The 89,134-nt window shown below is 60.4% G+C and carries 77 protein-coding genes and 2 pseudogenes (1 of these 79 only partly in view); 32 read left to right on the forward strand and 47 right to left on the reverse strand.

Annotated features, from left to right (window positions below; genetic code table 11):
- Positions 1–1,581, forward strand: the 3' portion of a protein-coding gene (locus CXF97_RS01595; protein WP_042607879.1) for a DEAD/DEAH box helicase. Its footprint begins 93 nt before the window's first position; 1,581 of the gene's 1,674 nt are visible here — the last part of the coding sequence; its start codon lies beyond the left edge, outside the window; it ends in the stop codon at positions 1,579–1,581.
- 115 nt (positions 1,582–1,696) lie between these two features.
- Here the strand turns inward: CXF97_RS01595 and CXF97_RS01600 are convergent, their stop codons facing one another.
- Positions 1,697–2,464, reverse strand: coding sequence for a class III extradiol ring-cleavage dioxygenase (locus CXF97_RS01600; protein WP_101155528.1), 768 nt, complete (start codon positions 2,462–2,464; stop codon positions 1,697–1,699).
- A 104-nt stretch (positions 2,465–2,568) separates the two neighbouring features.
- Between CXF97_RS01600 and CXF97_RS01605 the strand changes: the two genes are divergently transcribed.
- Positions 2,569–3,225, forward strand: a complete 657-nt coding sequence (locus CXF97_RS01605) for a thiopurine S-methyltransferase (RefSeq protein ID WP_101155530.1) — start codon at positions 2,569–2,571, stop codon at positions 3,223–3,225.
- A gap of 193 nt (positions 3,226–3,418) precedes the next feature.
- Here the strand turns inward: CXF97_RS01605 and htpX are convergent, their stop codons facing one another.
- A complete protein-coding gene (gene htpX / locus CXF97_RS01610) occupies positions 3,419–4,306 on the reverse strand; it encodes a protease HtpX (protein WP_007908619.1) in 888 nt (295 codons plus the stop codon).
- Positions 4,307–4,610: 304 nt separating this feature from the next.
- Positions 4,611–5,822 carry a pyridoxal phosphate-dependent aminotransferase gene (locus CXF97_RS01615; RefSeq protein WP_101155532.1) on the reverse strand — a complete coding sequence of 404 codons (1,212 nt, stop codon included), beginning with the start codon at positions 5,820–5,822 and terminating at the stop codon, positions 4,611–4,613.
- 224 nt (positions 5,823–6,046) lie between these two features.
- Between CXF97_RS01615 and msrB the strand changes: the two genes are divergently transcribed.
- The 3 genes from msrB to CXF97_RS01630 all read left to right on the forward strand — a co-directional run bounded on the left by msrB (position 6,047) and on the right by CXF97_RS01630 (position 7,487).
- Positions 6,047–6,442, forward strand: coding sequence for a peptide-methionine (R)-S-oxide reductase MsrB (gene msrB, locus CXF97_RS01620; protein WP_101155662.1), 396 nt, complete (start codon positions 6,047–6,049; stop codon positions 6,440–6,442).
- Positions 6,443–6,546: 104 nt separating this feature from the next.
- Positions 6,547–7,032, forward strand: a complete 486-nt coding sequence (locus tag CXF97_RS01625) for a glutathione peroxidase (protein ID WP_101155534.1) — start codon at positions 6,547–6,549, stop codon at positions 7,030–7,032.
- The gene (locus tag CXF97_RS01630) at positions 7,029–7,487 is read left to right on the forward strand and encodes a MarR family winged helix-turn-helix transcriptional regulator (RefSeq protein ID WP_101155536.1); all 459 of its coding nucleotides are present in this window, start codon (positions 7,029–7,031) and stop codon (positions 7,485–7,487) included. Before CXF97_RS01625 ends, CXF97_RS01630 begins: the two co-directional genes overlap by 4 nt.
- Here CXF97_RS01630 and CXF97_RS01635 read toward each other — a convergent pair.
- On the reverse strand, positions 7,471–9,792 hold the full coding sequence (locus CXF97_RS01635; protein WP_101155538.1) for a response regulator: 2,322 nt from the start codon (positions 9,790–9,792) through the stop codon (positions 7,471–7,473). The two genes, CXF97_RS01630 and CXF97_RS01635, sit on opposite strands and share 17 nt — an antisense overlap.
- Positions 9,793–9,957: 165 nt before the next feature.
- Here CXF97_RS01635 and CXF97_RS01640 point away from each other — a divergent pair, with 165 nt between their 5' ends.
- On the forward strand, positions 9,958–10,848 hold the full coding sequence (locus tag CXF97_RS01640) for an ATP-binding protein (protein ID WP_101155540.1): 891 nt from the start codon (positions 9,958–9,960) through the stop codon (positions 10,846–10,848).
- Positions 10,845–11,327, forward strand: a complete 483-nt coding sequence (locus CXF97_RS01645) for a GAF domain-containing protein (protein WP_101155542.1) — start codon at positions 10,845–10,847, stop codon at positions 11,325–11,327. The genes CXF97_RS01640 and CXF97_RS01645 overlap by 4 nt, the downstream gene beginning before the upstream one ends.
- On the opposite strand, the gene CXF97_RS01650 is transcribed toward CXF97_RS01645, so the two are convergent.
- The 8 genes from CXF97_RS01650 to CXF97_RS01685 all read right to left on the reverse strand — a co-directional run bounded on the left by CXF97_RS01650 (position 11,328) and on the right by CXF97_RS01685 (position 22,691).
- Positions 11,328–14,270 (reverse strand): HD domain-containing phosphohydrolase, encoded by a 2,943-nt coding sequence (locus tag CXF97_RS01650; RefSeq protein ID WP_101155544.1) that lies wholly within the window; start codon positions 14,268–14,270, stop codon positions 11,328–11,330.
- Positions 14,271–14,318: 48 nt separating this feature from the next.
- Positions 14,319–17,954, reverse strand: a complete 3,636-nt coding sequence (locus CXF97_RS01655; RefSeq protein ID WP_101155546.1) for a transporter substrate-binding domain-containing protein — start codon at positions 17,952–17,954, stop codon at positions 14,319–14,321.
- A gap of 8 nt (positions 17,955–17,962) precedes the next feature.
- On the reverse strand, positions 17,963–18,589 hold the full coding sequence (locus CXF97_RS01660; RefSeq protein ID WP_101155548.1) for a response regulator transcription factor: 627 nt from the start codon (positions 18,587–18,589) through the stop codon (positions 17,963–17,965).
- Between the two features lie 381 nt (positions 18,590–18,970).
- Entirely contained in the window at positions 18,971–20,299 is a 1,329-nt protein-coding gene (locus CXF97_RS01665) for a deoxyguanosinetriphosphate triphosphohydrolase (RefSeq protein WP_101155550.1), read from the reverse strand.
- A gap of 69 nt (positions 20,300–20,368) precedes the next feature.
- Positions 20,369–21,532, reverse strand: a complete 1,164-nt coding sequence (locus tag CXF97_RS01670; RefSeq protein WP_101155552.1) for an EAL domain-containing protein — start codon at positions 21,530–21,532, stop codon at positions 20,369–20,371.
- A gap of 120 nt (positions 21,533–21,652) precedes the next feature.
- Positions 21,653–21,991, reverse strand: coding sequence for a hypothetical protein (locus CXF97_RS01675; protein ID WP_101155554.1), 339 nt, complete (start codon positions 21,989–21,991; stop codon positions 21,653–21,655).
- Complete coding sequence (locus tag CXF97_RS01680; RefSeq protein ID WP_101155556.1) at positions 21,988–22,374, reverse strand: phage holin family protein; 387 nt, start codon at positions 22,372–22,374, stop codon at positions 21,988–21,990. The genes CXF97_RS01675 and CXF97_RS01680 overlap by 4 nt, the downstream gene beginning before the upstream one ends.
- A 2-nt stretch (positions 22,375–22,376) precedes the next feature.
- Positions 22,377–22,691 (reverse strand): YqjD family protein, encoded by a 315-nt coding sequence (locus tag CXF97_RS01685; protein ID WP_101155558.1) that lies wholly within the window; start codon positions 22,689–22,691, stop codon positions 22,377–22,379.
- Positions 22,692–22,995: 304 nt separating this feature from the next.
- Between CXF97_RS01685 and CXF97_RS01690 the strand changes: the two genes are divergently transcribed.
- The gene (locus CXF97_RS01690; RefSeq protein ID WP_101155560.1) at positions 22,996–24,204 is read left to right on the forward strand and encodes an ammonium transporter; all 1,209 of its coding nucleotides are present in this window, start codon (positions 22,996–22,998) and stop codon (positions 24,202–24,204) included.
- Here CXF97_RS01690 and CXF97_RS01695 read toward each other — a convergent pair.
- Positions 24,201–25,913: a monovalent cation:proton antiporter-2 (CPA2) family protein gene (locus tag CXF97_RS01695; RefSeq protein WP_101155562.1), complete on the reverse strand. Its 1,713-nt coding sequence runs from the start codon at positions 25,911–25,913 to the stop codon at positions 24,201–24,203. The two genes, CXF97_RS01690 and CXF97_RS01695, sit on opposite strands and share 4 nt — an antisense overlap.
- A 198-nt stretch (positions 25,914–26,111) precedes the next feature.
- Here CXF97_RS01695 and CXF97_RS01700 point away from each other — a divergent pair, with 198 nt between their 5' ends.
- The 3 genes from CXF97_RS01700 (at position 26,112) to CXF97_RS01710 (ending at position 27,741) form a co-directional block, all read left to right on the forward strand.
- A complete protein-coding gene (locus CXF97_RS01700; RefSeq protein ID WP_101155664.1) occupies positions 26,112–26,348 on the forward strand; it encodes a glutaredoxin family protein in 237 nt (78 codons plus the stop codon).
- Positions 26,349–26,462: 114 nt separating this feature from the next.
- Complete coding sequence (locus CXF97_RS01705; RefSeq protein WP_016770837.1) at positions 26,463–26,780, forward strand: hypothetical protein; 318 nt, start codon at positions 26,463–26,465, stop codon at positions 26,778–26,780.
- A gap of 70 nt (positions 26,781–26,850) precedes the next feature.
- Positions 26,851–27,741 carry a pseudouridine synthase gene (locus tag CXF97_RS01710; RefSeq protein WP_101155564.1) on the forward strand — a complete coding sequence of 297 codons (891 nt, stop codon included), beginning with the start codon at positions 26,851–26,853 and terminating at the stop codon, positions 27,739–27,741.
- Between the two features lie 82 nt (positions 27,742–27,823).
- Here CXF97_RS01710 and CXF97_RS01715 read toward each other — a convergent pair whose 3' ends face one another.
- Positions 27,824–28,045 carry a YgdI/YgdR family lipoprotein gene (locus CXF97_RS01715; protein WP_016770600.1) on the reverse strand — a complete coding sequence of 74 codons (222 nt, stop codon included), beginning with the start codon at positions 28,043–28,045 and terminating at the stop codon, positions 27,824–27,826.
- A gap of 78 nt (positions 28,046–28,123) precedes the next feature.
- Positions 28,124–28,726, reverse strand: coding sequence for a molybdenum cofactor guanylyltransferase MobA (gene mobA, locus CXF97_RS01720; protein ID WP_101155565.1), 603 nt, complete (start codon positions 28,724–28,726; stop codon positions 28,124–28,126).
- An 80-nt stretch (positions 28,727–28,806) separates the two neighbouring features.
- Here mobA and moaB point away from each other — a divergent pair, with 80 nt between their 5' ends.
- Together moaB and glp are read left to right on the forward strand one after the other, a co-directional pair.
- The gene (moaB, locus tag CXF97_RS01725; protein WP_016770598.1) at positions 28,807–29,346 is read left to right on the forward strand and encodes a molybdenum cofactor biosynthesis protein B; all 540 of its coding nucleotides are present in this window, start codon (positions 28,807–28,809) and stop codon (positions 29,344–29,346) included.
- A complete protein-coding gene (gene glp / locus CXF97_RS01730; RefSeq protein WP_101155567.1) occupies positions 29,330–30,556 on the forward strand; it encodes a gephyrin-like molybdotransferase Glp in 1,227 nt (408 codons plus the stop codon). The genes moaB and glp overlap by 17 nt, the downstream gene beginning before the upstream one ends.
- Positions 30,557–30,614: 58 nt before the next feature.
- Here the strand turns inward: glp and CXF97_RS28150 are convergent, their stop codons facing one another.
- Positions 30,615–30,923: a hypothetical protein gene (locus CXF97_RS28150; RefSeq protein WP_178081133.1), complete on the reverse strand. Its 309-nt coding sequence runs from the start codon at positions 30,921–30,923 to the stop codon at positions 30,615–30,617.
- Positions 30,924–31,237: 314 nt separating this feature from the next.
- Between CXF97_RS28150 and yegS the strand changes: the two genes are divergently transcribed.
- Positions 31,238–32,155: a lipid kinase YegS gene (yegS, locus tag CXF97_RS01740; protein WP_101155570.1), complete on the forward strand. Its 918-nt coding sequence runs from the start codon at positions 31,238–31,240 to the stop codon at positions 32,153–32,155.
- Here yegS and CXF97_RS01745 read toward each other — a convergent pair.
- The 3 genes from CXF97_RS01745 to CXF97_RS01755 all read right to left on the reverse strand — a co-directional run bounded on the left by CXF97_RS01745 (position 32,139) and on the right by CXF97_RS01755 (position 34,619).
- The gene (locus CXF97_RS01745; protein WP_101155572.1) at positions 32,139–32,798 is read right to left on the reverse strand and encodes a response regulator transcription factor; all 660 of its coding nucleotides are present in this window, start codon (positions 32,796–32,798) and stop codon (positions 32,139–32,141) included. The two genes, yegS and CXF97_RS01745, sit on opposite strands and share 17 nt — an antisense overlap.
- Positions 32,795–33,688: a sensor histidine kinase gene (locus tag CXF97_RS01750; RefSeq protein ID WP_101155574.1), complete on the reverse strand. Its 894-nt coding sequence runs from the start codon at positions 33,686–33,688 to the stop codon at positions 32,795–32,797. Before CXF97_RS01750 ends, CXF97_RS01745 begins: the two co-directional genes overlap by 4 nt.
- Positions 33,689–34,148: 460 nt before the next feature.
- Positions 34,149–34,619, reverse strand: a complete 471-nt coding sequence (locus CXF97_RS01755) for a hypothetical protein (RefSeq protein ID WP_101155576.1) — start codon at positions 34,617–34,619, stop codon at positions 34,149–34,151.
- Positions 34,620–35,073: 454 nt separating this feature from the next.
- Here CXF97_RS01755 and CXF97_RS01760 point away from each other — a divergent pair, with 454 nt between their 5' ends.
- Both CXF97_RS01760 and CXF97_RS01765 read left to right on the forward strand, forming a co-directional pair.
- The gene (locus CXF97_RS01760) at positions 35,074–36,009 is read left to right on the forward strand and encodes a chemotaxis protein CheV (RefSeq protein WP_101155578.1); all 936 of its coding nucleotides are present in this window, start codon (positions 35,074–35,076) and stop codon (positions 36,007–36,009) included.
- Between the two features lie 78 nt (positions 36,010–36,087).
- Complete coding sequence (locus CXF97_RS01765) at positions 36,088–36,894, forward strand: MOSC domain-containing protein (protein ID WP_101155580.1); 807 nt, start codon at positions 36,088–36,090, stop codon at positions 36,892–36,894.
- 72 nt (positions 36,895–36,966) lie between these two features.
- Here the strand turns inward: CXF97_RS01765 and CXF97_RS01770 are convergent, their stop codons facing one another.
- The 9 genes and pseudogenes from CXF97_RS01770 to CXF97_RS01805 all read right to left on the reverse strand — a co-directional run bounded on the left by CXF97_RS01770 (position 36,967) and on the right by CXF97_RS01805 (position 46,277).
- Positions 36,967–37,251, reverse strand: coding sequence for a pyrimidine/purine nucleoside phosphorylase (locus tag CXF97_RS01770; protein ID WP_039759849.1), 285 nt, complete (start codon positions 37,249–37,251; stop codon positions 36,967–36,969).
- 71 nt (positions 37,252–37,322) lie between these two features.
- Complete coding sequence (locus tag CXF97_RS01775; RefSeq protein WP_101155582.1) at positions 37,323–37,865, reverse strand: exonuclease domain-containing protein; 543 nt, start codon at positions 37,863–37,865, stop codon at positions 37,323–37,325.
- 70 nt (positions 37,866–37,935) lie between these two features.
- Positions 37,936–38,286 (reverse strand): annotated as a pseudogene (locus CXF97_RS28660) (acetyl-CoA carboxylase biotin carboxyl carrier protein subunit); the annotation flags it as partial.
- 107 nt (positions 38,287–38,393) lie between these two features.
- Positions 38,394–39,897, reverse strand: a pseudogene (locus CXF97_RS01780) (acetyl/propionyl/methylcrotonyl-CoA carboxylase subunit alpha); the annotation flags it as partial.
- A 111-nt stretch (positions 39,898–40,008) separates the two neighbouring features.
- Positions 40,009–40,806 (reverse strand): enoyl-CoA hydratase/isomerase family protein, encoded by a 798-nt coding sequence (locus tag CXF97_RS01785; RefSeq protein WP_101155586.1) that lies wholly within the window; start codon positions 40,804–40,806, stop codon positions 40,009–40,011.
- Positions 40,803–41,960 carry a citronellyl-CoA dehydrogenase gene (gene atuD / locus CXF97_RS01790; RefSeq protein WP_101155589.1) on the reverse strand — a complete coding sequence of 386 codons (1,158 nt, stop codon included), beginning with the start codon at positions 41,958–41,960 and terminating at the stop codon, positions 40,803–40,805. The genes CXF97_RS01785 and atuD overlap by 4 nt, the downstream gene beginning before the upstream one ends.
- Before the next feature lie 30 nt (positions 41,961–41,990).
- A complete protein-coding gene (locus CXF97_RS01795; RefSeq protein WP_101155591.1) occupies positions 41,991–43,607 on the reverse strand; it encodes an acyl-CoA carboxylase subunit beta in 1,617 nt (538 codons plus the stop codon).
- A gap of 3 nt (positions 43,608–43,610) precedes the next feature.
- Positions 43,611–44,480 (reverse strand): SDR family oxidoreductase, encoded by an 870-nt coding sequence (locus tag CXF97_RS01800; protein WP_101155593.1) that lies wholly within the window; start codon positions 44,478–44,480, stop codon positions 43,611–43,613.
- Positions 44,481–44,492: 12 nt separating this feature from the next.
- Positions 44,493–46,277: an acyclic terpene utilization AtuA family protein gene (locus CXF97_RS01805; RefSeq protein WP_101155595.1), complete on the reverse strand. Its 1,785-nt coding sequence runs from the start codon at positions 46,275–46,277 to the stop codon at positions 44,493–44,495.
- A 184-nt stretch (positions 46,278–46,461) separates the two neighbouring features.
- On the opposite strand from CXF97_RS01805, the gene CXF97_RS01810 reads away from it, so the two are divergent.
- From CXF97_RS01810 to CXF97_RS01820, 3 genes are all read left to right on the forward strand, one after another.
- Positions 46,462–47,085, forward strand: coding sequence for a TetR/AcrR family transcriptional regulator (locus CXF97_RS01810; protein WP_101155597.1), 624 nt, complete (start codon positions 46,462–46,464; stop codon positions 47,083–47,085).
- A 92-nt stretch (positions 47,086–47,177) separates the two neighbouring features.
- Entirely contained in the window at positions 47,178–47,975 is a 798-nt protein-coding gene (locus tag CXF97_RS01815; protein ID WP_101155599.1) for an ABC transporter substrate-binding protein, read from the forward strand.
- 85 nt (positions 47,976–48,060) lie between these two features.
- Positions 48,061–49,074 carry a GNAT family N-acetyltransferase gene (locus CXF97_RS01820; RefSeq protein ID WP_101155601.1) on the forward strand — a complete coding sequence of 338 codons (1,014 nt, stop codon included), beginning with the start codon at positions 48,061–48,063 and terminating at the stop codon, positions 49,072–49,074.
- 130 nt (positions 49,075–49,204) lie between these two features.
- Here CXF97_RS01820 and CXF97_RS01825 read toward each other — a convergent pair whose 3' ends face one another.
- Positions 49,205–49,759, reverse strand: a complete 555-nt coding sequence (locus CXF97_RS01825; RefSeq protein ID WP_101155603.1) for an RNA polymerase factor sigma-70 — start codon at positions 49,757–49,759, stop codon at positions 49,205–49,207.
- A 369-nt stretch (positions 49,760–50,128) separates the two neighbouring features.
- Between CXF97_RS01825 and CXF97_RS01830 the strand changes: the two genes are divergently transcribed.
- Together CXF97_RS01830 and CXF97_RS01835 are read left to right on the forward strand one after the other, a co-directional pair.
- Entirely contained in the window at positions 50,129–63,127 is a 12,999-nt protein-coding gene (locus CXF97_RS01830; RefSeq protein ID WP_101155605.1) for a non-ribosomal peptide synthetase, read from the forward strand.
- A gap of 138 nt (positions 63,128–63,265) precedes the next feature.
- Complete coding sequence (locus tag CXF97_RS01835) at positions 63,266–64,081, forward strand: alpha/beta fold hydrolase (RefSeq protein WP_101155607.1); 816 nt, start codon at positions 63,266–63,268, stop codon at positions 64,079–64,081.
- A 135-nt stretch (positions 64,082–64,216) separates the two neighbouring features.
- Here CXF97_RS01835 and dsbG read toward each other — a convergent pair whose 3' ends face one another.
- The 4 genes from dsbG to CXF97_RS01855 form a co-directional block, all read right to left on the reverse strand.
- The gene (dsbG, locus tag CXF97_RS01840; protein WP_101155609.1) at positions 64,217–64,987 is read right to left on the reverse strand and encodes a thiol:disulfide interchange protein DsbG; all 771 of its coding nucleotides are present in this window, start codon (positions 64,985–64,987) and stop codon (positions 64,217–64,219) included.
- Positions 64,963–65,844, reverse strand: coding sequence for a TlpA disulfide reductase family protein (locus CXF97_RS01845; RefSeq protein WP_101155610.1), 882 nt, complete (start codon positions 65,842–65,844; stop codon positions 64,963–64,965). The genes dsbG and CXF97_RS01845 overlap by 25 nt, the downstream gene beginning before the upstream one ends.
- Complete coding sequence (gene dsbD, locus CXF97_RS01850) at positions 65,844–67,577, reverse strand: protein-disulfide reductase DsbD (RefSeq protein ID WP_101155612.1); 1,734 nt, start codon at positions 67,575–67,577, stop codon at positions 65,844–65,846. The genes CXF97_RS01845 and dsbD overlap by 1 nt, the downstream gene beginning before the upstream one ends.
- Positions 67,578–67,674: 97 nt before the next feature.
- The gene (locus tag CXF97_RS01855; RefSeq protein WP_101155613.1) at positions 67,675–68,367 is read right to left on the reverse strand and encodes a hypothetical protein; all 693 of its coding nucleotides are present in this window, start codon (positions 68,365–68,367) and stop codon (positions 67,675–67,677) included.
- Positions 68,368–68,620: 253 nt separating this feature from the next.
- On the opposite strand from CXF97_RS01855, the gene CXF97_RS01860 reads away from it, so the two are divergent.
- From CXF97_RS01860 to CXF97_RS01880, 5 genes are all read left to right on the forward strand, one after another.
- Positions 68,621–69,301, forward strand: coding sequence for a response regulator (locus CXF97_RS01860; protein WP_101155615.1), 681 nt, complete (start codon positions 68,621–68,623; stop codon positions 69,299–69,301).
- A complete protein-coding gene (locus CXF97_RS01865; RefSeq protein ID WP_101155617.1) occupies positions 69,301–70,623 on the forward strand; it encodes an ATP-binding protein in 1,323 nt (440 codons plus the stop codon). The genes CXF97_RS01860 and CXF97_RS01865 overlap by 1 nt, the downstream gene beginning before the upstream one ends.
- Positions 70,624–70,831: 208 nt before the next feature.
- The gene (locus CXF97_RS01870) at positions 70,832–71,353 is read left to right on the forward strand and encodes a GNAT family N-acetyltransferase (RefSeq protein WP_101155619.1); all 522 of its coding nucleotides are present in this window, start codon (positions 70,832–70,834) and stop codon (positions 71,351–71,353) included.
- A gap of 106 nt (positions 71,354–71,459) precedes the next feature.
- Positions 71,460–72,872, forward strand: a complete 1,413-nt coding sequence (locus CXF97_RS01875; RefSeq protein WP_101155621.1) for an aspartate aminotransferase family protein — start codon at positions 71,460–71,462, stop codon at positions 72,870–72,872.
- An 83-nt stretch (positions 72,873–72,955) separates the two neighbouring features.
- Positions 72,956–73,180: an MbtH family protein gene (locus tag CXF97_RS01880; protein WP_041478467.1), complete on the forward strand. Its 225-nt coding sequence runs from the start codon at positions 72,956–72,958 to the stop codon at positions 73,178–73,180.
- 127 nt (positions 73,181–73,307) lie between these two features.
- On the opposite strand, the gene CXF97_RS01885 is transcribed toward CXF97_RS01880, so the two are convergent.
- The 10 genes from CXF97_RS01885 to soxR form a co-directional block, all read right to left on the reverse strand.
- The gene (locus CXF97_RS01885; RefSeq protein ID WP_101155623.1) at positions 73,308–74,213 is read right to left on the reverse strand and encodes a metal ABC transporter solute-binding protein, Zn/Mn family; all 906 of its coding nucleotides are present in this window, start codon (positions 74,211–74,213) and stop codon (positions 73,308–73,310) included.
- Positions 74,214–75,113, reverse strand: coding sequence for a metal ABC transporter permease (locus CXF97_RS01890; RefSeq protein WP_007917717.1), 900 nt, complete (start codon positions 75,111–75,113; stop codon positions 74,214–74,216).
- Positions 75,113–75,964 carry a metal ABC transporter ATP-binding protein gene (locus CXF97_RS01895; RefSeq protein WP_101155625.1) on the reverse strand — a complete coding sequence of 284 codons (852 nt, stop codon included), beginning with the start codon at positions 75,962–75,964 and terminating at the stop codon, positions 75,113–75,115. The genes CXF97_RS01890 and CXF97_RS01895 overlap by 1 nt, the downstream gene beginning before the upstream one ends.
- A complete protein-coding gene (locus tag CXF97_RS01900; RefSeq protein ID WP_101155627.1) occupies positions 75,961–76,890 on the reverse strand; it encodes a metal ABC transporter substrate-binding protein in 930 nt (309 codons plus the stop codon). Before CXF97_RS01900 ends, CXF97_RS01895 begins: the two co-directional genes overlap by 4 nt.
- A gap of 35 nt (positions 76,891–76,925) precedes the next feature.
- Positions 76,926–77,501, reverse strand: coding sequence for a DUF6162 family protein (locus tag CXF97_RS01905; RefSeq protein WP_101155629.1), 576 nt, complete (start codon positions 77,499–77,501; stop codon positions 76,926–76,928).
- Positions 77,498–77,836 (reverse strand): hypothetical protein, encoded by a 339-nt coding sequence (locus CXF97_RS01910; RefSeq protein WP_101155631.1) that lies wholly within the window; start codon positions 77,834–77,836, stop codon positions 77,498–77,500. The genes CXF97_RS01905 and CXF97_RS01910 overlap by 4 nt, the downstream gene beginning before the upstream one ends.
- Entirely contained in the window at positions 77,833–78,375 is a 543-nt protein-coding gene (locus CXF97_RS01915) for a thiamine pyrophosphate-binding protein (protein ID WP_101155633.1), read from the reverse strand. Before CXF97_RS01915 ends, CXF97_RS01910 begins: the two co-directional genes overlap by 4 nt.
- Complete coding sequence (locus CXF97_RS01920; protein WP_101155635.1) at positions 78,372–79,571, reverse strand: PepSY domain-containing protein; 1,200 nt, start codon at positions 79,569–79,571, stop codon at positions 78,372–78,374. Before CXF97_RS01920 ends, CXF97_RS01915 begins: the two co-directional genes overlap by 4 nt.
- Before the next feature lie 213 nt (positions 79,572–79,784).
- Positions 79,785–80,243, reverse strand: a complete 459-nt coding sequence (locus CXF97_RS01925; protein ID WP_101155636.1) for a VOC family protein — start codon at positions 80,241–80,243, stop codon at positions 79,785–79,787.
- A gap of 111 nt (positions 80,244–80,354) precedes the next feature.
- The gene (gene soxR, locus CXF97_RS01930; RefSeq protein ID WP_101155637.1) at positions 80,355–80,807 is read right to left on the reverse strand and encodes a redox-sensitive transcriptional activator SoxR; all 453 of its coding nucleotides are present in this window, start codon (positions 80,805–80,807) and stop codon (positions 80,355–80,357) included.
- 93 nt (positions 80,808–80,900) lie between these two features.
- Between soxR and CXF97_RS01935 the strand changes: the two genes are divergently transcribed.
- The 5 genes from CXF97_RS01935 to CXF97_RS01955 all read left to right on the forward strand — a co-directional run bounded on the left by CXF97_RS01935 (position 80,901) and on the right by CXF97_RS01955 (position 85,597).
- On the forward strand, positions 80,901–81,254 hold the full coding sequence (locus tag CXF97_RS01935) for an antibiotic biosynthesis monooxygenase (RefSeq protein ID WP_101155639.1): 354 nt from the start codon (positions 80,901–80,903) through the stop codon (positions 81,252–81,254).
- Positions 81,255–81,365: 111 nt separating this feature from the next.
- On the forward strand, positions 81,366–81,635 hold the full coding sequence (locus CXF97_RS01940; protein WP_101155641.1) for a hypothetical protein: 270 nt from the start codon (positions 81,366–81,368) through the stop codon (positions 81,633–81,635).
- A 101-nt stretch (positions 81,636–81,736) separates the two neighbouring features.
- Positions 81,737–82,351 carry a LysE family translocator gene (locus tag CXF97_RS01945; RefSeq protein WP_101155643.1) on the forward strand — a complete coding sequence of 205 codons (615 nt, stop codon included), beginning with the start codon at positions 81,737–81,739 and terminating at the stop codon, positions 82,349–82,351.
- 205 nt (positions 82,352–82,556) lie between these two features.
- Positions 82,557–83,723, forward strand: a complete 1,167-nt coding sequence (locus CXF97_RS01950; RefSeq protein WP_101155645.1) for a cysteine desulfurase family protein — start codon at positions 82,557–82,559, stop codon at positions 83,721–83,723.
- A gap of 65 nt (positions 83,724–83,788) precedes the next feature.
- On the forward strand, positions 83,789–85,597 hold the full coding sequence (locus CXF97_RS01955) for an aminopeptidase P family protein (protein WP_101155647.1): 1,809 nt from the start codon (positions 83,789–83,791) through the stop codon (positions 85,595–85,597).
- 44 nt (positions 85,598–85,641) lie between these two features.
- On the opposite strand, the gene CXF97_RS01960 is transcribed toward CXF97_RS01955, so the two are convergent.
- Together CXF97_RS01960 and CXF97_RS01965 are read right to left on the reverse strand one after the other, a co-directional pair.
- On the reverse strand, positions 85,642–86,238 hold the full coding sequence (locus tag CXF97_RS01960; RefSeq protein ID WP_101155649.1) for a 2-hydroxychromene-2-carboxylate isomerase: 597 nt from the start codon (positions 86,236–86,238) through the stop codon (positions 85,642–85,644).
- Between the two features lie 40 nt (positions 86,239–86,278).
- Positions 86,279–87,007 (reverse strand): SDR family oxidoreductase, encoded by a 729-nt coding sequence (locus tag CXF97_RS01965; protein WP_101155651.1) that lies wholly within the window; start codon positions 87,005–87,007, stop codon positions 86,279–86,281.
- Positions 87,008–87,098: 91 nt separating this feature from the next.
- Between CXF97_RS01965 and CXF97_RS01970 the strand changes: the two genes are divergently transcribed.
- Positions 87,099–87,668: a TetR/AcrR family transcriptional regulator gene (locus CXF97_RS01970; RefSeq protein WP_101155653.1), complete on the forward strand. Its 570-nt coding sequence runs from the start codon at positions 87,099–87,101 to the stop codon at positions 87,666–87,668.
- Here CXF97_RS01970 and CXF97_RS01975 read toward each other — a convergent pair whose 3' ends face one another.
- Both CXF97_RS01975 and rhtA read right to left on the reverse strand, forming a co-directional pair.
- On the reverse strand, positions 87,669–87,950 hold the full coding sequence (locus tag CXF97_RS01975; protein ID WP_041478482.1) for a hypothetical protein: 282 nt from the start codon (positions 87,948–87,950) through the stop codon (positions 87,669–87,671).
- Between the two features lie 168 nt (positions 87,951–88,118).
- Complete coding sequence (rhtA, locus tag CXF97_RS01980) at positions 88,119–89,006, reverse strand: threonine/homoserine exporter RhtA (RefSeq protein ID WP_101155655.1); 888 nt, start codon at positions 89,004–89,006, stop codon at positions 88,119–88,121.
- Positions 89,007–89,134: the final 128 nt, after the last annotated feature.

The raw sequence follows: 89,134 nt of genomic DNA on the forward strand, positions 1-89,134 counted from the left end.
ATTCAGCAGCAATCGATCCCGATCATCATGGCCGGCCAGGACATGATTGGCCAGGCGCAAACCGGTACCGGTAAAACCGCCGCGTTCGCACTGCCTATTCTGCACCGCATCGATCCTGCCAAGCGCGAACCGCAAGCCCTGATCCTGGCGCCGACCCGAGAGTTGGCGCTGCAAGTAGCAACCGCTTTTGAAACCTACGCCAAGCAAATGCCAGGCGTTACCGTCGTGGCTGTTTACGGCGGCGCGCCGATGGGCCCGCAACTCAAGGCAATCCGTAATGGCGCACAGATCGTTGTCGCCACCCCGGGTCGTCTGTGCGACCACCTGCGCCGCGATGAGAAAGTCCTGTCGACCGTTAACCATCTGGTTCTCGACGAAGCTGACGAAATGTTGAAGCTGGGCTTCATGGATGACCTGGAAGTCATCTTCAAGGCTCTGCCAGCGACCCGTCAGACCGTATTGTTCTCGGCGACCCTGCCGCAGTCGATCCGCGCCATTGCCGAACGCCACCTGCGCGATCCGCAACACGTCAAGATCCAGACCAAGACCCAGACCGTCACCGCGATCGAACAGGCTCACCTGTTGGTTCACGCTGACCAGAAAACCTCGGCCGTGCTCAGCCTGCTGGAAGTCGAAGACTTCGACGCCCTGATCATGTTCGTGCGCACCAAGCAAGCGACCCTGGACCTGGCCAGCGCCCTCGACGCCAAAGGCTACAAAGCCGCCGCGTTGAACGGTGACATCGCCCAGAACCAGCGTGAGCGTGTTATCGACTCGCTCAAGGATGGCCGTCTGGACATCGTTGTCGCGACCGACGTTGCTGCCCGTGGTCTTGACGTTCCGCGCATCACTCACGTGTTCAACGTTGACATGCCGTACGACCCAGAGTCCTACGTACACCGTATCGGCCGTACCGGCCGTGCCGGTCGCGAAGGTCGTGCACTGCTGCTGGTGACTCCACGTGAGCGCCGTATGCTGCAAGTGATCGAGCGCGTAACCGGTCAGAAAGTTGCCGAAGTACGCCTGCCAGACGCTCAAGCCGTTCTCGATGCACGCATCAAGAAACTGACCAACAGCTTGTCGCCGCTGGTCGCTGATGCCGAATCGACTCACGGTGAGCTGCTCGACCGTCTGACCGCCGACATCGGTTGCACCCCGCGCGCCCTGGCTGCTGCGCTGCTGCGCAAGGCCACCAACGGTCAAGCGCTGAACCTGGCGGCGATCGAGAAGGAACGTCCACTGGTGCCGAACAATGCACCGCGTGGCGACCGTCCTGAGCGTTCCGGCGATCGTCCGGACCGCGGTGATCGCGAGCGTCGCGCGCCAATGCCTTTGGGCGAAGGTCGTGCTCGTTGCCGTACCGCGCTGGGTGCGCGTGATGGTATCGCTGCGAAAAACCTGCTGGGCGCCATCCTCAACGAAGGCGGTCTGGCCCGTGAAGCGATCGGTCGCATCCAGGTGCGTGACAGCTTCAGCCTCGTCGAACTGCCGGAAGAAGGTCTGGAAAAACTCCTGACCAAACTGAAGGACACCCGCGTGGCCGGCAAGCAGCTCAAACTGCGTCGCTACCGCGAAGATTGATCCGCCCTTGGGCTGATTGATCGCAGATAAAAAATCCCCGACTGGTTCGGGGATTTTTTTTGCCTGTTCATCGGGCTGCATAAACCCTATGGCAGCTGGCTTGCCAGCGATAACGTCAGCCGAAACGATAAATATCCATACCTAGCGCGCCCATCGTGAAACCCTGATGCGCCACGTTCAACTCACCGCCCGCACCCCGGGCAAAATACAACGGCAACAAATGCTCATCGCTCGGGTGGCTACGCACGGCATGCGGCGCCTGCTGGCGATAGTCATGCAGCGCCGTCTCATCGTCAGCGGCCAGCTTGTCGATCATCCAGTCACGAAACTCAAGTGCCCACGGTTCAATGCTTTCCGGGCCGGCATGCCAGTCCAGCTCGCGCAGGTTGTGAGTGATGCTGCCGGAGCCAATCAATAGAACGGCTTGTTCACGCAGGCTCGCCAGCGCACGGCCAACCCGTGTCTGCAGCGCCGGCCCGCCGCGACTTGGCAGCGAGACTTGCACCACCGCAATATCCGCCTGCGGATACATCAGTGACAGTGGCACCCACACGCCATGATCGAACGGTCGTTGCGGATCGAGCCGCGCTGACAGGTCATTGGCGTTCAGCATTTGAGCCACTTCAGCGGCGAACGGCGGATTGCCCGGTGCCGGGTACTGAACCTCAAACAGCGCACGGGGGAATCCGCCGAAGTCGTGCCAGGTTTCCGGGCGCGGGTGGCTGCTAACCAGCAACTCGTGGCTTTCCCAATGCGCCGAGACGATGACGATGGCTTTGGGGCGCGGCAGTTCAGCGGCCAGTCGCGCCAGTGCCGGGCCGCTGGCGCCCGGTTCCAGCGCAAGCATCGGTGAGCCGTGGGAGATAAACAGGCTGGGCAACATGGACGGGCTCCTGAGTGATTATGATGAGCCATCTTCAGCCAGATCATCGATCTGAATCTAATATAAGTTCCTGCGGTTTTTCATCGGTTTTTCGGGAGTGATCCATGCAGCCTGAGTTTTGGTACAAGAAATGGGATTCGAACCAGATCGGCTTTCATCAGCCCGACGCCAATCCGTATTTGCAGCGTTACTGGCCAGAGCTGGCGATTGCAGCGTCTGCGCGGGTGTTGGTGCCGCTGTGTGGGAAAAGTCTGGACTTGTTGTGGCTGGCCGGGCAGGGGCATTCGGTGCTCGGGGTAGAGCTGTCAGTGAAAGCCGCCGAGGACTTTTTCAGTGAGCATCGGCTTGACCCGCGAATCAGCGAGAAGGGCGCTTTCAAGGTGTATCGCAGCGATACCGTCGAGTTGTGGTGCGGAGATTTCTTTGCGCTGACGGCGGAGGATGTTGCCGGTTGCACGGCGTTGTATGACCGCGCCGCGTTGATTGCCTTGCCGGACGCGATGCGCCAGCGATATGCGGCGCATCTGCAGCAGTTGCTGGGGCACGGAATGCAGGGGCTGCTGATCACTCTGGATTACGATCAGACGCAGATCCCGGGGCCGCCATTTGCGGTGGAGAATGATGAAGTACAGCGGTTGCTGGGCCAGGGTTGGCAGGTGGATAGGCTGGAAGAGCGGGATATTCTGGCTGAAAGCCCCAAGTTTCTGCAGGGCGGGGCTAAGTGGTTGGTGGAGCGGGTTTATCGGGTTTCTTCCCGATAGTTTTAAGTTAACTGTTCCGGCGTCTTCGGGAGCAAGGCCCTCCCACAGGGGCTCATGTCGTTTCATGGATTATTTGTAACACGCGATCGTTGTGGGAGGGGGCTTGCTCCCGAAGACGCCCGCCCAGCCGTCCTATCTTTAATAGAAGAAAAAGCCCGCATCACTGCGGGCCTTTTCATGATCGCCGGTTGAATCAACCGCGACGACGCAATGCGTCGATACGCTCTTCCAGTGGCGGGTGGCTCATGAACATGCGGGCGAAGCCCTGTTTGATGCCACCGTTGATGCCGAAGGCGTTCAGGGTGTCGGGCATGTGCACCGGCAGGCCCTGTTCGGCACGCAGACGTTGCAGAGCGCCAATCATCGCGCTGGTACCGGCCAGTCGGGCACCGGCCTCGTCGGCACGGAATTCGCGCTTGCGCGAGAACCACATGACGATTGCGCTGGCGAGGATGCCCAGCACCAGTTCGGCGAAGATGGTCGCCACGTAGTAGGCGATACCCTGGCCTTCTTCGTTCTTGAAGATCACCTTGTCGACGAAATTACCGATGATCCGGGCGAAGAACATCACAAAGGTGTTCACCACGCCCTGGATCAGCGCCAGGGTGACCATGTCACCGTTTGCCACGTGACCGATTTCGTGGGCCAGTACGGCTTTCACTTCATCGGGCGAGAAACGCTCGAGCAGGCCCTGGCTGACCGCGACCAGCGCGTCGTTCTTGTTCCAGCCGGTAGCGAAGGCATTCGCTTCGTAGGCTGGGAAAATCCCGACTTCAGGCATCTTGATCCCGGCTTCGCGGGACAGTTGCTCGACCGTTTGCAGCAGCCATTGCTCATGACGGGTGCGTGGCTGGCTGATGATTTGCGTGCCGGTGCTCATCTTCGCCATCCACTTGGAGATGAACAGCGAGAACAGCGAGCCGGCGAAACCAAAGACCGCACAGAAAACCAGCAGCTGACTGAGGTCGAGATCGACCCCGTTGGCCGCCATGAACCCGTTGAAGCCGAACAGGCTCAGGGTGATGCTGGCTATCAGCACGACCGCAAGGTTAGTGGCCAAAAACAGCAGGATGCGCATCATGGTTGTAGAACTCTCCTCAAGCTAAAGATTTAGCGTACTGCGGGGTATATAAGGTGCGGCACCGGGCTATTCAACCGAGTGACTATTTCAAACTGTGTCCTACAGCAGTTTCGTGAGTGAAAAGGAAAATTCCCACCCGAGATTCCGATATGGATGACACACCCTTTCGTCCCGCCATCATTAGGTCAGACATGCCTTCAAGCCTCGCTGTGAAAGTGTAGAAGGGCTGCAAAGGTGCGAAACAAAGATGTGTTGCTGAATCAGACAGTGCGCAACAGACAATCCGCTGCGCACTGCGGGCCCACTACTGACGGTAGGACTTGAGGAAGTTGCCGATGCGGCCTATGGCCATTTCCAGGTCATCGACGCGGGGCAAGGTGACTACACGGAAGTGATCGGGCCACGGCCAGTTGAACGCCGTGCCTTGCACCACCAGCAGCTTCTCGGAGAGCAGCAGGTCGAGGACAAATTTTTCGTCGTTGTGGATCGGACAGACCTTCGGGTCGATCTTCGGGAACGCATACAGCGCGCCCATCGGTTTGACGCAACTGACGCCGGGAATATCGTTGAGCAACTCCCATGTGCGGTTGCGCTGTTCCAGCAGACGGCCCTGCGGCAGCACCAGATCGTTGATGCTCTGGTAGCCGCCGAGTGCGGTCTGGATTGCGTGCTGGCTCGGCACGTTGGCGCACAGACGCATGTTGGCCAGCATGTCGATGCCTTCGATGTAGCTCTGCGCGTTGTGTTTCGGCCCGGAGATGGCGATCCAGCCGGAGCGGAAACCGGCCACGCGATAGGATTTCGACAGACCGTTGAAAGTCAGGCAGAGCAGGTCTGGCGCCAGCGAAGCAGTGCAGACATGCACGGCGTCGTCGTACAGAATCTTGTCGTAGATCTCATCGGAGAACACCACAAGATTATGTGCACGGGCGATTTCCAGCATGCCCAGCAGTACTTCTTTCGAATAGACCGCACCGGTCGGGTTGTTCGGGTTGATGATCACCATCGCCTTGGTGTTCGGAGTGATCCTGGACTTGATGTCGGCCAGGTCCGGGAACCAGTCGGCGCCCTCGTCACACAGGTAATGCACGGCGTTACCGCCGGCGAGGCTGACGGCAGCCGTCCACAGCGGGTAATCCGGGGCCGGCACCAGCACTTCGTCGCCGTTGTTGAGCAGCGCCTGCAGCGACATTACGATCAGTTCGGAAACGCCGTTGCCCAGGTAGATGTCTTCGATGCCGACACCTTCGACCTGCTTCTGCTGGTAGTACTGCATCACCGCCTTGCGCGCGCTGAACAGGCCTTTGGAGTCGCTGTAGCCTTGCGCGGTCGGTAGATTGCGGATCACGTCCTGAAGGATTTCGTCCGGCGCTTCGAAACCAAACGGCGCCGGGTTGCCGATGTTCAGCTTGAGGATGCGCTGGCCTTCCTCTTCCAGTCGTTTGGCGTGCTTGAGCACCGGGCCGCGAATGTCGTAGCAGACGTTGGCGAGCTTGTTCGATTTGCTGAACTGCATGGCGATGTGATCCCGAAAATGAACGATCCAGGCGGCAAATGGACAACCGTACTGGGATTGCAGCGTCTTCGTACAGGCGGAGGTCTGACGCTTTTGCGCTCAGAATCCGTTTGAATGCGCCCGGTCTGGCTGCCAGACTGGCGCGTGACGAGGCGCAATCATACGTGCCGCCCGATCCGTGGAAAAGGTACAGATCGGGCTTTTTCAGCCGCTGAGGTGTGATGATGGAAAAGTTGCAGAAAACCCTGGAAGAGTGGAAGGCCATGCTCGACCCCGAGCAGTACAACGTCTGCCGTTTGAGTGCCACCGAGCGCCCGTTCTCGGGCAAATACAACGACACCAAAACTGACGGTGTCTATCACTGTGTCTGCTGCAACGAGCCGCTGTTCGATTCCCAGACCAAATTCGACTCCGGCTGCGGCTGGCCGAGCTTCTACGCGCCGATCGGCGAAAGTGCGATGACTGAAATCCGCGACACCAGCCACGGCATGATCCGCACCGAAGTGAAATGCGCGCGCTGTGATGCGCACTTGGGCCACGTGTTCCCGGATGGTCCCCCCCCGACCGGCCTGCGTTATTGCATCAACTCGGTGTGCCTGAATCTTGAGCCGCGCGAATAATCGAAACAGGCGACATCACGTCGCCTTTTTAATTGGTTATTAGATTGCGCACAATTCAATTGCTCGTTATGTTTGCGCTTTCCTCACCATTGCGGAGCCGTCTCATGAGTGACAACTTGCTGAATATCCCCTGCACAACCATCAAGGGTGAGCAAAAAACCTTGGCCGATTTCGCCGGTAAAGCCGTGCTGGTGGTCAATACCGCGAGCAAGTGTGGCTTCACTCCGCAATACAAGGGCCTCGAAGAACTCTGGCAGACCTACAAGGACCAGGGGCTGGTGGTGCTGGGTTTTCCCTGCAACCAGTTCGGCAAACAGGAACCAGGTAATGAAGGCGCCATCAGCGAGTTCTGTGAGTTGAATTTCGGCGTCAGCTTCCCGTTGTTCAAGAAGATCGACGTCAACGGCGCCGATGCTCATCCGCTGTTCGTGCAGTTGAAGAAGCGCGCCCCGGGCGTGCTCGGCTCGCAGGGCATCAAGTGGAATTTCACCAAATTCCTGATCGGCAAAGACGGCCAGTTGGTCAAGCGTTTCGCCCCGACGACCAAGCCGCAGGATCTGAGCGCCGAGATCGAAGCGCTGCTGAAATGAGCGTGCCGGTTGATTCGCTGAGGCTCGACAGCCAGTTGTGCTTCAAGTTGTACGCAGCCTCGCGGGCGGTGATTCGTGCCTACAAGCCGATGCTTGATCAGTTGGGCCTGACCTACCCGCAGTATCTGGCGATGCTGGTGCTGTGGGAGTGGCAGGACGCGGAACCCGAGCAGCCGACCGTGAAAGCCTTGGGCGAGCGCCTGGCGCTGGACTCAGGGACTTTGACGCCATTGCTCAAGCGTCTTGAGCAGGTCGATCTGGTCCAGCGTCGGCGCTCGGCACGCGATGAACGGGAGGTGCATTTGAGCCTGACAGCTGCCGGACAAGCGTTGCGCGAGCAGGTCGGGCCGTTGAAGGCGCGCCTGCTTTGCGACAGCGGCGTCGATCTCGACCGGCTCAATGATTTACGCGCCGGCCTCGATCACTTGCTCGGGCAGATCAAAGTGCTGTCGTAGTCGGCATCCACTGATCTAGCAACGCCGCGAGTTCTTCACGGCGAAACGGTTTGGCCAGGTAGTCGCTCATGCCGGCGGCGCGGCAACGTTCGCGCTCTTCGGACATGGCATTGGCGGTCAGCGCGACAATCGGCAGATTCGGCCAGCGCCCGCTCTGACGAATCTGTCGACTGGCTTCATAGCCATCCATCACCGGCATGTTGCAATCCATCAGCACCAGATCGAAATCGGCAAACTCCAGTTGGTCCAGCGCCTCGGCGCCATGACCCGCTACGACCACATCGCAGCCAAGCTTGCCCAGCATGCCTTTGGCGACCAGTTGGTTGACCGGATTGTCCTCGACCAACAGCACTTTGCCCCGACGCGCGGACGGCGAGGCGTCCGCTTGCGCTTCGCTGAGGGTGGCGACGTCCGGTTGCAGAATACGCCGCAGGTGCTGGTACAGCGCATTGCGCGCCAGCGGCCGGGCCTGTTGCTGCAGGGGCGCAAGGGCGGCGGCTTCTTCGCTGGGCAGAAAACTGCCGTAAGCCGTCACCAGCAGGATCGGCGCAGTAATATTTGGACGCAGACCGAACAGGCACTCGGGGCAATCAGTGATCAGTACGTCAGGATTGAGGCCCAGCAGCGAATCATCAATGGTGCGCTGCGTGTATTCGAGGCCCCAGACCGGTAAAAGGCTTTTCAGTAATTCAGCCAGACCACTGCTCGCAGCAGTGATCGCGAGAACCTTGCCGCGTAACGGTGCCGGCGCCAGGGCGCGGGTGTGAATGGGCAATGGTAGTTCGGCGCAGAACTGGCTGCCGAAACCACTTTCAGAGCTGATGGTCAGACGGCCCTGCATCGCTTCGCAAAGATTATAGGTCAACGCCAGCCCCAGCCCGGTGCCGCCGTACTGACGAGTGATGCCAGCACCGGCCTGAGTGAACGGCTGGAAGATTTTCACCTGGGCTTCCTGGGCGATACCGATGCCGGTGTCGCAGACGTCGATGCGCACGCCATTTTTGTGCGCCGACAGACGCACATCGACCCGACCGAAGCGGGTGAATTTCAGCGCGTTGGACAGCAGGTTACTGACGATCTGCCGCACTCGGGTCGGGTCGCCCAGCACGAGTGCCGGGAAGTGCGGCTCAATCAGACAGGTCAACTCGACGCTCGGCGCGGCATTCTGCGACAGCAGGTTGGCGGTGTCCTCGATCAGCGAACCAAGGTCGAACGGGATGTTTTCCAGCTCCAGTTGCCCGGCGTCGAATTTCGACAGGTCGAGAATGTCGTTGAGCAACTCCACCAGCACCTTGCCCGAGTCGTGGGCGATCGACAGTTGTTGCTGCTGCTCGGCGTTCAACGGGCCATCCAGCGACAGCGCGATCATTCCCAGCAAACCGTTGAGCGGCGTGCGGATTTCATGGCTCATGTTGGCCAGGAAGGCCGAACGCGCCTCGGCCATGTCCAGTGCAGTGCGGCGCGCCGCTTCCAGTTCTTCGTTGGATTGACTCAGGCGGGTATTGATTGCCTTGAGTTCGGCGGTACGCGCCGAGACGATGTCTTCAAGCTGCGCAAGGTATTCGGTCAGGCGGTTTTCCGCTGTGCGCCGTTGCTGGATTTCGGTGGCGATGTTCTCGAATTGCTGATTGGCAACTTTGACCAGTACGCCGATTTCATCGTTGCCGTGCCCGGCGGGGCACTCGAGCGTGGTTGGCTCGGCGCTGCGTGGATCGCGGCCGCTGAGTTCGCGGATGACTCGCACCAGTGGCTTGGTCAGCATCACGTAGAACAGCGCCAGCAGAATCCCGGTCAGCAGCAGGCTGCGAGCAAAACCGTTGAGCAGGGTGACTTCCGCGCGGCGCAAAAAGCGACTGCCAAAAGCATAGGTGTCGACTTCCAGTTTCAGCACGCCGAGGGATTCGTTGGGCAGGTGATCGAGGTACAGACGGTCTTCAAAATGACGCTTGGCGCCGAACAGGAAGTCGCTGATCAGCCGATAGTTGCTTTGCAACTCCGGGCGTTTGACGTTGGCCAGCACGGTATCGTTGTTGTCGATCAGTTGCGCCGCGATGATCGCGGGCGAGCGCAGCAGGCCCAGAGTGAGTTCCTGCGCCAGTTCGGCGTCGATGTTGTAGGCAATGCGCGAGGCCGGATTGTGGCTGATTTCGAGTAGCGCGAGGATTTCCCGGTTGATGGAAGCGTCTTCGCTGGCATAATCGATGCCGATCTGCAGCAGACTGAGCAGGGTGCCCAGAATGAACCCGACCAGCACGGTAAGCCTGGCTTGCTTGTAAGACAGCCGGTGGGTGAATTTGATATCCATGGGTTGTTGAACCACTTCCGTTTCCCTTCGCTGCTCAAGCATAGTCGATCATGTATGGATACCGAGGTTCCCGAATCGCCTTGTAACAAGGCTTGGTCGGGCAATTCTATCTGTGCAGGGTCGCTGGATCGTCATCATCACTGTGAAAGTGCCCGAGGAGAAGACGTGGATTCCCGATTGAATGCTTTTCTTGAACGCGCCGAGTCGGTTCTGGCGCGAATCGAACCACTGTTGCCGGCCCCGCGCCCCGTCATTGACTGGAATACTTGTCTGGCGGCGCGCTGGCAGCGTGACGGGCGCAGCGGCTACCTGTTGCCGCTGGAAGTCAGCCTTGACATGCGTCTGTCCGACCTGATCGGTGTCGACCGTCAGTTGGAACAGCTTGGACGCAATACCCGACAATTTCTCGATGGCATGCCGGCCAACCACGCCTTGCTCTGGGGCTCGCGCGGTACAGGCAAATCCTCGCTGGTGCGTGCGTTGCTCGCCGAGCATGCCGGCGCCGGCCTGCGCCTGATCGAGATAGAGCGCGATCACTTGGCTGACCTGCCACGCGTGGTCGAGCAAGTCGCCAAATTGCCGCAACGTTTCGTGTTGTTCTGCGATGACCTGTCGTTCGAATCCGGCGAAGGCGACTACCGCGTGCTGAAAAGCGTGCTCGACGGTTCGCTTGAGCAGGCCCCCGACAACGTCTTGCTGTACGCCACTTCCAACCGTCGCCACCTGGTGCCGGAAAAGGAAAGCGACAATGAAAACTGGAAGCGCGTTGACGGCGAGCTGCACCCGAGCGAAGCAGTGGAAGACAAGATCGCCTTGTCGGACCGTTTCGGTCTGTGGCTGTCGTTCTACCCGTTTACCCAGGAACATTTTCTCAACGTCGTCGAACACTGGATCGGCCAGTTGGCCGCCAAGGCCGGCCTGAGCTGGCAGCGCGACGAAGCACTGGACATCCTCGCCGTGCGCTGGGCCACCGGCCGCGGTAATCGCAACGGACGTTGCGCGTATCAATTCGCCCGCTACTGGGTGGGACTGAAATTGCTGGAGCACAAGGCATGATTGATTTGCAACACAGCGGCCAGGGCCTCGAAGGCTACGGCATGTTGGCCGCGCAACTGGAATCGCTGCTGGCGGACGAGCGCGATTTCATCGCTAATGCCGCGCAGTTTTCCGCGTTCCTGTTCAACCAGCTCGATGATTTGAACTGGGCCGGTTTCTATCTCAATCGCAACGAAGAACTGGTGCTCGGCCCGTTTCAAGGCCAGATCGCTTGCGTGCGCATTCCGTTCGGGCGTGGCGTATGTGGCGCCGCTGCTGCCAGTCTGCAGACCCAGCGCGTCGAGGATGTGCATGCCTTCCCCGGCCACATTGCCTGCGACAGCGCTTCGAACAGCGAACTGGTGGTGCCCCTGGTCAAGGACGGTCGCCTGATCGGCGTGCTCGATCTCGACAGCCCGAAACTGGCGCGTTTCGGTGCCGAAGATCAGACCGGCATCGAGCAATTGGCAGCGATTTTCCTTCGCCTGACCGACTGCTGATCAGCCGCCGAGGCCAGCCTTGTGCAACAGGCTGGCCGTATCCACGTCGTCGATTTGCGCGGGATCGAGAAACCGCGTCGCGTACTGCATGTACACCCCCTCGTTGATGAACAGGCCGAACAGGGGCGCATCAATGTGCGCTTCCCGGCACATGGTCGCCATGATGCCCAACGCCTCGCTCAACGATTTGGCTTTCTTGTAGGGGCGATCGGCGGCGGTCAGCGCTTCGAAAATATCGGCAATCGCCATCATCCTTGCCGGCAGGCTCATCTCCTCGCGTTTCAGTCGTTTCGGGTACCCGGTGCCGTCCATTTTTTCGTGATGTCCACCAGCGATCTCGGCAATGCTGTCGAGGTGGCCGGGGAAGGGCAGGTGGCTGAGCATCATGATCGTCTGCACCATGTGATGGTTGATGATGTAGCGCTCTTCGCGGGTCAGCGTGCCACGTGCAATCTTCAGGTTGTACAGCTCGCCGCGGTTGTACTTGTAGGCGGGCACATCGAGTTTGAAGCCCCAGGGATTGTCCTCCGGGATCAGCTCGTTCTGGTCGCGCTCGATCAGGTGCTCGGGTTTGTCGCTCAGCAGTCTTTCGCTGACTGGCAGAGTCGGCGCCGGTGTTTTTGCCTGGCGACGGTTTTCTTCCCACGACACACCGAGGCGATCGTCGAGTGTGCGCAGCCAGGTGCGCTTCGCGACTTGGTCAAGGCGTTGCAGATCGGTCTCGGCCATGGCCTCGCCACCGAGATTGCAACGGGCAACGAAGGCGAAGTCGTCGTCGAGCATCTGTAGCTCGCTATCACGCGCGCGGGCCAGCGCAGCCTCATCCGCACCGCTCGCCAGTGTCTGCCAGTAGCTGATCCACACGTCACGCTTGAGCACTTCGAAGCGGGTGCGGATCTCATGGATGCGGTCGTTGATGGTCTCGAGCTTGGTAGCTTTGTCGACCACATACTCGGGCGTCGTGATCTTGCCGCAGTCGTGCAGCCACGCGGCGATGTGCAGGGCCTCCCACTCATCTTCACTGGGTTGATAGGCGCTGAACGTCGGCTCTTCGCTGGCGGCAGCGGCCTGGGCGAGCATCAGCGTCAGCTCCGGTACCCGCTGACAATGACCCCCGGTATACGGACTCTTGGAGTCGATCGCACTGGCGAGCAATTGAATGAAGGCATCGAGTAGTTGCTTCTGCCGAGCCTGCAGGCGCTGGCTTTCGATACTGACTGCCGCCGCACCGGACACCGCCTGCAGGAAGGCGATACGGTCGGGCCGCACCTTTTCCAGATCGCTCGGCGCGCCGCTGTCATTGACCAGCAGAACCAGCAGGCCGATGGTTTCGTCATGCTGGTTGTGCAGGCGGATACCGATCAGGTGGATGCGCGGTGATTCCATGGCCAGCAGGATTTTCTGCAGGTCGCCCGCCTGATCGAAGCCCAGATGGCTGACTGTACTGTTGGCGCTGGCCAGTTGTTCAAACCACGCCGGCGCGGTTTCATGCAGCTCACGTCCCTGAATGTCAAACGCCTCCAGCGCCTGCGGCACGCCATCGATCACCAGCCCATAGGGCTCCATGCGCGCACCATCGGCTTCACGCAGATAGATCAGACCGGCCTGCGCCTGGGCGATCTGCACGGTTTCGAACAGCACGCGTTCGAGCAGCGGAGCAAAACGCGTTTCGGCGCCCAGGCTGTCGGTGATGCGGAAGAAACTTCCCAGCGTCTCTTTCATCCGCGCCATTGACAGGCTCAATTGATCGACCTCCAGCACGGGAGAGCGTCGGGTCAGCGGGAAGTTGAAATCGAAACTGCGAATGGCGTCGGCTTCCTTGACCAGGCCAAGCAGCGGTTTGACCAGAATTCGCGAAATCACCCAGCCCAGGGGCAGGCACAGCAACAGGATGGCCAGGGTAATCAGCGCGCCCTGCCAACGCATGCGAAATGCATCCACCAGCAACTCGTCTTCAGGCACCAGCAGCGCCAGTTGCAAACCCTTAGGCCCGCCTTCCTCAATGCGGGTGCGTGCGACGATCCATTGCCGATCGTTGACCTGCAGACGCTTGCCGATATCTTTGGAGGTGAGCAATGCGTTCAGCTCTGGGCTGAGATCGGCCGCTCTGGCCAGCCGCGCGCTGCGGTCATCAACGATCAGGCGATTGCTGTCAAGGTAGGCCACGGCATTGCCGTCGGTGTCGTACAAGGCGATTTCCGTCGAAGGCGTTACCCGGTGCTTGCCCAGGGCGGTGGAGAGCGAAGCGAGGGTCAGATCGGCGCCAATCACGGCGTTCTCGCCGCTGCGTCGCGCCAGCGTGGTGCCGACATTGTGAGTGGAGAAAAACAGGTAAGGTTCGGTGGTGATCTGCCCGGCCTGTTGCAGAGCATCGCTGAACCATTTGCGGCCGCGCGGATCGTAGGGCTCCTCTGGATGATCGCGGCGGCTGAGCAGCGTCAGCGCCAGATCAAAGAACATCGACTGCGAGCGTACGGCACCCTGCGGGTCGTGTTCGATGCTCCAGACTTGATAGGCCGCCGCTTCCGGCGCCTGAACCTGTACTTTGAGGGCCGGGGTGCGCAGTGCCCGCACCATGAAAAAATCGCCATTGGCATAACCCAGATACAGCGAAGCCAACGCCGGGTTGTCGACCAATGACTGGCTGAACGGCTTGAGCAAGGGCAGGCGATGTTCAAGTTCGGCAGACTGGGCCGCCGGGGTGTCTGCCAGCAGGCTCAACAGGTGGCGGATCGGCTGATAGGTCGCCTGCAGGTCATCACGCACATCCTGCTCGATGCGATCGAACAGCGTCTCGCTGCTCGACAGGATGATTTGCGTGGTCTGGTGATAATTGAACAGGCCCAGCACCACGCCTGTGAGCAACAAGAGAAAGGTGAACATGACGCTGATGTGCACGTGCAGCGGCAACCGGCGTTGCTCGGGGCGCAGTGGGCTTTGCATTGCAGGCTCTCCAGAATGTTTAACTCACTGCTCAGCGCCCAAGCATAGTCAAGACTCGCTCACTGTGCCTTGATCGGTCAGCGCCAGTTGCTGCTGCAGGGCCTGCTCCAGTTCGAGCATTGCCTGGCTGGTTGCCACCCAACGGCGGGCAATCTCCTGTGATGCGAGCACTTGCTGGCAAGCTTGCTCAAGGGCATCGCAACATTCGATCAACCGAGAAGCCTGCGCGATGCGTGCCGCGCCCTTGATCTTGTGCGCGACCACGGCCAATGCTTCGCGATCATCTTCGGGCGACAGAGTGATCAGTTCATCGCGGTCCAGGCGGCTGCTCCTGAGCAGTTCCACCAGCATGCGTCGGGTTTGCGCGGGATTGTTGCCGGTCAGCAGGCTCAGACTCTGCAGGTCGAACACTGCGGGAGAGGCCGGCGTGATGCCATCGATCCACTGCGCGAGCAAGGTCAGGCTTAACGGCTTGAACAGGCAGTCATTCATGCCGGCGAGTTTGCAGCGCCGGACTTCTTCGGGCTGGGCATTGGCGGTAAAACCCAGCACGGTGCACGGCGGGCGGCGGTTTTGCAGTTCAAGCTGGCGAATCCCGCGAGTCATTTCATAGCCGTTCATCATGGGCATGTTGCAGTCGACGATCACCAGATCGAAATGATCGGCCTTCCAACGCTCAAGGCCGCTGCAGCCGTCCTCGGCAACGCTGAACCGATGGCCGAGAAATTCGAGCTGCTGGCACATCAGCAGGCGGTTGGCGGGGTGGTCGTCGACAACGAGTATGTGTAACGGCGTTGTCGCGGGCTTGATCAACGGTTCGCTTTTGGGTGGATTCGCCTTTGCCGGCTGGCTGTCCAGTGGCAGCGAGACGCAGACCTGAGTACCGATGCCGGGCTGGCTGCTCAACTGCAGTTGTCCGCCCATCATTTCGCACAGGTTGCGACTGATGACCAGTCCCAGCCCGGCGCCATTTTTCGCCTGGCGGCTGCCGTTTTCCGCCTGCGAGAAAGGTTCGAACAGGCGCTGTTGATCTTCAGCGCTGATGCCTGCGCCACTGTCCTGCACGGTCAACTGCATCAACGCTCGTCCAGAGCCGTCTGCCGAGATCAGTTCGAGGGTGATCCTCACGTGGCCATATTCGGTGAACTTGATTGCATTGCTGACCAGATTCGACAGCACCTGCTTGAAACGCAGCGGATCCAGATGCACGTCCACGGCCGGGTTTGGCGGGTTGAAAACCACTTGCAAAGCGAGGTTTTTCTGCCGGGCAAGGCCGTCGAAGATGCGCGCAACGGACGTCACCGTATCCACCAGATTGATCCATTCCGGGCACAGGCTCAGGCGACCCGATTCGATGCGAGCGATGTCGAGAATATCGCCGATCAGGCCCAGCAGATCCTTGGCCGAATGATAGGCCGTGTCGATTGAGGCGCGATCCGGATGCCGCGGTTCAATGCGTCTGAGGGTCAGTTCGAGCATGCCGATCACGGCGTTCATCGGAGTACGGATTTCGTGGCTCATCGTCGCCAGAAAGGTGCTCTTGGCCCGGTTCGCCTCGTCGGCCTGCTCCTTCGCCGCGCGCAGTTCTTCAAACAACTGACGGCGCTCACTGATGTCGACCCAGCCGCCGATGATCCCCTGAACGGCGCCGCTGGAGTCGCGATAGGGAAGAATCCAGTGATAGATGGTCAATCGCCGGTTGCCGATGTGCAGGGGCCGATCGAGTACCAAGGGTGTGCCTTCGGCGATGACTCTCTGGTAATCGGCCTGGAAAGCCTGAGCTTCGAAGACATTGCTCAGCGTGCCCTGTATGACATCTTTGCCAATGATGTCCTCGCGCTTGGCGTTGAATGCTTCCAGATAACTGTCATTGCAACTTTGCAGCAGGCCCTGTCGATCCCGTACGTAGATCGGGTGCGGCGTGCCGTTGACGAGCGAACGCATGAATTCCAGTTGATCGTTCAGCGCGCGCTCGGCGGCCTGGCGCTGTTTGATCTGATGGCGCATGTAAGCGTTCCAGGTCAGTAACAGAATCAGGATCAGGCCGGCGGCGGCAATGACCTGATAGAACAGGCGCTGGTAGTTTTGCCAGATGTTTTGTGACGCCGTGGAATACCCGCGCCAGCGGCCGTTGATCACTCCGAGCTCCTCGGGAGCGATGCTCAGCAGTGCCTTGTTGATGATCGAGGCCAGCTCGGTGTTGTCACGTGCGGTCGCCAGCGAGAAGGCCGCCTGACTGGTGCCAATCGTGGTGGTGATTTGCAATGGCTGATCAAAGATGCGCGATGAAATGAAGTAGTTGGCGATCACCAGGGAATTGACGGCCCCGTCGACATGGTTACCGGCAAGCATCGACACGGCGCTGAAAGTATCGGGCGTTTCGATCAGTTCGATGCGCGGGAAATTCTCGTGCAAGTAAGCGACCAATGGATTGCCTTTGGCGATCGCCAGTCGCTTGCCTTTGAGTTGAGCCAGGTTGGTCGGCCCATCGGCGCTTTTGCGCGTCAGCAGCACATAGGAATTTTCCAGGTAGGGGCGGCTGAAACTCAGGGTTTTCTCTCGTTCAGCGCTTGGCAGCAGCGCAGCGATCAGGTCGGCTTTGTGGTTGTCGATCTGCCTGATCATTTCCGCATCGTTGCGACTGCGCTGAATCTCGAAACGCAGGCCCGTACGCAAGCGGATCAGTTCGAGCAGATCGGCGCTGATGCCGCGAAAGCTTCCCGCGCTGTCGAAGAACGTCAGCGGCGCATAGGCCTCGTTGACCACCACGCTGACGATGGGATGGCGCTTGAGCCACGTCTGTTCGCGTTCGGTCAGTTGCAGTTTTTTATCAGTGAGCAACATGTCGCTGCCAGCGCTCCAGCGCTTGGCGATGTCGTCGCGCTGGCCGCTTGGCACCGCATTGAGCACGGCGTCGATGATGCCCAGCAATTGCGGATTGCTGTGCCGGACGGCAAAGCTGAAGCCTTGCGCTTCCTGTTTGCCGAAATTGGCCATGCGCACATTGTTCAGATAACCCTTGTTGATCATGTAGTGGGTGGAAAGGGTGTCGCCGAGAAATACATCGGCCTGATCGAAGGCGACGGCGTTGATGGCGTTCTGATAAGAGGGATAGCAGGTGATCAGTGCCTTGGGATACAGCGCTTTGATCTCAGGCAGCGGCAGGTAGTGATAAACCATGCTCAGGCGCAGGCCGGCCAGACCTTCGGTCAAAGAGCGGGTTTCATCCTCGCGAGTCACCAATACCGGCTGATCGACCGCGTAAGGACTGGAGAGGGCAAGATTGGCGTTGCCTGCTTCGTAGCCGTTGGCTGTGCCAAGCAGGTCGATCTGCCCATCGACCAGGGCGCGAATCGCTGCTTCGCGAGAGGGAAAGCGTTGTACCCTGATCGGCAAACCGCTGACCTTGCCGATGATGCCTGCGTAGTCGGCTGTCAGTCCTTCATATTCCTTGCCACTGGCGGTCATGTCGAAGGGCGGGTAGTCAGGTGCGGAAGTGCCCAATACCAATTCGCTGCGATCCTGCAGCCACTGCCGTTGCGATGGTTGCAGAGTCACTGCAATGTTTTCACTTGCCGACCGGCTGAGCAGGGCGTAATCCGACGGCGAGCCTGGCGCGGCATTGGCGCTCAGGCACAGAGCTGCGCTCAAGGCAATCAAGTAGTCCTTTAAACGGCTGGGCATGCGGAATCTCACACGAGTGCGTTGCGTTTGGCCATCTCGATAAGTTCTACAAGTGATCTGACCTTGAGCTTTTGCATCAGGCGCTTTTTGTAGGTGCTTACGGTCTTGTTACTGAGAAACATGCCTTGGGCAATTTCCTTGTTGGTGCGGCCCTGAGCAAATAACTGCAATACCATCAGTTCGCGATCATTAACGGATTTGAATAGTTCAAGTTCTGCGTATCGGATGTCGTCATTGCGCACCGGATTGAGCGCCTGACTGGGAAAATAGTTGTAGCCGGATAATACCGCCTTGATTGCGCTGACCAGCTCGCTCAAGTCTTCCTGCTTGCAGACATACCCCGATGCACCGGACTGCATGCAGCGAATACCGAACAGCGTGGGGCACTGCGCGGTCAGAATCAGAATCTTGAAGTTTGAACCCATGGTGTTGAAGCGCGCCAGTACTTCGAGGCCGTCCAGCTTGGGGATGCTGACATCGAGAATGACCAGGTCAGGCATGCATTCACGCACCATCTGCATGGCATCGACACCGTTATCAGTCTCGCCGACGACCTTGTAGCCTTCATGTTCCAGGAGCATTCGCACGGCGAGGCGGATCACCGGATGATCGTCCACGATAAAAACGGAGTTCATAAATAGAGTCCCATGCAAGCATGAATAAAGCGCGCACCTTAGCTCAGATGAATGAGCACTCGCATGGACTGGTAGTGTCGCGACTACGTTATCGGATTAATCCTACGCGTAATAAGGAAATGGACTACGTTGAAATTAGGTTTGACGTAAGGAAGCACGGGTATGCAATAGACAGCAGACAGAAATTATTTGAAGACCAATCTTGAACTCCGATTATTTGCTGGCGTTTAAATGATGTTTATTTCTGCTGGTTATTTTCTCGTATTGCAGAGTTCAGGTCAGTTTTATCTGAACAGTTAGAAAAGCGCGTTATAACGTTCGTGGCGAGGAAACCGCAGGATATTCGGCCGGCCTGACGACGGCCGGCTGAATTCGGGGCGCTCAATGACTCGAGCGCCCGGTCATTTCCAATGCCATGTCACTTGCGTAACTGTCGGTCATGCCGGCGATGAAATCGATCATGCGCAGAAACGAGCTGTGCAGCGAGCCCTGTGGATCCGGCGCGTTGTTGCCGAGCAGGTCGAGAATGCGCCGGCTCTTGAACGACGGGGTACGGCCGTTGTGCTGTTCCAGCGCGGCGCCGCAGAACGAATTGAGCAGGATCTCCAGCGTCGTGTAAGCGCCGATTTCATGCAGCGTCTTGCGTTTGTCCTGGAAAATTTTCTTGCGCGCGATGTCCTTGGCGTTCAACACGCAACGTTTCGCCGGCCCGTGCATGTGTTCGACCAGATCGCCGTGCAGGGTGCCGGCAAGGAGGGCATCCTGCTGTTCGACAAACGCCCGCGCTGCTGCGTTGGTCAGGTGCTCGATGGCTTTGCCGCGCAGGATCGCGAGCTTGCGCCGGCGGGAATCCTGCGGGCCGAGCTGGCGATAGGTTTCCGGCAAGTCGTCACCGACCAGACCGAGCAGCAGCGACTCGACTTCGGCGTAGTCGAGCAGCTCCATTTCCAGACCGTCTTCCAGATCGATCAGGGCGTAGCAGATGTCGTCGGCCGCCTCCATCAAATAGACCAGTGGATGGCGTGCCCAGCGCTGGTCTTCAAGCTGCGGCAGGCCGAGCTTGTGCGCAATCTGTTCGAGCAGCGGCAGTTCGCTCTGATAACAACCGAATTTATGTTTCTTGTAGCCGAGGGAGTCAGCATGGCGCGCAGTCCACGGGTACTTCAGATAGGTCCCCAGTGTCGCGTAGGTCAGGCGCGTGCCGCCATCGAACTGGTGATATTCCAGCTGCGTCAGCACGCGAAAACCTTGAGCATTGCCCTCGAAATTCAGAAAGTCACCGCGCTCGGCCTCGCTCATGCCGTCCAGCCAGCCGCGCCCGGCCGCTTGTTGAAACCAATGGCGGATGGCGTCTTCGCCGGAATGGCCAAACGGCGGGTTGCCGATGTCGTGAGCCAGGCAGGCCGATTGCACCACCATGCCCAGGTCGGCGGGGTCGCACCAGTCTGGCAGCGCGTTGCGCAAGGTTTCACCGACACGCATGCCCAGAGAGCGGCCGACGCAGCTGACTTCCAGCGAGTGGGTCAGGCGGGTGTGAATGTGATCGTTGCTGGTGACCGGGTGCACTTGGGTCTTGCGCCCGAGGCGGCGGAATGCGCCGGAGAAAATGATGCGGTCATGGTCTTTGTGAAACGGGCTGCGGCCGAGTTCTTGCGGGCTGTGCAGCGGCTTGCCGAGACGTTCGCGGTTGAGCAGGGTAGGCCAATCCAAGGCTGGTTCTCTCCGTCTGGTGACTGATCGCCCTAGCTTCCCGGTTCGGCCCCGTGCCTGCAAGCAGAACTACAGGCCCGCCGCATCGATATCGATCAACAACAGCCGTTCGCCGTTATCGAAGAACTGCCCGGCAGTCAGGCAATACTGGTTACTGGTGGCGTCGCGGTAGGTGCTCGACAGGGTCAGGCGGCGTTCTTCCCAGCCTTGCGCGAGCAGATGATAAAAGTAAGGTCGCCACGACCAGTTGTGCCCCAAGTAGCTATCATCGGCGAACCAGCCGTCCTGACGCCATTCCAGGTTGGGGGTCAGTTGCGTGCCATGGCGGTCGCACTGATAAAAACGCAGCAGCCACGGAAACAACTGCAAATGTGGCAATGCGCTGAGCGGTGCGCGGGCCTGCGCCCACTGCTGCAGGATCGCCATCAGCTCGCTGAGCTGCCGACGCATTTGCATCAGCCGTCCTCGCTCGCCGAGCTTCTGCATCACATAGCGCTGCCGCAACTGAGCGAAACGCTCGACGAAAGCATCCGTAGCGAAGAACTCTTCCTGCGCCCGGGCGAAGAGAAAACCTTGCACGTAGCGCGAGCCGCATTCCAGCGCGAAATTCAGCTGCGCTTCGGTTTCAACGCCTTCAGCGATGATCCAGCAGCCGGTTTTCTCGGCCATCTGCGCAAGCGCTTTGACCACATCGCTGCTCGGCCCGCCCAGAGCCGCTGCCTGGAACAGACGCATGTCGAGCTTGAGAATGTCCGGTTGCAGGGCCAGCACCCGATCCAGCTGTGAGTAGCCGGCGCCGAAATCGTCGATGGCGATTCTCGCTCCCGCGTCGCGGTAGCGCGTGACCACGTGCGCCAAGCGTTCGCTGTTACCGCCTAACTCAGTGATCTCGAACACAATCCGCTGCGGATCAACCTGGTGTCGCGCCAACTGCTTGAGACTGGGCAAGGCCTGGTCGACGCGCAGGCGGCTGATCCAGCGAGGTGACATGTTCAGACTGAGAAACCACTCCGCCGGAGCTTCATGCAGGCGGCTAAGGGCATTATCGCGGATCTGCCGATCAAGCCGGCGCAAGGCGGTGGCCGAGGTGCGTGGATCGGCGAACAACGCCCCGACCGAGGTTAGTTGACCATCGCTCTGGCGCAAGCGGCCGAGTGCTTCAACGCCTGCAATACGTCCGGTGGCGGTATCGATGAAAGGCTGAAAGCAGGCGAGCGGTTGCCCGTCGATCACGGCAAATCCTTAATCTTGTTTTTCGGTTGGCCGCGTCCGCCGGATAGGCACGCGGGATTGAATCTCCCGATAAGGAGATTCATCCCGGCGCTATTGCAAGAATGTAGCCAGAGGGACGGTTCAGCGTTTACCCGAGCTGTGCATGACCACTCTGATCAGCGGCACAAGCGTCGTGCCCAGGCGCAACAGTCGAGTCAGACCGCCACCGCCGGTGCGTTTCGAGCCTTTGCCAGTAAGGAAACCCAGCAGCGTTACGGCCGCCACGCCCCACAATGGCGCATGCTTGAGGCCGAAACCGTCCTGGACGTTCTGCTTCATGCCGCGCATGCGCTGCAAGGGTTGCAAGACCTGCGCGGTTTCGTGGCGGATTTCCTGTCGGTGCATTTCCATGCGCAGGCGGATCAGTGCCTTGCGCATTTCCCGACGGGAGCTGTTGTGCGGAAGTTCAGGCAGGCTCATGGCAGCAGGCGCTCCCGGTCGTTGGCCAGCTCTTCAAGCGTGCCGTGGAAAGGCGAGGACTCATCGAAAATCGCCGCTTTGAGGCGCAGGCCGCAGAAGATCGACGCCAGCGTATAGAAAACGCAGAGGCCGATGATCGCTGCCAGGCGATAGGTGTCCCAGAAGATGATCATCACCAGCGTCGACAGACCTACCAGCAACAGCAGGGCAAACACCAGCGCCAGGCCGGCGAACAGCAGCAGGCTGACGGTGCGTGATTTCTGCTCCTGCAATTCGATGCCGAACAGCTCGACATGACTGTGCAGCAGGCCCAGAACGGCAGCGCCGAGGCGACGCGTGGAGGAGGCGGTGCCCTCAGTCGGGCCGGATTCTGCGATCGACATGATCAGCGCCGAGTTGCCAGCAGGCCAATCAGAAAGCCGACGCCGGCCGCGATGCCCACCGACTGCCATGGGTTGGCCGACACATAGTCTTCAGTAGCGGTGACGGCCGCCTGGCCGCGCTCGCGCAGTGTGTCTTCAGTCACTTTCAAGGTTTCCCGGGCGCGCAGCAGGCTGTCGTGAATCTGGGCACGCAGCTCATCTGCCTGATCGCCAGCGAGGGTCTTGGTGTGTTCGAGCAGGCGTTCTGTGTCGCTAACCAGAGTCTGGAAGTCGTTCATCAGGATTTCTTGAGCAGTCTTTGCCTTGATGCTGGCCATTGATGGATCTCCGTAGGTGGCTTTGAAGCGTTCGAGTATGAGCCTTGCGTGAAGGTTCAGTGCAAATGCCTGGTACAACTTTTGCTGTGTCGTGGTGCGTTGCTCGGTATACGTGCGCTGTTGCCGGGCGTCCCGGCAGAAAACTCTAATTCATTTACTCGCGATTCGTGACCGGACATCGAACTGTGCGCCAAATCAGTTCATCGACTCTGCCGTTGAATGACTGCCGGGTTCCTCATTTGGTGCAAGACAGGCCGGCATGAACTGCTTTGGTGCCCTTTTAAGCTTTCAGGTCTGCCTCCACATGGAAAATCTGCAAACTGCTGTAGACACGCTGGTTCACAGCTCCAACACGTTGTTCATTCTGATTGGCGCGGTGATGGTGCTGGCGATGCACGCCGGTTTCGCCTTTCTGGAAGTCGGCACGGTCCGACAGAAGAACCAGGTCAACGCACTGTCGAAAATCCTCAGCGATTTCGCTGTCTCGACCCTGGCGTATTTCTTTATAGGCTATTGGATCTCCTATGGCGTCACCTTCATGCAACCGGCTTCGGTGCTCGCTGCCGATCATGGTTATGGACTGGTGAAGTTTTTCTTCCTGCTGACCTTCGCTGCGGCGATCCCGGCAATCATTTCCGGCGGCATTGCCGAGCGTGCGCGTTTCGTCCCGCAATTGTGTGCGACGGCGCTGATCGTGGCGTTTATCTACCCGTTCTTCGAGGGCCTGGTCTGGAACGGCAACTTCGGTTTGCAAAGCTGGCTGGCGGAGCAGTTTGGCGCCACGTTCCATGACTTCGCCGGCTCGGTGGTGGTGCATGCCATGGGCGGATGGCTGGCACTGGCCGCAGTGTTGTTGCTCGGGCCGCGCAATGGTCGTTATCGCGATGGGCGTCTGGTCGCGTTCGCGCCGTCGAGCATTCCATTTCTGGCATTGGGCTCGTGGATCCTGATTGTCGGCTGGTTTGGCTTCAACGTGATGAGCGCGCAGACGCTGCAAGGTGTCAGTGGCCTGGTCGCGGTCAACTCGCTGATGGCCATGGTCGGCGGCACCGTCGCCGCGTTGATCGTCGGGCGCAATGACCCGGGCTTTCTGCACAATGGCCCGTTGGCCGGTCTGGTGGCGATTTGTGCAGGGTCCGATCTGATGCATCCGGTCGGCGCGCTGGTGACTGGCGCAATGGCTGGAGCCCTGTTTGTCTGGTGCTTTACCGCTGCCCAGGTCAAATGGCGCATCGACGATGTGCTGGGTGTCTGGCCGTTGCATGGCTTGTGTGGCGTGTGGGGCGCAATTGCCTGCGGCATCTTTGGCCAGACCGCTTTGGGTGGCCTGGGCGGGGTCAGCCTGATCAGCCAGATGATCGGCACTGCGCTCGGCGTCGTGGTGGCGCTGATCGGCGGCTTCGTCGTCTACGGCGCGATCAAGGTTCTGCATGGACTGCGCCTGAGTCAGGAACAAGAGTATTACGGCGCCGACCTGTCGCTGCACAAGATCGGCGCGGTGAGTCAGGACTAGATTTCCTCATCACTGGCTCCGGGGTAGAAACCATGGAGCAGGCGATAGCGATCAATGCGCACCTGATCGACTTTCTCCTGCACCTGATGCGCGGGCAGGCCAAGCATGATCAGCGCGTGTGAAGCGAGCATCAGGCTCGATTCAAGGAGCTCCGGCACCACCTCGGTGGCGCCGGCAGCTCTGAGCTCTGCCGATTGGCTGTCGTCACGCGTGCGCACCAGAATGGGCACCTGTTGATTGAGTCGGCGGGCTTCACGAAGAATACGCAACGCCACATCACTTTGATCCACGGCAATCACCAGCAGCCTGGCGCGCAACAGGCCAACGGCAGTCAGCAGATCGCCACGCGCCGAGTCGCCGTAATGCACGTCGCTTTCCGCGGACGCGGCTTCCTGTACCCGCACCGGGTCGTTGTCCAGCGCAACATAGGCTTGGCCCGCGTTGCCCATGAAGCGCCCGATGGACTGGCCGACGCGACCATAGCCGCAGATCACCACATGTTGGTCGAGATCGGCGTTGAGGGCGCTGATCTGCTCGATCTGCGCCTCCTCATTGGGCTTGCGGTGCAGCGCAGCGGCAATGCGCGGCGCCGCGCGAAGCAGCAGCGGCGTGAGCAGCATCGAACAGAACGTCGCCGCGAGCAGCAGTGCCCCCGGTTCGGCCGGCAGCAGGCTGTTCTGCTGCATCTGCGCCATCAAGGCAAAACAGAACTCGCCGCCCTGGGCCAGGGCCAGACCGCTGCGCCATGCGGTTTCACTGTCACTGCCGCGCCACTTCACCAGCAGCGCCACCACGATGCCTTTGATCAGCATCAGGCCGAGGGTCAAGGCGACGATCATCAGACTGTGACTGACAAACAATTGCAGGTCGATCAGCATGCCAATGCTGACGAAGAACACTCCGAGCAGGATGTCGCGGAACGGCCGGATGTCGGCTTCGATCTGGTGCCGGTAGTGGCTTTCACCGAGCAACATGCCGGCGAGGAAAGCGCCGAGTGCAGGCGACAGGCCCAACAAGTGCGTGAGCCAAGCGGTAAGCAACACGATCACCAGCGCCAGCAGGACGAACAGCTCCGCCGAGCGCGAGGCCGCCACTTCATGAAACAGCCGTGGCAGCAACCAGCGACTGGCGAGCAGCAGGCCGAAGAACAGCACCACGGTTTTGCCCAGGGTCAAAGGCAAGGCCCAATACCAGGCCTGCTCGCTGGTACCGGCGAACACTGGCACCAGCGTCAGCAGCAATACCGCCACCACGTCCTGAAACAGCAGCACGCCGACCGCGTTCTGGCCGTGGCTGCTGAACACTTCACCGAGACTGCCCAGCTCCTTGGTCACAATCGCCGTGGATGACAGTGATAAACCGGCACCGAGCAACAACGCCGGCATGAGCGGCATGCCCAGCCCCATCAACAGTGTGCCGAGCAACGCTGTGCTGATCAGTACTTGCTGACTGCCCAGGCGAAACACCACCTGACGCAACGCAATCATTTTCGACAGGGAAAACTCCAGGCCCAGCGAAAAAAGCAGAAATACCACGCCCAGTTCGGCGACATCGGGCAGGTGTTCGCTCTCGTTGACCCAATCGAATGCGTTCGGCCCGACCAGCAATCCCACGCACAGGTAACCCAGCACCGGCGGCAGTCGCAGGCGCCGGAACAGAGCAATCACCACCAGGGACGAGGCGAGGATGATCAACAGATTTGCAAACACGGGACACTCCGCTGTCAGGGCGTTGGCCTCTGAAGCGTAGAGGCAAAAAGTCCGCGAGGATGACGCAATTGCAATTTGCGCCGAATGATTTGCGTCAGGATTTTGCGTTGAAAGGGTGGCGGCCTTCGGGCGGCGGTGGGTCGACGAGGATTCGGGGGCGTCCTAGAATGGGCCCACTTGTTTTCCGGTAACGCCATCATGCCTCCTGAATGTCAGCTGTTCGGCACCCTTGGGTGTCATCTGTGTGAAGTCGCCGAAGCCGAGCTGATGCCCTTCGTCGAGCATGGTCTGCTGGTTGAACTGGTGGACATCGCCGAAGATCAATCGCGGTTCGAAAAGTACAGTTTGCGCATTCCGGTACTACGCCGGGTCGACACTGGAGCAGAGCTGGATTGGCCTTTCAGTGCAGACGAGATCGTGGCGTTTTTACGCTGACGCGAATCTGTCGCCGTTATTCCGCTGGTCGCAGCAACCCATCGTTGCGTTGGCACGCGCTGGCTTCTTCGGTTACTGTATGTCCATACAGCAATCGAGTCAGAGGGATGAACCGTGGTCAATGTCGAACAGTTGAAGAGCAGCGTTAACCGGATGTCGGTCGACGTGGTGCGCGAGGCCGTCCTCGAATTGCGCCTGGACGGGCTGGTCACGGAAGGCAAGACGCCGTTCAACAAACTGCATTTCAATACCTGCTTTGCCGAAATCGAAGCCTTGTTTCAGCGCGCCGGTTACCACAAGCAACTGGATGTGGTCGGTTATCAGGGCCTGTTGTACGCGTTGTACGATCCGGGGCGCTGGGAGGCGGTCGATGTCTTGCGCTGGCTGAAAGAGTTCACCGAAGCGGCGGCGCTGAAATCGATTCCGGCTTGATGAAACTGCGCTAGGTGGCTGTGCCTCGGTGTTGGATAATGCCGCCCTGCACTGAGGATTTCCGTTTCTTATGTCCACATCCGGTTTTAACGCTGCGCAAAATCAGGCCAGCACGCTCTACTTGCCGCCCGGTTCCTGGCTGACGGTATTCGATTGCTTGTGCGAGCACTTCAGGGCCATCGGCCGTGACCAGTGGCTCGACCGGATTGCTCGGGGCCGTGTACTGGATGCACAAGGCCAGCCGATTACGCTGGACTTGCCGTACAAGGAAGGTCTGCGCATTCATTACTTTCGTGAAGTACCGGACGAAAAACCGATCCCGGTGGTCGAGTCGATTCTCTACGCTGACGAACATCTGGTGGTGGCCGACAAACCTCACTTTCTACCCGTGACCCCGGCCGGTGAGTACGTCGAACAAACCCTGCTGCGGCGGCTGATTCGCCGGCTGGACAATCCGCATCTGGTACCACTGCACCGGATCGATAGGCACACCGCCGGACTGGTGATCTTTTCCGCCAATCCGCAAACCCGCTCGGCCTATCAGTCATTGTTTCCGACCCGGCAGATCGACAAGCGCTACGAAGCGATTGCCCCGGCGCTGCCTGAGCTGAATTTCCCGTTGGTGCACAAGAGCCGGCTGGTCGATGGCGAGCCGTTCTTCCGCATGCAGGAAGGGCCGGGCGCGAGCAATACCGAAACGGCGGTCGAGGTACGCGAGAAAAACGGCGACCTGTGGCGCTACGGCCTGTTTCCGGTGACCGGCAAGAAGCATCAGTTGCGTGTGCACATGACGGCGTTGGGCGCGAGTATCTGCAACGATCCGTTTTATCCGACTGTGTTGAAGGATGTCGTGGACGACTACGCCAATCCCTTGAAGCTGCTTGCGCAAGGCCTGCGGTTTGTTGACCCGGTGACGGGTGAGTTACGGGAGTTCGAAAGCCGGATCACCTTGCAATGGTGATAACCGTTGTACGTTTGCTGCGCGCATGAAAAAGCCCGCATGGCAATGCGGGCTTTTCTGTATCCGGTAACGACCCGGAGCCTTACAGCTCTTTGACGGTACGAACCTGATCCTTGTTGATGCGGGTCTCTTTGCCGTCCAGCTGCTGGAACTCGTAGAAGCCCGAATCATCATCGTATTTCGGGGTGTCGACGGCCTGGATTTCGCGACCGTCATTCAAGGTGATCACTGTCGGCGAGGAGCAACCGGCGAGGGTTGCCAAGCCCAGTGCGAGCATGAAAGTGGCGAGGGTCCGTTGAGTCATGAGTGTGTCTCCGAATGGGAAATCTTCTGGTTACTGAGCTTGAGACGTAAACAAGGCGTGAGAGTTCCTTGGATGGTGTCAGTCTGACACAGTGTTGTGCAGATGTAACAATTCCGGCGTATTGAGGTTGGCCAGTCGCGGATCGTTGTCAGGGCATTGCAATGCGACGGCGCCGAGACTGCGCATCACCCGACCCGGGCTGCGTTCACCGGCATGCCAGGCCGCTTCGAATGCCGGCAACAGCGCCACAGGTATCACGCACAGCAGCGGTTCCCAATGCTCGCCATGGCGCAGCATTAAAGGTTTTTCACGTTGCTGATCGGCAGTCATCAGCATGTCTTCCAGCAAGGCCTTGTCTATTCGCGGCACATCACACGGTAACACCAGCAAATGTCCATGGCGCGCCGCTTTCAGCCCTGCACGAATACCGGCCAGCGGGCCCGGAAAGTCTCCTTCGTCATCCATCACCAACTGATCGGCAAACGTGGCATAACGCTCGCGATTGCGGTTGCAGGAAATAATGAGATCGTCGGTCAGCAGCCGCACCTTGCGCTGTAAATGCGCGATCAAAGGCTCGCCCAGCCACTCGATAAGCCCCTTGTCCTGACCGCCCATGCGTTGGCCGCGCCCACCGGCCAGAAGCAGGACTGAGCACGGCGGCAATTGGCTGTTCGGGGACATGACGACTCTCCAGAGGGCGGCGGAAAAATGAGCCGCTGTGATATAACACCGGGCTGTTTCCCCTACAACTGGAAGAGCCTATGAAAGCCAAGGCTGATGTACCTTTCGTGCCGCTCAATATTGCGGTGCTGACTGTCAGCGACACTCGCACCCTGGAAACCGACACCTCCGGCCAGGTCTTCGTCGATCGCTTGATCGCGGCCGGCCACGCGCTGGCCGAGCGCGTTCTGCTCAAAGATGATCTGTATAAAATTCGCGCGCAAGTCGCCAACTGGATTGCAGACGATGTGGTTCAGGTCGTACTGATCACCGGCGGTACCGGCTTCACCGGGCGTGACAGCACGCCGGAAGCGGTGGCGTGTCTGCTCGACAAACAGGTCGACGGATTTGGCGAACTGTTCCGCCAGATTTCCGTGGCCGATATTGGCACTTCGACTGTGCAGTCCCGTGCCTTGGCAGGTCTGGCCAACGGTACGCTGGTGTGCTGCCTGCCGGGTTCGACCAATGCGGTGCGCACCGGATGGGATGGCATCCTCGCTGAGCAACTGGACGCCCGTCATCGTCCGTGCAACTTCGTCACCCATCTGAAGCAGGCGGCGCCTTGTGAATCCCGTGGGTAAGCCAGGCAAGACCGGCAGCTTGCTGCCCGTCGAAGCGGCGCTCGAGCGGTTGCTCGACATGGCCGATGCGTCACGCATTGTCGAGTGCGAGCACTTGCCGCTGGCTCAAGTCGAAGGGCGCGTGCTGGCTGAAGATCTGATCTCGACTCTGGATCTGCCGCCGTGGCCGAACAGTGCCATGGACGGCTACGCCCTGAACCTGGCGGATTGGCAGGGCGAGCCGCTGCCGGTCAGTCAAACAGTGTTCGCCGGACAGTCTCCGCAGCCGTTGGAGTCGGGCACTTGCGCTCGCATCTTCACCGGTGCACCGCTGCCGCCGGGCGCTGACTGTGTAGAGATGCAGGAAAACGTCGACGTTCAGCCCGACGGGCCAGTGCGCTTTCTCGAACCTTTGAAAGCCGGGCAGAACATTCGACCGCAAGGCCAGGAAACCACAATCGGTGAAATGGTTCTGCAGGCAGGCACCCGATTGGGACCGATTGAGCAGGGCCTGGCTGCTTCGCTTGGCTGCGCCGGCCTCAACGTCGTGCGCAAGCCGCGCGTGGCAGTATTGTCCACCGGAGACGAGCTGGTCGAACCCGGTCAGGCATTGGGGCCCGGGCAAATCTACAACAGCAACCGGGTGCTTTTGTGCAGCTGGCTGCAGCGTCTGGGTTGTGAAGTCATTGATGGCGGAATTCTTCCTGACGATCTGCCCACCACTCGGGCCCGCCTGGGCGAGCTGCAAGATGTCGATCTGATTCTCTCTACCGGCGGTGTCTCGGTGGGTGAAGCGGACTTCCTCGGCATTGCCCTGCGTGAAGAAGGCGAGTTGGCCCTGTGGAAGCTGGCCATCAAGCCGGGCAAGCCTTTGACGTTCGGCCATTTCCGCAACGTGCCGGTGATTGGTTTGCCCGGCAATCCCGCCTCGACGCTGGTGACGTTCGCATTGTTGGCGCGGCCCTATCTGTTACGCCGCTTGGGTGTGCAAAACGTCGAGCCGCTCAAGTTTGCAGTGCCCGCGGGCTTTGGCTGGCCGGTGGCCGGAAATCGTCGCGAATATTTACGCGGACGTCTGGAGCAAGGGCGAGCAATCATTTATCGCAACCAGAGCTCGGGTGTGCTGCGTAGCGCGGCGTGGGCGGATGGACTGGTGGAGGTTCGAGAGGGGCGCACGTTGAGCGAGGGTGATGAAGTAAGCTTCATTGCGCTCAGTGAGCTTCTCGGATAACCGTCTTGCCCATGCACGCGTCGGCTGGCAAGCACGGCGCGTGCAACGATTAATTCGGTCAGTTGCTGATCAGTGCCACCAATTGATCGAATCGGCTGTTGGCAACCCATCCCAGCAGGGCCAGGATGACAGCGGTTGCACCCGCCGAATACGCCAGACGATGTTTGATCGTCCGCACGTCATTGATCATTTCGTCCATGTCGCGACGCATGTATTTGAAGTGGGTTTCCAGCTCGCTGACACGGGGTTCCATATCAGACTCTCCAGTGTTCTTGGCGCTGTTGCAAAAGTCAGGTTTCTTGCTCGCGCGACTTTCGGCGAGAGCGGCGACCGGGCTCACCGGTGCCTTGGTTTCATGGTTGTGCATGGAAGTATTCGCCTATCGTAACAACTGTACGTTTGCTGGTTTTTCCAATGCGCGATTCATGAAAATGAATCGAGGGGTATCCGTTCATTACCGGCACATCCTTGTGTTATTGGGTTGAAGGTTGATGCTGCCGGCACACGGTGACCCAAGGGACGGGCGTGGTCAATTAAGCCGATTCCTCTTGTTACGTAAGAAAAAATACCGCTGTGCAGGACGCTGGCTGTTGAAAGAGGAATAAATTGCCGACCCCGTGGCTTTTTCGAAGCGCGAAGTGGTCAAGATGTTTCAACCGATTCAATTCTTGGAGTGACGTTATGAGTGAACGCCGGGCACTGCTGATTTTGCATGGCAAACAGGCACTCAACGAGGATGTTCGCGCGGCTGTCGAGGCCAAGCGTGAGCAAGGCTGGGAGCTTGCTGTGCGTGTGACCTGGGAGGCCGGGGACGCCCAGCGTCTGGTAGCGGAAGCGTTGGCAGCGGGCTACAGCAAGATCATTGCCGGCGGCGGCGACGGTACCTTGCGTGATATCGCCGAAGCGCTGGCTCAGCATCCACAGAAAGCCAGTCTTGTCTTGCTACCGCTCGGCACTGCCAACGATTTTTCCCGCGCCGCCGGTATTTCTCTGGAGCCGGCGCAGGCTCTCGATTTGCTGGATGTCGAGCCTTCGGCTATCGATCTGGGCGAAGTTGGCGGGCAGATTTTCCTGAACATGGCGACGGGCGGATTCGGCAGTCAGGTCACCGCCAATACTTCGGAAGACCTGAAAAAGGTCTTGGGCGGCGCCGCTTATCTGTTTACCGGCCTGACTCGGTTCAGCGAGCTGCATGCCGCTTATGGCGAGTTGCAGGGGCCGGACTTTCATTGGCAGGGTGAGCTGCTGGCGCTGGGCATCGGTAACGGACGGCAGGCGGGTGGCGGCCATGTGTTGTGCCCTGAGGCCCGAGTCAACGACGGTTTGCTCGACATCAGCATTCTGCCGGCACCGCAGGAACTGGTCGGCACGCTGAAGAACCTGCTGAGCGAGGGTTTCGGTCTTGAAAACATGTTTGTGCGAGCGCGGTTGCCGTGGGTCGAGATCAAGGTTGCCGAAGGGCTGAGCATCAATCTCGACGGCGAGCCGCTGGAAGGCGACAGTCTGCGGTTCGTTGCTAAACCTGCAGCGTTGCAGGTGCATTTGCCAAAGGATTCGCCGTTATTGGGCCAGCGACCGTCAATCAGTCATCAAGGCTGATGATCTGTTCGCGGACGGCGAACAGCACCAGACCCGCCACGTCGTAGATTTGCAGGCGCTTCATGATCTGTGCACGGTGGGTTTCAACGGTCTTGACGCTCAAACCCAGACCATTGGCAATTTCGCGGGTCGATTTGCCGCGCACGATCAGTCGGAGAATTTCCAGCTGGCGTGCGGTCAGGTTGTGCGAATCGGCGATGTCTGGCTGGCTTTTCTGATTTCGGGTCAATGCCTGATTGATCACCGTATGAGCAATGGCGGGGCTCAGGTAGCGTTCGTTGTTGCGCAGGGCTTCGAGCGCGTGCTCGAGCTCGGTGGCCGTGGTGTCCTTGAGCAGATACCCGTGGGCACCCGACTCGAGTGCCTGCATGATCAGCGCCGGATCGGTGTGCATCGACAGGATCAGCACTTTGCTCTGCGGGCGCACACGCTTGAGGCGTTGCAGCGCTTCCAGACCTCCCGTCTCTTTCATCGAGATGTCCAGCAATACGATGTCTGGGCTCAAATGCTCGACCATCTCAAGCAATTGCGAACCATCACTGGCTTCGCCGATTACCGCATAACCGGGAATATCCAGTACCAGAGCGCGCACGCCGGCTCTGATCAGCGAGTGGTCATCCACCAGAAGTAAGTTACAAGTCAACGCATAACCTTATTTGTACTGGCCCGTTCGAGTGCCCGAGGCGCCCACGGGAATAGTGCTTCGATTCGAGTGCCTTTGCCCGGCTCGCTGACGACATTCAACGTGCCGCCCAGTTGTTCGATACGCTCGGCCATTCCGGCCATGCCGCGTTGACCTTCCCTCGCCGGGTCGGCCGCCGGGGCGAAGCCAAGGCCGTCATCACTGATCAACAGCGTAAGACCTTGCGGCAATCGCTGTACCCGAATCAACAGGTTTTTCGCCTGCGCGTGTCGCAGGATGTTGGTTACGGCTTCCTGAGTAATGCGAAACGCCGCGACGGCCATTTCTTCGGGGATGCCGTTGAGCCGTTGCTGGCAGTCGAGACTCCAATTGACCGAGGTGTTGGCCAGCGTCTTGAGCAAATGTGCGCGCAGGCTGGCTTCAAGGCCCAGACTGGTCAATTGGCGCGGATTGAGAATGGCCGAGACGTCGCGCACTTTGGTCAGGGTTTCATCCAGCGTGTCGCAAAGCACCGTGCATTGTTCCTGGAGTTCTACCGGCAGACGGCGTTTGAGCCAGTCACTTTGCAGCTTGGCGGCGGTCAGCAACTGGCCGATATCGTCGTGCAATTCACGGCTGAGTCGATGGCGCTCGTTTTCCTGGACTTGCAGCAGACGGTCAGCCAGTTCCTGTGGCTGAAACTTGATCGACTTGCGCGACAAGCGATATTGGACCCAGACGCAGGCGGTAGCGGCGACGTCGATTGCCAGCAACCCCAGCGGTATGTGCGCGGAAAAAACATAGGCCAGCAAACTGCCAAGGGTCGCCAGAACACACAGCACAAGTGTGAAGCGCCGAGCGTTTTCCCGTGAGGGTGGCCATGTGATGAGTGACTTGAGGCTGGCGTACATAACGGATGGAGCCAATGGATGTTCACTGCGGGCAGACCGGCCAGCGAATGGCGGATCTCTGTTTGGAAAACTGTCAATTATGGTATTAATTCATGCCGCATTCGTTGAGCAATCAACGACTGCCAATAACATCGCTAATGAAACAATGAAGTCAGCTTGCCATTAAGCGGCAGGCAACTAACCGGCGGCATAATACCACTTAACATACCGTTGGTCGCGGTCGCTATATATGTCTGTTCGGTCAGGAAACAGCGGTTCGTGGACGCAAGTTCCATGTTGAAAAGTTGGAATTGTTGTATTCGGACGACTTCGATGTACCTCGAAGTGTCGCTGCGTGGGCACAGGGAAAACCCTGATAAAGGTGCCTGGAAATTAACCGGTGATCGGGCTGACTATTTGGCCCGGAGTGTCGCTGGTGGATACGCACTATTCAATTACGACAGTATCGCAGCCTCTTGCCTCACGCCTGGCGCGCCGTCAGAGAGGTAGGAAGCAAACGTTTGCTGATCATTTCAGGCTCCAGAGTGTCCTGACCCATCTGTGCCGCGAAGGCTTCGAGCAGGGCTGCCTGCTCGCTGCCATCAAGGCTCAGTTGTCCGGTTTTATGATCGACGAGTTCAAGCTGCCAGGCCATCAGGGTGAAACAGTCGCGCAAAGCATCGAGGGCCTGTTCGTGCAGGTCGACTCGATCCTGGGTCAAATTCAGCAGGCCATAGATGTGCAGGGAAAACTCGGAGATCGATTCCAGCGCCAAAGCTTCGGCCCGGGCGGCCAGCTTCAGCAGAGTGCCGAGCATACAGTCGATGGCATCCTTGTCATTGCTGATCAGTTGCAGATGGCTCAGGCACTCTTCGGACTTGGCGAGAAGCGTTTCGGCCTCAACCAGAAATTCGGGGAAGCGTTGCGCCCAGTCTTTACGGTCGATTGGCATGTTCATTTCCACCACGTCGGGTTGGGTGACGGATGGCCGAGTGTGGCGACGATCATGAATCGTCGGCAGATCGCGCCCGGCGGTGCAGGTGCACGGACCGAGGGATTCCAGAGGGTGAGTTGCCACTGAACTGCGATCGCACACAATAGCCTGACTCCGTTCATGCAATGAGAATGGCGTCACAGTAATGGCTATTGGAAATGGCGAATATCAGGTCGGGCCTGATTGATTCTAGGGGAATCCCTTAGGCGAAGGAACCTAACTGGCAAATCGAGGTCGTGCCGCAATGAATCTAGCAGATGAAATCAGGAATGCCAGTAAAGCATGATGTCAGTGTGACATCAATGGTCGTTTATGGCATTTTTAGCGGCGCGCTTTACAGCAATCAAGATTAGCTGAATGCAGCCGATAAACCCCCATAGTGAATTCATCAGAACAAGCCCAGGAGTCATTGATGGCCGGCATTCTCGACACGGTAGACCAACGCACGCAACTGGTGGGTGAGAATCGCCTGGAAATCCTCATGTTCCGTTTGGCCGGACGCCAGTTGTTCGCGATCAACGTGTTCAAGGTTCAGGAAGTGCTGCAACTGCCGAAGTTGACCCTGATGCCGCAGCGTCATCCATTTGTCTGCGGTGTGGTCAATCTGCGCGGCCAGACATTGCCGGTGATCGACCTGTCCCAGGCGATCGGCATGCGCCCACTGGTGCCGGGCCCGAACAGCACGATCATCGTCACCGAATACAACCGTTCGGTGCAGGCCTTTCTCGTCGGCGGGGTCGACCGCATCGTCAACATGAACTGGGAAGCCATTCTGCCGCCGCCGACCAGTGCCGGCCGTCAGCATTATCTGACCGCGATCAGCAAGGTCGACGATCAGTTGGTCGAGATCATCGACGTTGAAAAAGTCCTTGCCGAAATCGTCCCCTACAACGCCAAGGTCTCGCGCGAGAAGCTCGACGATCCGGTACTCGAACGCGCGCGTGGCCGCGAAGTGTTGCTGGTGGATGACTCCAACGTGGCGCTGTCGCAACTTCGCGATACCCTCGGCCAGCTCGGGGTGAAAATGCATATTGCCAGCGACGGTCTGAAAGCCTTGAACATGCTCAAGGCCTGGGCCGAAACCGGCGTCAACATGACTGACAAATTGCTGATGATCTTCACCGATGCGGAAATGCCGGAAATGGACGGTTATCGCCTGACCACGGAAATCCGCAACGACCCACGCCTGCGTGGCCTGTACGTTGTATTGCACACGTCGTTATCGGGGAGTTTCAACGACTCGATGGTGAAAAAGGTCGGTTGCGACAACTTCCTCTCCAAGTTCCAGCCGGACAAGCTGGTCGATGTGGTGCGCCAGCGGCTGATGCTCGACGCCGTGCCGGCCTGACAGACTGGTTTCTGTCCACACTTTGATTCCACGCCGCCGCTCGTATAGGGTGGCGTTTTTTCATCAAGGAAGCTGGCCATGCTGCGTCTGAGCGCGCTTTACCGTTACCCGCTGAAATCCGGCAAGGGCGAAATGCTGCAAAGCATCGAGCTGGACAAGCTGGGGCTGGCGGGCGACCGACGCTGGATGTTGGTGGACGAGGCCAGCGGGCGCTTTCTGACCCAGCGTGCCGAAGCGAAGATGAGTCAGTTGTCGGCGTTGTGGAACGCCAGCGGCGGTCTGAGCCTGAGCGCTCCCGAGCACGGGTCCATCGAGGTCGCGCTACCGGCTGCGGACGCAGAGCTGCGCGGCGTAACCATTTGGCGTGACACGCTTCGGGTGCCGGACGCCGGTGCTGAAGCGGCGCGTTTTGTCAGCGACTTCCTCGGCAAGCCGACACGCCTGGTGCAAATGCCACTGGATCGGGCACGCACCACGCAGTCGGGTTTCGGCAAGGACGATGATCAAGTGGCCTTCGCGGACGGTTATCCGCTGTTGCTGATCGGCGAAGCCTCGCGGCTGGCCCTCTCGCAGACAGTTGGGCGTGCGCTCGAGATGCTGCGCTTCCGCCCGAATCTGGTTATCGAAGGCAGCGCGCCTTACGCCGAGGACAACTGGAAACGTATTCGCATCGGCGACATCGAGTTTCGCGTGGTCAAGCCGTGCGCGCGTTGCATCATGACGACCGTCGACCCGCAAACCGGTGAGCGCAGTGCTGACCGTGAACCGTTCGCGACCTTGCAGAAACACCGCTCTACCGCCGATGGCGCGATGTTCGGGCAGAATCTGGTCAATGACGGTAACGGTCGCCTGGAAGTCGGCATGCCGGTGGAAATCCTCGAATAGGTTGTCGCTGAAATGAAAAATGCCCGTGTCTTTTGGACACGGGCATTTTTTTGCGCTTGGAAAGCGGCGGGATCAGCCGCGGTATTCGCACAGATACGCAGTATCGACGGCGACTTTCAGTTGGAACTTGCTATTAGCCGGCACGTTGAACTGGCTGCCGGCGGCGAAGGTTTCCCAGTCGCTGCTGTCTGGCAGTTTGACGCTCAGCGCGCCGGACACCACGTGCATGATCTCGCGCTGGCTGGTGCCGAATTCGTATTCGCCCGGGGCCATGACGCCAATGGTCGCCGGACCTTCAGCGGTGCCGAAGGCGATCGACTTCACGGTGCCGTCGAAGTACTCGTTGACTTTAAACATGGGCGGATTCCTCGAAAAGGGCTTAAAAGGGGGCGGCCAGTATGCACAAGGCTTTTCGTGTCGTCACGCGCCTATAGCGGCAGGACCAATGGCAACAACCGTGCGGTATTGCGCGCATCTTCCAGCGCTCGATGTTGCTGCCCGAAAAACTGCATGCCCGCCAGTTGCAACGCGCCGTTGAGCCCCAACGGTCGCTCCAGGCGCCGGGCCTTGGCGAAGCGCTGTTTGAGGTTCATGTGCGGGACTTTGCTCAGGCCACTGTCGATGTTCAGGCGCTGCCATTCCTGCAGCAATTGCTGGCGATCGTAACCGCCCCAGCTGGCCCAGCCCTCAAGACGTGTCTGATGCTGCGCCAGCCAGCGCTCGAAGGCCGGCCAGACTTCGCTCAGCGGTTGCGCCGAATCGATATTGGCCTGGGTGATGTGCGTCAGTTGCCTACAGAACGGCGTGAGCAAGGGACGGCGGGTCGGTTTTACGAAGCGCTGGAAGTGATCCTGCTCGCGCCCGGCGCGATCGACCAGCGTCGCCCCGATCTCGATAATTTCCATTTCGGTGACCGGCCAGCCACCCTCGTCTGTGGTGGCTTCCAGATCTATGACCAGCCAGTGGGGCATCGCAGGGTTCCTGATTTTCGCGTTCTGATTTATCAGAGCGTAGTCAAACCCCGCGTTTGTGTCCGGGCGACTACTCGACCTGCAACAGAACCTGACGATTTTTTACCTGATCGCCGACCTTCACTTGCACCCGTTTGAGCACGCCATCGATGCCGGCTTTGAGCGGGTGCTCCATTTTCATTGCCTCCAGCACCACCAGTAACTGACCCTTGCTGACGGTACTGCCTTCGCTGACCAGCACCTCGACAATCGCACCGTCCATCGGTGCTTTCAGGGTGCCGGAGGCGACGCTGGTCTGACTACCGATCTGCGCATGAGTTCGATCATCCAGGCGCAGGCTGCCAGGATGGGTGAACAGCCACAGCTGCCCATCGCGTAGATGGTAGGCATGGCGCTGGCGCAGACCGTCGATTTCCAGAGTCACCGACTGTGCAGTGTGCTCAATGATGCTCACCGTCAATGTGCGCTCACCCGACTGCACCACAATGTTGCCCGATCTGTGCGCCAGCACCGACAGCGTCCAGTCCTGCTCGTCATTGCCGAGTCGATAGTGCAACGGCGCGCTGGCGTTGTTGCGCCAGCCGTTCAGCGGCCGTCGGTGGGGCAGGGCGCTGCCCTGATAGAACAACACCACGGCAATCGCCAGTTGCTCGGTCGTCGGCACATACGTGTTAAGACAGGCGTGGCTGGAAAAATATTGCTGGATGAAAGCGGTGCTGAAATCGCCACTGATGAACTGCGGATGTTGCAGCAGGCCTTCGAGCAAGCGTTGATTGCACTGCACACCCAGCAGCACGGTGTCCTGCACCGCGCGCAATAACTTGCGCCGCGCCTCTTCGCGGGTGGCGCCGCGAGCGATCAGTTTGCCCAGCATCGGGTCGTAGAACGGGCTGACCGACTGACCTTCAAGCAGCCCGTGATCGATTCGCGCACCGTGCCCCAGCGCAGGTTGCCATGCCGCAATTGGGCCGGTCTGCGGAAGAAAGCCCGCAGCGGGATCTTCAGCGTAGAGGCGCACTTCCATGGCGTGACCGTCAAGGCGGATTTGCTCCTGCGTCAGCGGTAGCAGCTGGCCTTCGGCAACCAGCAGCTGCCATGCAACCAGGTCCAGGCCGGTGATCATTTCCGTCACCGGGTGTTCGACCTGCAGACGGGTGTTCATCTCAAGAAAGTAGAACTGCCCGCGCGCGTCGAGCAGAAACTCCACGGTGCCGGCGCCGACATAATCCACCGCGCGCCCGGCCTTGAGCGCCGCTTCGCCCATGGCCTGGCGCAGCTCGGCGGTCATCACCGGGCAGGGTGCTTCTTCGATGACTTTCTGATGGCGGCGCTGGATCGAGCAATCGCGTTCGCCGAGGTAGACCAGATTGCCCTGCTGGTCGCCGAACAGCTGTACTTCGACATGGCGTGGCTCGACCAACGCTTGCTCGAGAATCAACTCGTCACTGCCAAAACCGTTCAATGCTTCGGACCGGGCGGTGCGCAGTTGCGCGGGCAGATCACTGGCGTCGTGGACCAGACGCATGCCACGTCCGCCACCACCGGCGCTGGCCTTGATCATCAATGGATAACCAATGCGCTCGGCCTCGGCCAACAGGGTCGCGTCGTCCTGCGCTGCGCCCTGGTAACCGGCAATGCAGGGCACGCCGGCGTCGAGCATGGCGATTTTCGACAGGCGTTTGCTGCCCATCATTTCGATCGCTTCGACGCTGGGGCCGATGAAGACCAGCCCGGCTTCGGCGCAGGCACGGGCGAAATCGGCGTTTTCCGAGAGGAAGCCGTAGCCGGGGTGAATGGCGTCGGCACCGCTGCGGCGGGCGGCGTCGAGGATCGCTGCGATATTCAAGTAAGACTGCTGCACCGGCGCCGGGCCGATGTGCACGGCCTGATCGGCGAGTTGCACGTGCAGCGCATCGGCGTCGGCATCGCTGAATACTGCGACGGTGCGATAGCCCAGCGCCTGAGCGGTGCGCTGGATGCGGCATGCAATTTCACCGCGGTTGGCGATCAGGATTTTGTGAATGGCGGGCATGGTTGGTTTCCTGAAGTCTGGTGGCGTGTGTGATGGCCTCTTCGCGAGCAAGCCCGCTCCCACATTTGGAATGCATTTCAACCTGTGGGAGCGGGCTTGCTCGCGAAGCTTTTAGCTGACCCACCGAGGTTTGCGTTTCTGCATAAAAGCCATGGTGCCTTCAATCCCTTCCTTTCCAGTCACCGCCGCGCTGAACCACTGCGCCGCCTCATCAAGCAATTCATTCGAAGGCTGCCCGGCACTCGCCAGCAACAATTTTTTGGTCATCGCATTCGCTTCGGGTGCGCAGCGCAGCACCTGTTGCAAGACCTCATCCAGCCGTTCGGCCAGCGCCTGGGCATCCTGTTCGACGAAGTGCACCAGCCCCAATCGCTGCGCCTCAGTGCCATCGAAACGCGCGGCGGTCAGGGCCAGTCGGCGGGTTTCGGTCAGGCCGATCCGTTGCACCACAAACGGTGCGATTTGCGCCGGGATAAGGCCGAGGCTGGTTTCCGGCAAACCGAACTGCGCCTTGTGATCGGCCAAGGCGACATCGCTGACGCAGGCCAGGCCGAACCCGCCGCCGAGCACGGCGCCCTGCAATACGCAGATCAGCACTTGCGCAGTGTGCTGGGCTTGCTCCAGCAACGCGCCGAACGCCCGGTTCAACTCGTGATACGCGTCCGCGCCTTGAGCCCGGGCGTTGGCCATGTCCTTGATGTCGCCACCGGCGCAGAAATGTCCGCCGGCACCGCTGAGCACCAAGGCCCGCACAGTGCGGTCATCGCGAATCGCCGTCAGCACCGCGCGCAGTTCAGCGACCATTTGCAGGCTCATCGCGTTGCGGCTGTCGGGGCGGTTGAGGGTGATGTGCAGCACGCCGCCATGCAGTTCCAGCAACAGCGTCTGGCAATCGGGCAGGCTGCTCATTTCTTTTTCCCCGGCAGGATGCCCATCAGTTTGCAGATGATCCCCAGCATGATTTCGTCGGCACCGCCGCCAATCGATACCAGGCGCACATCGCGATAGGCGCGGGCCACCGGGTTGTCCCACATGAAGCCCATGCCGCCCCAATATTGCAGGCAGCTGTCGCTGACTTCACGGCCGAGGCGTCCGGCCTTGAGCTTGGCCATCGACGCCAGTCGCGTGACGTCCTGACCTTTGATGTACTGCTCGGTGGCCTGATAGACGAGCGCGCGCAGGCATTCGATTTCGGTCTGCAATTCGGCGAGGCGAAAGTGGATGACCTGGTTGTCGATAAGCGCGTTGCCGAAGGTCTTGCGCTCCTTGCAATACTCGATGGTGCTGTCGATGCAATATTCCAGACCCTTGATCATGTTCGCTGCGCCGAACAGACGTTCCTCCTGGAATTGCAGCATCTGCATCATGAACCCCGCGCCTTCATGACCGATGCGATTGCGCTGCGGCACCCGGACGTTATCAAAGAACACCTGCGCGGTTTCCGAGCTGCGCATGCCGAGCTTGTCCAGGTGCGAGCTGAGGCTGATTCCCGGGGTGTTCATCGGCACCATGATCAGCGACTTGTTGATGTGCGGCTTGTCGTCCGAGGTGTTGGCCAGCAGGCAGATGAAATCGGCGCTCGGCGAGTTGGTGATCCACATTTTGCTGCCGTTGATCACGTAGTCATCGCCGTCCTTGCGCGCTGTGGTTTTCAGCCCGGCGACATCGGAGCCGGCGCCGACTTCGGAGACGCCGATGCAGCCGACCTGTTCGCCAGAGATAGCCGGGCGCAGGAACTCTTCGCGCAATTGATCGGAGCCGAAGCGCGCCAGCGCCGGAGTGCACATGTCGGTCTGCACGCCGATCGACATCGGAATCCCGCCGCAATGAATGGTGCCGAACTCTTCGGCGGCGACGATCGAATAGCTGTAATCGAGGCCCATGCCACCGAATTTTTCCGGTTTGGAAATGCCCAGCAGGCCCAGCTCGCCCGCCTTGCGGAAAATGTCATGAATGGGAAAACGCCCGGCCTTTTCCCATTCTTCGACGTGCGGATTGATCTCGTGGGTGACGAATTGGCGGACGGTGCGGCGCAGGGCTTCGTGTTCCGGGGTGAAGATCATTGTTGTTGTTCTCCGTAGGATCCGTGGCGGTCAGAAGCGGCTGACGCCGAAGCTGTTGGGTTGCAGCGTGCGCATGTCGGCTTCGTGGCAGATATCCAGCAAGTAACCGAGCAGGGTGCGGGTGTCGCGCGGGTCGATCAGGCCGTCGTCCCAAAGGCTGGCGCTGCCGTACAGTGCGGTGGACTGGCTGTCGAGTTTCTGCGCGGTCATCTGCTCAAGCATGTCGAGCATTTTCGGGTCCGGCACCAGGCCGTCCTTGAGCTGTTTGGCTTCAGTGACGATGCGCAAGACCTTGCCGGCCTGTGCGCCGCCCATCACCGCCGTGCGGCTGTTGGGCCAGGCGAAGATGAAGCGCGGATCAAGCCCGCGCCCGCACATCGCGTAGTTGCCGGCGCCATAGGAACCGCCGACAACGATGGTCAGTTTAGGCACCCGTGCGTTGGCCACCGCTTGAATCAGTTTCGAGCCGTGCTTGATCACCCCTTGTTGTTCCGATTCGGTGCCAACCATGAAACCCGTGGTGTTATGAAAAAACAGCAGCGGCGTCTGGCTCTGGTCGCACAACTGGATGAACTGCGCCGCCTTGCTCGCACCTTGAGGAGTGATCGGGCCGTTGTTGCCGATGAAGCCGCAGGCGCGGCCCTGAATTTTCAATTGGCCGCAGAGGGTTTGCTGATCGAACTCGCCTTTGAATTCGAGAAAGTCCGACTCATCGGCAATCCGCGCGATGATTTCGCGCACGTCGTAGGGCTTCTTCGCATCGTGCGGAATCAGCCCCAGCAGTTCATCGATGGGGTAGAGCGGTTCTTTGAATTGCGGTTCCGGCAGCCATGGCAACTGCTCGTTCCATGGCAGCATGCGCATGATGTCGCGCACCTGGCGTATGCCGTCAGCGTCGTTTTCAGCCAGATATTCAGCGGTGCCGGCAACCTGCGCGTGCATTTCGGCGCCGCCGAGTTCTTCATCGGTAGCGACTTCGCCCGTCGCCGCTTTGAGCAATGGCGGGCCGGCGAGAAACAGCTTGGCCTTGCCGCGCACAACCACCATGTAATCCGACAACCCCGGTTGATAGGCGCCGCCCGCCGTGGCCGAGCCGTGCACCACGGTGATCTGCGGCAAACCCATTGCCGACATGCGCGCCTGATTGGCGAAACTGCGCGCGCCTTCGACAAAAATCTCCGCTGCGTAGTTGAGATTGGCGCCACCGCTTTCGGCGAGGGTGATCATCGGCAGTTTGTTTTCCCGAGCGATCTGTTGCAGGCGCAGGGATTTTTTCAGGCCGCTCGGCGAGATCGTGCCGCCCTTGATTGCGCTGTTGTTGGCGACCACCATCGCGCGGATGCCGCAAACGTAACCGATCCCGGCAATCAGCCCGCCACCGGCTGAGCTGCCGTCCTTGTCGTCGTGCAATTTATAGCCGGCGAGGCTGGCCAGTTCGAGGAACGGCGCGCCGGGATCGAGCAACAGGTTCAGGCGCTCGCGAGGCAACAGTTGCCCGCGTTGGCTGAATTTGTCTTTGGCTTCGGCGGCCTTGTCCAGCAGGTTCTGTTCGAGCTGTTGCACCTGCTCGATGGCGGCGAGCATGGCGGCGCGGTTGTGCGCGAACGCTTCACTGTGCGGATCGACTTGCGACTGAATCTGCGCCATGGCTTATTCCTTGTCCTTGAATACGTCAGGCAAGTACGCCCGATGAAAGCCGTTGAACGATTCGCTATGGCTGGCCTTGTGCAGCGGCCAGGCCCGACTGCCAAGGCTGGCGGCGCCGTCGATTTTTACCGTGGTGCCGCTGATGAATGCCGCCGCCGGACTGAGCAGAAACACGATCGCTGCACTGACTTCCGATTCGGTGCCGATACGCTTGAGCGGCACATGCTCGCGCAAGGTCGGAATCACCGCTTTGAACGCGCCTTCATAAGTGTCCATGCCGCTGGAGGCGATCCAGCCTGGCGCCACGGCGTTGACCCGCACCCCGGCGTACCCCCACTCGAACGCGGCAGTCTTGGTGACGTTGTCCATGCCCGAACGCGCCGCGCCCGAGTGGCCCATGCCGGGCATGCCGCCCCACATGTCGGCGAGCATGTTGACGATGCTGCCGCCGTGTTTGCTCATCGACTGGTTGAACACTTCGCGAGCCATCAGGAAACCACCGACCAGATTGGTCCGCAGCACGGTTTCGAAACCTTTCTGATTGATCGAGGCCAAGGGCGACGGGTATTGGCCGCCGGCATTGTTGACCAGACCGTGGATCGGTCCGTGTTCGGCGATCAACTCCTTGACCAGTTGCTTGACCGCTTCTTCATCGCGGATATCGCAGGCCTTCCAGTGCGCGCAGCCGCCGTCCTCGGCGATCTCGGTGGCGACCTTTTCGAGCTTTTCCGGCTTGCGCCCGACCAGCAGCACATTGGCGCCGAGGGCCGCCAGTTCATGGGCGGTGCAGCGACCGATGCCGCTGCCGCCACCGGTGACAATCAGGTTCTGGCCGCTGAACAGATCGGCGCGAAAAATCGACGCGTAAGCCATGCACACCATCCTCTAGTCGAGCTGTTCGGCGATGCTCTGCGGCACCGGGATCTGGATTTCCAATAGTTGCTGGGCGAAGGCTTTGCCCTGCGGGTCGATGCGCAGACTGGCGACGCCGCCACCGCCGAGGGCGTTTTCCAAGAGAAAATTGAGGCTGTGGGTGCCGGGCAAATACCAGCGTTCGACACGCCCGAGAAGCGGATCGAGGACGTGACGCATCCAGTCGACCACCACCGAGGTGGTGAGCGCTTCGGCGATCCATGGCAAATAATCGGGATGGCGCGGCATCACGCCGATGTTGCTGTGGTTACCCTTGTCGCCGGAGCGCGCCACCGCCAGTTTCACCAACGGCACACTGGCGTCGGCGCGGCCTGAAGATTTCGGCGGTTGATGGGCGATCGGCAAATCTGCGCTGTCGAGGGCCACTGGGTCGGGCAGGGCACACGGATGGCGCTCGCCGGCCATGTCGATTTGCACGGTGCAGGCGTTTTTATCGATGAGGAACGAGAACAGGCGGATCAGCGGATACACCGTCGGGCGGCCGCCGACGATGCCGGTCAAGCCCGGCGCCATACCGGTCGCGGCCTGGGCGATCTCTTTGGAAAACAGCACCAGCGCGCGTTTGTCAGGATGGCGCACGGCGATCTTGATCACCACTTCGCGGCTGTCGCGGCGTTGGCCGTGGGGGCCGTAGGTGGCTTCGCTGCCGAGCAATTCGACGTGGGTTTCGCTGTAGGGCGCCCAGCCGCGCAGGCTGAACATTTCGGCGGTCTTGTCGATGATTGCCTGACTGACCCGCCGCGCCTTGTCCACCGCGTCGATGCCGGCCATCAGGCAACTGGCGGTGCAGCGAAAACCGTCGGGGTAGGTGGCGCTGACCTTGTATTTGTCGCTGGGCGGCAGGCCTTTGGCACCGTGCACCTGCACGACGTTTTTGCCTTGTTGCTGAAGTTTGACCTGAGTGAAATCGCAGATCACGTCGGGTAACAGATAGGCCTGCGGATCGCCGATTTCGTAGAGCATCTGCTCGCCGACAGTCAGCGGGCTGACCAGGCCGCCGGAGTATTCGGGTTTGCTGACGAGGAACTGGCCATCGGCACTGACTTCGACGATCGGAAAACCGATGTGCTCGTAATCCGGCACCTCGCGCCAGTCGGTGAAATTACCGCCAGTGCACTGCGCACCGCACTCGATGATGTGCCCGGCCAGCGCGGCCTGAGCGAGTTTGTCGTAGTCATGCCACGACCAGCCGAATTCGTGGACAAGCGCCGCGCTGACCACGGCGCTGTCGACCACCCGACCGGTGATGACAATGTCGGCACCCAGGCGCAACGCTTCGACAATCCCCGCCGCGCCGAGGTAGGCGTTGGTTGACACACACATACGCGGAAGCGGCGCGCCGCTGAACATTTCGCGTATATCGGTGGGGTTTTCGAGTTGGCCTTGCAGGTCATCGCCGAGCAACACGGCAATCTTCAGCTGGACCCCGGCCTGGTCGCAGGCTGCTTGCAGGGCCGCCGCGCAAGCCTGCGGATTGACCCCGCCGGCATTGCTGATCACGCGGATGTTCTGTTCGGCCAGATCGGGCAAGAGCGGCGCCAGCACTTCGATAAAGTCGCTGGCGAACCCGGCCTGCGGGTCTTTCAGACGTGCGCCGGCCATGAGCGACATGGTGATTTCGGCCAGGTAATCGAACACCAGATAGTCGAGGTTTCCCCCCTTCACCAGTTGGGCGGCAGCGGTAGAGGTATCGCCCCAGAAGGCACTGGCGCAGCCGATTCGCACGGTGGTTGGCATTTTTATCTCCGACTCAGGGACCTGCGACAGAAGTGTCTGGAGGCTACCAAGCAAGCGCTTGGTTTGTAAACAGGGGAAACATTCTTCTGCCCAAGCGCTTGCTTGGTGCCCGCGCGCGGCTTAAATTGCGCGCAACCCTGCGGTTACAGGGGGCAACACACTGATCGACTGTAGGAGAGAACGGGTGGACGAGCAAAAAGCCCTGCGGGTCATGCGCGAATTGGTCGAGCAAGGCCAGTTGACCGACCCGGACAGCGCCCGTGGCAAGCTGCTGCAAGTGGCAGCTCACCTGTTTCGCAACAAAGGCTACGAGCGCACTACCGTGCGCGATCTGGCCAGCGCTGTGGGCATTCAGTCGGGAAGTATTTTCCACCACTTCAAAAGCAAGGATGAAATTCTCCGCGCGGTGATGGAGGAAACCATCCGCTACAACACCGCATTGATGCGCGCGGCCCTGGCCGAGGCAAGCGAGGTGCGCGACAAGGTTCTGGCGCTGATTCGCTGCGAGTTGCAGTCGATCATGGGCGGCAGCGGCGAGGCAATGGCAGTGCTGGTTTACGAATGGCGCTCGTTGTCCGAAGACGGCCAGGCCAAAGTGCTCGCATTGCGTGACGTTTATGAAGACATCTGGCTGCAGGTGCTGGGCGAGGCCAAGGACGCCGGCTACATTCGCGGCGACGTTTTTATTACCCGACGTTTCCTGACCGGCGCACTGTCCTGGACTACCACTTGGTTCCGTGCTGGCGGCAGTTTGAGCCTGGAGCAACTCGCTGATGAAGCGCTGATTCTGGTCCTTGAAGCGCGTTGAAGGGCTGTCTGTCCGGCCAGGAAACTGGCTAAGTCGGCGAAACCGCCTAGCTTGAATGCATTGATTGCTTTTTTTTCGGGGAGTGGGGTGTTTTGAAGTCTTCGCCAATTCGGACAGCCGCCGGGCTGATGCTCGCTGCGCTGGCTGCGTTATGGGTATTGCCCGCTCAGTCAGCGCAATGGGTCCGGGTCGGCGCCGCGCATTTCCCGCCCTATACGATTCGCCCGGAAAACGGCGCCGACACCGGCCTGTTGCCGCAATTGATCGAGGCCCTGAACCGCTCGCAGAGCGACTATCAGTTCGTCCTGGTGCCAACGTCGATCCCGCGTCGCTTCGGGGATTTCAAGCAGGGCCGGATCGACATGGCAATCTTCGAAAATCCTGAATGGGGCTGGAAGGACATTCCTCACCAGGATGTCGACATGGGCCTGGAAGACGCCGAAATTTTCGTCGCGCAACGCGAAGACGGCCGCCAGCAAAGCTATTTCTCCAGTCTTTCGGGCAAACGTCTGGCGCTGTTCAGCGGTTATCACTACGAATTCGCCAACTTCAACGCCGACCCGAAATACCTCGCGCACAACTACAACGCCACGCTGACCTATTCCCACGACAGCAACCTGCTGATGGTGCTGCGCGGGCGCGCCGACATCGCCCTGGTGACGCGTTCCTATCTGTTCGATTACCTGCTGCGCAACGAAAAGATCCGCGATGCGCTTCTGGCCTCGCAGCGTACCGATCAGATCTATCACCACTACGCGATTCTGCGCCCAAGCGCTCCGATCACCGGCGAAGCTTTTGGCATTCTGTTGCAGCGTCTGCGTGACAATGGCGAACTGCTGAAGATTTTCGAGCCATACAAAATTGCCGTAGTGCCGGTGCCTCATCACTGAAGCGCTGTTTTCGTCCCGCGCTTAAATTTCTCCTCCCGGCTCACGTCACTTCGTTGAACTGTCGACGATTACGTGAGCCCGACCCATGTCCAATCTGAATGACCTGACTGCCCTGGCTTTGCCCTCGGGCAGTCGATTGATCGCTGATGCTACCGAGAGCCGCTTGAGCCTGAGTCTGGACGGGCAGCCGTTGATTCGTCTGCGCCTGAACCGTGACGGCAAAGGCCCGATTCAGCTTGATGAGCGGTTTGCCCTGCCGCCCGGCCACGCCTTGTGGGCGGCCTGTTACTGGTTGTTTGCCCGTGACCCGGCGTGTCAGCAGTTGACCTGGCAACTCGATCAACCCCCCACCGAGGCGTTGCTCAGTGGTTTGCTGATCAACACCGACATTGCCGGTGAGTATCGCTGCGAGCGCACGCTGTTCTGGCAACTGCCACAACCGTGGCTTGGCTCTTCGCTGACCGGCAGCTATCCACAGCAAATGGTCATCAGCCAGGGCAAGCGCCATCCGCTGCGGCCGGTGAAGCCGCGCGGGGAAGTCTATCGGCGTTTCGATGCGCGGCTCGGCGCGTGGATTTCCTTGCGTACGCTGGAAATCGAGGAAGACCTGTCGCGTTTCAATCGGTGGCAGAACAGCCCGCGCGTGGCGAGCTTCTGGCAGGAGGAGGGTAGCCTCGAGCAGCATCGCGAATACCTCAACAAACTCGATGCCGATCCGCATACGCTGACCCTGATCGGTTGTTTTGACGATCAGCCGTTTGCCTATTTCGAAGCCTACTGGGCCAAGGAAGATCGCATCGCGCCGTTCTACGATGCCGGCGATTACGACCGAGGCATTCACATGCTGGTCGGCGAGGAAAGTCATCGCGGCCCGCACAAGGTGGCGAGTTGGTTATCGGCGCTGGTGCACTACCTGTTTCTCGACGATCCACGGACCCAGCGTGTGGTCGCTGAGCCACGTGCCGACAACGCGAAGATGATCGGGCATATGCACAACCAGTGCTTTCACTGCGAGAAGGAGTTCGATTTCCCGCACAAGCGCGCGGCGCTGATGATGCTGGGGCGGGAGCGGTTTTTTGATCGGTGCAAACTGGCCTGAGTTGACAGGCTGGGATCCGTTGCGGTCTCAAGTCCGCCTTCGCGAGCAAGCCCGCTCCCACAATGACCGGTCTACGCCGAACCAATGTGTGCGGGCTTGCTCGCGAATGGCTTGACGCGAAATCCGGATCCTAACGACGACCCGCGATCACCGCATCCCGCCGACTGCCCGAGACCTTGCGGCAGTGCACCAGCGCATCACGAATCATGAAGTTGACGAGGGTCGGCGATACGCCCAGTTCCTTGGCGATGTCCTTTTGCGGCACGCCGTGCAAGCGGTACATCTCGAAGGCGTAACGGGTGCGGCTGGGCAGCTCGGTCAGCGCATCGGCGATGTGTTCCAGGGTCGAGAAGTTGATGTGCGAAGTTTCCGGCGAAGCGCCCTGAATCACCACGTTCAAGCCTTCCTCTTCCGGGCCTGAGTATTTCTGTTCGAGCGCCTGCTTGCGGTAGTGATCGATGGCGAGGTTGCGCACGATCTGAAACAGGTAGCTCAGCTGAGCCTTGATCGACGACGTGATCGGCGGTGCCGATTGCAGTCTGAAAAACGCATCCTGAACCACATCTTCGGCACGGGAGCGGCAGCCGGTAATGCGGGCTGCAATTTTGACCAGAATCAGTCGATTGTCGACGAATGCCTGAAGTAGCGGTGAATCGCACCTGCTTGTGGATACTCGTTCCGTCATGGAAATCACCTTGCTGCCAGTAGGTTAGTGGGAGGGCCTGGGGAAGGGCGCCGTCCTACACATCGAGCGACAAATTATGTTGAATGATAATGATTGTCAAATGAGAAAGAGAAGTAGTGCCGCGGGTCGATGGGTTTTGCGAACTGCGACACGCCGCCGCACTCCGGCCCCGCTGAACGTCGAGCCTGCCGACTAATTATTTCAAGACGTCATCCGTTCTCATTGGTGAATGGTTCCGGGCGTAGAGCCCGGCCACAGCGCATTCCGATGCCTTGCGCGGTCGGCACAGACCGCGTCCTGCACGCCTTTGACCGGGCGTGTCGCAGTACCTCGATTCCACTTGCAAGCCGAATTCAGGCAGGAAACCTCATGACCGACGCGTTCGAACTCCCCAGCACCCTGGTCCATGCCCTCAAGCGTCGCGCGGCCCTGACGCCGGATCGACTGGCCTTGCGTTTTCTCGCCGAAAACGCCGATCAGGCTGTGGTGCTCAGCTATCGCGAACTGGACCAACGCGCGCGCACGATCGCCGCAGCGTTGCAGGCCGAGGCCGGTTTCGGTGAGCGCGCGGTGCTGCTGTTTCCCAGTGGCGCGGATTACGTCGCGGCGTTTTTCGGTTGCCTGTACGCCGGCATGATTGCGGTGCCGGCCTATCCACCGGAATCCGCGCGCCGTCACCATCAGGAGCGCTTGTTGTCGATCATCGCCGACGCCGAGCCCAAGCTGTTGCTGACCAGCGCAGACCTGCGCGATGCCTTGCAGCAAATCGAAGGCGCGCCGCCACTGTTGTGTGTCGACACCCTCGACAGCGCACTGGCCGAACACTGGGTCGAGCCGGCCCTGCCGCCCGAGCACATCGCCTTTTTGCAATACACCTCCGGCTCCACTGCGCTGCCCAAGGGCGTGCAGGTCAGCCATGGCAACCTGGTCGCCAATGAACGGCTGATCCGTCACGGTTTCGGCATCGACGTCAACCCGGACGACGTCATCGTCAGCTGGTTGCCGCTGTATCACGACATGGGTCTGATCGGCGGTCTGTTGCAGCCGATTTTCAGCGGCGTGCCGTGCATTCTGATGTCGCCGGCGTACTTCCTCGGCCGGCCGTTGCGCTGGCTGGAAGCGATTGCCGAATACGGCGGCACCATCAGCGGCGGCCCGGATTTCGCCTACCGTTTGTGCAGCGAACGGGTCAGCGAATCAGCCCTCGAACGCCTCGATCTGAGCCGTTGGCGGGTGGCCTATTCCGGCTCCGAGCCGATCCGCCTCGATACCCTTGAACGCTTCGCCGAAAAATTCGCCGCTTGCGGGTTCAGTGAAAACAGCTTCATGGCCTCGTACGGTTTGGCCGAGGCGACCCTGTTTGTCGCTGGCACGCTGCGCGGCACCGGCATCCCGGCGCTGCGTGTGGACGATCAGGCGCTGGCGCAAAACCGCGCCGAGCCGGGCGACGGCAGCGCGATCATGAGCTGCGGCATTAGCCAGCCGGAACACGCGGTGCTGATCGTCGAGCCGAATACGCTGGCTGAACTGGCCGAAAACGCCGTCGGTGAAGTCTGGGCCGCCGGCCCGAGCATTGCCCACGGTTACTGGCGCAACCCCGAAGCCAGCGCCAAGACCTTCGTTCAGCATGCTGGCCGCACCTGGTTGCGCACCGGCGATCTGGGTTTTATTCGCGACGGCGAGTTGTTCGTCACCGGGCGCCTGAAAGACATGCTCATCGTTCGTGGTCACAACCTCTATCCGCAGGACATCGAGCAGACGATCGAGCGCGAAGTCGAAGTGGTGCGCAAGGGTCGTGTAGCGGCGTTCGCCGTCAATCACAGCGGTGAAGAGGGCATTGGCATCGCTGCGGAAATCAGCCGCAGCGTGCAGAAGGTTCTCCCGCCGCAAGCGCTGATCAGAGCCATTCGCCAAGCTGTGGCCGAGGCGTATCAGGAGGCGCCAAGCGTGGTGGTGTTGCTCAATCCGGGCGCGTTGCCGAAAACCTCCAGCGGCAAACTGCAGCGCTCGGCGTGCCGTAATCGTCTGGCCGATGGCAGTCTCGACAGCTACGCGATGTTCCCTTCGATTACAGCCGAAACGAACAGCGCGACCAGCTGCCCTTCGGATCTCGAAACGGTGATCGGGACACTCTGGGCCGAGCAACTCAACGTCAAACAAATCAACGCCGACGATCACTTCTTCCTGCTCGGCGGCAACTCGATCGCCGCCACGCAAGTGGTTGCGCGGGTTCGCGAAGCACTCGGTGTCGAGCTGAGCCTGCGCCTGCTGTTCGAAGCACCAACCCTGTGCGCCTTCGCGGCCGCTGTGGCGCAGCTAAAACAGGACGGCGGCAGCGCCCAAGATGCAATCAGCACGTTGTCGCGCAGTGAGCCGATGCCGCAGTCGCTGGCACAAAACCGTCTGTGGATCACTTGGCAACTCGATCCACAGAGCAGCGCCTACAATATTCCCGGCGGCCTGCGCCTGCGTGGCGAGCTGGACGAAGACGCCGTGCGCAGCAGCTTCCAGCAACTGATCGAACGCCATGAATCACTGCGCACACGTTTCTTCGAACGCGACGGTGTGGCATTGCAGCAAGTGCTTGCCGCTGCCGAATTCGACCTGCAACTGATCGACATCAGCGACCTGTCAGCGCCAGAGCGTGAAGCCCGTGCCGAGCAGATTCGCGAAGACGAAGCGCGCACTCGGTTCGATCTGGAAAAAGGCCCGTTGCTGGCGGTGACACTGGTGCGTCTCGATGATGAAGAGCATCAGTTGCTGGTGACCCTGCATCACATCATCGCTGACGGCTGGTCGCTGAATATCCTGCTCGACGAATTCTCGCGTCTCTATGCCGCCGCTACTCAAGGTGCAACGGCGACACTGGCCGCGCTGCCCACGCAATACGCCGATTACGGCAACTGGCAGCGGCAATGGCTGGCGCAAGGCGAGGGCGAGCGGCAACTGGCGTACTGGAAAGCGCAACTGGGCGAAGAACATCCGCCACTGGAACTGGCCACCGATCACCCGCGCTCGGCCAGAACCAACCACAGCGCCGCGCGCCACAGCGTGCGCTTGAGTAGCAAACTCAGCGAGGCGATCCGCCAGACCGCGCAGGCCCACGAAGCGACGTCGTTCATGCTCTTGCTTGCCGCGTTGCAAAGCCTGTTGCACCGCTACAGCGGTCAGCGCGACATTCGCATCGGCGTGCCCAACGCCAACCGTCCGCGCCTGGAAACCCAAGGCCTGATCGGTTTCTTCATCAACACCCAGGTGCTGCGTGCGCAAATCGATTCGCACCTGCCGTTTGCCGAGTTGCTGAGCCAGACGCGCCAGGCCGCACTCGGCGCCCAAGCCAATCAGGATCTGCCCTTCGAACAACTGCTCGAAGCTTTCCCGCAGGCCCGCGAGCAGGGCTTGTTCCAGATCATGTTCAACCATCAGCAGCGCGACCTTAATGCGCTCAAGCGCCTGCCGGGCTTGCTCGCCGAAGAGCTGCCGTGGCACAGCCGCGAAGCCAAGTTCGATCTGCAACTGCACAGCGAAGAGGATCGCAACGGGCGCCTGACCCTGTCGTTCGACTACGCCAGCGAACTGTTCGACGCTGCGACCATCGAGCGACTGGCCGAGCATTTCCATAATTTGCTCAGCGAAATCTGCGAACAGCCAGAGCAGGCCATCGGCGATCTGCGCTTGCTGACCGTCGACGAACAGCAACAGCACAACGACTGGAGCGCCGCCCCGTGCACCCCGGCGCAGCAATGGCTGCCGGAACTGCTCGACCAGCAACTGCGCAAAACCCCGCAACGCACCGCGCTGGTGTGGGAGAGCGGTCGCGTGGATTTTGCCGAGCTGCACACGCAAGCCAACCGGCTCGCCCATTACCTGCGCGACAAAGGCGTTGGCCCGGACGTGTGCGTGGCCATCGCCGCCGAGCGTTCGCCGCAATTGCTCATCGGTTTGCTGGCGATCATCAAGGCTGGCGGCGCCTATGTGCCGCTCGATCCTGATTACCCGGCCGAGCGCCTCGCTTACATGCTCAGCGACAGCGGCGTCCAATTGCTCCTGACCCAGACTGAACTGCTCGAACGCTTGCCGGCCAGCGAAGGTGTCAGCGTGATCGCCATGGACGCGCTGCATCTGGACAAATGGCCCAGCCAGGCCCCGGGCCTGCATCTGCACGGCGACAACCTCGCCTACGTGATTTATACCTCGGGTTCCACCGGGCAACCGAAAGGCGTCGGCAACACCCACGCCGCGCTGGCCGAGCGCCTGCAATGGATGCAGAACACCTACGCCCTCAATGAGACCGACGTGCTGATGCAAAAAGCGCCGATCAGTTTCGACGTCTCGGTGTGGGAATGCTTCTGGCCGCTGATTACGGGCGCGCGTCTGCTGCTTGCTGGCCCCGGCGAGCACCGTGACCCGCATCGCATCGCGCAACTGGTTCAAGAACACGGCGTGACCACGCTGCACTTCGTCCCACCGCTGCTGGCGCTGTTCATCGACGAGCCGCTGAGTGCCGGATGCACCAGCCTGCGCCGAATGTTTTCCGGCGGTGAAGCCTTGCCTGCCGAGCTGCGCAACCGCGTGCTGGCGCAATTGCCAGCGGTGCAATTGCACAACCGCTACGGCCCGACTGAAACCGCAATCAACGTGACCCATTGGCACTGCACAACTGCTGATGGCGAGCGCTCGCCGATTGGTCGGCCCCTGGGCAATGTGATCTGCCGCATCCTCGATGCCGATCTCAATCCAGTGCCGGCGGGCGTGGCGGGTGAGCTGTGCATCAGCGGCATCGGGCTGGCTCGTGGGTACCTTGGTCGTGCGGCGCTGACCGCTGAACGCTTCGTCGTCGATCCGCTGGGTGAGCAGGGCGCCCGTTTGTACCGCACGGGTGACCGTGCGCGCAGGTCGTCCGATGGCGTGATCGAATACCTCGGCCGTCTCGATCAACAGGTCAAGCTGCGCGGCTTTCGCGTCGAGCCGGAAGAAATCCAGGCGCGCCTGCTCGCTCAGGAGGGCGTCGCCCAAGCCGCAGTGTTAGTGCGCGAAACCGCTGCCGGTGCGCAACTGATCGGCTATTTCACCGCCACCGATGCTGATGAACAAGCCGACGAACAGGTCGCTCGCCTGAAAGCCGCCCTGGCCGCCGAGCTGCCGGAATATATGGTTCCGGCGCAACTGCTGCGCCTCGACGCGATGCCCCTGAGTCCCAGCGGCAAACTCGACCGCCGCGCCTTGCCCGAGCCGCAATGGCAAGTACGTGAACACATCGAACCAGTCAGCGCACTGCAACAACAGATCGCTGCGATCTGGCGCGAAGTCCTCGGCCTGAAGCAGGTTGGCCTGGGCGACGATTTCTTCGCCCTCGGCGGTCACTCGCTGCTGGCCACGCAAATCATTTCGCGCACACGTCAGGCCTGTGACGTCGAACTGCCGCTGCGCACCTTGTTCGAGCACAGCGAACTGGGCGATTACGCCGAACAGATTCGCCTGATCCAGGTCAGCGGCCACACCAATCAACAGTTGCCGATTGCAAAAATCGACCGCAGCCAGGCGGTGCCGCTGTCCTATTCGCAGCAGCGCATGTGGTTCCTCTGGCAGATGGAACCGGACAGTCCGGCGTACAACGTCGGCGGCATGGCGCGCTTGCGCGGCGTGCTGCATGTCGAACATTTCGAGGCCGCGTTGCAGGCGCTGATCCTGCGTCACGAAACCCTGCGCACGACATTCCCAAGTGTCGGCGGCGTCGCCCGCCAGCAGGTGCATGCCGAAACCGGCGTGCGCATGGGCTGGAAGGATTTCTCCAGCCTGCCGGCGCAACTGAGCGAGCAACAAGTGCAACAACTGGCTGACGCAGAAGCACACCAGCCGTTCGATCTGGAAACCGGCCCGCTGCTGCGCGCCTGTCTGGTCAAGACTGCCGAGCACGAGCATTACTTCGTCCTGACCCTGCACCATATCGTCACCGAAGGCTGGGCGATGGACATCTTTGCCCGTGAACTCAGTGCGCTGTACGAAGCGTTCGTCGATGAGCGCCAATCACCGCTCGAGCCGCTGCCGGTGCAATACCTCGACTACAGCGTCTGGCAGCGCCAGTGGCTGGAGTCCGGCGAGCGCCAGCGCCAGCTCGATTACTGGACCGCGCAACTCGGTCGTGAACATCCGCTGTTGGAGTTGCCCGGCGACCGTCCGCGTCCGCCGGTGCAGAGCCATCAGGGCGAGCTGTTCCGGTTCGATCTGAGCGACGCGCTGGCCGCGCGGGTGCGGGCGTTCAATGCGCAGAACGGTCTGACGTTGTTCATGACCATGACCGCCGCGCTCGCCACATTGCTCTACCGCTACAGCGGCCAGACCGACCTGCGCATCGGCGCGCCGGTGGCCAACCGGATCCGCCCGGAAAGCGAAGGGCTGATCGGCGCATTCCTCAATACCCAGGTGCTGCGTTGCCAGCTTGACGGGCAGATGTCGGTCGGCGAGTTGTTCGAGCAGGTGCGCCATACGGTGATCGAAGGCCAGTCGCATCAGGATCTGCCGTTCGATCATTTGGTCGAAGCCTTGCAACCGCCGCGCAGCGCCGCGTACAACCCGCTGTTCCAGGTGATGTGCAACGTGCAGCGCTGGGAATTCCAGCAAAGCCGCATGCTCGCCGGCATGACCGTCGAGTACCTGGCCAACGATGCGCGGGCAACCAAGTTCGATCTCAACCTGGAAGTCACCGACCTCGACCATCGCCTCGGCTGCTGCCTGACTTACAGCACCGATCTGTTCGACGAACCGACCATCGGACGCATGGCCAAGCATTGGCGCAACCTGCTTGAAGCGCTGATCGCTGATCCGCAGCAACGCCTCAGCGAACTGCCGTTGCTCGACAACACCGAGCAACAGCACCTGCTCGACAGCCTTAGCGTCGAGCCGGGCGAGCATCGTCTCGACCAGTGCATCCATCACCTGTTCGCCGAACAGGCGCTGGCGCGCCAAGACGCGCCAGCGCTGACCTTCGCCGGGCAGACCTTGAGCTACGCCGAACTCGACGCTCGCGCCAATCGTCTGGCCTGGGCGCTGCGTGAGCGCGGGGTCGGCCCGCAAGTGCGGGTCGGTCTGGCGCTGGAGCGTTCGCTGGAAATGGTCATCGGCCTGCTGGCGATTCTCAAGGCTGGCGACGCCTATGTGCCGCTGGATCCGGAGTACCCGCTCGACCGTCTGCATTACATGATCGAAGACAGCCGCATCGGTCTGCTGCTCAGCGATCGGGCGATGTTCGAAGCCCTCGGCGAGTTGCCTTCAAGCGTGGCGCGCTGGTGTCTGGAAGATGACAGCGCAGCGTTGGCCGACTATCCGGCGAGCGAGTTGCCGTTTATCAGCCTGCCGCAGCATCAGGCCTACCTGATCTACACCTCGGGCTCGACCGGCAAACCGAAAGGCGTGGTGGTGTCCCACGGCGAAATCGCCATGCACTGCCAAGCCGTGATCGAGCGTTTCGGCATGCGCCCGGACGACTGCGAACTGCACTTCTACTCGATCAACTTCGACGCTGCCACCGAGCGTCTGCTGGTGCCGCTGCTCAGCGGTGCGCAGGTGGTGCTGCGGGCGCAAGGCCAGTGGGATGCACAGGAAATCTGCGGCTTGATTCGTGCGCATCGGATCAACGTCCTCGGCTTCACGCCGAGCTACGGCAGCCAGTTGGCGCAGTTCCTTGCCACGCAGAATGAAGTCCTGCCGGTGCGCATGATCATCACTGGCGGTGAAGCGCTGACCGGCGAGCATCTGCAGCGCATCCGCGCGGCGTTCCAGCCAGCGCTGTTCTTCAACGCCTACGGCCCGACTGAAACCGTGGTCATGCCGTTGGCCAGTCTGGCGCCGCAGGTACTGGAAGAGGGCGCCGGCAGTGTGCCGATCGGCAGCGTGATCGGGGCGCGAGTCGCCTACATTCTCGACGCCGATCTGGCCTTGGTGCCGCAGGGTGCGACTGGTGAATTGTTTGTCGGTGGCGCCGGTCTGGCCCAGGCCTATCACGACCGCCCGGGCATTACCGCCGAGCGGTTTGTCGCTGACCCGTTTGCCGCTGATGGCGGACGTATGTACCGCACCGGTGACCTGGTGCGCCAGCGTGCCGATGGTCTGGTCGAGTATCTGGGGCGGATCGACCATCAAGTGAAAATCCGTGGCTTCCGCATCGAACTGGGCGAAATCGAAACGCGCCTGCTCGATCACCCTGCGATCCGCGAAGCGGTGGTGCTGGCGCTGGATGCGCCGAGTGGCAAGCAGTTGGTGGGTTACCTCGTTACAGAGGTCGCCGAACAGAGCGAAGCGCAACAAGCTGAACTGCGCGAAGCACTGAAGTCGCACCTCAAGGCGCAACTGCCGGACTACATGGTGCCGACCCACCTGATGCTGCTGGCAAGCATGCCGCTGACCGCCAACGGCAAACTCGACCGCCGCGCCTTGCCAGCGCCGGACCCGGAGCTCAATCGTCAGGACTATGTCGCGCCAGAGAACGAGCTGGAGCAGGCCCTGGCGCAGATCTGGTATGAAGTGCTCAACGTCAAACAAGTCGGCCTCAACGACAACTTTTTCGAACTCGGCGGTGATTCGATTCTGTCGATTCAAGTGGTCAGCCGCGCGCGTCAGCAGGGCATTCACTTCAGCCCGCGCGACTTGTTCCAGCATCAGACGGTGCAGACGCTCGCCGCAGTGGCCAGCCGCACGCAGCAAGTGACTGCCGAGCAAGGTCTGGTGGATGGGGCATCGCGCCTGACGCCGATTCAGCATTGGTTCTTCGGTACGGACATTCCCCAGCGTCAGCACTGGAATCAGGCGCTGTTGCTGGAGCCGACCATGCGCCTTGAACCGCAACGTCTGCAGCAAGCATTGTGGGCAGTGATCGAGCAGCACGACGCCTTGCGTCTGCGTTTCAGCGAAGTCGATAAAGCGTGGCAGGCAACGCACCAGGCGCTGACGGATGAAGAACTTCTCTGGCAGTTCAGCGTCGATTCGCTGGCCCCGTGCGAAGCCTTGTTCGCCGATGCACAACGCAGTCTGCATCTGCAGAACGGCCCACTGCTGCGCGCAGTGCTGGTCGACGTCGCCGGTGCACAGCAACGCCTGTTTATCGCCATCCACCACTTGGTGGTCGACGGTGTGTCGTGGCGCGTGTTGCTCGACGATCTGCAAACCGCCTATCGCCAACTCGACGCTGCGCAGCCGCTGAAACTGCCGACGAAAACCAGCGCCTTCAAGGACTGGGCCGCGCGTTTGCACGCTTATGCCGGCAGCGAATCGCTGCGTGAAGAATTGAGCTGGTGGCAGGCGCAACTGGCCGGGCCGAGCGCTGATCTGCCTTGCGAAAACCGGCAGGGCGGCAGGCAGCATCGGCATGCACAAACCGTCAGCGTGCGCCTCGACGCCGAGCTCACCCGCCAATTGCTGCAACAGGCGCCGAGTGCTTATCGCACCCACGTCAACGACCTGCTGCTGACCGCGCTGGCCCGTGTGTTGTGCCGCTGGAACGGACAGCCGTCGGCGTTGATTCAATTGGAAGGCCACGGCCGCGAAACCCTGTTCGACGAGATTGACCTGACCCGCACGGTTGGCTGGTTTACCAGCGCTTACCCGCTGCGCCTGACCCCGCACAACATCGAAGAGGCTGCCGGGCAGGGTGCTTCGATCAAGGCGATCAAGGAACAACTGCGCGCCGTGCCGCACAAAGGTCTCGGTTATGGCGTGCTGCGTTATCTGGCCGATGACGGCTGCCGCCAGCGCATGGCCGCGCTGCCACAGGCGCCGATCACCTTCAATTATCTCGGCCAGTTCGACCAGAGCTTCGGCAGCGATGCGCTGTTCCATCCTCTCGATGAAGCAGTCGGGGCCGCTCATGATCCGCAGGCGCCGTTGCCGAACGAGTTGAGCGTCGACGGTCAGGTGTATGGCGGGGAACTGCTACTGCGCTGGACTTTCAGTGCCGAGCGTTATGCGGTGCAGACGATCAATGATCTGGCCGATGCCTATCTCGGCGAGTTGTGCAGCCTGATCGAGCACTGCCTGCAGGACGGTGCCGGCGGCCTGACGCCGTCGGACTTCCCGCTGGCGAAACTGACTCAGGCACAACTCGATGCGCTGCCGGTGCCGGCCGCGCACATCGAAGATGTCTATCCGCTGACACCGATGCAGGAAGGCATGTTGCTGCACACCCTGCTCGAACCGGGCACCGGTCTGTACTACATGCAGGATCGTTATCGCATCAACAGCGAGCTCGATCCCGAGCGTTTCGCCCAGGCCTGGCAAGCGGTGGTCGCCCGTCATGAAGCGTTGCGCGCTTCGTTCTGCTGGAACGTTGGCGAAGACATGCTGCAAGTGATTCACACGCCGGGGCGTACGCCGATCGAGTACCTGGATTGGAGTGCCGTCGCCGAAACCGAGCATGAACCACAGCTGCAAGCGCTGCTGAAAAGCGAGCGCGAGGCCGGGTTCGATCTGCTCAATCAGGCGCCGTTCCACCTGCGCCTGATCAAGGTCGGCGCGGCGCGCTACTGGTTCATGATGAGTAACCACCACATCCTCATCGATGCCTGGTGCCGGTCGCTGCTGATGAACGATTTCTTCGAGATCTACACCGCCCTCGGCGAAGGTCGCGAAGCGCAGTTGAGCGTGCCGCCGCGTTATCGCGATTACATCGGCTGGCTGCAACGTCAGAGCCTGGCCGAGGCGCGACAGTGGTGGCGGCAGAATCTGCAAGGCTTCGAACGCACTACGCCGATCCCCAGCGACCGGCCGTTCCTGCGCGAACACGCTGGCGAAAGCGGCGGCATGATCGTCGGCGACCGCTACACCCGCCTCAATGCCGAGGACGGCGCCCGCCTGCGGGAACTGGCGCAGGCCCATCAACTGACCGTCAACACCTTCGCCCAGGCTGCGTGGGCTCTGGTGCTGCGGCGCCTGAGCGGCGATCGCGACGTGCTCTTCGGCGTCACAGTGGCCGGGCGTCCGGTGGAGATGCCGGAGATGCAGCGCACTGTCGGCCTGTTCATCAACAGTATTGCCCTGCGCGTGAAGATGCCTGCGGACGATCAGCGCAGCAGCGTGCGCCAATGGCTCAGCGCTTTGCTCGACAGCAATATGCAACTGCGCGAGTACGAATACCTGCCGCTGGTGAACATTCAGGAACAGAGCGAATTGCCCAAGGGCCAGCCGCTGTTCGACAGCCTCTTCGTGTTCGAAAACGCCCCGGTGGAAGTCTCGGTGCTCGACCGAGCGCAGAGTTTGAATGCCACTTCGGATTCCGGCCGCACCCATACCAACTTCCCGCTGACGGCGGTGTGCTACCCGGGCGATGACCTTGGCTTGCACCTGTCCTATGACCAGCGTTACTTGGACGAGGCGACGGTCGAGCGCATGCTCAGTGAGTTCAAGCGGCTGCTGCTGGCGCTGGTCGACGGCTTCCATGGCGACATGGCCGATTTGCCGCTGCTGGGCGACGAAGAACGCGACTTCCTGCTGCACGGTTGCAACCAGAGCGGCCACGACTATCCGCTGGAGCAAAGCTACGTGGCGTTGTTCGAAGCGCAGGTCGCGGCGCATCCGCAGCGCATCGCCGCCAGTTGCCTCGATCAGCAATTGAGCTACGCCGAACTGAACCACAACGCCAACCGCCTCGGCCATGCCCTGGTCGCTGCCGGTGTGCGGATGGATCAACCGGTGGCGCTGCTGGCCGAGCGCAATCTCGACCTGCTCGGCATGATCATCGGCAGCTTCAAGGCCGGTGCCGGTTACCTGCCGCTGGACCCGGGGCTGCCGAGCCAGCGTCTGAGCCGCATTATCGAGCTCAGCCGCACGCCGTTGCTGGTGTGCAGCGCAGCTTGCCGCGAACAGGCGCAGACCTTGCTCGAGGCGTTTGGCTGTTCGAATCGTCCGCGCCTGCTGGTGTGGGAAGAGGTGCAGGCGTCGGCGACAGCGACGCATAATCCCGGCATTCACAGCGGCCCGGACAATCTCGCTTATGTGATCTACACGTCGGGTTCGACCGGTTTGCCAAAAGGCGTCATGGTCGAGCAGCGCGGCATGCTCAATAACCAATTGAGCAAACGCCCGTATCTCGACTTGAGCGAGGTCGATGTGATTGCACAGACCGCCTCGCAGAGCTTCGATATTTCCGTCTGGCAGTTCCTCGCCGCGCCGTTGTTCGGCGCGCGGGTCGATATCGTGCCGAATGCGATTGCCCACGATCCGCAAGGTTTGCTGGCGCATGTGCAGGCGCAGGGCATTACGGTGCTGGAAAGTGTGCCGTCGCTGATTCAGGGCATGCTCGCCGCCGAGCGGCTGAGTCTCGACGGCTTGCGCTGGATGCTGCCGACCGGCGAAGCGATGCCGCCGGAGCTGGCCCATCAGTGGCTGCTGCGTTACCCGCAGATCGGTCTGGTCAATGCTTACGGCCCGGCGGAATGTTCCGATGACGTGGCGTTCTACCGCGTCGACCTGGCCTCGACGCGTGGCAGTTATTTGCCGATCGGCACGCCGACCGACAACAACTTGCTCTATCTGCTCGATGGCGCGCTGGATCTGGTGCCGCTGGGCGCGGTGGGTGAATTGTGCGTGGCTGGCATCGGTGTCGGTCGCGGCTACGTCAGCGATCCGCTGCGCACCGCGCCGGTGTTTGTGCCGAACCCGTTCGGCGCGCCGGGCGAGCGCCTGTACCGCACCGGTGACCTGGCGCGGCGCCGCACTGATGGTGTGCTGGAATACGTCGGCCGGGTCGATCATCAGGTGAAGATTCGCGGTTACCGCATCGAACTCGGTGAAATCGAAGCGCGTCTGCACGAACAACCGCAAGTACGTGACGCGGCGGTTGGCGTGCAAGAGGGCGTTAACGGCAAGCACCTGGTCGGTTATCTGGTCGCCGCCGATGCAGCGCTCAATCCGGCCGAACGCCTGGAGCAGATCAAGCAGCGCCTGCGCGCCGAACTGCCGGAATACATGGTGCCGCTGCACTGGCTGTGGCTGGAGCAAATGCCGCTCAATGCCAACGGCAAACTCGACCGCAAAGCCTTGCCGGCGCTGGAGATCGGTCAGTTGCAGAGCGAGGACTATCTGGCCCCGCGCAACGAGCTGGAGCAGACCCTGGCTGATATCTGGGCCCAGGTGCTCAAGGTCGACAAGGTCGGCGTGCGCGACAACTTTTTCGAACTGGGCGGGCATTCGCTACTGGCAACGCAGATTGCATCGCGAGTGCAGAAAACCCTGCAACGCAATGTGCCGCTGCGCGCGATGTTCGAGTGCAGTACGGTGGCGGAACTGGCCGAGTACATTGATGGACTGGCGGCCAGCGATATGACTGAGGAGAAGGTGGATCGGTTGAATGATCTGATGGCGCAGCTGGAGGGGCTTTAGTTCTTCGGCGTTTGGGCCGGCGATGGCGTCGGAGAATTCAACACAAATCAACCGGTACGTGACTGTACATTTCCGGGCTTGACGATCAACAACCGGCAGCTCAGTCTGCCGGTTCTCTTTTTCTCCCGGAGGTGGTCGATGGCCTTTTTCACGGTTGACGGACAAGCGCTGCACTACATTGATCAAGGCACTGGCCCGGCCGTGTTGCTCGCAGGCAGTTATCTCTGGGATCAAGCGATGTGGGCGCCGCAGATCGCCGCGCTGACCCCGCACTATCGCGTCATCGCGCTGGATCTTTGGGGGCATGGCGAGTCCGGCAAGTTACCCGAAGGCACCACATCGCTGGATGACATCGCCCGTCAGGCGCAGGCTTTGCTTGATCACCTGGACATCGACCGCGTCACTCTGGTCGGGCTGTCGGTCGGCGGCATGTGGGGCGCGCGCCTGGCACTGTCCGCAGCGCAACGTTTGAACGGTCTGGTGCTGATGGACACCTACGTCGGCGTCGAGCCGGAACCGACCCGGCAGTATTACTTCTCGCTGTTCAAGCAGATCGAAGACACCGGCACCCTCTCTGAACAACTGCTCGACATCGTCGTGCCAATCTTCTTCCGCCCGGGCATCGACCCGCAGTCGCCGCTGTATCAGGACTTTCGCGCAAAACTGCAAGGCTATTCGCCCGAGCGTTTGCGCGAAAGCATCGTGCCGATGGGGCGCATCACTTTTGGTCGTGACGACTTGTTGCCACGCCTGGCCGAGCTGGACGCGGCTGCGACGCTGGTGCTCTGCGGCGATCAGGACAAACCACGGCCACCGTCGGAAGCCCGGGAAATGGCTGAATTGATTGGTTGCCCGTGTGTGCTGGTGCCAGAGGCGGGGCATATCTCCAATCTGGAGAACCCCGAATTCGTCACTGAGGCGCTGCTAGCGTTTCTGGCCGAGCGAAACCGCTAGAGCGGGTGAAGTTCATTCGCGAGCAAGTCTGCTCCCACAGGGTTTCACTTGTTCACATATTTCGTGCTCATCACAACACTTTGTGGGAGCGGGCTTGCCCGCGATGAGGCAGGGTCAGGCGATAAAGAATCGGCTTTATTTCGGCCCGAGAATCTTCACCAGCTTGTCCGGCGAAGGCGCGCCTTGCTGTTGTTGCAATTCGCCTTTGTCGTCCAGGTAGAAAATGGCCGGGGTAGCTTGCAGTTCCAGGTCTTCCATCAACTGCATGTTGGCCGCGAGTTTGGTTTGCACCGCGACCGGAATGTCTTTCAGAGCCTTGAGCGCGCTGCCCTTGCCGGCCTTTTCGTGATCCTCCAGCGCTTTGGCCGGATCTTTTGCCGCCAGCAGCGCGGCTGATTTGCCCGGGCTGTCTTCGCGGATGATGCCGACCATGATGTGGCGCAACTGCACCTTGCCGGCCTTGACCCATGGCCGCGCCTGTTCCCAGAACATGTTGCAATACGGGCAGTTCGGGTCGCTGAACAGGTACACCGTGCGCGGCGCATCCTTGTTGCCATCCTGAATCCAGTTGCTCGCCTCGAACTTGGCCCAGACTTCCTTGGACATCGGCGCATAGACCAGTTTCTGCAACGGCTCGCTACTCAGATCCTTGCCGTCGGCGTCGTACAGATTACCAACCACGACGTGCTTGCCGTCCGGAGTCAGGTAGAGCGCCATGCCGCGATTCTGGTATTGCGCAGCGTACCCGCGCAGGCCGTCGGGGGCGTCGAACTGGCCGACAATTTTTGCGCCTTTTGCTTCGATTTTTTTGATCGCCGCAGGCAGTTCTTCAGCAGCCTGCACTGACGGCAAGTGCAGCAGGGCAGTGCCCAGGGTCAGCGTCAGCAGGTGGCGGAGGCGGGGCATGGCAGTTTCCTTGCAGAGTTGGCCGGAGCAACGGCCTGATTCGGGCTAGAAGGTGAAGTGTCGAACGTTTCCAGCGCGCGCGCGAGGCTGGCATTCGACAGTTCACCTAGGTGACTGGTCAGCAAACGACCGTCAGGGCTATAGAACAGCGTAGTCGGTAACGCCATGGAACCCACGGCCTGACCGAGACGGCCGCTGCGGTCGAACAGCACGTTGTTCAGGCTCAGGCCCTGGGTTTCCAGGAACGTTGCCACGCTTTGCATGCTTTCGGCCTGATTGACGAACAAGAACGTCAGATCCGGACGCTGTTGTTGGGCGTTTTCCAGTACCGGCATTTCTCGCCGGCATGGCGGACACCAGGTCGCCCACAGGTTGATCACCAGCGGGCCGCCCTGATAGTCACGGAGCTTGATCCTTTCCCCGGCGGCGTTACGCAGGGAGATATCCGGCAGCCGCGTGCCTTGTTCATAAATATTCAGCGACAGCGTGGCGAGCAACCAGAACATCACGCCGCTGACCACACCGAAGCCCAACGGGCGACGCAGACCGGGGCGCCGCCAGCCGCGATACAACGCCGCCAGCAGCAGAACGATCACCCCGGGCCAGGCGAGAAAACCACCGTCGCGCAGATCGATGATCTGCCACGGGTCGTTGCGATAATGCGACCAGTACAGCGCGACAAACGCAATGCGCGCCGCGAGCATGCCCAGCAAGAAGAGGCTGAACAGCGCCGACTCGGGGTTATCGCCGCCGCGCTTGGCCACTCGCCAACCGACAAACGTCGCCAGCGCCAGAGCACTGATCAGCAGCAAGTGGTTAAGCGCGATGGCGAAGGTGCCGAGGGTGAGCGTCAGCATCAGTTGGCGTCTCGGGTAGTGGACCAGCGTTGCAGGAAGGTGTCGGCATCGACCTCGCCGGTGATGCGCTGGCTGCGGCGTTCTGCGCCGTCAGCGCCGATCCAGATGAACGTCGGCGGCCCCGGCACTTTATAACGACCGAGCAGCTCGCGACTGGCGGCGTTGTCGGCGGTCACATCCAGGCGCAGCAGGCGTACGTTGCTCAGCGCCTGCATGACCTTGGCCTCGCCGAACACCTTCTTTTCCATCACTTTGCACGACACACACCAGTCGGCGTAGTAATCGAGCAACACCCATTGGCCCTGAGCCCTGGCGGCGTCGAGTTCGCGTTGCAGCGTGGCTGGTTCATTGACCGTGGTGAAAGCGTCGTGACCACTTGGCGCTGCACCGGCAACACGGCCGGCGCTGTAAACCTGCAACGGCTGATACGGATCATCGCTGCCGCCAGCCGCACCGATCACTAGCAAGCTGCCCCACAAACCGAGCAAGAGGGACAGGGCGCCAAACATCTGCGCGACGCGGCCAAAACCTTCGGACTGTTTCCAGGCGCTGTAAGCCGCAATCAGCAGCAGCGCGCCACACAGGCCGAGCCACAACGACGGGGCCAGCACCGGACGCAGCATCAGCAATGCGGTTGCGAGAAAGAGGAAGCCGAATACACCTTTGAGCAGATTCATCCAGGCGCCGGGTTTCGGCAGGAAACGGTTGCCGACGGTGACCAGCAGTAACAGCGGCACACCGATGCCGATGCCCAGTGCAAACAGGATCAAACCGCCGTGCAAGGCGTTACCGCTTTGCGCGATGTACAACAGCGCACCGGCCAGTGGCGCGGTCATGCACGGCCCGACCAACAGACCGGACAATGCGCCCAGCACACCGGCGCCGATCAGGCTGCCGCCGCTGCGGCTGCGCGAAGCATGTTCAAGTCGATCACGCAGGGCCACCGGCAGTTGCAGCTCGAAGAAGCCGAACATCGGCAGTGCGAGCACCACGAAAATGGCGGCAAATGTGCCGAGTAACCACGGATTCTGCAACCACGCCTGCAGGTTCGCGCCGAGCAGCGCAGCAATCACGCCCATCGCCGCATACACCAGCGCCATGCAGATCACATAGCTGCTGGCCAAGGCAAAGCCGCGCCTTGGTGTGGCGCCACTGCCGACAATCATCCCGGCCAGAATCGGCAGCATCGGCAGCGAACATGGCGTGAATGCCAGCAGCAGGCCGAGTCCGAAAAACACCAACAGGCTCCAGCCCAGCGCCCGTTGTTGCAGACTGCTGGCCAAGGCCTGGTCCGGCGCTTCAGTGCCTGTTGCTGCTGCGGCTTTGCCGCCTAGATCGATCACTCGGGTTTGCGGTGGATAGCACAGACCGGCATCGGCGCAGCCCTGATAACTGACTTTGATCTGCCCCTTTGCCGCCGCCGGGATTTTTACTTCCAGGCCTTGGCGGTAGACCGGCTGTTCGCCAAAGAACTCATCGCTGTGAGATTCGCCTTCAGGCAGTACCGGCTGCTGATCAGCGGCCAGCCCGTCGAACTTCAAGCGTTTCTGATACAGGTAGTAGCCGTCACTGATCTGCCAGAACAACTGGGTTTCTCCCGAGTCCAGACGCTCGGAGGTGAGTACGAATGCCTGGTCGACGGGTAAAAAGTCCGGCTTGGATTCGAACGGATTGTTTGCGGCCTGAGCCAGACCGGAAATGAGTAAAGCAAACAGAAGAAAAAAATGACGCATGGAGGAGCCTTGTCCCTGTGCAAGTGGGGTACAGGATGGGCGGCGGCGATTAACCGATAATTAACCCTATCCTACTAGCCCCACCAGGTTCGGCCAATCAGTCGCGCAGCAGGCCGGGCCAATTATCCTCATTGATTGTTCTGGGGCCGGAAACCAGTCGGTCGGATTGAATGTTGTAGGTCAAATATTGATTGTTGGTGAGGAAGATGTACCAGTAGCTGTCCGCGAATGTCCGGTCATTCTGTGCTGCTGTGATGATTCGGTCTTCATAGGGTTTCAGCGCGCCCAGTTGATATTCGCCAAACCGGTTGCGGGTAAGGGTCCTGGCTCTGTAGTTGAACGATAGATAGTGTCCGTCATCAAGAATAAAGCGGAACAGGAAAGGGTGGCCGGTAAGTTGAAACCAAGTGCCGGCGATGATCCTGTCAAAATACGGAAGGATCGGTTTCCAGACAGAGTCGGCAACCTTGTAGAACGCAGCAACCTTATCGTTATCCTGGTCATATTTGCACACCATCGGGGTTGTGCCCTGATAGAAGAACAACCAGGCGATGTCCTCGTCACTTGCGGTATTCCAGCCGAACGAAGTGGTAGTCAAGCCGAAGCGCAGGTCTTTTGTATAGGGGTCGAAAGTGTCCCAACTGCCTGCGGTGGAGGCTGGGTAATTGGCTGATACGCTATTGTTTCCCAGATCAAAGCGCGAATAAGTGTCGGTGTTCTTGAAGAAGAAATAAATCCGATCGGGGCCGGAACGCCAGTCTATGGCGACGAAGTTGTTCAGGTTGCTCACGTTTTAAGTCCATTTAAATGCGGATTGAAAGTTGCAGGCCGAAGCTAAATGAAGTCATCTTTTCGATAAAGTCCGCAATTGTTTCCGGATGGGTAACCCGAACCACAAGAGTTTTGGCCCTCTGCCTCGCATCCGTCGCCGATACGCGATAATTCGCTATGTTCGCCTACAGCTTTGCGAACTCGATATGTACCGCCATAATTGCGCCTTAATCCTCGGCTGTTTCACTCGCGTTTTTGTCCACGGAGCCCCCATGCACGTACTGGTTTGCGAAGACGATGAGCTGATCGCCAGTGGCATCGTCGCCGGGCTCACGGCGCAGGGCCTGACCGTCGAGCACGTCAACACGGCATCAAAGGCGCGGGCGATGCTCAAGGTCGCCGAGTTCGACGTGATGGTGCTCGATCTCGGTCTGCCTGACGAAGACGGCCTCAAGCTGCTGCAGCAACTGCGCAATCACGGTCTGGAAATTCCGGTGTTGATTCTCACTGCTCGCGATTCAGTGACTGATCGTGTCGACGGTTTGCAGGCTGGCGCAGACGACTACCTGCTCAAGCCTTTTGACCTGCGCGAACTGTTTGCTCGCCTGCAAACCTTGTTGCGTCGAGTCGCCGGACGCAGCGTCAATCTGATCGAACATGGCCCGCTCACCTACGACCCAAGCAGCCGGGAAACCCGACTGGCCGGGCAACCGGTGGACTTGTCGCGGCGTGAGCAGTCACTCTTGCAGGCGTTGCTGCACAATCGTGGCCGGGTGCTGTCCACCGAGCAGTTGAAGGACAGCGTCTACGGCTTTAACGATGAGTTGGAAAGCAACGCGCTGAACGTGCATATCCACCATCTGCGCAGCAAGCTCGGCAAGGGCATCGTCGAAACCGTGCGCGGTCTGGGCTATCGGCTCGGGCCCGCCGACGGCGCAGAGCAAGGCAAGTGATGAGTCTGCGCCTGCGGCTGAGCCTGACGCTCGGCGCCGCGTTCGCGCTGATCTGGGCGTTGGCGGCGGCCTGGATGCTCAGCGATTTGCGCAATCAGATGATGTTCTCTCTCGACCAGCGTCTGGTTGCCTCGGCGCGCATGGTCGCCGGGCTGCTCGAGCAATTGCCGACGCTGCCGAGCAAGGGCGAGGGCACGCACTTCAGTGCCGAACAGCTGAATATTCCCGGCGGTATGGCCTGTCAGGTCAGTTCGTTGCGCGGGGAAATCCTTGCCCGTAGCCACAACAATCCCGAACAAGCGCTGGAAGCCGAAAAAATTGGCTTCCACGATCAGATGATCGACGGTGCGCCGTGGCGTAGTTTCACTCTGGCTCGCGGCGATGTGCGCATCACTACGGCAGATCGGCAGATCGAGCGTGAAGCCTTGAACATGTCGATTCTGCTCGCCGCTTCGGTACCAGTCGGCGTGGCCTTGCTCGGCTGTTTGTGCCTGCTGTGGCTGGGCATCGGTCAGGGCCTTGCACCACTGAATCGCCTGCGCGAAGCACTGATGCGGCGCAATGCCGATTCTCTTGAACCGTTGCAGTTGCAGGCATTTCCCAGCGAGTTGAAGCCGTTGCTGGAAACCCAGAACCAGTTGTTCCAGCGCATCGGCAAGACCATCGAGCGTGAACGTCGCCTGACCGGTGACGCCGCGCACGAATTGCGCAGTCCGCTGACGGCCATCAAGACCCACCTGCAAGTCGCACGCATGACCGATGGCAATGCCCGCGATCAGTCGCTGGCGCGCGCCGAGGAGGGCGCCGATCGCCTGCACCGCACCCTTGAACAGTTACTGTTGCTGGCGCGGGTCGAAGGCAGTCTGTCGTTCGATGACGGCTCGCAGTGCAGCGCCGAGCAGGTGGCCAGACTGGCGATTCAGGACGCCACGGGCGGTGAACGGCTGCGGATCAAACTGCATGTGCCGGATGACCTGCCTGCCGCTCCGGTGCAAATGCCTGCGGTGCTGGCAATTGCTGCGCTGCGCAACCTGCTCGATAACGCCTTGCGCCATACGCCTGAAGATTGTGCGGTCGAGGTCAATCTTGAAAGCATTGGCGCTCGCGTGCGTTTTGTCGTGCGCGATCATGGCCCGGGCATTGCGCCGGATGACATACAGCATCTGACTCAGCGGTTCTGGCGCAACGGTCAGAGCACCGGCTGCGGGCTGGGTCTGGCGATTGTCCAGGCGATTGTCCAGCGCTGTGATTGTGCCCTGCATTTCGACAGCCGCGCGGATGGCTTGCGGGTCGAACTGACCATGCCGTTGCAACCTCTCTGACCGCACCGCACCGCCCTGCGCAGGAGCTGCCGAAGGCTGCGATCTTTTGATTTTGCTTCAAGATCAAGATCAAAAAATCGCAGCCTTCGGCAGCTCCTACAGGATTGCTGTTCCGGCACATCAAATGTAACTTCTCGGCGTTCGCTATCCGCCAGGGTCGGGGCTAAGGTCAACCCAGCTTTGACTCAATGGATTGAGGGAACTGCGCATGGAAGCACCCGTCTGCATACGTCCGGCCACACTGGCCGACGCCGGCATTATCAACCGCATCGTCGAACGCTCGATCCGCGTCGGATGTGCACTCGATCACCGCAATGATTCGTCGATCGTCAGCGACTGGGTCAATCAGTCCACCATCGATGTCATCAGTGGCCGGCTCGCCGCTCCACACATTTGTCTCTGCGTCGCTTTGCTTGAAGACAAACCGGTGGGTGTCGGCATGGCCGAGGCAAGTGGCGATATCTTGCTGTGTCACGTCCAGCCGGAGTCCTTCCGCCGAGGCGTCGGCCGGGCGCTGATGCAGAATCTTGAGGGCTGGTTGCGGATTCGCGGGGTGCAGCATGTGCACCTCAACAGCACCCGCACCGCTGCGGCGTTCTATCGGCATCTGGGGTATCAACAAGCAGCGCCACCCGTCACCTCCTGCGGCTTGCAGACCTTGCTGCTGCACAAGCCGTTGCCAGCCCCCACCGGACAACTCGATCAAGGGTGTAAATCCTTTCCTCGCTGAAGCGTTTCCAGAACAGGAAAACCTGCAAGTGCGCCCCGCGACCGGAACGCGCACCTGTCGGTGTGCTGTTTTGGTCATTATCCATAGCGAATTGAGGGGTCGAGAGATGTCAGTCGCCACCAGCCTTATCGAAGCGTCGTCGGCCCGGGTCGCCTCGGCGCCGGCGGAAACGTTATATGAATTCAACGAATCACCCCTGCTGACGCGTCAGAGCCGGCAGGAGTCCAATGCGCGCAGCTATCCGCGCCGTATCCCGCTGGCGCTCAAACGTGCCAAGGGCTTGTATGTCGAGGACGTTGAGGGGCGTACGTTCATCGATTGCCTGGCTGGGGCCGGCACGCTGGCGCTGGGGCATAACCATCCGGTCGTGATCGAAGCGATCCAGCAGGTTCTCGCGGACGAGTTGCCGCTGCACACCCTCGACCTGACCACGCCAGTCAAAGATCGATTCGTCCAGGACCTGTTCGGCCTGCTGCCGACGGAACTGGCGGCGCAGGCGAAAATTCAGTTTTGCGGCCCGACCGGTACCGACGCGGTGGAGGCAGCGCTGAAACTGGTGCGCACTGCCACTGGCCGCAGCACCGTGCTGTCCTTTTCCGGTGGCTATCACGGCATGAGCCAAGGTGCGTTGAGCCTGATGGGCAGCCTGGGGCCGAAAAAACCGCTGGGTGCCTTGCTCAGCAGTGGCGTGCAGTTCATGCCGTTTCCCTACGATTACCGTTGCCCGTTTGGCCTCGGTGGCGCGGCTGGAGTCAAAGCCAACCTGAGTTATCTGGAAAACCTGCTCAACGACCCCGAGGCGGGCGTGCAATTGCCGGCGGCGGTAATTGTCGAGGCGGTGCAGGGCGAGGGCGGGGTGATACCGGCGGATGTCGAGTGGTTGCGCGGCTTGCGCCGGATCACCGAAAAGGCTGGTGTAGCGCTGATCGTCGATGAGATTCAAAGCGGATTCGCCCGTACCGGAAAGATGTTTGCCTTTGAACATGCGGGCATCGTTCCGGATGTGGTGGTGCTCTCCAAGGCCATCGGCGGCAGTCTGCCGCTGGCGGTGGTGGTTTACCGCGACTGGCTCGACACCTGGCAACCGGGCGCCCATGCCGGCACGTTCCGTGGCAATCAAATGGCCATGGCCGCCGGTTCAGCGGTGATGCGCTATCTCGTGGAGCACAAGGTTTGCGAGCACGCCGCCGCCATGGGTGATCGACTCAGTGAACATCTGCACATTCTGCAACGCGACTTCCCGCAACTGGGCGATATCCGTGGGCGCGGCTTGATGCTTGGCGTCGAACTGGTGGACCCGAATGGTGCGCCTGATGCGCTTGGTCATCCGCCGGCCTTTGGGCGTCTGGCGCCACTGGTGCAGCGTGAATGCCTCAAGCGTGGCCTGATTCTGGAGCTGGGCGGCCGCCATGGCGCCGTTGTGCGCTTCCTGCCGCCGCTGGTGATTACCGCAGCGGAAATCGACCGGGTGGCCGAGATCTTCGGTCGCGCATTGGCCGCTGCCACCGCCGCGCTGTAAATTTCTTCACGCGGCGAACGTTCTTTCTACATACCCCGGCTGCATCCGTTGTGCAGCCGACCTTACAACGATGGAGAACCAGCATGACGTCAGTATTCGACCGCGAGGACATCCTCTTTCAGGTCGTGGTCAACCACGAAGAGCAATACTCGATCTGGCCCGATTACAAAGCCGTACCAGAAGGCTGGCGCACCGTGGGCAAGAGCGGCTTGAAGAAGGAATGCCTGGCCTACATCGAAGAAGTCTGGACCGACATGCGCCCGTTGAGCCTGCGCCAGAAGATGGATGCGCAAGTCGCGGCGCAATGAGCGACCGCGCAAAAAACCCGCTGAACCAGTGATGGTCAGCGGGTTTTTTCATGTCCTGGATTTTTATTTTCTGCAAACCCTCATCGTTGGCTTGCCTGCGATGAACGATGACTCGGCATCAGCCTGACTACGCTCCGCTCAACCCCTTGAGCAACAGATCCACATTAGCCTCCAGCTCCGCCAGCGGATCCGCCGCATCGGTACTCAACACCACCAGTCGGCTACCGGATTCAGCAATCGCCGCTTTCACTGGCTCCGCTGGCTGACGATGGTGCAGCACTACCGCCACATCGTTGTCCTTGAGCGTCGCTGTCAGCTTTTTCAAATCTTCCGACGTCCACTCGGCATCGGGCCGCGCGTCCTGTCCGGCCAGTTCAAGATTAAGGCTGCCAATCAGATAGCCGAAGTGATCGCTCAGACTCAACACACTCAGATTGTCCGCCTCGGCCAGACGCGCTTCGGTGTCGGCGCTGAGTTTCAGCAAACGCTGTTTCAGCGCCGCCAGGTTGGCCTCGATCGCAGGCTTGGCGCTTGGTGCCAGGCGCACCAGATCGGCGGCCATCACGTCAGCCATGCGCCCCATGTTGTTACTCGCCAGCCATGGCTGGCTGTTCAAGCCATCCACCTGCAGGCCCGGTTGCACGGCGATACCGGGCAGGGCGCCGTCGACCGGACGGGCAGCGTCGACTTCGACGATACGAATATTGCTGCGCCGCGCGAAAGGGTACAGCGGGTCATCCGCCCACAGCGATCGCAGACCGATCACCGCGTCCGCGTCAGTGGCCAGTTTGCTCAGCGCCGGCGCCCCACGGCCGCTGAAATACGCGGTCTGGCGGCTGCCGGGCAGGTTGGCCGGGGCTGCGCGTTCAAGGTCAACATCGGTGCCCTTGAGCAGCGCTTCGCCCAATCCATAAGTGATCGGCAACGAGGCCAGCACGCGCAAGGGTTTCGCACTTTCAGCAGCCAGAGACGGAGTGCAGACCACGCCACACAGGGCCATGGCCAGAGTCAGGTTACGCAGTGAAAAAGCCATTTATCCAAGGTTCCCTTTCAGGCTGGGGACGACGCCGCGCGCAATGGCGGCGAGGGCAAAAGCGATGCCGGCGACGAGAATGATCGCGGCGCCGGACGGAATCGGCAGGTCGAACACGATTGGTGCAAGAATCCCGCATAGCGTGCTCACGGTGGCAATCAGCACCGAACACCAGAAAAATCCTTTGAGTGACTGACTGAGCAAACGCGCCGCCGCCGCCGGGATCACCAGCAAGGCACCGACCAGAATCGCGCCGATCACCTTGACCGCCGCGACAGTGATCAGCGTCACCAGAATCACGAACAGGTAATCCAGCGTCTTGACCGCTACGCCACGCACCGCCGCCAGTTGCGGGTTGAAACTGGCGAGCATGATGCGGTTGTACAGCGGCAGGGCGAGGGCCATGACCAGTGAACCGACGATGGCCAGGACCGCCAGATCATTGCCGTTGACGGTCAGCACCGAACCGAACAGCACGTTTTCCAGAATGTGCACATTGATCTTGCCGGCGAGAATCAGCAGCAAGCTCGCGCCCAAGGCGAGCGATACCGAGAGAAACACGCCGATCAGCGTATCCGGTGCCAGCCCGGTGCGGTTGCGCAGGTAATTGAGCAGGATGCCGAACAGCAGGCAGTAACCGAACAGACTGCCGTATGGGCCGGTATAGGGTTCGCCGAGCAGAATACCGATGGCCACACCGGTCAACGCGGCATGGCCGACCGCTTCGGAAAAGAACGCAAAGCGCTTGACCACCACCAGCGTGCCGAGCCCGCCCAGCACCGGGCCGATCAGCAGGCCGGCAAGCAGGGCATTGACGACAAAGCCGTAGGCCAGCGCTTCGGGCAGATAACCGGAAGATGCCCAGCCCTGGACCATCAGACGAAAGGCTTCGTAGCTCATCAGACAGCGCTCCGTGGATGGGTGGAAAACAGTGTCAGCAGACGTTCCGGCGTCAGCGCCTGTTGCGGTGTGGCATCGAACAGCACGCGGCGGTTGAGACCGGTAACCCGATCGGCCAGCCGACCCACCGCTTCCAGATCATGCTCGATCCACAGCACGGTGATGCCCGCTGCGCGCCAGTCAGTCAGCAGGCGTTCGAACACCTGAATCCCTGCCTCATCGAGGGCTGACATAGGTTCGTCGAGCACCAGCAATTGCGGCGCCGGAATCAGGCCCTGCGCGAGCAGGACCCGCTGGCGCTCACCGCCGGACAGCGCGCCCATGCGCCGCTTGCGCTTGTCCTGCATGCCGACGCGCTCCAGCGCCTCGCCGATGGCGCCGGCGTAGTGTTTGCTCAAACCGAGAAAGGCCGGGCGGCGCTGGCACATGGCGGCCATGAAATCGTCGACGGTCATCGGCAGGCCGCGATCGAACTCCAGCGCCTGCGGGACGTAACCGGTGGTGCCGGGCTCGCCAGGCCAGCGCAGGCTGAGCTGGCCCTGATGCGGCATCTGCCCGAGCAGGGTTTTGATCAGCGAGCTCTTGCCACCGCCGTTGGGGCCGACCAGCGCATGCACGCTGCCGGGCTGCACCTGGAAGCTGACATTGTCGAGAATCGTCGTGCGCCCCAAGGTCAGGCTGATAGCCGCAAACTCCAGCGCCGGCCCGTTTTTCCCCTGTGGGGGCGAGCTTGCTTGCGAATGCGGTGTGTCATTCAGCGAAGATGTTGGCTGATCCGGTACCTTCGCGAGCAAGCTCGCTCCCACAGGGTTCTCTGCGTGATCGGCGGGGAGGGTTTGTTTCGACGTCATGCCCCGGACTCCTGAATCGCCCGAACCACGGTGTTGAGGTTGCCGGTCATTTCCTTTTCGTACTTGTCGGCGGTGTATTCGCCATAGGAAATGTGCGACAGCGGATAGAGCTTCACCCCGGATTCGCGCTGGATGGTGTCGACATAGCTGGAAGGGAAATCCATCTCGGAGAAGATCACTTTCACGTCGAGTTCACGCAACTGATCGATGGTTTTCTTCAACTGACTAGGGCTTGGTTCGATGCCGTGAGCAGGCTCGACCACAGCTGTCACTTCCAGGCCGAATTCGCGCAACAGATAGTCGTAAGCCGCATGCACCGTGGCCACGCGCAGTTCGGCGTTCGGTGCCTGGGTCAGTTTGGCCAGAGCGTCGGCGCGCATCTGCCGCAGGCGTTTGCCATAGGCGCGGGCGTTCTGGGTGTAGGTCTTGGCGTTGTCCGGGTCGAGTTTGCCCAACTCGCGGGCGATGTTGTTGACCTGGGCGATGGAGGCGCTGATCGACAGGAACGTGTGCGGGTTGACCACTTTGCCAGCGCCGCGCGCAGCGACACCGGTGGCTGCGAGCAATGGCACGTTTTCGTTGGCTTCGATGGTTTTGACATTGGGTGTTTCGCTGGCGGCGATCATTCGGTCGGCGAAGTCGTCATGGCCGACGCCGTTGAGCACGATCACGTCCAGTCCGCTGATGCGCTTGATGTCTTCGGCGCGCGGCTCGTAGGCGTGCGGGTTGAAGCCGGCAGGAATCAGCGGCACCACTTCGGCCTTGTCGCCGACGATATTGGCTACATAGCTGTAATACGGATGCAGGGTGATGCCGATACGCAGGCGTTTGCCTGGCTCGGCACCGGCCAGCGGGCTCAGCAGGCAGGCGCACAGGCCAAGCAGAAACAGGCGTAACAATGGACGGCGAGGCGATGAAATGGACATGGGCAAGCAGTCTTCTCTCGGATAAAGGCGAGGAATCAATGGCGATGTTCGCGGGTAACCCCGGCATCGAATTGCGCGACGATCTGTTTCCAGCCAGCGGCAGACAGCGCGGCGTCGGACAGATCCACCGCCGGCGGGGGATCGGCGCTGCGGTTCAGCCAGATGTCCGGCGCCGCGTTGGCGTCGGCACCGACACGCATCAGAAACGAGCCGGCGACATCAGGCGTCGCGCTACGGCCCAAATAGGCGTTGTCGGCGAACATTTGCCACGCATGACCGCCGCGGCTGATCGAACTGGCATCCAACGCGAACGGCGCAAAGCCTTCATCGGCCAGCGTCTGTGGCGTCGGCAGGGCTTTTTGCTCTTCGCGCAGCAAGCGGATTTCGTCGAGCGTCACCCGCAGGTCGGCATAGATGCCTTGCTCGGCGGCGCTGAGGTCGCGGCGGGCGTCGTACTGGTTGCTGGCCACCGGCTCCGGTTCATGGGAAACCCCGCGCCACGCCACCACCGAGCCGGCGACCGCGAGGATCACCAGGCACAACAGCAGCACATTGAGGGTTTCATGACCGGCGCCGGCCGGGCGTACCACTTGAGTTGTCGGGGTACTCATGGGGCTTCGATATCCGCCTGGTCGATTTCCACTACGTGGCCTGGGCCGGCGTCGAACAGCACATAGAATTCACTGCCGGGCTTTTTAAAGGTCAGCGTCGAGTCGTCGCCCAGTTTGCCCGGCACGAGAATGGTTTCGTCGTAGCCGATCACATCGAGGGTCACGCCCGGCGCGCCGCTGCCGTCGGAAAAACCGCCGGTGCATTTGATCTGTTCGGCATCGATGGCTTTGCATTCGCACATCGGGTTGTGCGCCAGGGCGCTGGCACTGAAACCGGCGCTCAGCAGCAGCGCGGCGCTGGCGAGCAAACGGGTATGAAGGGGTGAGCGAGTCATGGTTTGGCTCCTTGTTTGTTCAGCCACGCAACCGTGGCGGGGGAGGCTTGGCTCAGGGGCATCGCGGCCTGGTGCATGCTGCCGTCCCAGCCTTCCATGGTGATCCACAGCTCGGCGTCAGGTTTGGTCTTCGCCGGGATCGGCATTTGCGTGCCCATGCGATAAGGCGTACCGAAGAAAATCGTGCCAGCGGCGCGCAGACTGCGCGGTTTGCCGATGCGCAGGTAAGTGGCCTTGACCTGTTCGACACAGCTGTCACAGACGGCGGCAGTGAAGTCCTTCATGTAGCCGGCCGGTCCGCTCAGGTGCGGCGCCTCTTCGCGTAACTCCGCCAGACGCAGGCTCCACGGGCCGACCTGAACGGTGCCTATTTCCCGTTGGCCCAGGCCACTGTCGCCGCGAAACAGCGAGGCATCGGCAAAGTATTTCGGCATGAAGCCCAGCGGGATCAGCAACAGCAGAACATTGATGTGGAAGCGCCACTTGTGCCAGAAACGCGACAGGCGCGACGGCGGTGTGACCGAGATGGCTTTGTTCACAGGCTCGCCTCCGAAGGTTCACGGCGCAGCGCCGGCTGGGCGGTGACGCGGTTTTTCTTGTCCTCGCGTTTCAGCGCATTGGCGGTGGCCAGCGCGGTACGCTTGGTCCAGATGAGCAGGCCGCTGAGGATCATCATGCTCAGCAACAGACCGAAGAAGAACCAGATCAACTTGATCCAGATCCCACCGAAGTCGCCGGTGTGCAGCGGGCGCATGGATTCGGTGACGAATTCCAGCGAGGACCGATCGGACAGCAACCGTGAGGAGGCCATTTCGCCGTTGTACGGGTTGAGAGTCGCGGTCTGGTACATCAGCGGATACCAGCCACGGCCGCTGACGCTCATGTGCGAGTAGGCGTTGCCCGGCAGGTTGACGTAGCTGGCTTCCAGCCCGGGAATCTTCTGCTGGGCGATTTCGATGGCGCGGTCCAGGCTGATGCGCGGCGGCGGGGTGCCAGCGGCCGAAATCGGCACGCTTTCGCGGGACATCGCCGGAATGATCGGCTCGCTGGAAATGGAAATCTGGTTATCGAAAAGGAAAGCCTTGATCAGGAACCAGATGCCGGTGATGGAAATTACCGCGATGAACCAGATCGACCAGATGCCGCACAGACGATGGAAGTCGCCCCAGAAGATCCGCGCGCCATGGCGCACGCGCAGGGTCGGGCGCAGAAAACCTTTCCAGAAGCGTTTGTAGACCACCAGCCCGGTAATCAGCGAGACCAGCATCGGCACGCCGAGCAACGACACCAGATACCAGCCCCAACTGTAGCCATTGGTGAACGGTACCAGCCACCAGCCATGCAGGGCGCGGGTAAAGGCCTTGAAATCGAAGGCCGGCGCGGCGCCCTGGATGACCCCGGTGTACGGATTGACGTAGACCGTCAATGAGCGACCGTCGGGGTAGCTGACTTCGACGTCGAGGGCAAAGTGCGACTCGTCCGGGCGGTTGATGCTCTGCACCAGGGTTTGCGGTTCGGCCTGTTTGATCGCCGCGAGGATCTGGTCGTAGCTCAGTCGCGGCGCATCGTCCGACGGCTGACTGGCGCGCATTTGCGGGTTGGCCAGCCAGACAATTTCCTGGCTGACCACCGCCAGCGTGCCGGTGACGCAGACGATCAACACAAAGAACCAGATCGGCAACGCCAGCCAGCTATGCACCAGGAACCACAGTTTGGAACGGGATTTCTTCGACATGATTGCGCGTCTTGATTGCGGTGGAAGGGGCCGGGCTACGGGCTTCGCAGCACGGAACTCCCCGGGAGGCCGTTCGTGGCTTTTGCCTACGCGAACGGCCTGCATTCCTATAAGACGGATGAGCGAAGAAAATCCCGAAAGCGGATATGAAAGCAAATGTTTCGCAATTACATCGGCGAGGTGTTTTTGCCAGCCGATCCAGGGCATAAGTGCTCAGCTTTGGCGGAACATTTCCATGGCGCGTTGGCGAATCTGCTCTTCGCTCAGATCCTCCTTGTGCGTGGCGAGAAACCACAGATGCCCGAACGGGTCTCTCAGTGTCCCGCTGCGGTCACCGTAAAACTGGTCTTTGACCTCCGATACGCTTTGCGCCCCGGCATCCAGCGCCTGTTGGAATGACTGGTCGACATCGGTGACATACAGGTGCAAGCCGATCGACACCGCCTGCTCAGGATTGCTCAGCGGACCTTGATCGCAAGGCGTGCCGAGCATGATCGCGCTGTCACCAATGCGCAGCTCGGCATGGCCGATATTGCCGTCGGGCATGGTCAGGCGCATGACTTCGCTGGCATTGAAGGCTTTTCTGTAGAACTCAATGGCCTCGGCGGCCTGTTGGATGCCCAGGTACGGGGTAATGCTGTGATACCCCTCAGGAATGGGTTTGACGCTCATGACGTTCTCCCTGTTTTTGTTTTCAACAGATGTGGTTGCTCCGGATCTGCCCGGAGCAATCACTATAGAACCGTCCCTGCAGCGCAGATTTTCCGCCGACGAGCAGCGTTATCACTCCTCGCCAAAGTGCGGGCCTGGCCCTTGGTCACCGAGCGCGTCGCCTTTATTGCGCAATGGACACGCCTCCATCGACAGGCAACCGCAGCCGATGCACCCGGTGAGCTGATCGCGCATTAGCGTCAGTTGCCTGATTCGTTCGTCGAGCTCGCGCTGCCATTGTTCAGACAACATCTTCCAGTCGGCGGCCGTTGGCGCTCGATCCTGCGGCAGGATCTTCAGCGCTTCGCCGATTTCCGCCAGCGGTATCCCCAGCCGTTGCGCGACTTTGATCAACGCCACCCGGCGCAGCACGGCACGCGGATAACGGCGCTGGTTGCCAGCGTTGCGTTCACTCTTGATCAAACCCTTGGTTTCATAAAAGTGCAGCGCCGTGACCGCGACGCCGCTGCGCGCCGCAACGTCCCCAACAGTGAGAGGCTTGTGCACCTGGTCTTTGCTGATCATGCTGAAAATGCTCTTGACCTTGACTTAACTGGAGGTTTTACCCTGCAGCTCTTCGGGTCGCAAGGCTCGCTTCAAGATGAGTGGGGGTTTTCCATGAGCAATCGCAGCTTTACCCAATTGATCGAATTCGAAATCGAACCCCGTCAGCAAGCGGCGCTGATCTCGGCATTGGCGACGCAGACCGAGCGTCTGGCGCAGCGTTACGACGGATTTCTCAGCGCCAGCGTGCAGGCCAGCGACGACGGCCGTCGCGTGTTGAGCTTTTTGCAATGGCAAAGCCGCGAAGCGGGGGAGGCGGCGTTTCACACTTTCGAAAGCGGTGAGCAGGATTTCTGGCAACTGATCCGCACCCATCGGGCGAAAACAGTGACCTTCAATTCGTTCCAGGTGCACAGCAGCATTGCCCGCAGCCACGACGATGCGCTGCATTGCCGTTTGCCGGGTTAGCCGTTGTTAGCGCAAACCTGATAGCCACTATTGAGAGCGTTGATTTCTGCGCGAGCGTGCCCGGGCGTAGCCTTTCTCCATCGACCCCACATTGCTCGCCAGGACGCTCCCATGAACCGTTTTCTGACTGTTTCGCTGATGCTCGCTGTTTCCGTTCTTGCTGGCTGTGCCAGCCATGTTTCGCCAGAGCTGCGCCCTTACACCGCTGAAGAATCCCGCGAACTGGCGCTGGAAGCGCTGAACCGCAGCGGTTTGTCGTTCGACGAATACCATGCGAAAAAAGCCCAGTTGCTCGGCCAGCCGCAGAAGACGTTCGGCTTCGACCAACAAGGCGAGATGAGTGCCGAACGTGCCATACAGCTGCACGGTCGTCCAAGCTGACAGCAAACTGTACTGCTTGAAGTTTTTCCTAACTGTCCGTGGGTTTGCCGGGCGGCGTGGGATAGGGTCAACACCTGAATGACCCTGGATGGACTGCCTCGATGAATCTCTCGCTTGATCTGCTGTTGGGCTTTGCCCTGTTTGCCCTTGTCACCTCGATCACACCGGGGCCGAACAACACCATGTTGCTGGCGTCCGGGGTCAATTTCGGTTTCAACCGCACCATTCCACACATGCTCGGCATCAGCTGCGGCTTCTTTCTGCTGGTGGTGGCGGTGGGCTTTGGTCTTGGCGCGGTGTTTCAGGCCTATCCGATTCTTTACACGGTGCTGCGTTATGTCGGCGCGGCGTATTTGTTGTACCTGGCGTGGAAAATCGCTCATTGCGGCCCGGTCGGCGACAGTGCCATCGGCGAGGCTAAACCGATCAGCTATCTGGGCGCCGCAGCGTTCCAGTGGGTCAATCCCAAGGCGTGGATCATGGCCATCGGTGCCATCAGCACGTATACGCCGATGCAGGGTTACTTCTACAACGTTGTGATCATCGCGGCGGTATTCGCCATCATCAACCTCCCAAGTGTTGGCCTGTGGGCGGCATGCGGCACGCTGTTGCGCAATGTGCTCAAAGAGCCGCGCTGGTTGCGCGTGTTCAATTGGGGGATGGCGGCGTTGCTGGTGATCTCGCTGTATCCGTTACTGCTCGAAAGCTTTCACTGACGCATTGCTTCAATCGCCGGCCCGATGCCTGTTAAGCTCGGTTTCAGGAGCGTTCCTACGCACTTTTAAATGAAGCCCTACTTCTTTAACGGCATCCGATCAGGTATTGATGACGCTCTCGAACCCATGCACAGCTCACGAGGCTATGCATGGTCATTTGCAGACACGAGCCTCCTGATCCCGGAACACGCTCTGCGAGTCCTTTATGAACACACGTCCGTTGTATTTCGATTACGCCGCCACCACCCCGGTGGACGAGCGGGTCATCCAGGTGATGATCGAATGTCTGGGTTTTCACGGTAACTTCGGTAACCCGGCGTCCAGTTCCCACGCTTTCGGCCAGCAGGCCCGGCAGACGGTCGAGCAGGCACGTCGGCAAGTCGCCGATCTGGTCGGCGCGCAACCTGAGCAGATCGTCTGGACCTCCGGTGCGACCGAGTCCAACAACCTCGCGCTCAAAGGCGTTGCCCAGGCCCGTGGCATCTCGGGCGGCCATATCATTACCAGCCAGATCGAACACAAGGCCATCCTCGATACTGCCCGGCAATTGCAGGATTCAGGCATTGCCGTGACTTATCTGGTGCCGGACGCCGAAGGCTTGATCACCCCGCAAGCGGTCAGCGAAGCGATGCGTGACGACACCTTTCTGGTGTCGCTGATGCTCGTCAATAACGAGCTGGGTACGCTCAACGATGTCGAGGCGATTGGCGAAGTGGTGCGCAGTCGGCGGGCGTTGTTTCATGTCGATGCCGCGCAGGGCGCTGGCAAGGTCGCAATCGATCTGAGCCGCTGGCCGGTGGATCTGATGTCGTTTTCCGCACATAAACTCTACGGCCCCAAGGGCATCGGCGCCTTGTATGTCGGCCCGCACGCGCAGCAACGCTTGCATGCGCAGATCCACGGCGGCGGTCACGAAGGTGGCCTGCGCTCCGGAACCCTGGCGACTCATCAGATTGCGGGGATGGGCGCTGCTTTCGCTTTGGCCGTCGACGCATTCGATGAAGAGAAAAAGTCCATCATCGCTTTGCGCGAACGCTTGCTTGAACAGCTTTTGAAGTTGCCCGGCGTGCGCCTCAACGGCAGTGCCTCGCAACGTATTCCGCACACCCTGAGCCTGACCTTCAGCGAAGGCGATTTCAACAGCGCCGCGTTGAGCCATTCGATCGCATTTTCTGCGACTTCCGCGTGTAATTCCGCGAGCAATGCGCCGTCCCACGTGCTGTTGGCGTTGGGGCACGATGCGCGACTGGCAGGGCGCACCATTCGCTTGAGCCTCGGGCGGTTTACCACCGTCGAGGACGTCGAAAGGGCCGTCGAAATGATTACTACCGCCTGCGCCAGTGCCCCGGCATTCTGGGCGACAGGGCTTTAAACAGACGCTTTCCATGGCCGAGAAGGCTGCGAACAATAATGATGACGCGATTAGCAGGAGACATGATGAGTTCCCACACCTTGACCGAAGGATCGGTGCCTCAGCGCTTGGCGCATACCCGTGAGCTGATGCGCCGCGAAGGCATCCATGCGCTGCTGGTGCCGTCCGCCGACCCGCATCTGTCGGAATACCTGCCGGGTTACTGGCAGGGCCGGCAATGGCTGTCGGGTTTCCACGGTTCGGTCGGTACGCTGATCGTCACTGCTGATTTCGCTGGGGTCTGGGCCGACAGCCGTTACTGGGAGCAGGCGACCAAGGAACTGGCCGGCAGCGGCATCGAACTGGTCAAGCTGCAACCGGGGCAGCCGAGCCCGCTGGACTGGCTAGCCGAGCAAACCCCCGAGGGCGGTGTGGTGGCGGTCGATGGCGCGGTAATGGCAGTGGCTTCAGCGCGCACGCTGGGCAGCAAACTCGAAGCAGGCGGCGCTCGCCTTCGCACCGATATCGATTTGTTGCAGGAAATCTGGCGTGATCGTCCAAGCCTGCCTGACGCGCCGATCTATCAGCATCTGCCGCCGCAAGCGACCGTCAGCCGTGGCGAGAAGCTCGCTAAATTGCGCCAGACCTTGCAAGAGCGTGGCGCCGACTGGCATTTCATCGCCACCCTGGATGACATCGCCTGGCTGTTCAACCTGCGCGGCGGTGATGTTTCGTTCAATCCGGTGTTCGTATCGTTTGCCCTGATCAATCAACAGCAGGCGACGCTGTTCGTGGCGCTGAGCAAGGTCGATGCCGATCTGCGCGCCGTGCTTGAACAGGATGGCGTGACCCTGCGGGACTACAGCGAAGTAGCCGATGCGTTGCGTGCTGTACCAAGTGGCGCGAGCCTGCTGGTCGATCCGGCGCGAGTGACTACAGGTTTGCTGGATAATCTGGACAGTGGCGTAAAACTGGTCGAAGGCTTGAACCCGACCACGTTGGCCAAATCGCAGAAAAGCGAGGCCGACGCCCAGCACATCCGTAAAGCGATGGAGCAGGATGGCGCGGCGTTGTGCGAGTTTTTCGCCTGGCTGGAATCGGCATGGGGGCGCGAGCGCATCACCGAACTGACCATCGACGAGAAACTCACCGCTGCCCGTGAGCGTCGTCCCGATTACGTTTCGCTGAGCTTCAACACCATCGCCGCGTTCAACGCCAACGGTGCGATGCCGCACTATCACGCTACCGAAGAAGAGCATGCGCTGATCGAGGGTGATGGTCTGTTGCTCATCGATTCCGGTGGTCAATACCTCGGCGGGACCACAGACATCACGCGCATGGTCCCGGTGGGGACGCCGACGCAAGAGCAAAAGCAGGATTGCACGCGCGTGTTGAAAGGCGTGATTGCCTTGTCGAGGGCACGATTCCCCAAAGGCATTCTGTCACCGCTGCTCGACGCCATCGCCCGCGCGCCGATCTGGGCTGACAACGTCGACTACGGGCACGGCACTGGTCATGGCGTGGGGTATTTCCTCAACGTGCATGAGGGGCCGCAGGTGATTGCCTATCAGGCTGCACCAGCGCCGCAAACGGCTATGCAGCCGGGGATGATCACTTCGATCGAACCCGGTACTTATCGTCCAGGCCGCTGGGGTGTGCGCATCGAGAACCTGGCGATGAACCGCGAGGCCGGCAGCAGCGAATTCGGCGAGTTCCTCGAGTTTGAAACCCTGACGCTGTGCCCGATCGATACCCGTTGTCTGATTGCAGAGCTTTTGACGCAAGAAGAGAAGCAGTGGCTGAACGACTATCACCGCGAAGTCCATGAGCGTCTGAGCCCATTGCTTGAGGGGGCGACGCTGAGCTGGCTGAACGAGCGCACTGCGGCCATTTGATCGACTTGCCCAAGGCACTGCTCACAGTGCCTTGGGGCTTGGCTTCAATCCTGGCGCAATGCCTCTTCTACGAAGTCGAGTCGATCCTGACCGAAGAACAACTGATCGCCAATGAACATGCTGGGGGCACCGAAAACGCCGCGCTTGATGGCTGTCTCGGTGTTTTCCTTGAGGGCGGCTTTGACTGACTCATCGTTGGTCAGCGCCATTATCTCTCGGGGATCGAAGCCGTTTTCAGTCAGCACCCCGGCGATGGTTTGCGGGTCGTTGAGGTTACGGCCGTCCACCCAAAGCGCCCTGAACAGGCAGTCGACGAACTCCCCGAAACGCTGCGGCTGGTACAACTGCATGCCAGTGACGGCACGCATCAACATCAGCGTGTTGATCGGAAAGTGCGGATTGAACCTGAGCTGGACGCCGTAGCGCCTGGCGAAGCGATCGAGGTCCTGGAACATGTAGCGACCCTTGGCCGGAATGACTGCTGGCGAAGCGTTGCCGGTGGCTTTGAACACACCACCCAACAACATCGGGATGTAGACCAATTCACTCTGGGTTTCGGCGCAGATTTTCGGTAGCTGGGTGTGCGCCAGATACGTAGTGGGGCTGCCGAGGTCGAAAAAGAACTCCACGGTTTTCGTCATGATCAAGTTGCTCTTATTGTTGTAATCAGGAGGGGAGGGCTTACCAGCGTTCATTCCATGGGCGCAGGTCCAGTTCGAAGGTCCACGCATCCCGTGGCTGACTGTGCAGATACCAGTAATTTTCAGCGATGTGCTCTGGATTGAGAATGCCGTCCTGGTCCCTGGTTGCGTATTTTTCGGGAAAGCTGTTGCGAATGAAATCGGTGTCGATCGCACCATCAACCACAACATGGGCAACGTGGATGTTCATCGGCCCCAGTTCCCTGGCCATGCTTTGCGCCAGTGCGCGGATGCCATGTTTGGCTCCGGCAAAAGCGGCGAATCCTGCAGCACCGCGCAGTCCGGCAGTGGCTCCGGTAAACAGAATCGTGCCGCGCTGACGGGTCACCATACGCTTGGCCACTTCACGGGCGTTAAGGAAACCTGAGAAGCAGGCCATTTCCCAGATCTTGAAATATTTGCGCGCGGTTTCTTCGAGAATACTGCACGGCACGTTGGCGCCGATGTTGAAGACAAAGGCCTCGATAGGACCAACGCGGGCCTCGATGTCTTCGATGAGAGCGATGACGTCTTCTTCCTTGCGCGCATCGCAGGCAAAACCATGAGCCTCACCGCCCTCAGCGATGATTGCGTCAACCAATGGCTGCAGTTTGTCGGCGCTGCGCCGGGTCACGCAGGCAATGAATCCTTCACTGGCAAAACGCTTGGCAATCGCCCCGCCCGTGGCGTCGCCTGCCCCAACAACCAGCACGACCTTCTTGTTATTCATGGGTGAATCCCTTTGGGTTAACGATCGTTTAGTTAACGAACGTTATGCTAGGATTCGGGCAGCGTCAAGGCGATCTATTTCGGGAGAGGGCATGCGTTATTCAGCTGGACACAAATCGGAAACCCGCGAAAGGCTGCTGCAAAGCAGCGCGCTGTCGGCAAAGAAATCGGGGTTTTCCACGGTGGGCGTGGATGGCCTGATGAAAGCAATCGGTTTGAGTGGGGCCGCGTTCTACAGCCACTTTTCCTCCAAGGATGCCTTGTTCGCTGCCATCGTCGAGCGAGAGCTGAGTGAGAGTCTTGAGCGCCTTGGTGGGCAGGGCGGTGCAGATCGGCAGCGGCTGGAGCGTTGTCTGAAGCAGTACCTGAGCATGGCCCACGTCGAGCAACCTGAGGTCGGTTGCGCGCTGCCGTCATTGGGCGCGGAGATTGCCCGTGCCGATGTGCAGGTGCATGAGCAGGCTGAAGAATGGATTTGCCGCCTTCAGCAGGGCTGGGCTGAGATACTGGAAAGCGAGAGTCTGGCCTGGTCGGTGCTGTCGCAATGCGTGGGTGCATTGGTGGTCGCGCGAATGCTGGCAACACCGGACGTGCAGCGTACGGTGTTGCGCTCGAGCCATGAGGAAATTACGCGTCAGCTCACTTCGCCACGAGCCGAGTAGTTATTTGCAGATGACGATCATGCTGCGGCTGGTATAACCGGCGGGGTTCAAGCCGAACGGATAATCGCCAGGTTCTTCCACAGCATCGCCGGATTTGGCGATCACCTTGTAACCCTTGGGAGCGCAGGAGTTGGCGGCGCTGGTGTAGCACTTGTCCCATGAGGATGAAAGTCCGGAACAATTGATATGCAGCCCTTTCTTGCCGCGCTTGACCTGCGTTTCCGAGGTCGCTGCGCAACTTGCGATCGCCAGCAAGGCGATCATTAGCAAAATTCGTTTCATTACCATCCTTAATAGCGGCCGCGAGTCTGTTGCTCGGGTCTGCCTGTATTCGCTCGCGTTTTCAGCGTTGTGCCGTCCTTTGCGAAAAAATCCATGCCTGGCGATGGGTTACGGGGTTAAACATGGCCTAAATAAGCGCCAATTACCAGACCCACTTCTTATTACGCTTCAGTCGGCAGCGACAGCAGGCTTTGCACCGCTGCCCATGGTCATCGTCGCACCCACGGAAGCCAGAATAATGCACAGGATGGCCAGCCATTGTGACAGGGAAAGGTATTCCTGAAGAAAAAGCAGTCCTGATAGCGCGCCGAACGCTGGTTCGATACTCATTAAAGTGCCGAAGGTGCGTGCGGGCATTCGAGTGAGAGCCACCATTTCCAGGGTGTAGGGCAGGGCGGTAGACAGAATGGCGACTCCGATAGCGACGGGAATCAGTGATGGTGTGAGCAGCGCAGCGCCGGCATGAATGATGCCGATCGGCGCCACGAACAGCGCGGCGATCATCACCCCCAATGCTGCAGTGGTCACACCGTTGTCGGCGCCGGCCTTCTGTCCGAACAAAATGTATAGCGCCCAGCAGACTCCGGCCCCCAGCGCATAACCCGCGCCGACCAGATCGATCCCTGCAGTGGTGACGCCGGTTGGGATCAATAAAAGCAAGCCGGCTGCAGCAAGCGCGATCCAGACAAAATCGATGGCGCGGCGGGAGGCATATATAGCTACGGCCAGAGGGCCGGTGAATTCCAGCGCAACGGCGATGCCCAGTGGCACTGTCCGCAACGACATATAGAAGAGGAAATTCATCCCGCCCAAAGCCATTCCATAGACGATCACCGTACGCAGGGACTTGGCGGTCAGCTTTGCACGCCATGGGCGAAGCAACAGCAGCATGATCACACTAGCGAAGATCAGGCGAAGGGTGGTGGTCCCTTGTGCTCCGATAATCGGGAACATGCTTTTCGCCAACGAAGCGCCGGACTGGATGGATGCCATGGCTATCATGAGCAGGCCAACCGGGAACAAACTGGAGGCAAGGGAGCGGGGTTGGTCATTCATTACAGGGCAGCATCCAAATAAAAGCAAAAGTGTTGTTATGGTAGTGGGCAATATACTGCGCACTGGAGAGAGTCGCGTCTATATATAGGAGACGTTTTTGTTGATTTGAAAGAAAAGCGAAATTAACG

It is taken from the genome of Pseudomonas sp. Choline-02u-1, assembly GCF_002836515.1.
Taxonomy (GTDB): domain Bacteria; phylum Pseudomonadota; class Gammaproteobacteria; order Pseudomonadales; family Pseudomonadaceae; genus Aquipseudomonas.

Bases quoted from the DNA above. Each gene is read 5' to 3' on its own strand.
- CXF97_RS01600 (WP_101155528.1), bottom strand. From the start codon at position 2,464: ATGTTGCCCAGCCTGTTTATCTCCCACGGCTCACCGATGCTTGCGCTG.
- CXF97_RS01605 (WP_101155530.1), top strand. From the start codon at position 2,569: ATGCAGCCTGAGTTTTGGTACAAGAAATGGGATTCGAACCAGATCGGC.
- htpX (WP_007908619.1), bottom strand. From the start codon at position 4,306: ATGATGCGCATCCTGCTGTTTTTGGCCACTAACCTTGCGGTCGTGCTG.
- CXF97_RS01615 (WP_101155532.1), bottom strand. From the start codon at position 5,822: ATGCAGTTCAGCAAATCGAACAAGCTCGCCAACGTCTGCTACGACATT.
- msrB (WP_101155662.1), top strand. From the start codon at position 6,047: ATGGAAAAGTTGCAGAAAACCCTGGAAGAGTGGAAGGCCATGCTCGAC.
- CXF97_RS01625 (WP_101155534.1), top strand. From the start codon at position 6,547: ATGAGTGACAACTTGCTGAATATCCCCTGCACAACCATCAAGGGTGAG.
- CXF97_RS01630 (WP_101155536.1), top strand. From the start codon at position 7,029: ATGAGCGTGCCGGTTGATTCGCTGAGGCTCGACAGCCAGTTGTGCTTC.
- CXF97_RS01635 (WP_101155538.1), bottom strand. From the start codon at position 9,792: ATGGATATCAAATTCACCCACCGGCTGTCTTACAAGCAAGCCAGGCTT.
- CXF97_RS01645 (WP_101155542.1), top strand. From the start codon at position 10,845: ATGATTGATTTGCAACACAGCGGCCAGGGCCTCGAAGGCTACGGCATG.
- CXF97_RS01650 (WP_101155544.1), bottom strand. From the start codon at position 14,270: ATGCAAAGCCCACTGCGCCCCGAGCAACGCCGGTTGCCGCTGCACGTG.
- CXF97_RS01655 (WP_101155546.1), bottom strand. From the start codon at position 17,954: ATGCCCAGCCGTTTAAAGGACTACTTGATTGCCTTGAGCGCAGCTCTG.
- CXF97_RS01660 (WP_101155548.1), bottom strand. From the start codon at position 18,589: ATGAACTCCGTTTTTATCGTGGACGATCATCCGGTGATCCGCCTCGCC.
- CXF97_RS01675 (WP_101155554.1), bottom strand. From the start codon at position 21,991: ATGAGCCTGCCTGAACTTCCGCACAACAGCTCCCGTCGGGAAATGCGC.
- CXF97_RS01680 (WP_101155556.1), bottom strand. From the start codon at position 22,374: ATGTCGATCGCAGAATCCGGCCCGACTGAGGGCACCGCCTCCTCCACG.
- CXF97_RS01685 (WP_101155558.1), bottom strand. From the start codon at position 22,691: ATGGCCAGCATCAAGGCAAAGACTGCTCAAGAAATCCTGATGAACGAC.
- CXF97_RS01690 (WP_101155560.1), top strand. From the start codon at position 22,996: ATGGAAAATCTGCAAACTGCTGTAGACACGCTGGTTCACAGCTCCAAC.
- CXF97_RS01700 (WP_101155664.1), top strand. From the start codon at position 26,112: ATGCCTCCTGAATGTCAGCTGTTCGGCACCCTTGGGTGTCATCTGTGT.
- CXF97_RS01710 (WP_101155564.1), top strand. From the start codon at position 26,851: ATGTCCACATCCGGTTTTAACGCTGCGCAAAATCAGGCCAGCACGCTC.
- CXF97_RS01715 (WP_016770600.1), bottom strand. From the start codon at position 28,045: ATGACTCAACGGACCCTCGCCACTTTCATGCTCGCACTGGGCTTGGCA.
- mobA (WP_101155565.1), bottom strand. From the start codon at position 28,726: ATGTCCCCGAACAGCCAATTGCCGCCGTGCTCAGTCCTGCTTCTGGCC.
- moaB (WP_016770598.1), top strand. From the start codon at position 28,807: ATGAAAGCCAAGGCTGATGTACCTTTCGTGCCGCTCAATATTGCGGTG.
- CXF97_RS28150 (WP_178081133.1), bottom strand. From the start codon at position 30,923: ATGCACAACCATGAAACCAAGGCACCGGTGAGCCCGGTCGCCGCTCTC.
- yegS (WP_101155570.1), top strand. From the start codon at position 31,238: ATGAGTGAACGCCGGGCACTGCTGATTTTGCATGGCAAACAGGCACTC.
- CXF97_RS01750 (WP_101155574.1), bottom strand. From the start codon at position 33,688: ATGTACGCCAGCCTCAAGTCACTCATCACATGGCCACCCTCACGGGAA.
- CXF97_RS01755 (WP_101155576.1), bottom strand. From the start codon at position 34,619: ATGCCAATCGACCGTAAAGACTGGGCGCAACGCTTCCCCGAATTTCTG.
- CXF97_RS01760 (WP_101155578.1), top strand. From the start codon at position 35,074: ATGGCCGGCATTCTCGACACGGTAGACCAACGCACGCAACTGGTGGGT.
- CXF97_RS01765 (WP_101155580.1), top strand. From the start codon at position 36,088: ATGCTGCGTCTGAGCGCGCTTTACCGTTACCCGCTGAAATCCGGCAAG.
- CXF97_RS01770 (WP_039759849.1), bottom strand. From the start codon at position 37,251: ATGTTTAAAGTCAACGAGTACTTCGACGGCACCGTGAAGTCGATCGCC.
- CXF97_RS01775 (WP_101155582.1), bottom strand. From the start codon at position 37,865: ATGCCCCACTGGCTGGTCATAGATCTGGAAGCCACCACAGACGAGGGT.
- CXF97_RS01785 (WP_101155586.1), bottom strand. From the start codon at position 40,806: ATGAGCAGCCTGCCCGATTGCCAGACGCTGTTGCTGGAACTGCATGGC.
- atuD (WP_101155589.1), bottom strand. From the start codon at position 41,960: ATGATCTTCACCCCGGAACACGAAGCCCTGCGCCGCACCGTCCGCCAA.
- CXF97_RS01795 (WP_101155591.1), bottom strand. From the start codon at position 43,607: ATGGCGCAGATTCAGTCGCAAGTCGATCCGCACAGTGAAGCGTTCGCG.
- CXF97_RS01800 (WP_101155593.1), bottom strand. From the start codon at position 44,480: ATGGCTTACGCGTCGATTTTTCGCGCCGATCTGTTCAGCGGCCAGAAC.
- CXF97_RS01805 (WP_101155595.1), bottom strand. From the start codon at position 46,277: ATGCCAACCACCGTGCGAATCGGCTGCGCCAGTGCCTTCTGGGGCGAT.
- CXF97_RS01820 (WP_101155601.1), top strand. From the start codon at position 48,061: ATGTCCAATCTGAATGACCTGACTGCCCTGGCTTTGCCCTCGGGCAGT.
- CXF97_RS01825 (WP_101155603.1), bottom strand. From the start codon at position 49,759: ATGACGGAACGAGTATCCACAAGCAGGTGCGATTCACCGCTACTTCAG.
- CXF97_RS01830 (WP_101155605.1), top strand. From the start codon at position 50,129: ATGACCGACGCGTTCGAACTCCCCAGCACCCTGGTCCATGCCCTCAAG.
- CXF97_RS01835 (WP_101155607.1), top strand. From the start codon at position 63,266: ATGGCCTTTTTCACGGTTGACGGACAAGCGCTGCACTACATTGATCAA.
- dsbG (WP_101155609.1), bottom strand. From the start codon at position 64,987: ATGCCCCGCCTCCGCCACCTGCTGACGCTGACCCTGGGCACTGCCCTG.
- CXF97_RS01845 (WP_101155610.1), bottom strand. From the start codon at position 65,844: ATGCTGACGCTCACCCTCGGCACCTTCGCCATCGCGCTTAACCACTTG.
- dsbD (WP_101155612.1), bottom strand. From the start codon at position 67,577: ATGCGTCATTTTTTTCTTCTGTTTGCTTTACTCATTTCCGGTCTGGCT.
- CXF97_RS01860 (WP_101155615.1), top strand. From the start codon at position 68,621: ATGCACGTACTGGTTTGCGAAGACGATGAGCTGATCGCCAGTGGCATC.
- CXF97_RS01865 (WP_101155617.1), top strand. From the start codon at position 69,301: ATGAGTCTGCGCCTGCGGCTGAGCCTGACGCTCGGCGCCGCGTTCGCG.
- CXF97_RS01870 (WP_101155619.1), top strand. From the start codon at position 70,832: ATGGAAGCACCCGTCTGCATACGTCCGGCCACACTGGCCGACGCCGGC.
- CXF97_RS01875 (WP_101155621.1), top strand. From the start codon at position 71,460: ATGTCAGTCGCCACCAGCCTTATCGAAGCGTCGTCGGCCCGGGTCGCC.
- CXF97_RS01880 (WP_041478467.1), top strand. From the start codon at position 72,956: ATGACGTCAGTATTCGACCGCGAGGACATCCTCTTTCAGGTCGTGGTC.
- CXF97_RS01885 (WP_101155623.1), bottom strand. From the start codon at position 74,213: ATGGCTTTTTCACTGCGTAACCTGACTCTGGCCATGGCCCTGTGTGGC.
- CXF97_RS01890 (WP_007917717.1), bottom strand. From the start codon at position 75,113: ATGAGCTACGAAGCCTTTCGTCTGATGGTCCAGGGCTGGGCATCTTCC.
- CXF97_RS01895 (WP_101155625.1), bottom strand. From the start codon at position 75,964: ATGACGTCGAAACAAACCCTCCCCGCCGATCACGCAGAGAACCCTGTG.
- CXF97_RS01900 (WP_101155627.1), bottom strand. From the start codon at position 76,890: ATGTCCATTTCATCGCCTCGCCGTCCATTGTTACGCCTGTTTCTGCTT.
- CXF97_RS01905 (WP_101155629.1), bottom strand. From the start codon at position 77,501: ATGAGTACCCCGACAACTCAAGTGGTACGCCCGGCCGGCGCCGGTCAT.
- CXF97_RS01910 (WP_101155631.1), bottom strand. From the start codon at position 77,836: ATGACTCGCTCACCCCTTCATACCCGTTTGCTCGCCAGCGCCGCGCTG.
- CXF97_RS01920 (WP_101155635.1), bottom strand. From the start codon at position 79,571: ATGTCGAAGAAATCCCGTTCCAAACTGTGGTTCCTGGTGCATAGCTGG.
- CXF97_RS01925 (WP_101155636.1), bottom strand. From the start codon at position 80,243: ATGAGCGTCAAACCCATTCCTGAGGGGTATCACAGCATTACCCCGTAC.
- soxR (WP_101155637.1), bottom strand. From the start codon at position 80,807: ATGATCAGCAAAGACCAGGTGCACAAGCCTCTCACTGTTGGGGACGTT.
- CXF97_RS01935 (WP_101155639.1), top strand. From the start codon at position 80,901: ATGAGCAATCGCAGCTTTACCCAATTGATCGAATTCGAAATCGAACCC.
- CXF97_RS01940 (WP_101155641.1), top strand. From the start codon at position 81,366: ATGAACCGTTTTCTGACTGTTTCGCTGATGCTCGCTGTTTCCGTTCTT.
- CXF97_RS01945 (WP_101155643.1), top strand. From the start codon at position 81,737: ATGAATCTCTCGCTTGATCTGCTGTTGGGCTTTGCCCTGTTTGCCCTT.
- CXF97_RS01950 (WP_101155645.1), top strand. From the start codon at position 82,557: ATGAACACACGTCCGTTGTATTTCGATTACGCCGCCACCACCCCGGTG.
- CXF97_RS01955 (WP_101155647.1), top strand. From the start codon at position 83,789: ATGAGTTCCCACACCTTGACCGAAGGATCGGTGCCTCAGCGCTTGGCG.
- CXF97_RS01960 (WP_101155649.1), bottom strand. From the start codon at position 86,238: ATGACGAAAACCGTGGAGTTCTTTTTCGACCTCGGCAGCCCCACTACG.
- CXF97_RS01965 (WP_101155651.1), bottom strand. From the start codon at position 87,007: ATGAATAACAAGAAGGTCGTGCTGGTTGTTGGGGCAGGCGACGCCACG.
- CXF97_RS01970 (WP_101155653.1), top strand. From the start codon at position 87,099: ATGCGTTATTCAGCTGGACACAAATCGGAAACCCGCGAAAGGCTGCTG.
- CXF97_RS01975 (WP_041478482.1), bottom strand. From the start codon at position 87,950: ATGAAACGAATTTTGCTAATGATCGCCTTGCTGGCGATCGCAAGTTGC.
- rhtA (WP_101155655.1), bottom strand. From the start codon at position 89,006: ATGAATGACCAACCCCGCTCCCTTGCCTCCAGTTTGTTCCCGGTTGGC.